General features: G+C 68.7%; 102 protein-coding genes, 1 tRNA gene and 1 pseudogene (2 of these 104 running past the window's edge). 55 read left to right on the top strand and 49 right to left on the bottom strand.

The window, feature by feature from the left end; all coding sequences use genetic code 11:
- The 3 genes in view from M8R19_RS19985 to M8R19_RS19975 are tightly spaced (at most 2 nt apart) and all read right to left on the bottom strand, a layout consistent with a single transcriptional unit that may run on beyond the window.
- On the bottom strand, positions 1 to 584 hold the beginning of the coding sequence (locus M8R19_RS19985) for a c-type cytochrome (protein ID WP_249918699.1). The gene continues 652 nt to the left of window position 1, outside the view; the window shows 584 of its 1,236 coding nt (coding positions 1–584); its start codon is at positions 582 to 584; its stop codon lies beyond the left edge, outside the window.
- 2 nt (positions 585 to 586) lie between these two features.
- Positions 587 to 1,120, bottom strand: coding sequence for a (2Fe-2S)-binding protein (locus M8R19_RS19980; protein WP_064584484.1), 534 nt, complete (start codon positions 1,118 to 1,120; stop codon positions 587 to 589).
- Positions 1,113 to 3,944: a xanthine dehydrogenase family protein molybdopterin-binding subunit gene (locus tag M8R19_RS19975; RefSeq protein WP_249918698.1), complete on the bottom strand. Its 2,832-nt coding sequence runs from the start codon at positions 3,942 to 3,944 to the stop codon at positions 1,113 to 1,115. Before M8R19_RS19975 ends, M8R19_RS19980 begins: the two co-directional genes overlap by 8 nt.
- 300 nt (positions 3,945 to 4,244) lie before the next feature.
- Here M8R19_RS19975 and M8R19_RS19970 point away from each other — a divergent pair, with 300 nt between their 5' ends.
- Positions 4,245 to 5,456 carry an MFS transporter gene (locus M8R19_RS19970; RefSeq protein WP_116424339.1) on the top strand — a complete coding sequence of 404 codons (1,212 nt, stop codon included), beginning with the start codon at positions 4,245 to 4,247 and terminating at the stop codon, positions 5,454 to 5,456.
- A gap of 413 nt (positions 5,457 to 5,869) precedes the next feature.
- Here the strand turns inward: M8R19_RS19970 and M8R19_RS19965 are convergent, their stop codons facing one another.
- From M8R19_RS19965 to M8R19_RS19955, 3 genes are read right to left on the bottom strand one after another with little or no spacing between them, the layout of a single operon-like run.
- Entirely contained in the window at positions 5,870 to 6,016 is a 147-nt protein-coding gene (locus M8R19_RS19965) for a DUF2474 domain-containing protein (RefSeq protein ID WP_009613174.1), read from the bottom strand.
- Positions 6,017 to 6,026: 10 nt separating this feature from the next.
- Positions 6,027 to 7,034, bottom strand: a complete 1,008-nt coding sequence (cydB, locus tag M8R19_RS19960) for a cytochrome d ubiquinol oxidase subunit II (RefSeq protein ID WP_249918697.1) — start codon at positions 7,032 to 7,034, stop codon at positions 6,027 to 6,029.
- Positions 7,035 to 7,036: 2 nt separating this feature from the next.
- Complete coding sequence (locus M8R19_RS19955; RefSeq protein WP_249918696.1) at positions 7,037 to 8,473, bottom strand: cytochrome ubiquinol oxidase subunit I; 1,437 nt, start codon at positions 8,471 to 8,473, stop codon at positions 7,037 to 7,039.
- A 426-nt stretch (positions 8,474 to 8,899) separates the two neighbouring features.
- On the opposite strand from M8R19_RS19955, the gene M8R19_RS19950 reads away from it, so the two are divergent.
- The 10 genes from M8R19_RS19950 (at position 8,900) to M8R19_RS19905 (ending at position 19,801) form a co-directional block, all read left to right on the top strand.
- Positions 8,900 to 9,679 (top strand): MetQ/NlpA family ABC transporter substrate-binding protein, encoded by a 780-nt coding sequence (locus M8R19_RS19950; protein ID WP_074982906.1) that lies wholly within the window; start codon positions 8,900 to 8,902, stop codon positions 9,677 to 9,679.
- Positions 9,680 to 9,769: 90 nt separating this feature from the next.
- Positions 9,770 to 10,666 (top strand): sigma 54-interacting transcriptional regulator, encoded by an 897-nt coding sequence (locus tag M8R19_RS19945; protein WP_058488314.1) that lies wholly within the window; start codon positions 9,770 to 9,772, stop codon positions 10,664 to 10,666.
- 220 nt (positions 10,667 to 10,886) lie between these two features.
- A complete protein-coding gene (locus M8R19_RS19940) occupies positions 10,887 to 11,228 on the top strand; it encodes a hypothetical protein (RefSeq protein WP_135499954.1) in 342 nt (113 codons plus the stop codon).
- Between the two features lie 302 nt (positions 11,229 to 11,530).
- Positions 11,531 to 13,486 (top strand): choline BCCT transporter BetT, encoded by a 1,956-nt coding sequence (betT, locus tag M8R19_RS19935; RefSeq protein ID WP_058073012.1) that lies wholly within the window; start codon positions 11,531 to 11,533, stop codon positions 13,484 to 13,486.
- 273 nt (positions 13,487 to 13,759) lie between these two features.
- The gene (locus M8R19_RS19930) at positions 13,760 to 14,266 is read left to right on the top strand and encodes a sigma-70 family RNA polymerase sigma factor (protein WP_116424337.1); all 507 of its coding nucleotides are present in this window, start codon (positions 13,760 to 13,762) and stop codon (positions 14,264 to 14,266) included.
- Positions 14,263 to 15,231 carry a FecR domain-containing protein gene (locus M8R19_RS19925; RefSeq protein WP_249918695.1) on the top strand — a complete coding sequence of 323 codons (969 nt, stop codon included), beginning with the start codon at positions 14,263 to 14,265 and terminating at the stop codon, positions 15,229 to 15,231. Before M8R19_RS19930 ends, M8R19_RS19925 begins: the two co-directional genes overlap by 4 nt.
- Before the next feature lie 101 nt (positions 15,232 to 15,332).
- The gene (locus tag M8R19_RS19920; protein WP_074982899.1) at positions 15,333 to 17,744 is read left to right on the top strand and encodes a TonB-dependent receptor; all 2,412 of its coding nucleotides are present in this window, start codon (positions 15,333 to 15,335) and stop codon (positions 17,742 to 17,744) included.
- Between the two features lie 7 nt (positions 17,745 to 17,751).
- Positions 17,752 to 18,900 carry a PepSY-associated TM helix domain-containing protein gene (locus tag M8R19_RS19915; RefSeq protein WP_074982897.1) on the top strand — a complete coding sequence of 383 codons (1,149 nt, stop codon included), beginning with the start codon at positions 17,752 to 17,754 and terminating at the stop codon, positions 18,898 to 18,900.
- Entirely contained in the window at positions 18,897 to 19,079 is a 183-nt protein-coding gene (locus tag M8R19_RS19910) for a hypothetical protein (RefSeq protein WP_074982895.1), read from the top strand. Before M8R19_RS19915 ends, M8R19_RS19910 begins: the two co-directional genes overlap by 4 nt.
- Positions 19,076 to 19,801: a DUF6796 family protein gene (locus M8R19_RS19905; protein WP_074982893.1), complete on the top strand. Its 726-nt coding sequence runs from the start codon at positions 19,076 to 19,078 to the stop codon at positions 19,799 to 19,801. Before M8R19_RS19910 ends, M8R19_RS19905 begins: the two co-directional genes overlap by 4 nt.
- Here the strand turns inward: M8R19_RS19905 and M8R19_RS19900 are convergent.
- From M8R19_RS19900 to M8R19_RS19825, 16 genes are all read right to left on the bottom strand, one after another.
- On the bottom strand, positions 19,789 to 20,154 hold the full coding sequence (locus tag M8R19_RS19900) for a type II toxin-antitoxin system VapC family toxin (protein ID WP_058073004.1): 366 nt from the start codon (positions 20,152 to 20,154) through the stop codon (positions 19,789 to 19,791). The two genes, M8R19_RS19905 and M8R19_RS19900, sit on opposite strands and share 13 nt — an antisense overlap.
- Entirely contained in the window at positions 20,148 to 20,363 is a 216-nt protein-coding gene (locus tag M8R19_RS19895; protein WP_009613188.1) for a ribbon-helix-helix domain-containing protein, read from the bottom strand. Before M8R19_RS19895 ends, M8R19_RS19900 begins: the two co-directional genes overlap by 7 nt.
- A gap of 68 nt (positions 20,364 to 20,431) precedes the next feature.
- Positions 20,432 to 22,456 (bottom strand): OPT family oligopeptide transporter, encoded by a 2,025-nt coding sequence (locus M8R19_RS19890; RefSeq protein ID WP_116424331.1) that lies wholly within the window; start codon positions 22,454 to 22,456, stop codon positions 20,432 to 20,434.
- A gap of 278 nt (positions 22,457 to 22,734) precedes the next feature.
- A complete protein-coding gene (tauD, locus tag M8R19_RS19885; RefSeq protein ID WP_249918694.1) occupies positions 22,735 to 23,571 on the bottom strand; it encodes a taurine dioxygenase in 837 nt (278 codons plus the stop codon).
- Positions 23,572 to 23,766: 195 nt separating this feature from the next.
- Entirely contained in the window at positions 23,767 to 24,585 is an 819-nt protein-coding gene (locus M8R19_RS19880) for an ABC transporter permease subunit (RefSeq protein WP_249918693.1), read from the bottom strand.
- Positions 24,575 to 25,366, bottom strand: coding sequence for a taurine ABC transporter ATP-binding protein (locus tag M8R19_RS19875; protein ID WP_249918692.1), 792 nt, complete (start codon positions 25,364 to 25,366; stop codon positions 24,575 to 24,577). Before M8R19_RS19875 ends, M8R19_RS19880 begins: the two co-directional genes overlap by 11 nt.
- Before the next feature lie 322 nt (positions 25,367 to 25,688).
- Complete coding sequence (tauA, locus tag M8R19_RS19870) at positions 25,689 to 26,699, bottom strand: taurine ABC transporter substrate-binding protein (RefSeq protein ID WP_249918691.1); 1,011 nt, start codon at positions 26,697 to 26,699, stop codon at positions 25,689 to 25,691.
- A gap of 80 nt (positions 26,700 to 26,779) precedes the next feature.
- Positions 26,780 to 27,751, bottom strand: coding sequence for an aliphatic sulfonate ABC transporter substrate-binding protein (locus M8R19_RS19865; RefSeq protein WP_074982883.1), 972 nt, complete (start codon positions 27,749 to 27,751; stop codon positions 26,780 to 26,782).
- A gap of 176 nt (positions 27,752 to 27,927) precedes the next feature.
- Positions 27,928 to 28,830 carry an acyl-CoA dehydrogenase family protein gene (locus M8R19_RS19860; RefSeq protein WP_058488304.1) on the bottom strand — a complete coding sequence of 301 codons (903 nt, stop codon included), beginning with the start codon at positions 28,828 to 28,830 and terminating at the stop codon, positions 27,928 to 27,930.
- 177 nt (positions 28,831 to 29,007) lie between these two features.
- On the bottom strand, positions 29,008 to 29,970 hold the full coding sequence (locus M8R19_RS19855; RefSeq protein ID WP_249918690.1) for an ABC transporter substrate-binding protein: 963 nt from the start codon (positions 29,968 to 29,970) through the stop codon (positions 29,008 to 29,010).
- 11 nt (positions 29,971 to 29,981) lie between these two features.
- On the bottom strand, positions 29,982 to 30,968 hold the full coding sequence (locus tag M8R19_RS19850) for an aliphatic sulfonate ABC transporter substrate-binding protein (protein ID WP_058488302.1): 987 nt from the start codon (positions 30,966 to 30,968) through the stop codon (positions 29,982 to 29,984).
- A gap of 112 nt (positions 30,969 to 31,080) precedes the next feature.
- Complete coding sequence (locus M8R19_RS19845) at positions 31,081 to 32,232, bottom strand: acyl-CoA dehydrogenase family protein (RefSeq protein WP_249918689.1); 1,152 nt, start codon at positions 32,230 to 32,232, stop codon at positions 31,081 to 31,083.
- 4 nt (positions 32,233 to 32,236) lie between these two features.
- On the bottom strand, positions 32,237 to 33,319 hold the full coding sequence (locus tag M8R19_RS19840) for an LLM class flavin-dependent oxidoreductase (RefSeq protein ID WP_058488300.1): 1,083 nt from the start codon (positions 33,317 to 33,319) through the stop codon (positions 32,237 to 32,239).
- A 17-nt stretch (positions 33,320 to 33,336) separates the two neighbouring features.
- A complete protein-coding gene (locus M8R19_RS19835; RefSeq protein ID WP_249918688.1) occupies positions 33,337 to 34,281 on the bottom strand; it encodes an ABC transporter substrate-binding protein in 945 nt (314 codons plus the stop codon).
- A 12-nt stretch (positions 34,282 to 34,293) separates the two neighbouring features.
- Positions 34,294 to 35,382: an LLM class flavin-dependent oxidoreductase gene (locus tag M8R19_RS19830; RefSeq protein WP_502942920.1), complete on the bottom strand. Its 1,089-nt coding sequence runs from the start codon at positions 35,380 to 35,382 to the stop codon at positions 34,294 to 34,296.
- A 510-nt stretch (positions 35,383 to 35,892) separates the two neighbouring features.
- Positions 35,893 to 36,789, bottom strand: coding sequence for a LysR family transcriptional regulator (locus tag M8R19_RS19825; protein WP_043268809.1), 897 nt, complete (start codon positions 36,787 to 36,789; stop codon positions 35,893 to 35,895).
- A 113-nt stretch (positions 36,790 to 36,902) separates the two neighbouring features.
- On the opposite strand from M8R19_RS19825, the gene M8R19_RS19820 reads away from it, so the two are divergent.
- From M8R19_RS19820 to M8R19_RS19810, 3 genes are all read left to right on the top strand, one after another.
- Entirely contained in the window at positions 36,903 to 37,508 is a 606-nt protein-coding gene (locus M8R19_RS19820; protein WP_249918686.1) for a 3-mercaptopropionate dioxygenase, read from the top strand.
- Positions 37,505 to 39,088: a rhodanese homology domain-containing protein gene (locus tag M8R19_RS19815; protein WP_074982870.1), complete on the top strand. Its 1,584-nt coding sequence runs from the start codon at positions 37,505 to 37,507 to the stop codon at positions 39,086 to 39,088. Before M8R19_RS19820 ends, M8R19_RS19815 begins: the two co-directional genes overlap by 4 nt.
- 120 nt (positions 39,089 to 39,208) lie before the next feature.
- Positions 39,209 to 39,460, top strand: a complete 252-nt coding sequence (locus M8R19_RS19810; protein WP_074982868.1) for a hypothetical protein — start codon at positions 39,209 to 39,211, stop codon at positions 39,458 to 39,460.
- A gap of 6 nt (positions 39,461 to 39,466) precedes the next feature.
- Here M8R19_RS19810 and yedA read toward each other — a convergent pair whose 3' ends face one another.
- Positions 39,467 to 40,354 (bottom strand): drug/metabolite exporter YedA, encoded by an 888-nt coding sequence (gene yedA, locus M8R19_RS19805; protein WP_249920199.1) that lies wholly within the window; start codon positions 40,352 to 40,354, stop codon positions 39,467 to 39,469.
- Between the two features lie 167 nt (positions 40,355 to 40,521).
- Between yedA and M8R19_RS19800 the strand changes: the two genes are divergently transcribed.
- A complete protein-coding gene (locus M8R19_RS19800; protein WP_009613218.1) occupies positions 40,522 to 40,968 on the top strand; it encodes an Lrp/AsnC family transcriptional regulator in 447 nt (148 codons plus the stop codon).
- Between the two features lie 439 nt (positions 40,969 to 41,407).
- On the opposite strand, the gene M8R19_RS19795 is transcribed toward M8R19_RS19800, so the two are convergent.
- Complete coding sequence (locus M8R19_RS19795; RefSeq protein ID WP_249918685.1) at positions 41,408 to 42,688, bottom strand: acetyl-CoA C-acetyltransferase; 1,281 nt, start codon at positions 42,686 to 42,688, stop codon at positions 41,408 to 41,410.
- Positions 42,689 to 42,855: 167 nt separating this feature from the next.
- Between M8R19_RS19795 and M8R19_RS19790 the strand changes: the two genes are divergently transcribed.
- A complete protein-coding gene (locus M8R19_RS19790) occupies positions 42,856 to 44,211 on the top strand; it encodes a 3-oxoacyl-ACP reductase (protein ID WP_249918684.1) in 1,356 nt (451 codons plus the stop codon).
- Between the two features lie 442 nt (positions 44,212 to 44,653).
- Here the strand turns inward: M8R19_RS19790 and M8R19_RS19785 are convergent, their stop codons facing one another.
- Positions 44,654 to 45,646, bottom strand: coding sequence for an AraC family transcriptional regulator (locus tag M8R19_RS19785; protein WP_043268798.1), 993 nt, complete (start codon positions 45,644 to 45,646; stop codon positions 44,654 to 44,656).
- A 212-nt stretch (positions 45,647 to 45,858) separates the two neighbouring features.
- On the opposite strand from M8R19_RS19785, the gene M8R19_RS19780 reads away from it, so the two are divergent.
- From M8R19_RS19780 to M8R19_RS19740, 9 genes are all read left to right on the top strand, one after another.
- Positions 45,859 to 46,716, top strand: coding sequence for a MaoC family dehydratase (locus tag M8R19_RS19780; RefSeq protein WP_249918683.1), 858 nt, complete (start codon positions 45,859 to 45,861; stop codon positions 46,714 to 46,716).
- A gap of 48 nt (positions 46,717 to 46,764) precedes the next feature.
- Positions 46,765 to 47,073, top strand: a complete 309-nt coding sequence (locus M8R19_RS19775; protein WP_043318744.1) for a MazG-like family protein — start codon at positions 46,765 to 46,767, stop codon at positions 47,071 to 47,073.
- A complete protein-coding gene (locus M8R19_RS19770) occupies positions 47,066 to 47,818 on the top strand; it encodes a methyltransferase domain-containing protein (protein WP_249918682.1) in 753 nt (250 codons plus the stop codon). The genes M8R19_RS19775 and M8R19_RS19770 overlap by 8 nt, the downstream gene beginning before the upstream one ends.
- Positions 47,819 to 47,876: 58 nt before the next feature.
- Complete coding sequence (locus M8R19_RS19765) at positions 47,877 to 48,467, top strand: DUF4136 domain-containing protein (protein WP_249918681.1); 591 nt, start codon at positions 47,877 to 47,879, stop codon at positions 48,465 to 48,467.
- A gap of 120 nt (positions 48,468 to 48,587) precedes the next feature.
- On the top strand, positions 48,588 to 49,151 hold the full coding sequence (locus M8R19_RS19760) for a DUF4136 domain-containing protein (protein ID WP_249918680.1): 564 nt from the start codon (positions 48,588 to 48,590) through the stop codon (positions 49,149 to 49,151).
- Entirely contained in the window at positions 49,148 to 49,633 is a 486-nt protein-coding gene (locus tag M8R19_RS19755; protein ID WP_249918679.1) for a GNAT family N-acetyltransferase, read from the top strand. The genes M8R19_RS19760 and M8R19_RS19755 overlap by 4 nt, the downstream gene beginning before the upstream one ends.
- The gene (locus M8R19_RS19750; RefSeq protein WP_249918678.1) at positions 49,620 to 49,994 is read left to right on the top strand and encodes a DsrE family protein; all 375 of its coding nucleotides are present in this window, start codon (positions 49,620 to 49,622) and stop codon (positions 49,992 to 49,994) included. The genes M8R19_RS19755 and M8R19_RS19750 overlap by 14 nt, the downstream gene beginning before the upstream one ends.
- Positions 49,991 to 50,455, top strand: a complete 465-nt coding sequence (locus M8R19_RS19745; protein ID WP_074982852.1) for a glycine cleavage system protein H — start codon at positions 49,991 to 49,993, stop codon at positions 50,453 to 50,455. Before M8R19_RS19750 ends, M8R19_RS19745 begins: the two co-directional genes overlap by 4 nt.
- 72 nt (positions 50,456 to 50,527) lie before the next feature.
- Positions 50,528 to 50,734 (top strand): hypothetical protein, encoded by a 207-nt coding sequence (locus M8R19_RS19740; RefSeq protein ID WP_009613244.1) that lies wholly within the window; start codon positions 50,528 to 50,530, stop codon positions 50,732 to 50,734.
- 7 nt (positions 50,735 to 50,741) lie between these two features.
- On the opposite strand, the gene M8R19_RS19735 is transcribed toward M8R19_RS19740, so the two are convergent.
- Positions 50,742 to 52,367, bottom strand: coding sequence for a methyl-accepting chemotaxis protein (locus M8R19_RS19735; RefSeq protein ID WP_074982850.1), 1,626 nt, complete (start codon positions 52,365 to 52,367; stop codon positions 50,742 to 50,744).
- Between the two features lie 190 nt (positions 52,368 to 52,557).
- Here M8R19_RS19735 and M8R19_RS19730 point away from each other — a divergent pair, with 190 nt between their 5' ends.
- On the top strand, positions 52,558 to 53,232 hold the full coding sequence (locus tag M8R19_RS19730) for a M15 family metallopeptidase (RefSeq protein WP_083426807.1): 675 nt from the start codon (positions 52,558 to 52,560) through the stop codon (positions 53,230 to 53,232).
- Between the two features lie 544 nt (positions 53,233 to 53,776).
- On the opposite strand, the pseudogene M8R19_RS33305 reads toward M8R19_RS19730, so the two are convergent.
- The 3 genes and pseudogenes from M8R19_RS33305 to M8R19_RS19715 all read right to left on the bottom strand — a co-directional run.
- Positions 53,777 to 53,863: pseudogene (locus M8R19_RS33305) on the bottom strand (LysR family transcriptional regulator); the annotation flags it as partial.
- An 8-nt stretch (positions 53,864 to 53,871) separates the two neighbouring features.
- Positions 53,872 to 56,157, bottom strand: a complete 2,286-nt coding sequence (locus tag M8R19_RS19720; protein WP_249918677.1) for an ATP-binding cassette domain-containing protein — start codon at positions 56,155 to 56,157, stop codon at positions 53,872 to 53,874.
- Positions 56,154 to 56,618, bottom strand: a complete 465-nt coding sequence (locus M8R19_RS19715; protein WP_074982848.1) for a MarR family winged helix-turn-helix transcriptional regulator — start codon at positions 56,616 to 56,618, stop codon at positions 56,154 to 56,156. Before M8R19_RS19715 ends, M8R19_RS19720 begins: the two co-directional genes overlap by 4 nt.
- 473 nt (positions 56,619 to 57,091) lie before the next feature.
- Between M8R19_RS19715 and M8R19_RS19710 the strand changes: the two genes are divergently transcribed.
- Together M8R19_RS19710 and M8R19_RS19705 are read left to right on the top strand one after the other, a co-directional pair.
- Positions 57,092 to 57,688, top strand: coding sequence for a GrpB family protein (locus M8R19_RS19710; RefSeq protein ID WP_249918676.1), 597 nt, complete (start codon positions 57,092 to 57,094; stop codon positions 57,686 to 57,688).
- A 132-nt stretch (positions 57,689 to 57,820) separates the two neighbouring features.
- Complete coding sequence (locus M8R19_RS19705; RefSeq protein WP_249918675.1) at positions 57,821 to 58,150, top strand: excalibur calcium-binding domain-containing protein; 330 nt, start codon at positions 57,821 to 57,823, stop codon at positions 58,148 to 58,150.
- 125 nt (positions 58,151 to 58,275) lie between these two features.
- Here the strand turns inward: M8R19_RS19705 and M8R19_RS19700 are convergent, their stop codons facing one another.
- Entirely contained in the window at positions 58,276 to 58,572 is a 297-nt protein-coding gene (locus tag M8R19_RS19700; RefSeq protein ID WP_249918674.1) for an XRE family transcriptional regulator, read from the bottom strand.
- A gap of 180 nt (positions 58,573 to 58,752) precedes the next feature.
- Here M8R19_RS19700 and M8R19_RS19695 point away from each other — a divergent pair, with 180 nt between their 5' ends.
- On the top strand, positions 58,753 to 59,010 hold the full coding sequence (locus M8R19_RS19695; RefSeq protein WP_074982844.1) for a hypothetical protein: 258 nt from the start codon (positions 58,753 to 58,755) through the stop codon (positions 59,008 to 59,010).
- A gap of 37 nt (positions 59,011 to 59,047) precedes the next feature.
- Here M8R19_RS19695 and M8R19_RS19690 read toward each other — a convergent pair.
- The 8 genes from M8R19_RS19690 to M8R19_RS19655 all read right to left on the bottom strand — a co-directional run bounded on the left by M8R19_RS19690 (position 59,048) and on the right by M8R19_RS19655 (position 68,855).
- A tRNA-Sec gene (locus M8R19_RS19690) sits at positions 59,048 to 59,143 on the bottom strand.
- 82 nt (positions 59,144 to 59,225) lie between these two features.
- Positions 59,226 to 61,151 (bottom strand): selenocysteine-specific translation elongation factor, encoded by a 1,926-nt coding sequence (selB, locus tag M8R19_RS19685; RefSeq protein WP_249918673.1) that lies wholly within the window; start codon positions 61,149 to 61,151, stop codon positions 59,226 to 59,228.
- Positions 61,148 to 62,554, bottom strand: coding sequence for an L-seryl-tRNA(Sec) selenium transferase (gene selA / locus M8R19_RS19680; protein WP_249918672.1), 1,407 nt, complete (start codon positions 62,552 to 62,554; stop codon positions 61,148 to 61,150). Before selA ends, selB begins: the two co-directional genes overlap by 4 nt.
- A gap of 95 nt (positions 62,555 to 62,649) precedes the next feature.
- Positions 62,650 to 63,582, bottom strand: coding sequence for a formate dehydrogenase accessory protein FdhE (fdhE, locus tag M8R19_RS19675; RefSeq protein ID WP_249918671.1), 933 nt, complete (start codon positions 63,580 to 63,582; stop codon positions 62,650 to 62,652).
- Between the two features lie 176 nt (positions 63,583 to 63,758).
- Positions 63,759 to 64,385: a formate dehydrogenase subunit gamma gene (locus M8R19_RS19670; protein ID WP_249918670.1), complete on the bottom strand. Its 627-nt coding sequence runs from the start codon at positions 64,383 to 64,385 to the stop codon at positions 63,759 to 63,761.
- An 81-nt stretch (positions 64,386 to 64,466) separates the two neighbouring features.
- On the bottom strand, positions 64,467 to 65,399 hold the full coding sequence (gene fdxH / locus M8R19_RS19665; RefSeq protein WP_074982833.1) for a formate dehydrogenase subunit beta: 933 nt from the start codon (positions 65,397 to 65,399) through the stop codon (positions 64,467 to 64,469).
- Positions 65,396 to 68,491, bottom strand: a complete 3,096-nt coding sequence (gene fdnG, locus M8R19_RS19660) for a formate dehydrogenase-N subunit alpha (RefSeq protein ID WP_143096600.1) — start codon at positions 68,489 to 68,491, stop codon at positions 65,396 to 65,398. Before fdnG ends, fdxH begins: the two co-directional genes overlap by 4 nt.
- Before the next feature lie 169 nt (positions 68,492 to 68,660).
- Positions 68,661 to 68,855, bottom strand: coding sequence for a hypothetical protein (locus M8R19_RS19655; RefSeq protein ID WP_249918669.1), 195 nt, complete (start codon positions 68,853 to 68,855; stop codon positions 68,661 to 68,663).
- 197 nt (positions 68,856 to 69,052) lie between these two features.
- Between M8R19_RS19655 and M8R19_RS19650 the strand changes: the two genes are divergently transcribed.
- The 3 genes from M8R19_RS19650 to M8R19_RS19640 all read left to right on the top strand — a co-directional run bounded on the left by M8R19_RS19650 (position 69,053) and on the right by M8R19_RS19640 (position 71,995).
- Positions 69,053 to 71,080 carry an NADPH-dependent 2,4-dienoyl-CoA reductase gene (locus M8R19_RS19650; RefSeq protein ID WP_249918668.1) on the top strand — a complete coding sequence of 676 codons (2,028 nt, stop codon included), beginning with the start codon at positions 69,053 to 69,055 and terminating at the stop codon, positions 71,078 to 71,080.
- Between the two features lie 334 nt (positions 71,081 to 71,414).
- Positions 71,415 to 71,693: a type II toxin-antitoxin system RelE/ParE family toxin gene (locus M8R19_RS19645; protein WP_249918667.1), complete on the top strand. Its 279-nt coding sequence runs from the start codon at positions 71,415 to 71,417 to the stop codon at positions 71,691 to 71,693.
- A gap of 14 nt (positions 71,694 to 71,707) precedes the next feature.
- On the top strand, positions 71,708 to 71,995 hold the full coding sequence (locus tag M8R19_RS19640; protein ID WP_043318788.1) for a HigA family addiction module antitoxin: 288 nt from the start codon (positions 71,708 to 71,710) through the stop codon (positions 71,993 to 71,995).
- Positions 71,996 to 72,252: 257 nt separating this feature from the next.
- On the opposite strand, the gene M8R19_RS19635 is transcribed toward M8R19_RS19640, so the two are convergent.
- Complete coding sequence (locus M8R19_RS19635) at positions 72,253 to 72,687, bottom strand: SRPBCC family protein (RefSeq protein ID WP_249918666.1); 435 nt, start codon at positions 72,685 to 72,687, stop codon at positions 72,253 to 72,255.
- An 89-nt stretch (positions 72,688 to 72,776) separates the two neighbouring features.
- On the opposite strand from M8R19_RS19635, the gene M8R19_RS19630 reads away from it, so the two are divergent.
- The 5 genes from M8R19_RS19630 to M8R19_RS19610 all read left to right on the top strand — a co-directional run bounded on the left by M8R19_RS19630 (position 72,777) and on the right by M8R19_RS19610 (position 77,083).
- Positions 72,777 to 73,226 (top strand): DMT family transporter, encoded by a 450-nt coding sequence (locus M8R19_RS19630; RefSeq protein WP_009613271.1) that lies wholly within the window; start codon positions 72,777 to 72,779, stop codon positions 73,224 to 73,226.
- A 155-nt stretch (positions 73,227 to 73,381) separates the two neighbouring features.
- Positions 73,382 to 74,626 carry a DUF1835 domain-containing protein gene (locus M8R19_RS19625; RefSeq protein ID WP_249918665.1) on the top strand — a complete coding sequence of 415 codons (1,245 nt, stop codon included), beginning with the start codon at positions 73,382 to 73,384 and terminating at the stop codon, positions 74,624 to 74,626.
- Between the two features lie 46 nt (positions 74,627 to 74,672).
- A complete protein-coding gene (locus tag M8R19_RS19620; RefSeq protein ID WP_074982816.1) occupies positions 74,673 to 75,110 on the top strand; it encodes a YkgJ family cysteine cluster protein in 438 nt (145 codons plus the stop codon).
- Between the two features lie 52 nt (positions 75,111 to 75,162).
- Positions 75,163 to 76,512, top strand: coding sequence for an MATE family efflux transporter (locus tag M8R19_RS19615; RefSeq protein WP_249918664.1), 1,350 nt, complete (start codon positions 75,163 to 75,165; stop codon positions 76,510 to 76,512).
- A 112-nt stretch (positions 76,513 to 76,624) separates the two neighbouring features.
- Entirely contained in the window at positions 76,625 to 77,083 is a 459-nt protein-coding gene (locus M8R19_RS19610; protein ID WP_043268746.1) for a DUF2214 family protein, read from the top strand.
- Here M8R19_RS19610 and M8R19_RS19605 read toward each other — a convergent pair.
- Positions 77,080 to 77,913 carry an arylamine N-acetyltransferase family protein gene (locus tag M8R19_RS19605; RefSeq protein ID WP_249918663.1) on the bottom strand — a complete coding sequence of 278 codons (834 nt, stop codon included), beginning with the start codon at positions 77,911 to 77,913 and terminating at the stop codon, positions 77,080 to 77,082. The genes M8R19_RS19610 and M8R19_RS19605 overlap by 4 nt on opposite strands.
- Positions 77,910 to 78,107, bottom strand: coding sequence for a hypothetical protein (locus M8R19_RS19600; RefSeq protein WP_249918662.1), 198 nt, complete (start codon positions 78,105 to 78,107; stop codon positions 77,910 to 77,912). The genes M8R19_RS19605 and M8R19_RS19600 overlap by 4 nt, the downstream gene beginning before the upstream one ends.
- A gap of 186 nt (positions 78,108 to 78,293) precedes the next feature.
- Between M8R19_RS19600 and M8R19_RS19595 the strand changes: the two genes are divergently transcribed.
- The gene (locus M8R19_RS19595; protein WP_249918661.1) at positions 78,294 to 78,854 is read left to right on the top strand and encodes an NADPH-dependent FMN reductase; all 561 of its coding nucleotides are present in this window, start codon (positions 78,294 to 78,296) and stop codon (positions 78,852 to 78,854) included.
- Between the two features lie 562 nt (positions 78,855 to 79,416).
- Here the strand turns inward: M8R19_RS19595 and M8R19_RS19590 are convergent.
- Positions 79,417 to 79,719, bottom strand: a complete 303-nt coding sequence (locus M8R19_RS19590) for a chaperone modulator CbpM (protein ID WP_074982804.1) — start codon at positions 79,717 to 79,719, stop codon at positions 79,417 to 79,419.
- The gene (gene cbpA, locus M8R19_RS19585; RefSeq protein ID WP_249918660.1) at positions 79,716 to 80,666 is read right to left on the bottom strand and encodes a curved DNA-binding protein; all 951 of its coding nucleotides are present in this window, start codon (positions 80,664 to 80,666) and stop codon (positions 79,716 to 79,718) included. The genes M8R19_RS19590 and cbpA overlap by 4 nt, the downstream gene beginning before the upstream one ends.
- 125 nt (positions 80,667 to 80,791) lie before the next feature.
- On the opposite strand from cbpA, the gene pdxR reads away from it, so the two are divergent.
- Entirely contained in the window at positions 80,792 to 82,210 is a 1,419-nt protein-coding gene (pdxR, locus tag M8R19_RS19580) for a MocR-like pyridoxine biosynthesis transcription factor PdxR (protein ID WP_249918659.1), read from the top strand.
- Between the two features lie 285 nt (positions 82,211 to 82,495).
- Here the strand turns inward: pdxR and speA are convergent, their stop codons facing one another.
- The 4 genes from speA to M8R19_RS19560 all read right to left on the bottom strand — a co-directional run bounded on the left by speA (position 82,496) and on the right by M8R19_RS19560 (position 87,010).
- Complete coding sequence (speA, locus tag M8R19_RS19575) at positions 82,496 to 84,409, bottom strand: arginine decarboxylase (RefSeq protein ID WP_249918658.1); 1,914 nt, start codon at positions 84,407 to 84,409, stop codon at positions 82,496 to 82,498.
- A 232-nt stretch (positions 84,410 to 84,641) separates the two neighbouring features.
- Complete coding sequence (locus tag M8R19_RS19570; protein WP_116424293.1) at positions 84,642 to 85,013, bottom strand: translation initiation factor Sui1; 372 nt, start codon at positions 85,011 to 85,013, stop codon at positions 84,642 to 84,644.
- A 390-nt stretch (positions 85,014 to 85,403) separates the two neighbouring features.
- Entirely contained in the window at positions 85,404 to 85,943 is a 540-nt protein-coding gene (locus tag M8R19_RS19565; RefSeq protein WP_488453148.1) for an NUDIX hydrolase, read from the bottom strand.
- Positions 85,943 to 87,010, bottom strand: coding sequence for a DUF2333 family protein (locus M8R19_RS19560; RefSeq protein WP_074982793.1), 1,068 nt, complete (start codon positions 87,008 to 87,010; stop codon positions 85,943 to 85,945). The genes M8R19_RS19565 and M8R19_RS19560 overlap by 1 nt, the downstream gene beginning before the upstream one ends.
- A gap of 249 nt (positions 87,011 to 87,259) precedes the next feature.
- Between M8R19_RS19560 and M8R19_RS19555 the strand changes: the two genes are divergently transcribed.
- Entirely contained in the window at positions 87,260 to 88,873 is a 1,614-nt protein-coding gene (locus M8R19_RS19555) for a GGDEF domain-containing response regulator (protein WP_249918657.1), read from the top strand.
- A 349-nt stretch (positions 88,874 to 89,222) separates the two neighbouring features.
- On the opposite strand, the gene speB is transcribed toward M8R19_RS19555, so the two are convergent.
- Positions 89,223 to 90,185 (bottom strand): agmatinase, encoded by a 963-nt coding sequence (speB, locus tag M8R19_RS19550; protein WP_061562890.1) that lies wholly within the window; start codon positions 90,183 to 90,185, stop codon positions 89,223 to 89,225.
- A gap of 67 nt (positions 90,186 to 90,252) precedes the next feature.
- On the bottom strand, positions 90,253 to 91,350 hold the full coding sequence (locus tag M8R19_RS19545) for a polyamine ABC transporter substrate-binding protein (RefSeq protein ID WP_116424291.1): 1,098 nt from the start codon (positions 91,348 to 91,350) through the stop codon (positions 90,253 to 90,255).
- Between the two features lie 109 nt (positions 91,351 to 91,459).
- Here M8R19_RS19545 and M8R19_RS19540 point away from each other — a divergent pair, with 109 nt between their 5' ends.
- From M8R19_RS19540 to urtB, 15 genes are all read left to right on the top strand, one after another.
- Entirely contained in the window at positions 91,460 to 92,368 is a 909-nt protein-coding gene (locus M8R19_RS19540) for a LysR family transcriptional regulator (protein WP_249918656.1), read from the top strand.
- Positions 92,369 to 92,501: 133 nt separating this feature from the next.
- Complete coding sequence (dsbD, locus tag M8R19_RS19535) at positions 92,502 to 94,358, top strand: protein-disulfide reductase DsbD (protein WP_249918655.1); 1,857 nt, start codon at positions 92,502 to 92,504, stop codon at positions 94,356 to 94,358.
- 141 nt (positions 94,359 to 94,499) lie between these two features.
- A complete protein-coding gene (gene aroQ, locus M8R19_RS19530) occupies positions 94,500 to 94,943 on the top strand; it encodes a type II 3-dehydroquinate dehydratase (RefSeq protein ID WP_009613296.1) in 444 nt (147 codons plus the stop codon).
- A 25-nt stretch (positions 94,944 to 94,968) separates the two neighbouring features.
- Positions 94,969 to 95,436 carry an acetyl-CoA carboxylase biotin carboxyl carrier protein gene (accB, locus tag M8R19_RS19525; RefSeq protein WP_043268722.1) on the top strand — a complete coding sequence of 156 codons (468 nt, stop codon included), beginning with the start codon at positions 94,969 to 94,971 and terminating at the stop codon, positions 95,434 to 95,436.
- Positions 95,437 to 95,453: 17 nt separating this feature from the next.
- Complete coding sequence (gene accC / locus M8R19_RS19520) at positions 95,454 to 96,800, top strand: acetyl-CoA carboxylase biotin carboxylase subunit (RefSeq protein ID WP_116424289.1); 1,347 nt, start codon at positions 95,454 to 95,456, stop codon at positions 96,798 to 96,800.
- A 108-nt stretch (positions 96,801 to 96,908) separates the two neighbouring features.
- Entirely contained in the window at positions 96,909 to 97,787 is an 879-nt protein-coding gene (gene prmA / locus M8R19_RS19515) for a 50S ribosomal protein L11 methyltransferase (RefSeq protein WP_249918654.1), read from the top strand.
- A gap of 75 nt (positions 97,788 to 97,862) precedes the next feature.
- A complete protein-coding gene (locus M8R19_RS19510; RefSeq protein ID WP_249918653.1) occupies positions 97,863 to 99,386 on the top strand; it encodes a DUF3426 domain-containing protein in 1,524 nt (507 codons plus the stop codon).
- A 227-nt stretch (positions 99,387 to 99,613) separates the two neighbouring features.
- Positions 99,614 to 100,612, top strand: a complete 999-nt coding sequence (gene dusB, locus M8R19_RS19505) for a tRNA dihydrouridine synthase DusB (RefSeq protein WP_009613304.1) — start codon at positions 99,614 to 99,616, stop codon at positions 100,610 to 100,612.
- Positions 100,609 to 100,929 (top strand): DNA-binding transcriptional regulator Fis, encoded by a 321-nt coding sequence (fis, locus tag M8R19_RS19500; protein WP_009613305.1) that lies wholly within the window; start codon positions 100,609 to 100,611, stop codon positions 100,927 to 100,929. Before dusB ends, fis begins: the two co-directional genes overlap by 4 nt.
- A gap of 97 nt (positions 100,930 to 101,026) precedes the next feature.
- Positions 101,027 to 102,634 (top strand): bifunctional phosphoribosylaminoimidazolecarboxamide formyltransferase/IMP cyclohydrolase, encoded by a 1,608-nt coding sequence (purH, locus tag M8R19_RS19495; protein ID WP_249918652.1) that lies wholly within the window; start codon positions 101,027 to 101,029, stop codon positions 102,632 to 102,634.
- Between the two features lie 220 nt (positions 102,635 to 102,854).
- Positions 102,855 to 104,144 (top strand): phosphoribosylamine--glycine ligase, encoded by a 1,290-nt coding sequence (gene purD, locus M8R19_RS19490; RefSeq protein ID WP_249918651.1) that lies wholly within the window; start codon positions 102,855 to 102,857, stop codon positions 104,142 to 104,144.
- 137 nt (positions 104,145 to 104,281) lie between these two features.
- Entirely contained in the window at positions 104,282 to 107,086 is a 2,805-nt protein-coding gene (locus M8R19_RS19485) for a hybrid sensor histidine kinase/response regulator (protein ID WP_249918650.1), read from the top strand.
- Positions 107,087 to 107,600: 514 nt separating this feature from the next.
- A complete protein-coding gene (gene tspR / locus M8R19_RS19480) occupies positions 107,601 to 108,197 on the top strand; it encodes a type III secretion system genes modulator TspR (protein WP_074982771.1) in 597 nt (198 codons plus the stop codon).
- A 273-nt stretch (positions 108,198 to 108,470) separates the two neighbouring features.
- Positions 108,471 to 109,739, top strand: a complete 1,269-nt coding sequence (gene urtA, locus M8R19_RS19475; protein ID WP_249918649.1) for an urea ABC transporter substrate-binding protein — start codon at positions 108,471 to 108,473, stop codon at positions 109,737 to 109,739.
- 172 nt (positions 109,740 to 109,911) lie between these two features.
- Positions 109,912 to 110,915: the 5' portion of an urea ABC transporter permease subunit UrtB gene (urtB, locus tag M8R19_RS19470; RefSeq protein WP_249918648.1), read on the top strand. It continues 583 nt past the right edge of the window; 1,004 of the gene's 1,587 nt are visible here — the first part of the coding sequence; its start codon is at positions 109,912 to 109,914; the stop codon falls past the right edge of the window.

Here is a 110,915-nt window from a genome sequence, read left to right as displayed (position 1 = left end):
CCGATGGCGTTGCGCGGGGTGTGGCATTCGCCGCAGTGGCCGAGCACTTCCACCAGGTACTGGCCGCGCTGCCAGGGCTCGCTCCTGCCCTCGGCGCTCTGCAGCTGGACGCTCTTGCCGTACAGCAGGTTCCAGCCGGCCAATCCCGTGCGCACGTTGAACGGGAAGCTCAGCGCGGTCTCGGGCGCCGCGCGGTGCACCGGCTCGACGGTCATCAGGTAGGCGTGGATGGCGTCGGAATCCTCGCGCCTGATCAGGTGGTACGAGGTATAGGGCATCGCCGGGTAGAGGTTGGCGCCGTCCTTGCGCTTGCCCTCGGTGAGGGCGGCGAAGAAGTCGTCGGCGCTGTAGTTGCCGATGCCGTAGTCCTTGTCCGGGGTGATGTTGCTGCCGTAGATGGTGCCGAACGGCGAGGCGATCGGCAGGCCGCCGGCGAAGGGCGCGCCGCGCGCCGCGGTGTGGCAGGCCATGCAGTCGGCGGCGCGGGCCAGGTATTCGCCGCGCTTGACCAGGTCGGCGTCGGCGGCCTGGGCGCCGGCGACCAGGCCCGCGCTCAGCAGCAGGCCGGTTAGCAGTCGCGCCATGCTCAGCCCTCCTTGACCAGGCCGAGGTCGCTGAGGACCTCGGCGGTGGCGTTGTAGTAGCGCACGTAGCCGGTGCAGCGGCAGATGTGGTGGCCCAGGCTGGCCTCGATCACCGACTCCAGCTCGCTCTTCTTCAGCGGCTGGCGCTGGGCCTTTTCCACCAGCACGGTGGCGGCGTTGACGAAGCCCGGCGCGCAGTAGCTGCACTGGAAGGCGAAGCGCTCGACGAACTTCTGCTGGATCGGGTTCAGCTCGCTCACCTGGCCCTGCGCATCGCGCTTGGCGTGGCCTTCGATGGTGCGCACCTTCTTGCCGTCGAACCAGTTGGCGCCGGTGATGCAGGTGCGCACTTCCTCGCTGGTGCCGTCGGGGTTGTCGACGATCACCACGCAGGCGTGGCAGATGCCCTGGCCGCAGCCCAGGCGCGAGCCGGTGAGGTTCTGGTATTCGTGCAGGTAGTCGATCATCGGCAGGTCTTCGGGGACCTCGACCGGACCGACGCCTTGACCGTTGAGGGTCAGCTGGAGCTTAGCCATTGAGGGCCTCCTTGATGCGGGCGGGGGTGGCGGGCAGGTCGCGGACGCGCTTGCCGATGGCGTGGGCGATGGCGTTGCCCACGGCGCCGGCGATGGGGATCATCACCACTTCGGCGATGCCCTTGGACGGGTCGCTGGGCGACAGCGGCGGGAGGATCTCCGAGGTCTGCTGCCACACCGCCACGTCCTTGGCGCGCGGCAGGCGGTAGCGGTTGAAGTTCCAGTCGCCCTCGGCCGGGCCGCCCTCGTGCAGCGGCATCTCTTCCAGCAGCGCGTGGCCCAGGCCCATGGCGGTGCCGCCCTCGATCTGGCCCTTGACCAGCTCCGGCACCAGCACCCGGCCGCACTCCACCCAGGAGTGGTGGTTGAGCACCTGCACCTCGTGGCTGCCCTTGTTGACCTTCAGCTCCACCAGGGTGGCCACCGGGCTGTAGTAGGTGACCGCGGCGTTGTTCAGCTGCACCGGCGGGTAGTTCACGTTCCTGCGGTCCAGCAGGTGGAAGCCGGCGCTGGTCATCTGCGCCTTCTTCGCCTGCGGCGCGCCGTCGCCGTATTTCACCGCCAGGCCGTCCAGCGGCAGGCGTTCGGCGACGCCGTCGATGCTGAATTCGCACTCGGCCCAGCTCCAGCGGTTGAAGGCGTGCACCGTGGCGCCGGTGACCAGGCCGCGCTCGTGGGCGCGCCTGGCCAGCACGGCGAAGGGCAGCGGCTGCATGCCGTTGGCGGTGAGTTCGCCGTTCACCCAGTGGGCGTCCTCGCGGCGCACCACGTAGGGGTTGGCCTGGCCGCCGTAGGGGCCCTGGCGCCAGATTTCTAGGGCCGCCGGCCACAGCCCGTGGTTGAACAGCACGCGCGCCGCCTCGCGGGTGGCGTGGCTGAAGTAGTAGGCCGAGTTGGTGGCCGAGGACGCCGAGGCGTACTTGCCCACCCAGCGCGGGTTGCGCAGCTTCTCGTCCTGGGTGGCCTGGCTCATGGTGTAGGGGTCTTCGCCGCTGAGCAGCTGCAGCTCCGGCCACTGCGTCTCGGCGGTCTTCACCTCGTCCGCCGGGCGGCCGAGGAAGTCGGCGGCGACCAGGGCCTGGGAGGTGGACATGCCGGTGCCGATCTCGATGCCGATGTGGCGCAGGTGGATGCGCCCCTCGGCGTCGAACTCCAGGCTGGCCATGGGCGCCTCGGAGCCGGTGCCGAAGTCCTTCTGGCAGATGGCGAAGCCGACGCCGTACCAGTTGTCCGGGTCCTGCGCGTCGAACTGCTTCTTGCGCTCGGCACGGTTCTTCCACACCTCGTGGGCGGCGGCCTTGTCGAGGATCTCGTGCAGGCGCAGGGCGCCGGCGGGCACAGCGCCCTGAGTGTTCTTCATGCCCGAGACCAGCGCGTTGCGCCGGCGCAACTCGATGGGGTCGGCGCCCAGGCGCTCGGCGATCTCGTCCACCATCATCTCGGTGGAGGCCATGCTCTGCAGGGTGCCGTAGCCGCGCATGGAGCCGGCCTCGACGCCGCGCGAATGGTAGGCGGTGGCCTGCAGGTCGCTCTGCGGCATGTAGTAGATGGACTGCGCGGCGGTGGCGCCCACGGCGGCCACCGAGGCGCTGTAGTTGGCGCGGCCGCCGCCGTCCAGGCTCATCTCGGCGCGGAAGATGCGGAAGCCCAGGTCCTTCTTGTCCACCGCCAGCTGGTAGCGGATGTCGAAGGCGTGGCGCTTGATGCCGCTCTGGAACTGCTCGTAGCGGTCGTTCGCCAGGCGCACCGGCACGCCTTCGCCATACAGCGCCGCCAGGGCCGCGTAGAAGACGAAGATGTTGTGGTCCTTGGAGCCGTAGCCGACCGTGTAGCCGGGGTGGATGTTCAACGTGGCCAGGCCGAAGCGCGACGGCGCGATCATGTGCACCGTCTCGTAGGCGGCCTCGAACGGGCACTGGGTGGCGACCACGAAGTGCAGGGTCTTGCTGGCCGGGTCGTACCAGCCGTTGCCGTTGTCCGGCTCCAGCGCGGCGGGCTCGATGGACGGCGTCCTGTAGCGCTCGTCGAAGACCAGCCAGTCGGCCGGCGGGTTGTCCACCTGGTCCTTGATCTTCTGCGCGTAGAACAGGCCCTGCTCGGTGAGGTCGCCGTGCTGGCTGGGCTGCTGGTCCCACACCGGCTTGCGGTTGCGGATCATCGGGAACAGGATCGAGGCCTTGAGGCTGGAGAACTCGTCCTCGTCGGCCGAGGTCTTCCCGCCCACCCGCACGTAGCGGAAGCTGCCGTAGGGGTCGCCCTGGTACAGCGGCGCCTGGGCGCCGTAGCGGATGGCCTTGTCGTTGAACTTCAGCTTGAGCTTGGCCCGGCGGAAGCGCTCGAAGTCGTGCCAGATGAGGATGGCCACCGGGTGGCCGATGAACATCGGCACCTTGCCGGCGGGCAGCAGCGGGTCCGGGCCGTGGGCCTCGGGGAAGGCGATGCCGTCTTTGGCCAGATCGTCGGCGGTGACGATGCGGTCCGGCTGCAGATCATCGCCCAGCCAGGCGAGGTCGTAGCCTTCGTAGAGGCGGTCGGCCTTGAGCGTCTTCAGCAGCATGGCGTGGCCCTGCTGCTGTGGCCAGCCGGGCATGTCCTTGGCGCGGATGTCGCGGGCGAACACCTTGTTGCCGCAGACCTTGGAAATGGCGTCGTTGCGGAAGCGCACCTTGCCGTCGTGGCCGAGCCACTGCTCGGCCGGCACCGTCACGCTCTTCTCCATCAAGGCAGCGAAAGCCCGGCTGCCCAGCGGCGCCAGGGTGACGCTCACGCCGGCGATCAGACCGCCCTGGAGGAAAGCGCGCCGGGAGATATCACGGTTGGACATGGATCATCCTCTGGGCGGTGCACTACCCGCCCATGTCGTTATGGAGTTCTGGAACCGGCGGAACCGAGGCAAAGGACTGCGCGACGGCGGCATGCGAGCCGCGTCGTCCTACGGAAAATCCTGACCGATACGTCAACTTTACCCAAATCCTACGCCTCAGGCAAAAGTTAAGCAGGGCGGTCAGCGAACCGAATGCGCCGTGGCCGTCCACTCGTCTGAAGGAAAATGCCTACCGAATTTGTTACGGCGTGCTACGCTCACCGGCCTTTGCTTAGCTCCCTAACCAGTCGTCCGCGCACCATGTCCGCCGAAGCCACCTCGCTGCTCCGCCACCGTCCCTTCCTCGCCTTCTGGCTCGCCCGCGTGTGCACCGCCAGTGGCTTCCAGATGCTCACCGTGGCCATCGGCTGGCACATGTACGAGCTGACCCACAATGTGCTCGACCTCGGCCTGGTGGGCCTGGTGGAGTTCCTGCCGCGGGTGCTGTTCATGCTGCACACCGGGCACGTCGCCGACCGCTACGACCGGCGCAAGGTCGCCGCCCTGTGCCAGGTGGCCCAGGGCCTGGTGGCGCTGGCCCTGGTGCTGGGCGCCAGCACCGGCAACGTGACCCGCGAGATGATCTTCGTGCTGGCCTTCCTGCTCGGCAGCGCGCGTTCCTTCGAGATGCCGACCACCCAGGCGCTGCTGCCGAACATCGTGCCCAGCGCCCTCTTCCCCCGCGCGGTGGCCGCCTCGGCCTCGGCCATGCAGGCGGCGACCATCGCCGCGCCGGCCCTGGGCGGCCTGCTCTACGCCTTCGGCGCCTTCTGGGTGTACGCGCCGACCACGCTGCTCTATTTCATGGCCTGCGCGCTGTCGCTGAGCCTGCAGGCGCGCCGGCAGAACAGCATCCAGGGCAAGGCCAGCCTGCAGTCGCTGATGGCCGGCATCCATTTCATCCGCAGCCGCCCGGACATCTTCGGCGCCATCTCCCTGGACCTGTTCGCCGTGCTGCTGGGCGGCGCCACCGCGCTGCTGCCGGTGTTCGCCAAGGACATCCTGCTCACCGGCCCCTGGGGCCTGGGCCTGCTGCGCTCGGCGCCGGCGGTGGGCGCGCTGCTGATGTCGTTCTGGCTGGCGCGCTTCCCCATCGAGCGCAACGTCGGGCGCATCATGTTCCTGGCGGTGGGCATCTTCGGCGTGGCGACCATCGCCTTCGGCCTGTCCACGTCCTTCTGGCTGTCCCTGGGCGTGCTGGTGGTGCTGGGCGCGGCGGACATGATCAGCATGGTGATCCGCGGCGCCTTCGTGCAGCTGGAGACCCCGGACGAGATGCGCGGCCGCGTCAGCGCGGTGAACGGGCTGTTCATCGGCGCCAGCAACCAGCTCGGCGAGTTCGAGTCGGGGCTGACAGCGCACTGGTTCGGCACGGTGCCGGCGGTGGTCATCGGCGGCGTGGGCACGCTGATCGTTACCGGGGCGTGGATGAAGCTGTTTCCGACGTTGGCGCAGCGGGACAAGTTGCACTGAAGCGCTCTTCGCTCTTCGCTCTTCGTAGGAGCGAGCTTGCTCGCGAACAGAGCTTCCCGGCGACTTTGCGGTCTGGGTTGCAGAGCGCCCTCTCCCCAGCCCTCTCCCTTAAGGGAGAGGGGGCTAGTCCGTGCCGAGAACGATATGGTTTCCGCCGGAAACACCATGCCTGCCGGCTAACTCCAGAACGCCCGACTCTGCCCAACGGTCCCCTCTCCCTTCAGGGAGAGGGTTAGGGAGAGGGAGCGGAGTCAGCCCCAGCGCTGTAGCGACAGGGAGACGCCATTCGCGAGCAAGCTCGCTCCTACGAAAAGCCAAAAAGCCAAAAAGCCGAAAGCCCAAAAAGCCCCCGCATAAAAAAGCCCCCGCCAAAGCGGGGGCTACAGGCACCCGAAGGCGCCCAAGTGGGAGTCTCAGTGCGGCGTCCCCAACCCCGCCGCATTCATCAGCAGGCGCATCAGCCAAGCCGCCACACCCAGGGCGGCGACGCTACCCGCCCAGATCAGCACCAGCCAGCCCAGGCGCTTGTACAGTGGCGCTTTCACGGTTTGCGGTTTCATCGCCGAGCCCTCAGTGGTAGCCATCGCCGTGCTTCACCTTGCCGCGGAACACGTAGTAGCTCCAGGCGGTGTAGCCGAGGATGAAGGGGATGATGAACAGCGCGCCCACCAGCATGAAGCCCTGGCTCTGCGGCGGCGCCGAGGCGGCCTGGATGCTCACCCCCGGCGGGATGATGTTCGGCCACAGGCTGATGCCCAGGCCGCTGTAGCCGAGGAAGATCAGCACCAGGGTGAGCACGAAGGGCAGCGCGTTGTCGTTGCGCGCCACCGAGCGCAGCAGGGCGTAGAAGGTCAGCAGCACCAGCAGCGGCACCGGGGCGAACCAGAACAGGTTGGGCAGGCTGAACCAGCGCTGGGCTATGTCGGCGTGGGCCAGCGGCGTCCACAGGCTGACGATGCCGATCACCGCCAGCAGCACCAGCGCCAGCGGCCGCGCCAGGTCGTGCATGCGCTCCTGCAGCTTGCCTTCGGTCTTCATGATCAGCCAGGTGCAGCCCAGCAGGCTGTAGGCGACGATCAGGCCCAGGCCGCAGAACAGCGGGAAGGGCGCCAGCCAGTCCAGCGAGCCGCCGGCGTACTGCCCGTCGACCACCGGCAGGCCCTCGATGAAGGCGCCCAGGGCCACGCCCTGGAAGAAGGTCGCCGCCAGCGAGCCGCCGATGAAGGCCTTGTCCCAGATGTGCCGCTTGCGCGCCTTGGCCTTGAAGCGGAACTCGAAGGCCACGCCGCGGAAGATCAACCCCACCAGCATCAGCACCAGCGGCAGGTACAGCGCCGAGAGCACCACCGAGTAGGCCATCGGGAAGGCGCCGAACAGCCCCGCGCCGCCGAGCACCAGCCAGGTCTCGTTGCCGTCCCACACCGGCGCCACCGTGTTCATCATCACGTCGCGGTCGCGCTCGTCCTTGAAGAACGGGTAGAGCATGCCGATGCCGAGGTCGAAGCCGTCCATCACCACGTACATCATCACGCCGAAGATGATGATCACCGCCCAGATCAGCGGAAGGTCGATACCCATGCTCAGTTCCTCCCCGCCGGATGGTCGTCATCCTCGTCGAAGCCCTCGGCGGTGGCCGACAGCGGCCGCGCCGCGGTGCGCTGGCGACCGGCGCCGCCCTCGTTGTGCTCGCGGCCCTCGTCGGTGACCGGGCCCTTGCGCACCAGGCGCATCATGTAGCCGATGCCCACGCCGAACAGCGAGAAGTACACCAGAACGAACATCACCAGGGTCAGGCTCATCTGCAGGGTGCTGTGGTTGGACACGCCGTCGGCGGTGCGCATCAGCCCGTAGACCACCCAGGGCTGGCGGCCGACCTCGGTGGTGAACCAGCCGGCGAGCAGCGCCAGCAGCCCCGAGGGGCCCATCCACAGCACCAGGCGCAGGAAGGCGCGGTTGCGGTACAGCCCCTCGCGCCAGCGCAGCCACAGGCTCCAGACGCCAACCAGGATCATCAGCATGCCCAGGCCGGCCATGATGCGGAACGACCAGAAGACGATGGTGGAGTTGGGCCGGTCCTCGCGCGGGAAGTCCTTCAGCGCCGGGATCGGCTCGGTCAGGCTGTGGCGCAGGATCAGGCTGCCGAGCACCGGGATCTCGACCTTGAAGCGGGTTTCCTCGCGCTGCATGTCCGGCCAGCCGAACAGGATCAGCGGCGTCGGGCCGCCTTCGCTGTTGTCCCAGTGGCCCTCGATGGCGGCGATCTTCGCCGGCTGGTGCTCCAGGGTGTTCAGGCCGTGGGCGTCGCCGATCATGGCCTGGATGGGCGCGACCAGCAGCGCCATCCACATGGCCATGGAAAGCATCTTGCGGATCGCCGGGTTGTCGCGCCCGCGCAGCAGGTGCCAGGCCGCCGAGGCGCCGACGAAGAAGGCGGTGGAGAGGAAGGCGGCGATGGACATGTGCAGCAGGCGGTAGGGGAAGGACGGGTTGAAGATCACCGCGAACCAGTCCACCGGGATCACCCGCCCGTCGACGATCTCGAAGCCTTGCGGCGTCTGCATCCAGCTGTTGGAGGCGAGGATCCAGAAGGTCGACACCAGCGTGCCCAGGGCCACCATCACCGTGGCGAAGAAGTGCAGGCCCGGGCCGACGCGGTTCCAGCCGAACAGCATCACGCCGAGGAAGCCGGCCTCGAGGAAGAACGCAGTCAGCACCTCGTAGGTCAGCAAGGGCCCGGTGATGCTCCCGGCGTAGGCGGAGAAGTGGCTCCAGTTGGTGCCGAACTGGTAGGCCATCACCAGGCCGGAGACCACGCCCATGCCGAAGTTGACCGCGAATATCTTCGACCAGAAGTGATAGAGGTCGCGGTAGACCTCCTGGCCGCTCTTCAGCCACAACCCTTCGAGCACCGCCAGGTAACTGGCCAGGCCGATGGTGATGGCGGGGAAGATGATATGGAAGGAGACGGTAAAGGCGAACTGCATACGCGCCAGTTCCAACGCCTCAAGACCCAACATGACGTTTCCTCTTCAGGGTGACGCCCGTCGTCGCACGCAGCGGGCAACTCGCCGGCCCACGGGAGCCGACAGTTTCAGCGGTGATCCTGGAATCGGATTCTTGTTCGGGCCGGCGGACCTGTGGTCGCGGCGGTACGCCAAGCAAAGACTAGCAGGGCGTGCATTGATGCAGCTCAAGAAAGCCCGTCGATGGTACCCCCGGCCCCGGAAAATGCCGCCGTGGCGGGTTGCCGCGCGGCAGCTTGCCTCAGTCCGAATATGAATTTCAGTCATATAAAAATGAATAAATAATATTTTAATGGAATAAAAAATCCCGGTAGCTTTCGCTCCAACGGCGCCCGCAGAGGCGCCGGAGCCAACCCCCGCCGCCCGCGTCGCCGCCACGAGCGCGACCTGCCCGGCACGCTGCCCTACAAGGACACCGTCATGAAGAAACTGCTGCTCATCACTGCCCTCGCCGCCGCCTTCAGCGCCTCGGTCAACGCCAACGAGAAACTGGTGGTGGCCGCCACCCCGGTGCCCCACGCGGAAATCCTCGAGCTGATCAAGCCGACCCTGGCCAAGGAAGGGGTGGACCTGGAGATCAAGGTCTTCACCGACTACGTGCAGCCCAACGTGCAGGTGGCCGAGAAGCGCCTGGACGCCAACTACTTCCAGACCAAGCCGTACCTGGACAACTTCAACAAGGGCAAGGGCACCGACCTGGTCACCGTGACCGGCGTGCACGTCGAACCCTTCGGCGGCTACTCGAAGAAGTACAAGTCCCTGGCCGAGCTGCCCGACGGCGCCACCGTCGCCCTGCCCAACGAAGGCAGCAACAGCGGCCGCGCCCTGCTCCTGCTGCAGAAGGCCGGCGTCATCAAGCTGAAGGACCCGCACAACGCCCTGGCCACGCCGAAAGACATCGCCGAGAACCCCAAGCACCTGAAGTTCAAGGAGCTGGAATCGGCCCTGCTGCCGCGCGTGCTGGACCAGGTCGACCTGGACCTGATCAACACCAACTACGCCCTGGAAGCCAAGCTCAACCCGGTGAAGGACGCCCTGATCCTCGAAGACCGCAACTCGCCCTACGTGAACTACCTGGTGGCGCGCCCGGACAACAAGGACAGCGACGCGCTGAAGAAACTCTCCGCGGCCCTTACCAGCCCGGAAGTGAAGGCCTTCATCGAGAAGAAATACGACGGCGCGGTGATCCCCGCCTTCTGATCGATGCCCAGCCGGCGGCGCCGCGCAGCGCCGCCCATCCCCCACGCCGGTGAGCATCCGCACCGGCGTTTTCATTTCGAGATCGCGCAGATGAAAGTCCCCCAACCGCTGCTGACCTTCCCCGACGCCGACAAGAGCCCGCTGAGCATCCGCGCCAAGGCGCTGGTGTTCTTCGACCCGCGTTCGCACCAGGTGCGCGACGAGGTCGAGCGCCTGGCCCCGGGCCTGCAGCCGGTGCTGATCCGCGGCGAGACCGGCACCGGCAAGGAACTGCTGGCCCGGCACATCCACCGCGCCAGCGAGCGCCCCGGGCTGTTCGTCGCGGTGAGCTGCAGCGCGCTGAGCCGCAACTTCGCCGAGGCCGAGCTGTTCGGCTACGCCCCCGGCGCCCACAACGGCCCGGTGGGCAGCCGCGCCGGCTGGCTGGGCTCGGCCAACGGCGGCACCCTGTACCTGGACGAGATCGCCGACCTGCCGCTGGCCTTGCAGGAGAAACTCCTGCGCGTGCTGCAGGAACGCGAAGTGCTGCGCGTCGGCGCCCGCGAACCGATCCCGGTGGACGTGCGCCTGGTGGTGGCTACCAGCATCGACCTGGGCCAGGCGGTGGCGGCCGGCAAGTTCCTCGAACCGCTGCGGCAATACCTGGTGGACGGCGACCTGGAACTGCCGCCGCTGCGCCAGCGCATCGGCGACATCCTGCCATTGGCCGAATACTTCCTCGGCATCCACGCCCAGCGCCTGGACCTGCCGGTGCCGCACATCGGCGAAGCGACCCAGGCGGCGCTGGAGGCCTACCCCTGGCCGGGCAACATCCGCGAGCTGGAGAACGTCATCCACTTCGCCCTGCTGGTCAGCCCGGGAGCGGAAATCCAGCCGCAGCACCTGAACCTGCCCGACGCCGCGCCGGCGGAGCTGCGCCAGCTGCTGCGCCGGCCCGGCGTGCGCGAACAGTTGCGCGCGCTGCTGGAAGAGGACCCGCTCCCGTAGGTGCCGGCTACGCTGAGCTGCTCTTCTGCTCTTCGTAGGAGCGAGCTTGCTCGCGAACAGACTCCGCTGCGGGGCTCATTCGCGAGCAAGAACTAGGCGTCCCCCTCGCTCCTACGAGAAGCCGTGCTCGCCTGCAATGTAGGAGCAACTGTCTTGCAAGCCGCGCCGGGGCGCTTTTCGTAGGATGGGTTGAGCTTGCGAAACCCATGCGGTTGCGCTGATGGGTATCGCTTCGCTCAACACCATCCTACGAAAAGCCATGCGCGCTCCTGCAAGGATCTCGGCCCCCGCGAAAAAGCGTCTCCTAAGCCCTGAACGTCCGCGAAAAGCGACGAATGGTCGCAGTGAAACGATTCGCCTACCCCGCCGCCGGCAGCAGGGAATCCTGATGGAAAGGTCAAAAACAGGAATTTCTCTGACATTTACAGCAAAAAGCAGCCTCATCGACCACATCGATACCGATCATCAGGCGCATCAACTTCTTTTTGTCATGAAGATCAGGGAAAATGGCTGTCAGGCAGTCGGGACCCAATTTCCCCGGCGCCTTTGGAGACTATCGTGACCAGCTTTGCCGCTCTTGCCAGCTTTTTCGCCGCCACCGCTTTCCTCAACGTACCTCAGCAGGTCGATCCGGAACGCCGTGAAGTCCGCCGCGTGAAGCGCCGCCGCAAGTAAAGCAGTACCCGCTCCGCTCGGCCCCCGCACGGGGCCGGCGGCGGGACCATCGGTCCCGAGGATTGGCCCTGGCACGGCCTTTCGTGTTTATATTGATCGGTTGATCAATTAAAAACACGAGGAACCCCGCCCGTTTTGTCCGCCGTTCCCTCCCCCTCCGTCACCGCGTCCCCCACCCCCGCCATGCGCATGAACCCACCGGTCTTCTACGGTGCGGCAGCGCTGATCCTGCTGTTCGTCGCCCTGGTCATCGGCTTTCCCGCCGAGGCCGGCCAATGGCTGCTCGACGCCCAGGCCTGGGCCGCCGCCAACGTCGGCTGGTACTACCTGCTGGCGATGACGCTGTACCTGATCTTCGTGGTGGTCACCGCGCTTTCCGGCTACGGGAAGATCAAGCTCGGTGCCGACCACGACGAGCCGGAATTCAGCTACCTGTCCTGGGCCGGCATGCTGTTCGCCGCGGGCATCAGCATCACCCTGTTCTTCTTCTGCGTGTCCGAGCCGCTGACGCACTTCCTGCAGCCGCCCCAGGGCGCAGCCGGCGGCGCCGAGGCCGCGCGCCAGGCCATGCAGCTGCTGTTCCTGCACTGGGGCCTGCACGGCTGGGGCGTGTTCGCCCTGGTGGCCATGGCCCTGGCCTACTTCGCCTACCGCCACAACCTGCCGCTGGCGCTGCGCTCGGCGCTGTACCCGCTGATCGGCAAGCGCATCAACGGGCCCATCGGCTACACCGTGGACTGCTTCGGCATCGTCGCCACCGTGTTCGGCCTGGGCGCGGACATGGGCTTCGGCGTACTGCAGCTCAACGCCGGGCTCGACTACCTGTTCGGCGTGGCCCACAGCCACCCGGTGCAGATGACGCTGATCGCCCTGATGATGGGCGCGGCCATCGCCGTGGCGGTGTCCGGCGTGGACAAGGGCATCCGCCTGCTGTCCGACATCAACATGCTGCTGGCCTGCGGCCTGCTGCTGTTCGTGCTGTTCGCCGGGCCCACCCAGCACCTGCTCAACACCCTGGTGCAGAACATCGGCGACTACCTGGGCGCGCTGCCGACCAAGAGCTTCGACCTCTACGCCTATGGCGAGGGCGGCGACTGGCTGGGCGGCTGGACGGTGTTCTACTGGGCCTGGTGGATCGCCTGGGCGCCCTTCGTCGGCCTGTTCATCGCGCGCATCTCCCGCGGGCGGACCATCCGCGAATTCGTCTTCGGCGTGCTGTTCATCCCCCTGGGCTTCACCCTGGCGTGGATGTCGATCTTCGGCAACAGCGCCCTGGACCAGGTGCTCAACCACGGCGCCGTCGAACTCGGCCGGGTGGCCGTGGCGGAGCCGCAGATGGCGCTCTACCAACTGCTGCAGGACTACCCCGGCAGCCGCGCGCTGATCGCCGTGACCGTGCTGGTCAGCTTCGTATTCTTCGTCACCTCGGCCGACTCCGGCACCGTGGTGCTCTCCACCCTCTCCGCCCGTGGCGGCAGCGCCGACGACGACGGGCCGAAGTGGCTGCGGGTGTTCTGGGGCCTGGCCACCGCGCTGGTCACCGGCGGCCTGCTGTTCGCCGGCAGCATCGATGCGCTGAAGTCGGCGGTGGTGCTCACCTCGCTGCCCTTTTCGCTGATCCTGCTGCTGATGATGTGGGGCCTGCACAAGGCCTTCTACCTCGAATCCCAGCGCCAGCGCGCGCGCAGCCACTCCCTGGCGCCGCCGCTGGCGGCCAAGGCCGGTGGCTGGAAGCGGCGCATCTCCCAGGCGGTGCACTTCCCCACCCGCGACGAGGTGTACCGCTTCCTGGCGGACGTGGTCAGCCCGGCGATGGCCGAGGTGGCGGAGGTGTTCCGCGACAAGGGCCTGCAGGTGGACGCCGACCTCGACCCGGGCAACCTGGAACTGAGCCTGGAGATCGGCCACGGCGAGCAGCACCCGTTCTACTACCAGGTATCGATGCGCGGCTACTTCACGCCGTCCTTCGCCCGCGCCGGCATGGGCGGCCTGCACCTGAAGAACCGCCGCTACTTCCGCGCCGAGGTGCACCTGGCCGAGGGCAGCCAGGACTACGACCTGATGGGCTACGGCAAGGAGCAGATCATCAACGACATGCTCGACCAGTACGAGCGGCACCTGCAGTTCCTGCATCTGGTCCGCTGAGAACCTGCCTACGATCTGCTGCGCGTCGGCATAACTGCGTTGAAAACAGGCGAGGAATGCTCATTTAGCGGCCTAAACTCCGCTTCCTCGCCTGTCTGACTCGCTGCGCTCGCCCTTCGGGCCAGCCTTCGGCTGTTACTCCCGTTGGTCGTTGCGCCTTGTTCTGCTCTAGCTCGCGAGATCGTAGACAGATTCTGGGCACGACCAAGGGAGGCCTGGAAATAGGCAATTGATAGTGATTATCATTGGCCATTCTTTTTCCAGGCCATTCCCATGTCGGCTACCGTCCTCGACCCACAGCACGCCCTGCGCGACCTCTACAGCGAGCACCACGGCTGGCTGCACGGCTGGCTGCGGCGCCGCCTGGGCAATGCCTGCGATGCCGCCGACCTGGCCCAGGACACCTTCGTCCGCGTGCTGCGCGCGCGCAACGCCGGCGAAATCCGCGAGCCGCGCGACTACCTGGCCACCGTCGCCCGCGGCCTGATGGTCGACCACTTCCGCCGCCGCGCGCTGGAACAGGCCTACCTGGAAGCCCTGGCCAGCCTGCCGGAAGACGAGCAGCCCTCGCCGGAGACCCAGGCCCTGCTGTTCGAGGCGCTGATGGAGATCGACCGCCTGCTCGACGGCCTGGGCGCCAAGGTCAAGCGCAGCTTCCTGCTGGCCCAGGTGGAAGGCCTGACCTATGCCGAGATCGCCGAGCGCCAGGGCATTTCCCTGCGCACGGTGAACAACCACATGGCCAAGGCCATGGAACACTGCTGCCTGATGCTGCCATGAGCACCGCCACTCCCAGCGAGACCGAGCGCCAGGCCATCCGCGCCGCCGCCCAGTGGTACGCGCGCCTCTACTCCGGCCAGGCCAGCGATGCCGACCGCAACGCCTGGCAGCACTGGTACGCCGCCAGCGCCGAACACCAGCACGCCTGGGCCCGGGTGGAACAGGTGCGCCAGCAATTCGCCCGGGTGCCGGGGCAACTGGCCGGACCGACGCTGGGCGCCCGCGCGCTGTCGCGCCGGCAGATGCTCGGCGGCCTGGGCAGCCTCGCCCTGGGCCTGCCGCTGGCCTGGCTCGCCTGGCGCGACACGCCCTGGCAGGCCTGGCTGGCCGACTACCGCAGCGCGGTGGGCGAACGCCGCGAAGTCACCCTGGCCGACGGCTCCTCGCTGACGCTCAACACCGACAGCGCGGTGGACGTGCTCTTCGACCCCCGACAACGCCTGCTGCGCCTGTTGCGCGGGGAAATCTTCGTCAGCACCGCGCCGGACCCCAGCGGCAGCGCGCGGCCCTTCCGCGTGGAGACGCCCCAGGGGCGCATCCTCGCCCTGGGCACCCGCTTCAGCGTGCGCCTGCTCGACGGCCGCACCCGCGTCGCCGTGCTCGACAAGGCCGTGGAAGTCCGCCCCCAGGCCGCGCCGCAGCGCAGCCGCATCCTGCACGGCGGCGAGCAGCTCGACCTCGACGCGCTGGAACTCGGCCAACTGCGGCACAACGACGCCAACACCGCGGCCTGGCTGGCCGGCAGCCTGATCGCCGTGGACCGCCCGCTGGGCGAGCTGCTGGAGGAACTCTCGCGCTACCGCAGCGGCGTGCTGCACTGCGACCCGCGGGTGGCCGGCCTGAAGGTCTCCGGCAACTTCCCCATCGGCGACACCGACCTGGCCCTGGCCGCCCTGGAATCCGGCTTCGACCTGCGCATCGTGCGCCATACGCGCTTCTGGATCAGCGTGCAGCCACGCGCCTGAACGCCGGGGGCGAAAAAAATCCGCCCGCCCTTGCACTTTTTTCCGCCCTCGCCCGGCCCCCTCTTATTCCGGGCCATCTGGCCCAACTTGGGGGAGCTTGCATGAACCGCTACACCACCCCGGCGCCGACCACCGGCAGCCGCTCGTTGCACAAACCGCTGGCCCTGGCCATCGCCCTGGCCCTGGGCGCCGGCGCGCTCGCCGCCACCACGACCCAGGCCGCGGAAGCCGCGCGCTACGACATCGCCGCCGGCCCGCTGGCCGAGGTGCTCGGGCGCTTCGCCAGCGCCGCCGGGGTGGCCCTGTCGTTCGACGCCGCGCAACTGCGCGGCCGCCAGTCCAGCGGCCTGCACGGCAGCTACGACGTCACCGGCGGCTTCAGCGCGCTGCTCGCCGGCAGCGGCCTGGAAGCCGAGCCCCAGGCCAACGGCAGCTACGTGCTGCGGCCGCTGCCCACCGACGGCGCCGTGGCGCTGTCGGCCAGCACCATCACCGCCAGCCTCGGCGCCGAGACGCTGCCGCCCGCCTATGCCGGCGGCCAGGTGGCCAGCGGCGCGCGCCTGGGCATGCTGGGCAACGCCGACCTCATGGACACGCCCTTCAGCGTCACCAGCTACACCGCGCAGACCATCGAGGCGCAGCAGGCGCGCAGCGTCGCCGACCTGCTGGTGGCCAACGACCCGTCGGTGCGGGTGGTCGGCGGCCGCGGCGACCTGGTGGACACCTACGTCATCCGCGGCTTCAACGTGAACAACGCCGACGTCGCCCTCAACGGCCTGTACGGCGTGCTGCCCTACTGGCGGGTGCCGATCGAGTTCGCCGAGCGCGTCGAAGTGCTCAAGGGCCCCACCGCCCTGCTCGGCGGCATGTCCCCCGGCGGCAGCGTCGGCGGCACCATCAACCTGGTGCCCAAGCGCGCCGAGGACCAGCCGCTGACCCGCGTCAGCCTGGACTGGACCGACCGCTCGCAGGTCGGCACGCACCTGGACATCGGCCGCCGCTTCGGCGAGGGCAACGCCTTCGGCGTGCGCTTCAACGGCGTGTACCGCAACGGCGACACCGCCATCGACCACCAGAGCCGCGAGTTCCCGCTGATGTCCCTGGCCCTGGACTTCCGCGGCGAGCGCCTGCGCCTGTCCAGCGACCTGCTGTACCAGAAGGAAAGCCTGGAAGGCGTGGTGCGCCCGGTGATCACCGGCACCGCCACCAGCATCCCCCACGCGCCGGACTCCAAGACGCGCTTCGGCCTGCGCGATTCCTACCTGGACCAGGAGGACTACTCCATGGTCAACCGCGGCGAGTACGACCTCAGCGACCACCTCACCGCCTTCGCCAGCATCGGCGGACGGCAGAGCAACTACGAGACCATCGCCGCCAACAGCATCCTCAACGGCAACCAGGGCGACATCATCAACGGCCTGGCGCGCCAGCGCGCCGACCGCCGCACCTACTCCGGCGAGGCCGGCCTGCGCGGCGACTTCGACACCGGCCCGGTGCGCCACGACTGGACCTTCAGCGCCAACCGCCTGCACGAGCGCGTGGGCATGGTCTACGTGTTCACCGGCATGCAGCCGGGCAGCCTCTACGAGACCTCGCCGCACACGCCGATCCCGGACTTCTCCAGCCTCGACGGCGGCATCCCCAAGACCAACGAAACCGACCTTTCCGGCGTGGCCCTGGCCGACAAGCTGTCGATCCTCGACGAGCGCGTGCAGTTCACCGCCGGCGTGCGCCGGCAGACGGTGCAGTCCAAGGACTACGACCCGTCCAGCGGGGCGCGCACCAACAAGTACGACGAGCACGCCTGGACGCCGATGTTCAGCCTGCTGGTCAAGCCGCTGGACGAGCTGTCGCTGTACGCCAACTACATCCAGGGCCTGAGCCAGGGCGACACCCCGCCCTCCACCGCGGCCAACGCCGGCCAGGCGCTGGCGCCGTACAAGGCCGAGCAGTACGAGGTCGGCGCCAAGTACGAACTGGGCAGCTTCACCACCACCCTGGCGCTGTTCGAGATCAAGAAGCCCAACGCCTTCCTCGACGCCGACAACGTGTTCCGCGCCGACGGCGAGCAACGCAACCGCGGCATCGAGCTGAGCCTGTTCGGCGAACTGACCGACGACCTGCGCGTGCTGGCCGGCGCCACCTACATCAAGGCCGAGCAGAGCAAGACCGCCAACCCCGCCAGCGAAGGCCAGGACGCCCCCGGCGTGCCGCGGCGCCAGGCCAACCTGGGGCTGAGCTGGGACACCCCGTTCGTCCAGGGACTGACCCTCGACGGCCGCTGGATCTACACCGGCGCGGCCTACCTGGACACCACCAACGACCTCAAGGTCCCGCACTGGAACCGCGTCGACGTCGGCGCCAGCTATGCCTTCCAGGTCGCCGGCAAGCCGCTGGTGGCGCGGGCCAACCTTGAGAACCTGCTGGCCAAGGACTACTGGACCGCGTCCAACGGCTACATGACCGTCAGCTCGCCGCGCACCCTGTCGCTGTCGCTGACCGCGGACTTCTGAGGCGCCCATGACCGCGAAAGCCCTGCGCACCTGGTACCTGGTGCACAAGTGGACCAGCCTGGTGTCCACGCTGTTCCTCCTGCTGCTGTGCCTGACCGGCCTGCCGCTGATCTTCCACGAGGAGATCGAGCACTACCTGGAACCGCACCCGGAGCTCAAGCCGCTGACCGCCGAGTCGCCGCGCATCGACTACGACGACGTGGTGGCCCGCGCCCTGGCCGCGCGCCCGGGCGAGGTGGTGCGCTTCGTGGTGTTCGACCCCGACGAGCCGCTGGGCGCGGTGATCACCGCGCCCAGCCTGGTGCCGCCGCCGGAGATCGGCCACGTGCAGCCGTTCGACGCGCGCACCGGCGAGTTCTTCGACCCGGAGCCGCCGCCCGGCGGCTTCATGTACCTGATGCTCAAGCTGCACACCGACCTGTTCATGGGCCTGCCCGGCTACCTGTTCCTCGGCTTCATGGGGCTGCTGCTGGTGGCCTCGCTGGTATCCGGGGTGGTGGTCTACACGCCCTTCATGCGCAAGCTCGACTTCGCCGCGGTGCGCACCAGACGTAGCCGCCGGGTGAAGTGGCTGGACCTGCACAACATGCTGGGCATCGTCACCCTGGCCTGGGTGCTGGTGGTGGGCGCCACCGGGGTGATCAACACCCTGGCGCTGCCGATCCTCATGCTCTGGCGCAGCGACCAGCTGGCCGACATGACCGCGCCCTACCGCGACGCGCCGCCCATGGCCGACAACGGCTCGCTGCACAAGGCGCTGCAGACCGCCCAGGCGGCGGCGCCGGACATGACCATGAGCTTCATCGGCTTCCCCGGCACCCAGTTCAGCAGCCAGCACCACTACGCGGTGTTCATGCACGGCGCCACGCCGCTGACCAAGCGCCTGCTCAAGCCGGCCCTGGTGGACGCGCAGACCGGCGAGCTGACCGACATCCGCGAGATGCCGCTGTACGTGAAGACGCTGTTCCTCTCGCAGCCGCTGCACTTCGGCGACTACGGCGGGCTGCCGCTGAAGATCGTCTGGACGCTGCTCGACCTGGTGGCCATCGTCGTCCTCGGCAGCGGCCTGTACCTGTGGTTCGCGCGGCGCAAGACCATGGAGAAACGCCTGGCCGACCTGCAGGCCGGGCACCTGGCCGCGGAGGGCGAGGCATGAAGCGCAACCTGTGGATGGTGTTCCGCTGGCCCCTGGCGCTGGCCGTGCTCAGCCTGGTAGGGCTGATTTCCGCGCTGGTCGGCGACGGCCCCTGGGACGCGCTGTCCTGGTTCGCCCTGGGCGTTCCCCTGGTGGTGATCCTGGCGGCGCTGGCCCGCGCCCGCAGGCCGTCGCCATGAACCCGATCTACAGCGACCGCGCCCTGCGCCTGTGCGGCTACGCCGGGCTGCTGGCCGCGGTGTTCTGGATGATCGGCGACGCCGGCCTGCTCGGCGCCCGGGCCAACCTCGCCGACTACCCGCCGCTGCAGGACTACCTGGCGCGGATCAGCTTCGAAGGCCTGGACTACATGCTGCCCAACAGCGAGCCGCGCCTGGCCTTCGGCGCCCTGGTGGCAGTGCTGGCCATGCCGCTGTACCTGCTCGGCGCCTGGCACTGGTTCCTGGTCGCCCGCGGCCGGGGCTGGATGGCCTGGACGCTGTTCGCCCTGCTGGTCTGCGGCAACGCCTACTCGCCGCTGGGGCACGCCGCCTTCTACCACCTGGGGATGGTCTACAAGACCCTCCTGCTGGTGCCGGCGGACGCCCATCCGGCGCTGCTGGCGCTGGGCGAGCAGTTCCACCGCCTGCTGATGATCGCCTGGGTGGCGGCGGTGGGCGGCCTGGTGGCCGGGCTGGCCGTGCTCACCCTGGCCATCGCCTGCGGGCGCACGCGCCTGCCGCGCAGCAGCGCGCTGCTGCTCAACCCGCTGAGCCTGGGGGTGCTGGGCCACTTCGCCCCCGCCGTGCTGGCGGAGCCGCTGGGCACCTGGCTGCGCGGCGCCGGCATCAACATCGGCTGGTTCGTCGCCTACGCCTTCTCCAGCCTGTGGTTCGCCCGGCGCGGGGCTCAGAGCCGGTAGGGCAGGCGCACGCCGGCGTCGTCGACGGGGAAGTCCCTGGTGTTGCGGGTGACCAGCAGGCGCCCCTGCACCTCGGCGCTGGCCTTGATGATGGCGTCCGGCAGCTTCACCCGCAGCGCCTGGCGCACCGCCACGGCGCGCTCGGCGACGGACGCGTCGAGCGGCACCAGGGCGAAGCTGTCGAGGAAGGCGCGGGTGGCCGCGGCGGTGGCGGGCGTGGCGCCGATCATCACCTCCATCCAGGTGACGATGCTGATGGCGGGGTCATCGTAGCGGCGCAACTCGTCGCGGGCCTGTTCGTGGCCGTTTAGGTAGTCGATGAGGATGTTGGTGTCGAACAGCGCCTTCACCATTCCTCGCGCACCTTCTCCTGGTAGGCCAGGCCGTCGCCGGCGCTGCCGTTCCACAGGCCGAAGGCGGCCTCGGCATCCTGCCGGCGGTGCCGGACCAGGTACTCGGCGACCGCCTCGCGGATCAGCGCGGCGCGCGATTGCTGCTGTTGCTCGCCCAGGGCATTGAGCGCTTCGAGGTGTTCGGCAGGGATGTCGACCAGGGTACGCATGGCGTCCTCCATATGTGATATCGATAACATATATCACACATCCCTGATCGACCAAGCCTGCGTTTGTATCAGCGTTTGCCCAGCACCTGGCGGTGGAACAGCACGCAGACCACCACGAACACCAGCAACCCCAACCACTGCGCGGTGTCCTCGAAGCCGGCGCCGACCAGCGCCAGGGGCGCGTCCTTGCCGCTGGTGCCGATCAGCGCGGCGAGCAGGATGCCCATCAGGCTCTCGCCGACGATCAGCCCCGAAGCCAGCAGCACGCCGCGGCGGCGCGGCAGGTCGGCGTACTTGTCCTCGTTCACCCCGGCGGCCTGGGCGCGCTTCTTCAGCGTGCTTTCCAGCAGCCAGGCGAGCACCGCGCCCACCACCAGGGTCATGCCGATGGTCGGCGGCAGGTAGATGCCCAGGCCCACGGCCAGCACCGGCAGGCTGGCCTTGCCGGTGCGGCGCAGGAGCACGTCGACGAGGATCAGGGCGATGCCCAGGGCCACGCCGATGAGGATCATGTTCCAGTTCAGCGCGTTATGGAAAATCCCGCTGGCGATGGCGGTCATCAACGTCGCCTGGGGCGCGGCCAGGGCCGCGCCGGGGTCCATGCCCTCGCGCGGCAGGGCACCGGTGAAGCCATAGGCGTTGTACAGCAGCTCCAGCACCGGCGGGATCACCAGCGCGCCCACCAGGCAGCCGACGATCAGCGCCACCTGCTGGCGCCAGGGCGTGGCGCCGACCAGGTAGCCGGTCTTGAGGTCCTGCAGGTTGTCGTTGGAGATGGCGGCGATGGCCAGCACCACGGCGGTGGTGAACAGCGCCAGGGCGATCGCCAGCTTGCCGCCCTCGCGGGCCAGGAAGCCGGTCTCCAGCGAGCCGACGCCGAGGATCAGCAGCGACACCAGGATCACCGCGATGATGCCGATGCCGGAGATCGGGCTGCTGGAGGAACCCACCAGGCCGGCCATGTAGCCGCAGGCGGCGGCGATCAGGAAGCCGAAGAAGAAGGCGAACACCACGCAGGTGGCCACCAGGCCCCAGAAGGCGAAGCCGGCGAGGTCCGGCGCGGCCTGGCCGAGGAAGTAGGCGAAGACCACGAACAGCGCCACCAGCAGCACGGCGGCGATGGCCAGGATCCAGGCCGCCGGCATGTCGCGCTCGGTGCGCAGGTCGCTGGCCTCGGCGCGCCCGCTGATGGCGCTGAGCGAGGCCCAGACGCCCTGCACCATGGGCTTGAACAGGGTGGCCAGGGTCCAGAGCGCGGCCACGCCGATGGTGCCGGCGCCAAGGAAGCGTACCTGGCTGCTCCACAGCTTGCTGGCCAGCTCCGGCAGGCTCTGCCCGGCAGCCAGGGTGCTGTTCACGGTGAGCAGCGGCACCGCCACGCCCCAGGCGATCACCACGCCGATGAGGATGGCGATGCCGGCGGTGATGCCCATCAGGTAGCCGGCGCCGACCAGCGCCAGGGAGAAGCCGGTGGACAGGCGGAACGCCGCCTGGCCGGCGCTGATCCAGAAACTGAAGCCCTCGGCCAGCAGCTTGAAGCCGCTGCTGAACAGGCTGAACAGCGCCGCCACCAGGCCGCCGGCGAGGATGTCGCGCAGGCCCGGCTTGCTGCCGTCGCCGGCCTGCGGGTGTTCCTCGTCATGGCTGCCGACACGCAGGATTTCCGCCGCCGCCACGCCCTCGGGGTACGGCAGGCTGCTCTGCACCACCATCACCCGGCGCAGCGGGATGGTGTAGAGCACCCCGAGGATGCCGCCGATGGAGCAGATGGCCGCGGTCTGCCAGAACGGGAAGCCGGCCCAGTAGCCGATCATCAGCAGCCCCGGGAGGATGAAGATGATCGACGACAGGGTGCCGGCGGCCGAGGCCTGGGTCTGCACCATGTTGTTCTCCAGGATGTTCGAGCCGGAGAAGTAGCGCAGCACCGCCATGGAGATCACCGCGGCGGGGATCGAGGAGGCGAACGTCAGCCCCACCTTCAGGCCCAGGTAGACGTTGGAGGCGGTGAAGACGACGGTGATGAGGGCGCCGAGGATGAGCCCGCGCAGGGTCAGTTCGGCCAGGTTCGATTCGTCCGGAATCCGTTCGAGCATGGAAGGAAGTCTCTGAAAGGCAACCTGCCAAGCTTAGGCCAGAGCGGCGCACGCGCCCACGACGCCGAATGTCGCCCAGGCGACGACCCCCGCTTTTCGTAGGAGCGAGCTTGCTCGCGAACAGCTTCGGCACGAAGCGGTTCACACCCACCACGCCGAATGCCACCCACTCAACGCCCCCGCTTTTCGTAGGAGCGAGCTTGCTCGCGAACAGCTTCGGCACGAGGCGGTTCGCGAGCAAGCTCGCTCCTACAAGGGCAAGGGTTGGCGTGCGGGGATCAGAACGGTTTGTCGCCGAGGATGGTCGCGCGGTGCATCACCCGGCGCTGCGGGCGGTAGTCGTCCACCGCGTAGTGCTGGGTCACGCGGTTGTCCCAGAAGGCCACGTCGTTCTCGCGCCAGCGCCAGCGCACGGTGAACTCCGGGCGGGCGACGTGGGCGAACAGCAGGTCGAGGATGGCCCGGCTCTCGACCGCCGACAGCTCGTTGATGCGGGTGGTGAAGCCATCGCTGACGAACAGCGCCTTGCGCCCGGTGACCGGGTGGGTACGGATCACCGGGTGGGAGCGCGGCGGGTTCTTCTTGCGTGCCTCTTCCAGGCGCACCAGGTCGGCATCGGTGGCGCCGAAGCGTTCCTGGGGGAAGGACTTGCTGATGTCGTGGGTGGCGGTCAAGCCGTCGAGCAGGCGCTGCAAGGGTTTGGACAGCGCCTCGAAAGCGGCGATGCCGCTGGCCCAGAGGGTGTCGCCACCGTAGGGCGGCAACTGCTTGGCGGCCAGCACCGCGCCCAGGGCCGGGGTTTCCAGGAAGGTCACGTCGGTGTGCCAGATGGCATTGTCGCGCACGTCGGTGACGGCGGTGTCGAGCACGATCACCTCGCGCTGCTCGGGCACGCTGGGGTAGATCGGATGGATGTGCAGGTCGCCGAAGCGCGCGGCGAAAGCGGCCTGCTGCGAAGGAGTCAGCGGCTGGTCGCGGAAGAACAGCACCTGGTGGCTGAGCAGGGCCTGCTCGATGGCCTGGTGCTGGGCGTCGTCCAGCGGCTGGCGCAGGTCGATGCCGGAGACTACGGCGCCGAGGGCGGGGCTGAGGGGGGCCAGGGTCAGGGTGGTCATTTCTTTTCTCTCTCGTGTTCTGTGCGGGGAAGAGCACCCTCTCCCCAGCCCTCTCCCGCAAGCGGGAGAGGGAGCCGTTCGGTGTATCCGTCGAGCGCCGAGCTAGCCGGCGACTCCGATCAGTCCCCTCTCCCGCTTGCGGGAGAGGGTTAGGGAGAGGGGCTCTGGCTCTTGCTCTTACCCCAGCTCCAGGCCCTACTCCCAGGAAGCAAACCGCCCCTGCAACCAGCGCAAGCCCACCTCGAAGCTCAACGCGATCCCGGCGATCAGCAGAATCCCCAGCACCACCACATCGGTCGCCAGGAACTGCGCCGCCGACTGCACCATGAAGCCCAGCCCGCGGTTGGCGGCGATCAGCTCGGCGGCGACCAGGGTCGACCAGCCCACGCCCAGGGCTATGCGCAGGCCGGTAAGGACTTCCGGCAAGGCGCTGGGCAGCACCACATGGCGCACCACTTGCCAGCGGTTGGCGCCCAGGCAGCGCACCGCCTGGATGCGCGACTTGTCCACGCGGCGCACGCCGGCGGCGGTGGCGATCAGCAGCGGGGCGAACAGCGCCAGGTAGATCAGCAGCACCTTGGACAGCTCGCCGATGCCGAACCAGATGACGATCAGCGGCAGGTAGGCCAGCGGCGGGATCGGCCGGTAGAACTCCACCAGCGGGTCGAGCGCAGCGCCCACCAGCGGGTTGAGGCCCATGAGGATGCCCAGCGGAATCGCCGTGAGCACCGCCGCGCCCAGGGCAAGCAGCACGCGCAGCAGGCTGGTGCCGATGTGCTGCCACAGCGTGGCGTCGACGTAGCCTTCGGCGAGCACCCGCTGCAGGGCTTCGTAGAGCTGCTCGGGAGCCGGCAGGAACAGGGTGTCGACCCAGCCGAAATGGGTGGCGAACCACCAGAGCGCAGCGAGGGCGGCGATGCTCCCGGCAGCGGCCCAACGCCGCGCATCGCGTGGGCGGGCAGGCTTGGCGCGGCGGCCGGCGGGCAGCTTGGCGCTGAGGGTGTCAGTGGGCATGTTCGGCCTCCGGCTCTTCCAGGAACTCGTCCAGCAACGCTTGGCGCAGGCGGCCGAACTCGGGGTCAGCCTTGATCGAGCGCACCGGTTCGCCGGCCGCATAACGCTGCGCGAAGTCCGGGCGCAGGCGCTTGACGATGCGCGCCGGCGGGCCGTCCATGACCACCAGGTCGGTGGCCAGGAACAGCGCCTCGTCGACGCTGTGGGTGATCAGGAACAGACCCTTGCCGGTCTTGCGCCACAGGTCCAGGGTGAGCACCTGCATGCGCTCGCGGGTCAAGGCGTCGAGGGCGCCGAAGGGCTCGTCCAGCAGCAGGAAGTCCGGCTCCACCGCCAGCGCGCGGGCCAGGCCCAGGCGCTGGCGCTGGCCGCCGGAAAGCTGCGAGACGCGGTAATGCGCGTGCTCCTGCAGGCCCACCAGGGCCAGCACCTCGCGGGCGCGGACCTCGCGTTCGGCGCGGCCTAAGCCACGGATGCGCAAACCCAGGGCGACATTGTCGAGGGCGTCCAGCCAGGGCATCAGGGCGTCGTCCTGGAACACCACGCCACGCTCGCCGCCGGGGCCTTCGAGGGTCCGGCCGTCGATCTGCACGCGGCCGCGGTCGGGCTTCTGGAAACCGGCCAAAACGTTGAGCAGCGTGGACTTGCCGCAGCCCGAAGGGCCCAGCACCACCAGGGACTCGCCCTTGGCCACGTCCAGGGTCAGCTCATGCAGCACGCGCCGGGTCTGGCCATGCTGCTGGAAAGAAAGGCTCACGGCCTCGGCCGTCAGACGGCTCATGTTTCTGCCCTCCGTAGGGTAAGAAGGAATGCTGGGGCGCTTCGCACGTTGCGCTCTTCGCTCTCAGCTCTCTGCCCTTCGCTCTTCGCTCTTCGCTCTTCGCTCTTCGCTCTTCGCTCTTCGCTCTTCGTAGGAGCGAGCTTGCTCGCGAACCCGCCTCACACCACACCTTCCCCGTCATTCCCGCGAACGCGGGAACCCAGAGACTCTGGATCCCCGCGTTCGCGGGGATGACGAGGTGGAGAAAGGTGCCGGGCCGTTCGCGAGCAAGCTCGCTCCTACAGGGAGATCGAGTAGGAGATCGAGCGGGGAGATCGTGCGATCAGCGCTGCCCCACCTGCACGCTCTCCGCCTGGCGCACGTACTCCGCGCTGACGTAGGGCGAGTAATCCTTGAGCACCGACGGCACGCGCTTCTGCTCTTTCAGGAAGGCCGCAGTGCCGGCGATGTCCTTGGCGGTGCCGCCGCCCAACAGCGCGCTGGACAGTTGTTCCTTGGTCTCGGGGAAGGCGCTGCCGGCCAGCAGCTCCGGCACGTCCTCGGGCGAAGCGCCGGTCAGCCGGGCGATCTTCTTCGCCTGCTCGGAATCGGCGGTCCACTGGGCCTTGTGCGCGTTGTAGTCGGCGAAGGAATCGAGGGTCACGCGGGCGAACTTGGCCAATACCTCCGGGTGCTTCTCGGCGAAGTCCTTGCGCGCCACCCAGACCTCGAAGGTCGGCGCGCCCCATTTGCCCACTTCCGCGGCGTCGGTCAGCACCTTGCCGCTCTTCTTGATCTCGCCCAGGGCCGGGGCCCAGACGAAGGCGCCGTCGATGTCGCCACGGCGCCAGGCGGCGGCGATCTCGGTGGGGTTGAGGTTGACGATCTTCACTTTGGTCGGGTCGATCTTCCAGTGCTTGAGCGCGCCCAGCAGGCTGTAGTGCGAGGTGGAGACGAAGGGCGTGGCGATGGTCTTGCCGACCAGGTCCTCGGGCTTCTCGATCCTGCTGCCGTTGCGCACCACCAGGGCCTCGGCCGCGTTGATCTGCGCGGTGACGATGAAGGCCACGATCGGCAGGCCGCGCGAGGTGGCGGCGGCCAGCGGGCTGGAGCCGAGGTTGCCCAGTTGCACGTCGCCCGAGGCGATGGCGGCGACCACTTCCGGGCCGCTGTTGAAGCGGCGCCAGTCGAGCTTCTCGCCGATGGCTTTCTCGTAGGTGCCGTCGGCCTGCGGGACCTTGGTCGGGTCCACGCCAGTCTGGTAGCCGAGGGTGATGTCGGCCTGGGCGATGCCGGCGACGCCGGCCAGGGCGAGCGCGGCCAGCAGGCGGCGCGGGGCGAAAGTGCGTTTCATGGGGTGCTCCTGGAAATGCATTCGGGGCGGCCGGCCGGGCCGTGACGGGCCGCCCCTCGCGGAGCGGCGGAAAGTTCGCTTCAGTTGCGCGCCAGGTCCGGCTGCCAGACCTGCACGGCGCGGGCGTCCACCGGCTTGGGCAGCAGGCCCTCGGCGTAGAAGGCGTCGGCGATGCGCTGCTGCTCGTCGAGGCCGTCGGCGCGCACCGGCTGCACGTCATAACTGCGGCGGGCGTTGGCCTGCTCCACAGTGGCGGCGTCGAGGTTGCCCCATAGCGGGCCGAGCAGCTTGGCCGCGTCGGCCGGGTGTTGCTTCACCCAGCGCCCGGTCTTCTGCAGTTCGGCGAAGACCTGCCCGAGCACTTGCGGGTGGGCCTTGGCGTAGTCGCTGGAGGCGAGGTAGTAGCGCTGGTAGCTGGCCAGGCCCTGGCCGTCGGCGAGCACGCGGGCGTGCTGCTGGCGCTGGGCGCTGGCGACGTAGGGGTCCCAGGTCACCCAGGCGTCCACCTTGTGGTTCTCGAAGGCGGCGCGGCCGTCGGCGGGGGTCAGGTAGGCAGGCTGGATGTCGGAGAACTTCAGGCCGGCCTTGGCCAATGCGGCGATCAGCAGGTAGTGGCTGCCGGCGGCCTTGGTCACGGCCACGCGCTTGCCCTTGAGGTCGGCCAGGGATTTCAGCGGCGAATCCTCCGGCACCAGGATCGACTGCGCGGTGGGCGACGGGGTTTCGCGGGCGAAGTAGGTCAGCTGCGCACCGGCGGCCTGGGCGAACACCGGCACGGTGTCGGCGACGTCGGCGGACAGGTCGACGTTGCCGACGTTGAGCGATTCGAGCAGCGGCAGGCCGCTGGGAAACTCATGCCAGGACACCTTGATGCCCTGCTTGCCCAGCTCGCGCTCCAGGGTGCCCTGGGCCTTGACGATGGTCAGCAGGGTGGAGGACTTCTGGAAACCGATGCGCAGGGTGCCTTCGGCGTGCGCGCCCAGGGCGCCCAGCAGGGCGGCGGAGGCGGCGAGGCCGACGGCGAAACGGCGCAGGAACGGGCTGCGGGACATGGGTACGGCTCCTCGGGTACGGGGCGGCCGCCTGCAGAGCGAGGACGGACCACGGGACTGGTGTCAGGTGTTCTGGATGAGTCCGGTGGTCCGGTGAAGTGAAGATTACAGCTATAAAAAATCAGAAATAAATAATTTTTAGTTCTTAACTAATACCGCGCGGATTCATCCCGCCATCAGTGCGCAGCCCCCAGCAGCCGGGCCCTCACGCCCTCCGCGCGGAGGCTGGCCTGGGCCGCCTGGCGGGCCACCGCCAGGGCCTGGGCGGCGAGATTGGCGAAGTGGCTGGCGCGGCCGAAGGCCAGCGCCGCGCCCGCCTCGATGTCCTCGTCCAGCTGCCGGGCGGCCTGCTCGCTGAGCACCAGGCCCAGGCCGAGCAGGCGCGACAGCTCCGAGGCCTCGGGCAGATCCAGGCTGTCCGCGGCCTGCAACGCCAGGCCCAGGGCGACGTTGGCCTGCAGCAGCTGCGCCAGGCCGTCGCCGAGCACGCGCCGCGGCGTGGCCGCCAGGCCCGGCGGCAGCAGGATGTCCTCCGGGTGCAGGCGCAGGCCCTGGCAGTGGGCGCCGGCGCGCAGCGCAAGGCCGGCCCGCGCGCTGGGCAGCGCGGCCAGCAGGAAGTCGCCGCTGGGCGCGTGCCAGGCGCGCAGCAGCAGCCAGTCGGCCGCCTCGGCGGTGAAGGCATCCCATTGCGCGCCGTTGACGCGGAAGCCGCCGCGCAGGTGTTCCTCAGCCCGCAGCAGTTGGCCATCGTCCTCGCCCAGGGCGCCCCACAGCGGCTCGCGCAGCAGGCTCAGGTGCAACAGGCGCTGCAGCTGTTCGCGGCTGCCGAGCAGGCGCACGCGGGTCAATTGCAGGTGATGCACGGCGAACAGCCGGGCCAGGCCGCCGTCGCGCTCGCAGAGGTCGCGCAGAACCTGCAGGACCTCGCGCCAGGGGCTGCCGGCGCCACCCAACTGGGCCGGCAGCGACAGCCGCAGCAACCCGGATTCGCGCAGGGCGCGGGCCCAGGCGGCGGGGCCGGCGACGGCGGGCTGGGGGAACGGCTCGGCGGGAGCCAGCCGGGGCGGGGCGACGCTCATGGGCACCTCGGGACGACGGGATCAGTGCCTGGGCGAATGGCGCGCGGGAAGACTGAAGCGAAGGGGTTCGGCGGCGCCCCGTTGCGCCGCGCGCGAGGCGCGGCCGGGGCGGCACTTAGAACCATATCCAAGCAGTGCGGCAAGGTTAAATAACCTTTTTGCCTTAGCTGAGAACCGTCAGGGCTGCCGTTGGCCAACGGCCGGCCCCTGCTCCACCGCGAAGCCCGCGGCGAAGGTCGGCTGCACGTCCAGGCGCTGCGGGATCAGCCCATGGGCCTGGTAGAAGTCCGCGGTCTCCTGCTGCTGGGCGAGGGTCTGCGCGTCCAGCGCCTGCCAGCGCAGTTGCCGGCGCTCGAACTGCAGGCGCGCGGCATCCTCGGGGAAGCCGATGATCTTCGCCAGGCTGCGCGAGTAGTCGTCCAGGTGCGCGTAGGCCCAGCGCTGGGCGCCGGCCAGGCGTTGCAGGTAGTCCTGCAGGGCGGCGCGTTTCGCCGGGTCGGCCAGGGCGCTGTCGGTGGCGGCGAGGAAGCTGTTGCCAGACCACAGGCCACGGCCGTTGACCAGCACCCGCGCCTTGTCGGCGGTCTCCGAGAGCGCGGTGTAGGGCTCCCAGGTCGCCCAGGCGTCCACCGAGCCGTTGGCCAGGGCCATCTTCGCATCCACCGGGCCGAGGAAGCGCAGTTCCACGTCCTTCTCGCTCAGGCCTGCCGAAGCCAACGCCTTGAGCGCCACGAAGTGGCCGATGGAGCCGCGCCCGGTGGCGATGCGCTTGCCCTTGAGGTCCGCCGCCGAATGCAGCGGCGAGTCACCACGGACGATCACGGCGGTGCCATAGGGGTCGGACTTGTCCACCGCGATGGCCTTCACCTGGGCGCCGGCGGCCAGGGCGAAGAGCAGGGGCGCATCGCCGATGATGCCGGCATCCACCGCGCCGGCGTTGAGCGCCTCGGCCAGGGGCGCGGCGGCGGGGAATTCGAACCACTGGATGTCGTAGGTCAGGCCCTTGAGCGCACCGGCGGCGTCCAGCTGGGCACGCATGTTGCCCTTCTGGTCGGCCAGGCGCAGGGTAACGCGCTCGGCGGCGAGGGCCTGGCCGGCGGCCAGGCACAGCAGCAGGAACAGGCTGAGGATCTTGCGCATGGCGGGGCTCCTCAACGCTGGCCGACGGTGAGGTCGGCAGGCAGCTGGCGGGCCACCTCGGCGGCGCCGGCGGACAGGCTGAAGTCGAACGCCGGGGCGACGTCCAGCGCCTTGGGCAGCACGCCCTCGCCGTGGAAGAAGTCGGCGGCCTTCTGCAGCGTGGCGGCGATGTTCGCATCGAACACGATGGGGCTGATGCGCGCCTCGCCCACCCAGCGGCGCGTCACTTCCCGGGGCATGTTCAGGTCCTTGGCCAGCGCCGCGGCGAAGGCGTCCGGATGCTGCAGGGCCCAGACCTGGGCGCGCGCCAGGCGCGTCAACAGGTCGCTGATGGCGGCCTTCTTGCCGGCGATGGCGGCGTCGCTGGCCAGGGCGTAGGAGTAGCCGGTCATGATGCCGTCGCCGTTGTCGATCACCCGCGCCTGGTCGAGCAGCACGGCGCTGGAGGTGTAGGGCTCCCAGGGCACCCAGGCGTCCACCGAGCCGCGCACCAGGGCGGCGCGGCCGTCCACCGGGCCGAGGAAGGAGAAGGTCACGTCCTCGGGCTTGAGCCCGGCGCGGCGCAGCGCGCCCAGGGCCATGAAGTGGCCCCAGCCGCCGCGGTTGACGGCGATGCGCTTGCCCTTGAGCTCGGCCACCGAGTGGATCGGCGAATCCTTGCCCACCACCAGCGCCACGGTCGCCGGGTTGAAGTGCCAGGCGCCCACGGCCTTGAGCGGCGCGCCGGCGGCGTAGACGAAGAGGAACGGGATGTCGCCGGTGAAGCCGATGTCCAGGGCGCCGGCGTTCAGCGCTTCGAGCACCGGGGCGCCGGAGGGGAAGGCGGACATCTCCAGCTTGTACGGCAGGTTGTCCAGCTCGCCGGAGGCGCGCAGCGAGGCGTAGCGGTCGCCCTTCACGTCGCCCAGGCGCAGGGTGACGGGTTCGGCGGCGCTGGCGGCGCCGGCCAGCAAGGTCGCGGCCAGCAGGCCGGCGAAAACACGCAGGGTTCGTTTCATGGGGCAATCTCCAGGCGGCTTCGCACGGAAGCCAGGGGTTGTCTTGGGGCTATCCGTTCCGCCGGTGCGGTCGCCGATATTGCCGTCGTTGTTGTCGGGTGATCGCGCGGGCTCAGGGGCTCAGCGCCGCCCTCCCCGCCGCGATCCAGACGCTGTCCTTCTGCGGGGTGTGCACGCGCCCGCAGAGCACGTCGCGGTAGTGGCGCTGCAGCGGGTTGTACCGGCTCAGGCCGTGGTTGCCGCTCAGCTCCAGGGCCTTCTCGACCACCGTCACCGCGTTGTCGGTGACGGCGACCTTGATCAGCCCCGCCTCGCTGGCGCTCAGCCGCTCGCGGCAGGCGGCGTCGAGCAGCAGGCGGTTCTGCAGCAGCAGGCCGTCGATGGCGCCCACTGCTTCCTGCACCCGAGGCAGGCTGGCCAGGGGCGCACCGAGGCTGGCCGGCACGCGCTCGCGCAGCCAGCCCAGCAGCCAGTCGCGGGCGGCCCCGGCGATGCCGTCGTAGAGCGCGCCGAGCAGCGCCGCGCTGGCCTGGGCGAAGTCGCGCAGCACCGCTTCGTCCGGCGCCGGCGGCTGGTCGTGGGGGTAGAGGCCGACGGCGTGTTCCAGCGGCACCGGCACCTCTTCGAAGATCACCTCGTGGCTGCCGGTGGCGCGCATGCCCAGGTGGTCCCAGCTTTCCACGATGCGGATGCCGGGGCTGTCGCGGCGCACCAGCCAGGCGCCCACGCGCGGCGTCGGCTCGTCGCTGCGCGCCCACACCGCCAGCCAGGTCAGCCCGGGAATGCCGGTGGTATAGAGCTTGTGCCCGGACAGCCGCCAGCACTCGCCGTCACGCCGCGCCACGGTTTGCGGCAGGCCGCCGCGCGAGGGCGAGCCCAGCTCCGGCTCCACCCGCAGGCTGTTGATCAGCGCGCCCTGCTCCAGCGCCTCGCGGGCCACGCGGCGCTTGAGCGCTTCGGGCCAGCCGGGGTTGTCCGCCAGGCGCCGCAGGTGCAGGTACTGCATGCACAGCACCAGCGCGGTGGAGGGTTCGCCACGGGCCACGGCGCCGACCACCCGGCGCAGTTCGCCGAGGCCGGCGCCGGGGCCGCCGAGCGCCTGCGGCAGGGCCAGGCCGAGCAGGCCGAAGTGCTGCAACAGGGCGAGGTTGGCATGGGGGAAGTCGCCGCTGCGGTCGTAGGCCTCGGCGCTCTCGGCCAGTTGCCGGGTGAGCGCCGGCAGCAGGTCGTTGAGCGCCAGCGGCGGGGTCTGCAAATTGGTCATGGGTTCAGGCCGTGGCACGCCGGCGCTCGCGCTCGGCGACCTTGGCGCGGGTCAGCGGGATCAGCTCGCGGCCGTACTCCACGGCATCGTTGAGCGGGTCGAAGCCGCGGATGAGGATGCTGCGCACGCCCAGGTCGTAGTAGGCCAGCAGCGCATCGGCGACCTGCTCCGGGGTGCCGACCAGGGCGGTGGAGTTGTGCCCGCCGCCGACCAGTTTGGCAATGCCGGTCCACAGGCGTTCGTCGACGCGGTCGCCCTGTTCCACCGCCTTGAGCAGGCGCTGGGCGCCGACGCTCTGCGGCTTGCCCTTGGGGAAGCCGGCCTCGCCCAGGCGCTGGCTGGCGGTCGCGCGGATCGCCTCGGCCCTGGCCCAGGCCTCTTCCTCGGTGCGCCCGAGAATGGGCCGGAACGACAGGCTGAACTCCACTTCGCGGCCGTTCTGCCGGGCCTGCTCGCGCACCGCGGCGATGGTCTCGGCGGCCTGGGCCAAGGGCTCGCCCCAGAGCATGAACACATCGGCCTGCCTGCCGGCGACCTTCAGCGCCGCCTCCGAGGAGCCGCCGAAATACACCGGGATATGCGGCTTCTGCTGCGGGCGGATGGCCGAGAAGGCCTGCTCCACGCGGTAGTGCTCGCCGTGGAAGTCGAAGGGCTCGGCGCTGGTCCAGGTGCGTTTGAGCACCTCGATGAACTCGTCGCTGCGGGCGTAGCGCTGGTCGTGGTCGAGGTAGTCGCCGTCCTTGCGCTGGTCGGCGTCGCTGCCGCCGCTGATGATGTGCACCGCCAGGCGCCCGTCGAGCAGGTGCTCGAGGGTCGCCAGCTTGCGCGCGGCCAGGGTCGGGGCGACGAAGCCGGGGCGGTGCGCCAGCAGGAAGTTGATCCTGGAAGTGGCCAGGCCGGCGGTGGCGGCCACCAGGAAGCCGTCCGGCTGATCGGACCAGTAGCCGACCAGGATGCGGTCGAAGCCGGCCTCCTCGTGGGCGCGGGCGAAGGCGGCGATGTACTGCTTGTCGAGGATCGGGCCGGCCGGGGCGATGGTCTCGGAGGCCAGGCGGTGGCCGATCATGCCGAGGAACTGGATGCTCATGGGGTTGCGTCCTGTGTTCAGTGGAAGGCGTTGGCGAAGGAGGGGTCGATCACGCTGGCGATGTCGAAAGCCTTGGGCAGCGCGCCGGTCTGCAGCAGGAAATCGGCGGTGCCCTGGTAGTCGGCGGCGGCCTGGGCGTCCACCGGGCCGACGCTCATGCCGGCCTGGCCGATCCAGTGGCGCGACACGGCCGGGTCGAGGTTGGCCTTCTTCGCCCAGATGTCGGCGTACTGCTCCTTGTGCGCCTCGACCCAGGCCCGGGCCTTCTGCAGGCGGCCGAGGAAGTCGGCGATCTGCGCGCGCTTGGGTTCGATGGAAGCGGCGTTGGCGGCGATGCTCGACAGCCCCGGCATCAGGTCGCGGGCGGTGAGGATCGGGCGCGCGCCGGAGAACACGATCTGCTGCGAGATGTACGGTTCCCACACCGGGAAGGCGTCGATGCTGCCGCGCGGCAGGGCGGCGGCGGCGTCGATGGGCATGAGCTTGACGAAGTCGACGTAGTCGCTGGGCAGGCCGGCCTTCTCCAGCGCGCGCAGGGTCAGTTGCTGGCTCCAGGCGCCGGGCCAGTAGGCGACCTTCTTGCCCTTGAGGTCGGCGATGCTCTGCACCGGCGAGTCCTTGGGCACCAGCAGGGCGATGGTGTCGGGGTTCTGCCGCGACACGCCGATCAGCTTCACCGGCGCGCCCTTGGCGGCCAGGAAGATGAACCCGGAGTCGCCGAGGAAGCCCAGGTCCAGCGCCCCGGCCTGCAGCCCCTCGGCCACGGGCGCGGCGGACTGGAAGTGCTTCCAGTCGACCGTGTAGGGCGCACCTTCGAGCACCCCGGAGGCCTCCATGGAGGCGCGCACGTTGTAGTAGTTCTGGTCGCCCACGCGCAGCGTCGGCAGGTCGGCGGCCTGGGCCAGGGGCGCGCCCAGCAGCAGCGCGGCGAAGGTGGCGCGCAGGCGTCGTTTCAGGTTCATCGGTGGGGCTCCTCAGCCGGCGCGGCGCAGTTGCGGCAGGCGGGCGATGTGGTCGTGGATGGCGGGAATCAGGCCCTGGCCGTAGCGCACGGCGTCGCCGAGCGGGTCGAAGCCACGGATCAGGAAGGTGGAAACGCCCAGGCGGTAGTACTCGCCCAGGGCGGCGGCGACCTGCTCGGGGGTGCCGACCAGGGCGGTGGAGTTCCAGCGCGCGCCGGTCAGCCGGGCCACGCCGGTCCACAGTCGGGTGTCGAGCACCTCCCCCTGTTGCGCGGCGGCCAGCAGGCGCTGCGAGCCGACGTTCTGCGGCTGGTGGTCGTGCAGCGGCAAGCCCAGGCGCTCGCGGTTCTCGCGCACCTGTTCGAGCACCTCGGCGGCGCGTTTCCAGGCGGCTTCCTCGGTGTCGGCGACTATCGGCCGGAACGACACCGAGAAGCGTGGCTCACGGCCCTGGGCCCGGGCGGCGGCGCGCACCCGGCGGATGTGGTCGTCGACGGCGGCCAGCGGCTCGCCCCAGAGCATGTAGGTGTCGGCGTGCTTCGCGGCGACCTCGATGGCGGCGTCGGAGGAGCCGCTGAAGTAGATCGGGATATGCGGCTTCTGCCGCGGGCGCACGGCCGGCGAGGCGCCCTGGAAGCGGTAGAACTCGCCGGCGAAGTCCACCGGGGCCTCGGCGGTCCAGATGCGCCGCAGGGCGTCGAGGTATTCGTCGGTGCGGGCGTAGCGGCGGTCGTGGTCGAGGTAGTCGCCGTCGCGCGCCAGGTCTTCGTCGTTGCCGCCGCTGACCACGTTCAGGGCGAGGCGGCCGTCGCTGAACTGGTCGAGGGTGGCGAGCTGGCGCGCGGCCAGCGGCGGTGCGATCACCCCGGGCCGGTAGGCCAGCAGGATGCCCAGGCGCCGGGTGGCGGCGGCGACGAAGGAACTGACCACGGCGCCCTCGGCGGCATTGCTGAAGTAGCCCACCAGCACGCGGTCGAAGCCGGCGTCCTCATGGGCCTGGGCGAAGCGCCGGACGAAACCGGCGTCCACCGCCTCCCCCAGCGGCTGGTCCACCTCGGAACTCGGGGTGGCGGTGATCATGCCGAGAATTTCCACGCTCACTGTGTTGCCCTCGCCTGGGCCGCTGCATAAGGGCGGCGGCTTTCGTTATAAGAAAAACGTCTTGATGGACGTTGTTCTTAGAAGCTATAGGCAAGCACTTCATGATGGAAATTCATTTTTGGCATATTCTAATATGCTAATTACGCATATTCAGGGTTGGCCAAGTTGCGCGGGGGAGGTTTTTTGCTTTTGTAGGAGCGAGCTTGCTCGCGAACAGAGTTTCCCGGTCATGCCGGTATCAGGCATGAGAGCGCCCTCTCCCTAACCCTCTCCCTGAAGGGAGAGGGGACCGTTGGGCAGGGTTTGATGTTATGGCGTCAGCCGGCAACCCCCGCGGTTTCCGGCTGAAACCACTTCCTCTCTCGGCACGGACAAGCCCCCTCTCCCTTCAGGGCGGGGCGCGCAGCCGAGGGCTGGGGAGAGGGGACGGAGTCGACCTGAGACGACAGCGCTGCCGGGAGAGTCTGTTCGCGAGCAAGCTCGCTCCTACAGGGGGTGAATGAGTAAGACTCACCCCACCCGCATATCCAACCCTTCAGCCACCGCATCGCCGAACAACCGCGCCGGCGCCTCCAGGTTGCCCAGCAAGCGCGGACGCACCAGCCAGAGCTGGATCAGCGGCTGGAAATCCTCCAACTGCAGCACCCGCAACTGCTCCCGGTAACGGCTGCGCGCAAGAGCCGGCGCCGGCACCAACCCGAGGCCACGCCCCTCGGCAACCAGACCCAACTGCAGCTCGCTGCCAAAGGTCTCCAGGTTCAGCTGCAAGCCCAACCCCTGGTCGGCCAGGGCGCGCTGCAGGCCGGCGCGGAAGCCGCAGCCGTCGGGGTTGAGCACCCAGCCGTGCTGGTAGCAGTCGAGCAGGCGGCGGGCCTGCACGTCGCTGTCGCGGGCGGCCACCACGCACAGCTCCACGCGGCCCAGCGGCGTGGCGCCGAGGTCGTCGGGGAACACCTTGCTCGGCGGGAACAGCACCACCGCCGCGTCCAGCTCGGCGTTCTCCAGCCGCGCCAGCAGGTGGCTGCCCCAGCCGCTGCTGACCTGGGCGCGCAGCTCCGGGTACTCGCCGGCCAGGCGCCGCAGCGCTTCCAGCAGCACCACCTCGCCGATGCTCTGCGGCACGCCCAGGCGCAGCACGCCGCTGGGCGCGGTGTCGCTGGCCACCAGTTCGCGCAGCCCGTCCACCTCGCGCAGCACCCGGCGGCACTGCTCGTAGACGCGCAGGCCGGCGGCGGTGGGCTTGAGCGGCTTGGTGTTGCGGTCCAGCAGCTCCACGCCCAGGGCTTCCTCCAGGCTCTGCACCCGGCGGGTGATGGCCGACTGCGTCAGGCCCAGGCTCTCGGCGGCCTGGCTCAGGGAGGCGTTGCGGATCACCGCGACGAAGGCGTCGATGTCGTCGATCTTCATGGGGCTGGCACCAATTGCATTTCTCGCATATTAGCTTAGATTCAAAATGCATTTCAGGAATAAAAACGCGTTTGCTACCGTACAGCCAGAACCTTCCGGAGTGAATACGCCGCATGTCCGCCCCCCTGCGTTTCGACCGCCTGCGCCAGTTCATCGGCGACCTGGCCAGCCTGCTCGACGAACATCCCGACGAAGCCACCCTGCTCGCCCGCGCCCGCCCGCTGCTGGCCGAGCTGGTGCGCCATGACGACTGGCTGCCCGAGGCCTGCGCCCAGCCCGACGCGCAGCGCTACCAGCAGTACCTGCTGCACGCCGACTCGCAGCAGCGCTTCTCGGTGGTCAGCTTCGTCTGGGGTCCGGGCCAGCGCACGCCGGTGCACGACCACCGCGTCTGGGGCCTGATCGGCATGCTGCGCGGCGCCGAATACTCGCAGCCCTTCGCCTTCGCCGCCGACGGCAGCCTGCAGCCGGCCGGCGCGGCGCAGCGCCTGGAGCCGGGCGAGGTGGAGGCGGTGTCGCCGCGCATCGGCGACATCCACCAGGTCAGCAACGCCTTCGCCGACCGGCCGTCCATCAGCATCCACGTCTACGGCGCCAACATCGGCGCGGTGCGGCGTGCCGTCTATACCGCCGAGGGTGAAGAGAAGCCCTTCATCTCCGGCTATTCCAACAGCCAGTTGCCCAATATCTGGGACCTGTCGAAAGAGAACCCCGCATGAGCCAGATCGCCCGCCGTACCTTCCATGACCTCCGCGCCGCCCTCCTCGCCCGCCGCGAGCTGGCGCTGCTCGACGTGCGCGAGGAAGACCCCTTCGCCCAGGCGCACCCGCTGTTCGCCGCCAACCTGCCGCTGTCGAAGCTGGAGCTGGAGGTCTACGCCCGCGTGCCGCGCCGCGATACGCCGGTCACCGTCTACGACGACGGCGAAGGCCTGGCCGAAGTCGCCGCCCAGCGCCTGCTGGCGCTGGGCTACAGCGACGTGGCCGTGCTCGACGGCGGCCTGGCCGGCTGGCGCGCTGCCGGCGGCGAGCTGTTCAAGGACGTCAACGTGCCGAGCAAGGCCTTCGGCGAACTGGTGGAGGCCGAGCGCCACACCCCGTCGCTGGCCGCCGAACAAGTGCAGGCCCTGCTCGATGCCAAGGCCGACGTGGTGGTGCTGGACGCCCGCCGCTTCGACGAATACCAGACCATGAGCATCCCCGGCGGCATCAGCGTGCCCGGCGCCGAGCTGGTGCTGCGCGTCGCCGAGCTGGCGCCCAGCCCGGCCACCCGCGTCATCGTCAACTGCGCCGGGCGCACCCGCAGCATCATCGGCACCCAGTCGCTGGTGAACGCCGGCATCGCCAACCCGGTGTCGGCGCTGCGCAACGGCACCATCGGCTGGACCCTCGCCGGCCAGCAACTGGAACACGGCCAGGCGCGGCGCTTCGGCGAAGTCTCCGCCGCCACCCGCGCAGCCGCCGCCCAGCGCGCCCGCGCCGTGGCCGACCGCGCGCGGGTGGCGCGCATCGACCTGGCCGGCCTGCGCCAGTGGCAGGCCGAAGGCGCGCGCACCACCTACCTGTTCGACGTGCGCACCGCGGAGGAATACGAGGCCGGCCACCTGCCCGGCTCGCGCTCCACTCCCGGCGGCCAGCTGGTGCAGGAGACCGACCACGTCGCCAGCGTGCGCGGCGCGCGCCTGGTGCTGGTGGACGACGACGGCGCGCGCGCCAACATGAGCGCTTCCTGGCTGGCGCAGATGGGCTGGGAGGTGGCGGTGCTGGACGGCCTGTCCGCCGCCGACTTCAGCGAACGGGGCGCCTGGTCCGCACCGCTGCCGCAGCAACCGCAGGCCGAGACCATCGCCCCGCAGACCCTGGCCCAGTGGCTGCGCGAGCCGGGCACCCGGGTGCTCGACTTCACCGCCAGCGCCAACTACGTGAAACGCCACATTCCCGGCGCCGCCTGGGCACTGCGCAGCCAGTTGAAAGAAGCGCTGGCGCAGCTGGGCACGGCCGAGCGCTACGTGCTCACCTGCGGCAGCAGCCTGCTGGCGCGCTTCGCCGTGCCGGAAGTGCAGGCCCTGAGCGGCAAGCCGGTGTTCCTGCTCGAAGGCGGCACCGCCGCCTGGGTCGCCGCGGGGCTGCCCACCGAGGAAGGCGAGAGCCTGCTCGCCGCGCCGCGCATCGACCGCTACCGCCGTCCCTACGAGGGCACCGACAACCCGCGCGAGGCCATGCAGGGCTACCTGGACTGGGAATTCGGCCTGGTCGAGCAGCTCGGCCGTGATGGCACCCACGGCTTTTTCGTCATCTGAAAGCCCGCCATTTCGCGACGTCTGTCGGTGAGTGGCGAAAAAATGACCACCTGTCGGCTGTCCGGGAAAGTGATGGGAATTTTGACGTTCTGGGGTGTCTTAGCCTGCAGAGGTGCCACCATGAACGTCACCCACCGCTACGCCATCCACTACCGCCTGCGCGAACAGCCGCGCCGGCTGATCCACGAGTGGTCCGAGGAACCCAACGAATTCCTCGCCCTGCTCCAGGTGCTGCTGCACCTGGCGCAGGAGACCGGCGAAGACCCCACCGGGCTGACCGACGCCCCCCTGGACCCCAACCTGATCCCCAACCTGCGGCACAGCGCCGACCGCGTCGGCGTCAGCCGCGTGCGCATCGTCCCGATCAACTGAGCCGGCTCAGGCCGCCTCGCGCCGCCGCCACTGCGGCAGGCTGATCAACACCACCGCCCCGATGATCACCGCCATCGCCAGCGCCTCCGGCCAGCCGATGTGCTCGCCGGCGAACGCCACCCCGAGCAGCACGGCCACCGCCGGGTTGACGAAGGCATAGCTGGTGGCCGCCGCCGGACGCACGTTGGCCAGCAGGTAGACGTAGGCGCTGAAGGCGATGATCGAACCGAACACCACCAGGTAGCCCAGCGCCAGCCAGCCGCGCACATCCGGCATCTGCTGCAGGTGCTCGCCGGAAAGCTGGCTGCCCAGCAGCAGCGCGGCGCCGCCCACCAGCATCTCCAAGGCGCTGGCCATGGGCCCGGCCGGCAGGTCCAGGCGCCGGCTCCACACCGAGCCGAAGGCCCAGGCCGCGGCGGCGAAGAGAATCAGCGCGGCGCCCGCCGGGCTGCCCTGCAGGTTGGAGCCGAGGTTGAGCAGCACGATGCCGCACAGCCCAAGGCCGATGCCGCTCCACTCCAGCAGGCTGTTGCGCTGGCCGAACAGGCGCGCGAACACCAGGGTGAACAGCGGCACCGTAGCCACAGCCAGGGCGGCCACGCCCGAAGCCACGCCCCAGTGCTCGGCCACCGTCACCCCGCCGTTGCCGCAGCTGAGCAGGAGGATGCCGATGGCCCCGGCGTTCAGCCACTGCCGCCCGCTGGGCAGCGGCGCGCCGCGGTACAGCGCCCAGGCCAGCAGCAGCGTCCCGGCGATGACGAAGCGGCAGCCGGCCATGAGCATCGGCGGCCAGCTTTCCACGCCGATGCGGATCACCAGGTAGGTCGAGCCCCAGATGAAGTAGAGGGCGAAGAAGGCGGCAATCAGCGTCAGCGAAACGCGGGCTTTGGGCATGGGCATGACGGACATGGCAGAGGGCTCGACAAGTGGGTCGTAGCGCCTCATTTTATTAAGTGCTTTCAGGCCTTATAAGGCACAGAAAACGCATTATCTGGCGGAACACTTTTCTTTCGATGGATTTTCAAACGCAAAGCCATCGATTCGACAGACGAGAGAAACCGATGGACAAATACGACCGCGCACTGCTCGCCGCCCTGCTGGAAAACGGCCGCCTGTCCTTCGCCGAACTGGCCCGGCGCATCAACCTCTCGCCCCCGGCGGTGGCCGACCGCGTGGCGCGCCTGGAGGCCGACGGCGTGATCACCGGCTACCACGCCAGCGTAGACCTGACCAAGCTCGGCCGCCCGATCCAGTGCCTGATCGAACTGCGCCTGAACGACCACCGCGGTGCCCTGCAACTGCAACGCCTGACGGAAATCCCCCAGGTGCTCGACTGCTACCGGGTGACCGGCGAATCCTGCGTGATGCTGCGGGTGACGGTGACCAGCACCGCCGAGCTGGAAGAGCTGATCGACCAGTTGGCGCAGCATGGGGCGAGCAAGACTTCGCTGGTGCTATCCACGGCGCTGGATGGGCGGGTGCATCCGGCGATGTTGCAGGGGGGATGAAAGGCTGGAGGCTGGAGGCTTTTCGTATTTCGTAGGAGCGAGCTTGCTCGCGAACAGCCTCTCCCGGCAGCGCTGTCGCCTCAGGTCGACTCCGTCCCCTCTCCCCAGCCCTCTCCCTGAAGGGAGAGGGGGCTTGTCCGTGCCGAGAGAGGAAGTGGTTTCAGCCGGAAACCGCGGGGGTTGCCGGCTGACGCCATAACATCAAACCCTGCCCAACGGTCCCCTCTCCCTTCAGGGAGAGGGTTAGGGAGAGGGCGCTCTAAAGCCCACCTCCCAAGCCCGCCGGCAAGCACCATTCGCGAGCAAGCTCGCTCCTACGAAAAGCCAAAGCCCCCACCCTGCGCGCAAAAAAAGAGGCGGCACCGCTCGCACGGCACCGCCTTAAGTCACGGAGTTGCTGTTACATCGTGGGCCGGCCATAGCCGCCCGATGTATTGGATTACTTTTCCACGATCGCGGTCACACCTTGCCCGCCCGCCGCGCAAATCGAGATCAGCCCGCGCCCTTTCCCGGCCGTGTCCAGCAGCTTGGCCAGGTTGGCGACGATGCGCCCTCCGGTGGCGGCGAAGGGATGGCCGGCGGCCAGGGAGCTGCCCTTGACGTTGAGCTTGCTGCGGTCGATCGAACCCAGCGACGCGTCCAGGCCAAGGCGGGTCTTGCAGTATTCCGCGTCCTCCCAGGCCTTGAGGGTGCACAGCACCTGGGCGGCGAAGGCTTCGTGGATTTCGTAGTAGTCGAAGTCCTGCAGGCTCAGGCCGTTGCGCGCCAGCAGCCGCGGCACGGCGTACACCGGGGCCATCAGCAGGCCTTCTGCGCCTTCGCCGACGAAGTTCACCGCCGCCGCCTCGCCGTCGCGGAAATACGCCAGGATCGGCAGCCCGCGCGCCTTGGCCCAGTCCTCGCTGGCCAGCAGCACTACCGATGCACCGTCGGTCAGCGGGGTGGAGTTGGCTGCCGTGAGGGTGCCGCGGGGGCCCTTCTCGAACACCGGCTTGAGGGTGCCGAGCTTCTCCAGGTTGATGTCCGGGCGCAGGTTCTGGTCGCGGGTCAGGCCGCGGAACGGCGTCATCAGGTCGCTCTGCCAGCCCTCGGCGTAGGCCGCGGCCAGCTTGATGTGGCTTTCGTAGGCGAGCTTGTCCTGCTCGTCGCGGGGAATCTGCCAGGTCTGCGCCATCAGCTCGCAGTGCTCGCCCATGGACAGCCCGGTGCGCGGCTCGCCGTTCTTCGGGATGTGCGGCAGCAGGTGGCGCGGGCGGATCTTCAGCAGGCTCTTGAGCTTGTCGCCGTTGGACTTGCCGCGGTTGGCCTCCAGCAGGATGCGCCGCAGCCCCTCGTTGACGCCGATGGGCGCGTCCGAGGTGGTGTCCACGCCGCCGGCGATGCCGCAGTCGATCTGCCCCAGGGCGATCTTGTTGGCCACCAGGATCGCCGCCTCAAGGCCCGTGCCGCAGGCCTGCTGGACGTCGTAGGCCGGGGTCTGCGGGGCCAGGCGGGTGCCCAGCACGCATTCGCGGGTGAGGTTGAAGTCCCGCGAATGCTTGAGCACCGCGCCGGCCACTACCTCGCCCAGGCGCTCGCCGTGCAGGTTGTAGCGCTCGATCAGGCCGTCGAGGGCACAGGTCAGCATCTCCTGGTTGCTCGCCGTGGCGTAGACGGTGTTGGAGCGGGCGAAGGGAATACGGTTGCCGCCGACGATGGCGACCCGTCGGGTCTGGGTCATGCAAGGCTCCTTGCGGGCTGAGCGGGTTCTGGCGCACAGGCTAACCTTAGCCGGTCCCGTCGCATTGGCCGCCCCGCCATGGCGCAGGTCAGCGCGGTCAATTGCGCGGAACCGGTGCCTGCGTAGAGTGGTCGGCACTTCGAGTATCCGTGCAGGAGCCCCCGTCCATGACCGATCGCTACATCGCCTTCGCCAACTCCAACGTCGGCCGCCGCCTGGTCGGCGCCTTCGGCCTGCCTGCGCCGGTACGCCTGGAACGCTGGAGCGCCGGGCGCACCCGGCCGGTGGACGGCGCCCTGTTGCTGGGCGGGGCGGGCAGCCTGGGCGAGGCCGTGCTGGGCTTCAGCCAGCGCCTGACCGACGCCGTCTACGCCGCCGTGGAGGGCCAGTACGGCCTGCCGCGCTGGACCGCCGAGCACGGCCCGAAGCTCAAGGCCATGGTGTTCGACGCCAGCGGCCTGAGCGGCTTCGAGCAACTGATCGAACTGCGCAACTTCTTCCAGGCCGCCCTCAAGGGCCTGGACCTGTGCCCCCACGTGGTCATCCTCGGGCGCGCCCCGGAATCGCTGAAAGACCCCATCGCCGCCAGCGTGCAGCGCAGCCTGGAGGGCTTCAGCCGCTCCCTGGGCAAGGAGATCCACCGCGGCGGCAACGTGCAGCTGCTGTACGTCGGCAAGGGCGCGGAAGACCAGCTCGAAGGCGCCCTGCGCTTCTTCCTTTCGCCCAAGAGCGCCTACGTGTCCGGCCAGGTGATCCGCCTTTCCGCCTACGCCGGCCAGGTGCAGGACTGGAGCCGCCCGCTGGTGGGCAAGCGCGCCCTGGTCACCGGCGCGGCCCGCGGGATTGGCGCGGCCATCGCCGAAACCCTGGCCCGCGACGGCGCCGAGGTGGTGTTGCTGGATGTGCCGCCGGCCAAGGACGCCCTCGACGCCCTGGCCGCGCGCCTGGGCGGCAAAGGCGTGGCCCTGGACATCTGCGCGCCGGACGCCGGCGAGAAGCTGGTGGAAGCGCTGCCCGAAGGCGTGGACATCGTGGTGCACAACGCCGGCATCACCCGCGACAAGACCGTGGCGAAGATGAGCGAGGCGTTCTGGAACTCGGTGATCGACGTCAACCTCAAGGCCCCGCAGGTGCTCACCCAGGCCCTGCTCGACGCCGGCAAGCTGCGCGACGACGGCCGCGTGGTGCTGCTGGCCTCCATCAGCGGCATCGCCGGCAACCTCGGGCAGACCAACTACGCGGTGAGCAAGGCCGGCCTGATCGGCCTGGCCCAGGCCTGGGCCCCGGCCCTGGGCAAGAAGGGCATCAGCATCAACGCGGTGGCCCCGGGCTTCATCGAGACGCAGATGACCGCGGCCATCCCCCTGACCATCCGCGAGGCCGGCCGGCGCATGAACTCCATGGGCCAGGGCGGCCTGCCCCAGGACGTGGCCGAGGCCGTGGCCTGGTTCGCCCAGCCGGGCAGCGGGGCAGTGAGCGGGCAGGTGTTAAGGGTGTGTGGGCAGAGTTTGCTTGGGGCGTGAGGGTGGCGATGATGTGCCGGCTTTGCCGGGGGGGATCGCGGATGAATCCGCTCCTGCACCTCCAGGGAAGCACGGCTTTTCGTAGGATGGTGTTGAGCGAAGCGATACCCATCACCACGGCAGCATGGGTATCGCAAGCTCAACCCATCCTACGAAGAGCACCTCGGCGCAAGACAGTTGCCCCTACGATCGTGCTTCCACACGATGACGCCAAACCCACCTGTAGGAGCGCGCCCTGCGCGCGATTCGCGGGCAGGGCCCGCTCCTACAAGGTTAATGCCGAACCTTCGCCCCACGCCGGACAGGCCCGCGGGGCGCGCAGCCGAGGGCCGGGGAGAGGGCGCTCTTCAGGGCAAGCACCGCAGCCACCGACAGAACAGCGTTCGCGAGCAAGCTCGCTCCTACGAAAAGCCATGCCCTCCCGTCGCGAGGTTCGCCCCTCTCAAACCTTCCCGCGCTTGCGAAACTCCACCGGCGTCTCCCCTACCCAACGCTTGAAGGCGCGGTAGAAGGTACTCGGCTCTGAGAACCCGGTACGCTCGACGATCACCTCGATACGCTCGTCGGTCTTCAGCAACAGCTCCTTGGCCAGCCGGCAACGGTAGTCGGTAACCAGGTCGTTGAAGCGCACCCCAGCCATGGCCAGGCGCTCGCGCAGGCGCCGGGCCGGCATGTCCAGGCGTGCCGCCACCTGCTCCAGGGTGGCGCCGCCGTCCACCAGCAGCTCGCCGATCAGCTCGCGCACCTTGCGCACCAGGTCCAGGCGTTCCACCTCGGCCAGTTGCCGGCGCGCCAGCGACTCGTGCATGCGCAGCAGCTCCGGCGCGGCGTGGCGCGAGGGCTTGTCCAGCACCGCGGCGTCGAAGACCAGTGCATAGCGCTCGGCGCCCAGGCGCACCGGGCAGCCGTAGACCTGTCGATAACGTTCGGCGGGGGCGCCCTCGCCGTGCATCAGCTCCACCTCATGGGGCCGGAAGTCGCCCTCGGTGAGCGCGTGGAACAGGCGGATCACCGCGCCGGCGAGCATTTCCGGGAAGTGCCGGTTGGTCCCGGCGCTGTGGCCGAGCAGCAGCACGGCGCGCTCGCCCTCCACTTCCAGGCGGGCGTTGAGGGTGTCGGAGAGCAGGCGCACGTAGCGCAGGGCGTGGCGCAGGCCTTCGCCGAAGGTGGCGCTGGAGAGGAACAGGTATTCCAGCAGCAGGCCGTGGAAGGCCGGCAGGTGCCCGGCCAGGTACAGGCCGACGTGCTCCTCGCCGCATTCCTCGGCGGCGGCCTTCCAGAACAGGTTCTGCGCGCTATGCGGGAAGCGCCCGGCCGGCAGGGCGCCCGGCGGCAGGCCAACCCGGGCGAGCACACGGTCGGGATCGCTGCCGCTGGCGCGCAGCGCGTCGATCACCGGGCGCATCAGCGCCACATCGTCGGTCAGATCGTGCATGGTATTTATTCTGGTTATCCATGAAGCGGGCCCATCTTAGGCAGCTTTCCTACCGCCTCTCAAGTAACACGCCATGGCAGCGGTCGAATTATCCACAAGCCCCATGCCAGAGCCGCCAATTGACCGGCCTGCCGCCACGCCGCCCCGCCCCGGCCAATGCCCGGCCGGGCCCGGCGGCTAAGCTGAAGGCAATACCGCTCAGGAGATTCCGAATGCCCAAAGACTGGCTGGACCTGTCCGCCCCACCCGCCCTGCCCGGCCTGTTCCTGCGCGCCGCCGTGCGCCGCGGCCTGCGCGGCCGCAGCCTGCCCACCCGCGGCGTGCGCGCGCCGGTGATGGTCGACGCCCGGCACCTGGAGCGCTACCGCCAGGTGTGCGGCTTCAGGAACGACCACCTGCTGCCGCCGACCTACCCGCACATCCTCGCCTTCGGCCTGCAGATGGGCCTGCTCACCGACGCCCGCTTCCCCTTCCCGCTGCTGGGCCTGGTGCACCTGGAGAACCGCATCAGCGTGTTGCGCCCGCTCGGCGGCCTGGGCCCGTTCCAGGCCAGCGTGCGGGTGGCCGACCTGCAGCCCCACGACAAGGGCGTGACCTTCAGCCTGATCACCCAGTTGCACGACCAGCTCGGCCTGCTCTGGGAAGGCGACAGCCGCCTGCTGTTCCGCGGCATGCGCCTGGAAGGCACGCCGCCGGAACGCGAGGGACAGCCCGAGCTGCCGCTGGAACAGATCGACCACTGGCAATGCCCGGCGGACATCGGCCGGCGCTACGCCCGGGTGGCCGGCGACTACAACCCCATCCACCTGTCGGCGGCCAGCGCCAGGCTGTTCGGCTTCCCCCGCGCCATTGCCCATGGCCTGTGGAACAAGGCGCGCAGCCTGGCGGCCCTGGGCGAGCGCCTGCCGGCGGCCGGCTACCAGGTGGAAGTGCGCTTCCAGAAGCCGGTGCTGCTGCCCTCCAGCGTCACCCTGCTGGCCAGCGAGGTGGCCCCGGCCGGGCAGTTCGCCCTGCGCGGCGAGGACGGCCTGCCGCACATGGCCGGCGCCTGGAAACCGCTCGACGCTTGATGCGACGCCGCTGAAGCCGGAAGCTATGGGGCTCCCAAGGAGCCCCCGATGAACCTCGACGAACTCACCGCGCGCCTGCACGCGATCCGCGACCACAACGATTGGAAGCGCTTCCACAGCCCGAAGAACCTGGCCATGGCCGCCAGCGTGGAAATGGCCGAACTGGTGGAAATCTTCCAGTGGCTGAGCGAGGACGAGTCGCGCCAGTTGCCCGCCGACAAGCTCGCCCACGCAGGCCAGGAGGTCGGCGACATCGTCCTCTACCTGCTGCTGCTCTGCGCCGAACTGGGCCTGGACATGGACCAGGTGGTGCGCGCCAAGCTGGCCGACAGCGAAAGGCGCTTCGTGCATGGCTGACCGGCATTTCGACGAACTGGCCACGCGCTTCGCCGAGAAGATCTACGGCGGCGCCAAGGGCGCCATCCGCCTGGCCGTGCTGCAGGCCGACCTGGCCGAAGCGCTGCCCGAGCGCCCGCTGCGCGTGCTCGACATCGGCGCGGGCCTGGGCCACATGGCGCTGTGGCTGGCCGAGCGCGGCCACCAGGTGACCCTCGCCGAACCCGCCGCGCCCATGCTCGAAGGCGCCCGCCAGCGCTTCGCCGAGGCCGGCCGCGCGGCCACCTTCATCGAAGCGCCCTGGCAGGCGCTGCTCGGCCAGTTCGACGAGCCCTACGACCTGGTGCTGAGCCACGCCGTGCTGGAATGGCTGGCCGAGCCCCAGGCCATCCTCCCCGTGCTGCATCAGCTGACCGCCCGCGACGGCTGGCTGTCGCTAGCCTTCTACAACCGCGACGCGCTCATCTACCGCAACCTGCTCAAGGGCCACTTCCGCAAGCTGCGCAAGCAGCGCTTCGCCGGCGAAGGCCAGAGCCTGACGCCGCAGCAGCCGCTGGACCCGCGCGAGCTGGAAGTGGCCATGGCGGATGCCTGGAGCATCGAGGCACGCAGCGGCGTGCGGGTGTTCCACGACTACATGCCGCAGGAGTTCCAGCACAAGGCCGAGCCCCTGGACCTGGTGGAAATGGAACTGGCCTACCGCCGCCACCCGGCCTTCGCCGGCCTGGGCCGCTACCTGCACTGGCTGTGCCGCCCGCGCGAATAGGTGCACAATCGCCCCATCACCGTCGTCGCCCGCGCCCCGGCGCGGGCGGGAGCCCCGCATGTCGCCACGCCTGATCCTGCTGCCGCTGCTCGCCGCGCTGGCCGCCTGCCAGAGCCACAACCCCTACACCAGCCAGTCGCTGCCGCCGCCCCCGGTGCCGGCCCAGGCCAGCGCCCCGGGCTTCGACCCCGGCGCCTACCCGGCCGCGCCGCCGGACTACGGCCGCTACCGCTCGTGGAACTGGACCGGCGCGCCCAGCGGCGCCACCACCTACGGCAGCTCGCTGCAGGACGCGGTCAGCGAAGGCCTCGACCAGGTCGGCCTGCGCCCGGCGCGCCCCGGCGCCGCGCCGGACCTGCGCGTGAGCGCGCGGGTCAGCAGCGAGCAGCGCACCCGCCAGGTCACCGACTACTACGGTGGCGGCTACTACGGCGGCTGGAACGATCCCTGGTACGGCGCCTCCATCCCGGTGACGCGGACCTACATAGTGCAGGTCAACGTGGTGCGCATCGAACTGTTCGACGCCCGCGACAACCACGCCGTCTGGGTGGCCTCGGCCGAATACCAGCCCAGCGGCAACCAGAGCGAACAGGCCCGCGGGCTGCGCGAGGCCGTGCGCAAGGCGCTGTCGGGCTACCCGCCGCACTGAGGCGCTTGTCCGGCTTTCCTGCCAGAAAACTGCGGAATAGGGCCGTTTCGAGACATTTCGGCACTTGCCTTTGCGCACACTCTGAGCTTCGATGAAGACTCTGTCTGGAGTATGCCGATCATGATCCGCCGCCTGCTGTTGCTGGGCCTGATGCTGGGCCTCGCCGCCTGTGAGACCGTCAACCTCAACCGCGACTACGATTCCAGCCGCGACTTCGCCGCGTACCGCAGCTGGGCCTGGGCGCAACCGGCCTTCGAATACCGCCCGGACGACCCGCGCATCAAGAGCGACCTCACCGAGCAACGCATCCGCTCGGCGGTGGCCGACCAGCTCGACCAGCGCGGCCTGCGCCCGACCCAGGGCAGCGCGGCGCCCGACGTGACGGTGCGCGCCTACCTGATCGTCGACCAGCGCCAGGACCAGGTCACCACCTACACCGGCGGCTACTGGAACGGCTATTGGGGCGGCTACTGGGGCGGCCCGGCGATGGCCGAGTCGCGCACCGTGACCTACAAGGTCGCCACCATCCAGGTCGACCTGCTCGACGGCAAGGACGGCAAGCTGGTGTGGCGCGGCAGCGGCGAGCAGATCATGCGCAGCAGCCCGCCGACCCCGGCCGAGCGCGAAGCGGCGATCCGCGAGACCGTGCAGAAGGTCCTCGCCCAGTACCCGCCGCGCGGATGAGCCTGCAGCATCGCCCCGTGGAAGCCGGCGACCTCGCCGAGGTGGCCGGCTTCGTGCGTGACGCCGACGAGCTTTTCTACGCCTACCCCAAGGCCCGCTGGCCGTTCAGCGTCGAACAGCTGGCCGCCGCCGTGGCCGAGCGCCGCGCCAGCACCCTGGCCCTGCTCGACGGCCGCGCCGCCGGCTTCGCCAACTTCTACCAGAGCCTGCCCGGCGAGTACTGCGCGCTGGGCAACATGATGGTCGCGCCCTGGGCCCGCGGGCACGGCGTGGCGCGCTACCTGATCGGCGTCATGGAAGAGCTCGCCCGGCGTGACTACGCTGCACCGCTGATGAAAATCTCCTGCTTCAACGACAACGCCGGCGGCCTGCTGCTCTACGCCGGCCTGGGCTATCGCCCGGTGGGCATCGTCGAGCGCCAGGCGCCGGACGGCCGCCGCGTGGCCCTGGTGCAGATGGAGAAAGCCCTTGGACCAGCCTGACATCCAGCGCGTGCTGATCATCGTCAGCAGCGGCCCGAGCACCCCGGCGCGCTGCGCCGCGCCCTTCTACACCGCCACCCTGCTGGCCTGCATGGACGCCGAGGTGACGCTCTTCCTCAGCGGCGAGGGCGTGCAACTGGCGCGCCAGGACGTGGTGGACAACCTCTACGCCGCCCCTGGCGGCGAGCCGCTCAGCCACTTCATCCAGCAGGCCAAGGAAGCCGGCGCGCGCCTGCTGATGTGCCGCGCCCCCGGCGTGCCCATCGACGAAAGCGCGCTGATCGGCGAAATCGACGAAATCGCCAGCGGCGGCGAACTGGCGCGGATGATCCTCGAATACAACCGGGTGCTGACCCTGTGAAACTGCATGGCCTGGAATTCCCCGACGACCTGCTCTACGCCCCGGACTACAACCTGTGGCTGCGCGAAGAAGCCGACGGCGCCGTGACCCTCGGCCTGAGCGCCTATGGCTGCGCGCTCTACGGGCAGATCTTCGCCTTCACCCCCAAGCGCGACGGCTGGCACATCGAGCACGACCGCAGCTTCGGCGTGGTGGAGTTCGCCAAGGCCGCCTCTTCGGCCCGCTGCCCGCTGGCCGGCACCCTGCTGGTAAGCAACGAGGAAGTGCAGCGCCGCCCCGGGCTGATCAACCTCGACTGCTACGGCGAAGGCTGGATGGTGCGCCTGCGCCCGGACGACTGGGCCGCCGCCAAGGCCGGCTTCGTCAGCGGCCAGGCGGCGCTGGAGGCCTTCGCCGAACGCATGCGCCTGGATGCCTTCGACCCCGAGGGCAACGACGTCCAGGCCCTGCGCCGCGACTGAGCTTAAGCCAGCCATAAGCTTCGTCGGCCTAGGCTGTGCGATCCGCAAACTCCCCCACAGAAGGAGTCCACCATGCCCCGGCTTCCCGCGCTCGTCCTCGCTCTGCTCGCCCTCTCCGGCTGCGCCGGGCAGAGCAGCTACAACCTCGGCGCCATCGAGTCGCCGGTGAAGGAATCCTTCGGCCTCGACGACGTCGAACGGCAGCCCATGATGGGCGCGCAGTTCCAGCAACAGGGCGGCTTCTCGTCCCAGCAGCAGCGCCTGCTGATGGGCCAGTAAGGGCGCCCTAGTCCACCCGGAAGCCCGCCAACTGCTGCTGTTGCTCGACCGCCAGGCGCGCCAGCTCCAGGCTCGCCGCGGCGCTCTGCTCGGCGTTCTCCACCACGCTCTGGATGCTGTCGTTGAGCTGGGTGATGTTCTGGCTGATCTCATGGGCCACCGCCGTCTGCTCCTCGGTGGCGGTGGAAATCTGCGCGTTGCCGTCGGCGATGCGGTCGATGGCATTGGCGATGTGCCGCAGCGCCTCGCCGGACTCGCGCGAATGCCGCACGCTGTCCCCGGCCCGCTCGCGGGATTCCTGCATCACGCCCACCGCCTGGCGCGCGCCGCTCTGCAGCGAATCGATCATGCCGCGGATCGACTCGGTGGCCTTCTGCGTGTTGCTCGCCAGGCTGCGCACCTCGTCGGCCACCACGGCGAACCCGCGCCCGGCCTCGCCGGCCCGCGCCGCCTCGATGGCGGCGTTGAGCGCCAGCAGGTTGGTCTGCTCGGCGATGCTCTGGATCACCCCCAGCACGCTGCCGATCTCGTCGCTCTGGCTGTGCAGGCGGTCGATCACCTCGGCGCTCTCCTGCACCGCCTGCGACAGACGCTCGATGGCGCCCAGGTTGGCCTCCACCAGCTCGGTGCCCTGATGCGCCTCGCGGCGCACGTCCTCGGCCACCCGCGCCATGTCCAGGGCGTTCTCCGCCACCTGCTGCACCGCGGCGCTCATCTCGTGCACGGCGGTGGCGACCATGGCGGTCTGGTCGCCCTGGCCGTTGGCGGCATCGCTGACCTGGGCGCTGATGGCGCTCATCTCCTCCGACGCGCTGGCCAGCTGCACCGAGGCGCCGCCCAGGTGGCGGATCAGCCGCTGGAAGTGTTCGAGCATGGTGTTGAAGGCCTGGGCGGTCTGCGCCAGCTCGTCGCGGCCCACGGCCTCGGCGCGCAGGCTCAGGTCGGAATTGCGCTGCACCGTGGCGATGGTCCGGCCCAGTTGTTCCAGCGGGCGGTTGATCGAGCGGCTGACCAGCAGGCTGAACAGCAGCATGCCGACCAGCACCACCACGGCGATGGCCACGAAGCTGGCCTTCATCGCCTGGTAACGCGCGGTGGAGGCCTGGCTCAGCCTTTCGCCCTCGCGGACCTGCAGCTGGGCCAGCTCCTCCAGCGCATCCCCCAGCGGGTCGAAGGCCGCATACAGGCGCCGGATGAAGCCGGCGTCGCTCTCGCCGCGCAGGCTGCCGTCGGTCTGCGCCTGCAGCGCGTCCACCAGCTTGTCCACCGCGGCCATGCGCGCGCGGATGCCGGCCACCATCTGCTGCTCGGCATCGGTCATCTTGCTGTCCTGCACCAGGCGCCAGGAGTCCGCGATGGTCTTGCGCGCCCCGCCGATGGCGCCGCGCAAATCGTCCACGTCGATCACCCCGGAGCGGTACTTGTGCAGCGCATCCACCATGTTCACCGCATAGGCGTTGGAGATCAGGTTGAGCCGGTTCACCGGGCGCATGCGGTCGTTGAACAGCTCGTCGAAATCATCGTTGAGCCGGTCGGCGTTGTACGCCGCCAGCGCCATCACCCCGGCCAGCACCAGCAGGGGCAGGAACGCCAGCGACAGCAGGCGGGTACGTACGCGGATCTGGTTGAGCATCGCATCTCTCCTGGGCTGCTCGAACTCGTGCGCGGACCGCACAACCGCGATCCGCTCGTCTCGGCGAATGGATCGGCCCACCCGGGAGGAACTGGACCTGAGGATTGAGTAGGAAAAATCCCGCCATTTCGAGAGATGCGTCCCAGGAAAGGGCTGCTAGGGTGAAAGAAACCCCACGCCCGGAGGCCGGATGCTCCGCCACGCCCTCGCCCTGCTCCTGCTGCTGGCCAGCCTCGGCGCCAACGCCGACCAGCCGGCGCAACCCGGCTTCGTCTACCTCGACCAGGTGCTGCAGCACGCCCATTACGAAGCGCGCTACTACAGCGGCGACAACTTCGTCGGCAGCCGCATCGACGGCTACGAAAGCCCACGGGTGATCCTCACGAAGGAAGCGGCCACGGCCCTGGCCGAGGTGGAACGCGACGTCGCCCTGAGCGGCCTGCAACTGAAACTCTTCGACGGCTACCGCCCGCAACGCGCCGTGGCCCACTTCCAGCGCTGGGCCGCAGACCTGGCCGACACCCGCACCAAGGACCGCTACTACCCGCACCTGGACAAGGCGGCACTGTTCCGCGACGGCTACATCGCCAAGAAATCCGCCCACTGCCGCGGCAGCACGGTGGACCTCACACTGGTCGATGCCAGGACCGGCCAGGAACTGGACATGGGCAGCCACTTCGACTTCTTCGGCCCCATCTCCCACCACGGCACCAACCTGATCACCGTGCAACAGACGCGCAACCGCGAAACCCTGCGCAGCGCCATGCAACGCCACGGCTTCGAACCCTACGCCAACGAGTGGTGGCACTACACGTTGAAGCAAGAGCCCTACCCCAACACCGCCTTCGACTTCCCCGTGAAATAGCTAGCGCACGCTTTTCGTAGGAGCGAGGGGGACGCCTAGTTCTTGCTCACGAACCGCCCAAACTCCGCAATCACCGGATAACACGTTCGCGAGCAAGCTCGCTCCTACAGTCAACCCCTCAACCAGGACACCCCATGACCCAGCCCCCACCTTCGACGGCCAACGCTGGAGCAACGCCGAAGCCGACCGCCACCTGATCTTCCGCAACTGGCTGCGCAGCCATCCGCATACCAGCACCTCAAGGAACGGCTCGCCGAGCAGTTCGCTACCGACCGCAAGGCCTACAAGCAAGGCAAGGACGAGCTAGTGGCACGGATACTGGGCAAGGCCCTGCACCAACGACAGGCACAGGGCAGCGACTCAGGCGGGCGGGTACAGGGAGCCAGAACGTAGGATGGGTTGAGCGCAGCGATACCCATGCGGCCGACGTTCTTGTTGATGCCGCAGAGTTGCGCAGCCCTGCGTACCGCCAGACTCTGGACCAGAGTCTCGGGATAGGCTTGCCAGAGGTGAGGTTTTCGCAGTCGCGCCATCGGTGTGCCCGTCGCTCGATATGTAAACGCTCAGCAGCCCGTGAGAAGCGTAGTTCTTCGGCCGCGACCAGGAAGCAGCGCAAGTGCCGAAGCTCCATGTCTCACCTCACCGCGTCCCGGACAAATGGCGCCGAAGAAATGGCCCCGTCACGGATTCCGGATCGCTGATCATCGCTGCGGGCAAACCCTCGAAAATGATCCGCCCGCCTTGCTTGCCTGCTCCCGGCCCCATCTCGATCAACCAGTCGGCATGAGCCATGACATCCAGGTTGTGCTCAACCACGATGACGGTGGCGCCTCGCTGCGTGAGACCGTCGAGAATGGCAAGCAGCCGATCGACATCAGACATATGCAGACCGGATGTAGGCTCGTCGAAGACGTACAGGCTGCCTTCCTCCGCCAATCTGGACGCCAGTTTCAAACGCTGGCGTTCGCCGCCGGACAGGGTGCTCAAGCGCTGTCCCAGCGTCAGATAGCCCAGCCCCACTTTGGAGAGCCGCTGCAAGGGTTCGGAAATGTCCCGGCAGGACTGGAAATGCCGCAGCGCCTGCTCCACCGATAAGGCCAGAACCTGGGCGATATTGCAGCCCAGCCAGGTGATCGCGCGTGCCGCCTCGTTGAACCCCGTGGCGCCACAGGCATCGCACGGCGTTTCCACGCTGTCCATGAAAGCAAGGTCGGTCTGGACCAGCCCCAGGCCCTTGCAGGCCGGACAAGCGCCCTGGGCATTGCTGCTGAACAGGCTGGCGGGTTGGCCGCTGGGCTTCGCAAAGCCCGCGCGAATCTCGTCGAGCACGCAGACGTAGCTTGCCACCGACGAACGCCGCGTTCCTCCCAGGCCTTTCTGATCGATCAGGATGGCCTGCGGGCAATGGCGCGGCAGCAGGCGGTTGACGAGCGTGCTTTTACCGGAGCCGGCAACGCCCGTCACTACGCTCAGCACGCCCGTGGGTATGGATACGCTGACATCGCGCAGGTTGTGCAGCGAAAGGCCATGCAAGGCGATCTGCCCCGTCGGCGCGCGCGGCTCGCGTTTCAGGGGGGTGGCCCGTCGCAGGTAACGCCCCGTCAGGGTATCGGCCTGCCGCAGACCTGCGTAGTCGCCCTGGTACACCACCTGGCCGCCATCCTTCCCGGCGCCAGGCCCCATGTCCACCACATGGTCGGCAATGGCGATGACGTCCGGGTCGTGCTCCACCACCAGGACGGTGTTGCCCTTGTCGCGTAGTCCACGCAGCAAGGTGTTGAGTTGGTGGACATCGCGCGGATGCAACCCCACGCTGGGCTCGTCGAAGATGTAGGCGATGTCGGCCAGGCTGCTGCCCAGGTGGCGAACCATCTTCACGCGCTGGGATTCCCCACCCGACAAACTGGCGGTCTCCCGGCCCAGGCTGAGGTAGTCCAGGCCGATGGCGCGCATCTGTTCCAGTCTTTCGACGATGGCTGCCAGCACCGTCGCAACGGATTCGGCGCCGATCGTCCGGATGAAGGCCAACAGGTCGGCAATCTCCAGGCTGGCGCAGTCCGCGATGGACTTGCCGTTGATCTTGCAGGACAGGATGGCCGGATTGAGCCGCGCGCCCCCACAGTCCGGGCAGCGCTGGCGTGTGATGACGCGGGCAAGCCCCTCGCGCTCGGCGGGGGTCAGGCGGCTGGGCTCATGGTCCAGATAGGCGCGCCGAAAGCGCGGAACAACACCCTGAAACCGCGCCGATGACGGCCATCCGGGCAGCGGACTGCTCACGGCAAGATCGTCGGCATACAGCAGCGTCTGCCATTCGTCCGGGCTGTAGTCGGCCAGCGGCTTGTCACAATCGAACAGGCCGGAGCAGGCATAGCGTTTCCAGCGGAACGTGCCGCGGGCAAATGTGGGGAATCGGATCGCCCCCTGGTTCAGGGACTTGCTGCAGTCGAACAGAAGGTCAAGGCCCAGCTCGTCCACCCAGCCCAGCCCCTGGCAGGTCGGGCACATCCCCTGCGGGTGATTGAACGAGAACACATTCGAGTAGCCCACGAAAGGCTGGCCCAGGCGCGAGAACAGCAGCCGCAGCAACGGCTGTATGTCGGTGGCCGTCCCTACCGTCGAGCGCGCATTGCCGCCCAGCGGTTTCTGATCGACCACGATGGATGCTGGCAGATTGCGCAAGGCGTCGGCCTGCGGCTGGCCGTAGTGCGGCAGTCGGTGTCGCACGAAGGCGCTGTGGCTTTCGTTGAGCTGGCGCTGGGACTCGGCCGCGATCGTGTCGAACACCAGTGAGGACTTCCCCGAGCCGGATACGCCGGTGAACACCGTAAGGCAGTGCTTGGGAACCTTCAGGGTGACGCTGCACAGGTTATTGTTGCGCGCGCCGATGATCTCCATGTCGCGGTACGGGGTGTGTACGGGGCTCATGGGCGCGTTTCCTGTTCGGCGTCATGCGCGGTCAATGCCGCGCTGACCTTCTCGCAAAGCTCCGTAAACATGGCCTGCTCACCGGGCGTCAGCGCGGCCATGGCGCACTGTGCCGCGTCGCGCCTGCCTGTGGCGGCGCGCACGAGGAAGTCGCGCCCTCGCCGCGTCAACGCGGTGACCTGCTCGCGACGGTCCCCGTCGCCCTGCATTTGCTCCACCAACTTGAGGTCCTTGAGCACGCGCAGGGACTTGGAGATGCCGGTACGCGCCGCGCCCAGCTTGTCACCCAGCAGCGAGGGTGTCATGGGGCCTTGCAGGCGCAGCAGTTCCAGAATGTCGTACTGGGCCCAACTCACCGCCTCGGGCGTGTAGCGGGTGCGTCGCGCCACGAGGATGCACTGGAGGTGCGAGAGTGCATTCTCCAGAGCACCGGGTTCTTCGTCAGGCTGAACTGTGGTCATGGAAATACAACAAGTTGCTTTAATGCAACTTTACTCAAGTGGATTCAGGTATATTTTACACATATGATTTCTATATGGAAATCATATGTGTAATCTGTGCTGCCTCCCCAACTGCCAAGAAACCACGCCATCGCGCACTGGGGCGGCAGCTTGCCGCCCCGGTCGCTACTCGATCGCCGGCTTCCGCGGTGCCTTCCATAGCCCTTCGGCCACGCGCTCCACAGGGATCGAGCCTGGTGCGCTACAACACCGGTGTCATCGGTATCGTTCTGCTGAACAATTACTCTACTGCCGAAGATTGAGGAGACCTCATCGCTGTCGCCCGTCAGGTTGCGGAGAAGGCCGGCATCACCACTGCCGACTTCAGCACAAGCGCCACCGAATCAAGGAACAAAGGAAGAAGCCCTAACAACGACGATGAACCTGCGCACCGGCCCGAACGTCGAACGACAGCCCCTCAGCCAGGACACCCCATGACCCAGCCCCCCACCTTCGACGGCCAACGCTGGAGCAACGCCGAAGCCGACCGCATCGAACTGGCAGAAGCCAACCCGGACTGGCCCCGGCGCTTCGCCGAGGAAGCCGATGCCATCGCCACCGCCCTGTCCCTGCCCGGCCTGAAGATCGAACACTTCGGCAGCACGGCGGTGCCCGGCCTGAAGGCCAAGCCGATCATCGACATCCTCCTGCTCCCCCCGCCCGACGCCGACTGGCAAAGCCTGGTCGCCCCGCTGGAAGCCCTCGGCTACCAATACTGGCGCGACAACCCGGCGCCGCAGCGGATGTTCTTCGTCAAGGGCATGCCGCCCCAGGGCCAGGGCAGAACCCACCACGTCCACGTCATGAACCTGGCCGACGCCGACCGCCACCTGATCTTCCGCAACTGGCTGCGCAACCATCCGCAGGACGCGGCGGAATACCAACGCCTCAAGGAACAACTGGCAGAACGCTTCCCCACCGACCGCGAGGCCTACACGCAAGGCAAGGACGAGTTGGTGGCCCGGATACTGGGCAAGGCCCTGCAAGAGGGCCGCGACTCAGGTGGACCGGTACAGGGAGCCAGAACGTAGGATGGGTTGAGCGCAGCGATACCCATGCGGTCACGGTGATGGGTATCGCTACGCTCAACGCCATCCTACGCAGTGCAATGCCTGCGGGTTCGCCACTAGAATCCGCCCATCCCCCAGGACTCGGTGAACCTCATGAAGAAATGGATTCTGCTGATCGCCCTCGCCCTGCTCGCCTGGCAGTACATGGACAACCCGTCCTGGCAGAACCATTTCTCCCGCTCAAAGCCGGCCCCGATGAGCGTCGCGGATGATGCCGACGAACCGACCACCGACCTGATGCCGCCGGCGGCAAGCACCACACCCGCCAGCCCTGCTCTCAATGTCCGCTGCGATGGCCGCAAGTACTGCTCGCAAATGACCTCCTGCGCCGAGGCCAAGGCGTTTCTACGCAGTTGTCCGGGGATGAAGATGGATGGGGACGGGGATGGGATTCCCTGTGAGGAACAGTGGTGCAGGATGTAGCGTGATTGGGCCGGGCAACCAACGCCAGGCCGGGGCGTGAACCCATGCCGCCAATGATGGGTATCGCTGCGCTCAACGCCATCCTACGGGTGCGGCAGCCAAACGTTCGTTCCCAGCCGGCCTCCTTACGAGTCGGATGAGCCCGCGCACGCCCCAGGAGAGGAGCTTCGATCAGCCCTCTCCTCTTCATAGCCAGGGCTCGTCTGGCCAATCTCTGGCATTACCTCCCCCGTCAAAATCCACCAGCGAAACTGAGGAAATACCTTGGCGATGGCCAGGATTTCCTCTTCCTTGATCTCCCGGTTTTTCGAAGGGTTCTTCAGGTTGCTCCAGGTGTACCGGCTAATGCCTGTCATTTCCTCAAGCTTGGGGAGGCGTATGTCTGTCCACGAGAGAATGGTTATGACGCGCTCTTTGATCATAAGAAATTCATCTATATAAGCTATAGCCAAAATGACTCAAGCCAAATAAGATCAATTTCGACTAGAGCTAAATTGACTCGAGTTAAATCAAAACACCACCTCGCATAGTGCAGTAAAGGCTGAGCATGTGGAAGTACTCACAGCCTGGTCGCACTAGGCATCTCACGGATGAAATTCGCGATGATCAAATTCGACGCTTCTACTGCCATGGCTATGTTGGGCAAGACCATCGATGTGGACGTTCCCCTGCATGAGGCACCCTACCGGGAAAGCTACCGCGTGCGCATCGTAGGGGTAGCACTGACGCTGGAGGATGAACGCCCCTACTTCCTGGTCCGCGATCCAAAAGACCCACGACGTTTTCCGGAAGAATTGCTATGGAGCGATATCCACAGCCTGCAAGTAATCGACGACGAGACGCCAGCCAGCGAAACCTGAAAGTTATCGCAGCGAAGACAGAATAATCGGAGGGAAGTGGCGGAAGGCAGTGAGAGTCGAACTCACCCAGGAACGGCTGCCGTCCCCCACCGGGTTTGAAGCCCGGCCACGCCACCGGGCGTGATTGCCTTCCGTGTTGGCTTGCGCCTTTGCGCCAGAGAGTGGCGCTTGGATGTTGCCATCTTTGTGTCGACGCTGGCCACAGCCTGCGGTTGTCATACCTCCGAATTTTCCGTGGCCTGCAGCGCCAACGCCGAATCCTCCCGAACCCTCCGCTCATTGCCGAACCGCCGGGTAAAGCCGATGCGGTCGAAGTATTCCAGTAGCTGGATGCTGCGCTTGCGGCCTATGCCGATGCGGTCGCGGAAGGCGGCGGCACGGATCAGGCCTTGTTCGGCGTGGAGTTGCAGGGCTTGTCGGGCCAGTTGGCGGAGGGTTTCGTCGGGGTAGAACAGGTCTTTCACCACCTGGTGCAGTTGGCCGAGGCGGGCGAGTTTGCGCAGCAGCAGGCGCATGGCGGCTTCGTCGACCTGCAGTTCGCGGGCCAGGTCGCGGGTCCAGGGCGGGTCGTAGGCGCCGGCTTGCAGCAGGGGGCGGATGCGTTCGCGCAGGGCTTCGTCTTCGGCGCCCAGCTGTACGCGGTGGTTCGGCAGGTGCAGCCAGGGGCCGCTGCTTTCCACGGTTTTGCTGGCCAGGGCCTGTTCCAGCAGGGCGATGAAGATCGGGCGTTCCAGTTGCGCGAAGGCGTAGCGGCGCAGGCGGTCGCGGTCGGGGCCGAGTTCGTCGGGTTGTTCGGCGTGGAAGCGGGCCAGGGCTTGCAGCAGGTGTTCGCCCAGGGCTTGCCAGCGTTCGGCGGTGAACAGGCGCGGGCCGCCGCGGGTGGGGATTTCCACCAGTTCGGCGGGCAATTGCCAGCTTGCCCGGGGGCGGTTGAACTGGCGGGCCAGCAGTTTGGGGTCCAGGCCGTTGTCGGCGTGTTGCAGCAGCACCGGCAGGGCCTGTTCCAGGCCTTCGCCGCGCAGGGCCTGGAGTTGTGCCAGACGCTCCGGGCTGCGGCGGTTGCGGGCCGGGGCGAAGGGGTCGAGCACGCGGCCGCCGCCGAGGGTGCGTTGGGCGGATTGGTCGCGCAGCACCAGGCGGTCGCCGTGCACGGTTTGCACGGGAGCGTTCAGCACGAGCTGCGCGAAGGCTCTTTCGCCCGGCGCCAGGCGTTCGTCTTCCAGCAGGGCGACGCGGCCGGTCACGTCCTGGGCGCCCAGGTGCACGTGCAGCGGCGCCCAGTGGGCCAGGGCGCGGGGTTCGCCGGGGAGCAGTTGCAGGTTGATGTCGATGCGGGTGGTGGGCGCGTGCAGTTCCGGCGCCAGCAGCCAGTCGCCGCGCTTCACCTGGTCCGGGCCCAGGCGTTCGCCGGCGATGTTGACCGCCACCCGCTGGCCGGCGTGGGCCTGCTCGGCGGCACGGTTCTGGGCGTGCAGGCCGCGCACGCGCACCGGGCGGCCGGCGTTGCCTAGAAGGAGTTCGTCGCCCACCTTCACGCTGCCGGAGAAGGCCGTGCCGGTGACCACCAGGCCGGCGCCGCTGACGCTGAAGGCGCGGTCCACGGCCAGGCGGAAGCCTCCTTGGCTGGAGCGCTCATGGACCTCGCGGGCGGCCTTGGCCAGGACCTGGCGCAGGGCGTCCACGCCCTCCCCCGTGACGCTGGAAACCGGGTAGATCGGCGCGCCGGCCAGCGGCCCAACAGCCAGCAGGCTTTCCACTTCGGCGCGGGCCTCGGCCAGGCGCTGCGGGCTGACGCGGTCGGCCTTGCTCAGGGCCACCAGGGCGCGGGGGATGCCGAGCAGTTCGACGATGGCCAGGTGCTCGCGGGTCTGCGGCATCACGCCGTCGTCGGCGGCCACCACCAGCAGCACCAGGTCGATGCCGCTGGCGCCGGCCAGCATGTTGTGGACGAAGCGCTCGTGGCCGGGCACGTCGATGAAGCCGGTCAGCGCGCCGTCGCCGAGGTCGGCGTAGACGTAGCCCAGGTCGATGGTGATGCCGCGTTCGCGCTCGGCCGGGCGGCGGTCGCCTTCCACGCCGGTGAGCGCGCGCAGCAGGGCGGTCTTGCCGTGGTCGATGTGCCCGGCGGTGCCGACGATCAAGCCTCGCCCTCCGCCAGCAGCGGCAGTTGCGCGAGGAAGGCGGCCTCGTCGTCGAGCTGGCGCAGGTCGAGCCACAGGGTGTCGTCGTCGATGCGCCCGAGCACCGGGATCGGCAGGCCGCGCAGGCGTTCTTCCAGTTCGCGCAGGGCGCGGCCGCGCAGGCGTTTGTTGCTTTGCGGACGCAGCGCCAGGGCGGCGCTGGGCAGACGCGCCACCGGCTGGGCGCCGCTGCCGATCATGCCCAGGGCGGCTTCCGCGCTCACCGCCCAGTTGGCGCCCAGTTGTACGGCGAGCAGCGGTGCCAGGCGCGCGGCCTGGGCCTGGATGTCGGCTTGCGGGCGGCTGAGCAGGCGCAGGGTGGTGAGGCGTTCGGCCAGCCGGTCGGGGTCGCGGTACAGGCCGAGCACGGCTTCCAGCGCGGCGAGGGTCAGCTTGTCCACGCGCAGGGCGCGCTTGAGCGGGTTCTTCTTGATCCGCCCGATGAGTTCCCTGCTGCCGAGGATGAGCCCGGCCTGGGGGCCGCCGAGGAGTTTGTCGCCGCTGAAGGTGACGATGTCGGCGCCGTCCTTCAGGGCTTCCTGCACGGTCGGTTCCTTGGGCAGGCCCCAGCGCGTCAGGTCGACCAGGGTGCCGCTGCCCAGGTCTTCCAGCAGCGGCAGGCCGTGGGCGTGGGCGATGCCGGCGAGGTCGCGGGTGGCGACGCTGGCGGTAAAGCCCTGCACGCTGTAGTTGCTGGTGTGCACGCGCATGAGCAGGCCCGAGCGCGGGCCGATGGCGGCTTCGTAGTCCTTGGCGTGGGTGCGGTTGGTGGTGCCGACCTCGACCAGTTTCACCCCGGCGCGGGCCATGATGTCGGGGATGCGGAAGGCGCCGCCGATCTCGATCAGTTCGCCGCGGGAGATGATGCCTTCCTTGCGCGCGCCCAGGCTGTTGAGCGCCAGCAGCACGGCGGCGGCGTTGTTGTTGACCACGGTGACCGCCTCGGCGCCGGTCAGCTCGCGGATCAGCCCGGTGATGAGGTCGTCGCGGTCGCCGCGCCTGCCGCTGGCCAGGTCGAATTCCAGGTTGAGCGGGTAGCGCGCAGCCATTGTGATGGCTTCGATGGCTTCTTCCGGCAGCAGGGCGCGGCCGAGGTTGGTGTGCAGCACGGTGCCGGTGAGGTTGAACACCCGCCGCACACGGCTGGCGTGGTGCGCGGCCAGGCGTTCGCCGGCGCGGCCGGCGAGCACCGCTTCGCTCAGTTCCACGGCGGCGAGCTGGCCGTGGCGGGCCGGCTCGCGCAGTTCGTCGAGCAGGTCGCGCAGGGTGCCGAGCAGGGCTTCGCGGCCGTAGCGCTGTTGCAGGGGAGCGCAGGCCGGGCTGCGCAGCAGGCGGTCGATGGAGGGCAGGCGGGCGGAGGTCATGCGCGGTCCTGTCTGGTGCTTCGAGGGTTGGGGAGGCGATGGGTATCGTCGCGGGCTCCTCAACCCATCCTACGGGGGTCTGGATGCAGTCTAGGTCAGTCTGCGCCGCCGGGTGACAGCAGCAGGTTGGGCGCGCTGCGCAGGTAGCCTTCCTCGGCCAGGCGGATGTCCAGGGCCAGGCTGGCGAGGTCGTCGGCCTGGGGCTCGGCGGCTTCGTCGTGCTCCAGGTAGCACTGCTTGAGGTAGGCCTGGCAGTTGGGGCAGACCTCGGCGCGCAGCGGGGCATGGATGACCTCGCGGCTGTCGCTCTGCTCCGACAGGTAGAACAGGCCCTTGCTCTGTCGGCAGTGGCTGCACTTGATGCGCACGTAGTGCCACTGGCAGGAGCACAGCGAGCAGGCCAGGTAGCGCAGGCCGTTGTACTTGCCGCGATTGTGGATGACGCCGGCCACCGGCGGCGAGCCGCAGGCCGGGCAGAGGGTCTGTTCCTCGCGCTCGCTGAGCAGGCCTTCGGGCAGGCGCAGCAGCCAGTGGCTGAAGGCGACCTGCAGGGTGGCGCCGAGGAAGGGCACCAGGGCCGCCGGCAACAGGTCGAACTGACCGTTGAGCAGGGCCAGGGCCCAGGCCTTGCGCTGGCCGGCGTCGGCCTTGCGCAGTTGCTGCAGGGCATCGGCGATGGGGCTGGCCGGGCTGGTGGCGAAGGCCTGCAGCAGCGGGTCGAGCAGCGCCAGCCAGGCGCCTTCGCGCACCAGCACTTCGAAGCCCAGCGGCGGCATGCCGTGTTCGACGCTGCGGCGCAGGGCGGCTTCGTCGGGCATGGGCAGCGGCGGTGGGTTGTCGAGCAGGTGTTGCTGGATGTCGCACAACTCGGCCAGCAGGCTCAGGTAGTCGCCCAGGGGGTGGCCTTCGGCGAGCTGGCGCAGGCGCTGGCCACGCAGGGTGAAGAGCTGTGGCGCGGGCAGCTTGAGGAACGGGGGGATGTTGGCGGCGGCTTCGATCTGGCCGGGTTCGAGGATTTGGCCTGGCACGCAGGACTCCTTTGCGATGGGCTTTGGAGAGGGAGTGAAGGCCGAGCCCTGGGCCGGCGTGGGTTCCCTCTCCCTAACCCTCTCCCTGAAGGGAGAGGGGATTGTTCGGTGTATGGGTGGATGCCGTGCCCATGAGGGTTCGCGAGCAAGCTCGCTCCTGCAGGAGGGCAGATCGGTCAGTGGCCCTCGCCCTTGTCCACGCTTTTCAGCCAGGCGGCGTGGTGCTTGCGGGCCCAGGCGCGGCTGACCCAACCATAGAGCATCGCGCCCATGGAGCCCTTGACCCAGATGCCGGCATAGATGTGCACGATGATGCTGCTGATCAGCACGAAGGCGGCGAAGGCGTGCAGCAGCGCGGACAGGCGAATGACCTCGATGCCGAACCAGGCGCTGAAGTACTGGCGCCAGATCACCAGGCCGGTCACCAGCAGCGCCAGCATGCACAGCAGCAGGACCCAGAACAGCAGCTTCTGCCCGGCGTTGTAGCGGCCCACCGCGGGGAGGTTCTCCTCGTGGTTGCCGACCACGTCGCGCCACTGCTTCAGCCATTGCACGTCGCTGCGGTCGAGCAGGTTGTGGTGGGCGAAGCGCAGCACCAGGCCGAGGAAGAACACGAACATCGCCAGCCCCAGGAAGGGGTGCAGGATGCGCGTCCAGGGCCCGCCGCCGAACAGGCTGCTGAGCCAGAACAGCGCCGGGTGGAACAGCGCCAGCCCCGACAGGCCGGCGAGGATGAAGAAGATCGCCACCAGCCAGTGGTTGCTGCGCTCGTTGGCGGTATAGCGTTGGATGTCTTTTTTCATGCTGGGCTCCTCTGAGGGCCGACGAGCGCCCTCTCCCCAACCCTCTCCCCGACGGGAGAGGGGGCTGTTCGGTGCATGGGCTCAACGCGGGTCGCGCGGGTCATAGCGGTGCACCGAAGGGTCGACCTTGTGTACCGGCGCCTCCGGGTCCGGCCCCGGCTGCTCATCCTCTTCCGTGCGGTTGGGGCCGATGCGGGTGTAGTGGAAGAACCCGGCGAGCACCACCGCGCCCATGGCCAGCAGGCCCAGCGGCTTGGTGATGCCCTTCCACAGGCTGACCATCGGGCTGATGGCCGGCTTGTCGGGCAGGCCGGCGTACAGCGAGGGCTGGTCGTTGTGGTGCAGCACGTACATCACGTGGGTGCCGCCGACGCCTTCGGGGTCATACAGCCCGGCGTGCTCGAAGCCGCGCGACTTGAGGTCCTCGATGCGTTCGGCGGCGTGCTCCTTCATGGCGTCCTTGGTGCCGAAGACGATGGCGCCGGTGGGGCAGGTCTTCACGCAGGCCGGCTCCATGCCCACGCTCACGCGGTCGGAACACAGGGTGCACTTGTAGGCCTTGTGGTCCTTCTGCGAGATGCGCGGGATGTTGAACGGGCAGCCGGTGATGCAGTAGCCGCAGCCGATGCAGTGGTCCTGGTTGAAGTCGACGATGCCGTTGGCGTATTTCACGATCGCCCCTGGGCTCGGGCAGGCCTTCAGGCAGCCCGGCTCGGCGCAGTGCATGCAGCCGTCCTTGCGGATCAGCCATTCAAGGTTGCCGTTGGGGTTCTCGTGCTCGGTGAAGCGCATCACCGTCCAGGAGTCGGCCGTCAGGTCCAGCGGGTTGTCGTACACCCCGTGGTTGTGGCCCACCTCGTCGCGCAGCTCGTTCCATTCCGAGCAGGCCACCTGGCAGGCCTTGCAGCCGATGCACTTGGACACGTCGATGAGCTTGGCCACTTCCTGCTGGTTGCGCACCGAGGGCATCGGCGTGGTGGTGGCCGAACGGGCACTGATGTCTTGCGTGCTCATGCCTCACCTCCGCTGATTTTCTCGACGTTGACCAGGAACGACTTGAACTCCGGCGTCTGCGTGTTCCCGTCGCCGACGAAGGGCGTCAGGGTGTTGGTCAGGTAGCCGTTGCGCGCCACCCCGGCGAAGCCCCAGTGCAGCGGGATGCCGACGTGGTGCACGGTCTTGCCGTCGACCTGCAGCGGGCGGATGCGCTTGGTCACCACCGCCACGGCCTTGATGTAGCCGCGGTTGGAGGAGACCTTCACGCGGTCGCCGGCAGCAATCCCCAGTTCCTTGGCCAGTACCTCGCCGATTTCCACGAACTGCTCCGGCTGGGTGATAGCGTTCAGCCGGCAATGCTTGGTCCAGAAGTGGAAGTGCTCGGTGAGGCGGTAGGTGGTGGCCGCGTAGGGGAACTCGTCGGCCTTGCCGAAGACTTCCATATCGTTCTTGAACACCCGCGCGGCCGGGTTGCTGGTGGCCTTGGGGTTGTCCTTGTGCAGCGGGTTGATGCCGATGGGCGTCTCGAACGGCTCGTAGTGCTCGGGGAAGGGCCCCTCGGCCATCTTGTCCACGGCGAAGAAGCGCGCCACCCCCTCGGGGTTCATGATGAACGGGTTCATGCCCGCTTCCGGCGGCACGTCGGGCTTGTAGTCGGGCACGTCGGTGCCGCCCCAGGCCTTGCCGTTCCACCACACCAGGCGTTTCTTCTCGGGGTCCCACGGCTTGCCGGCAAGGTCGGCCGAGGCGCGGTTGTAGAGGATGCGCCGGTTGGCCGGCCAGGCCCAGGCCCAGCCGAGGGTCTGGCCCATGGCGTAGGGGTCGGCGTTGTCGCGGCGGGCCATCTGGTTGCCCTGCTGCGTCCAGGAACCGGCGAAGATCCAGCAGCCGCTGGTGGTGCTGCCGTCGTCGCGCAGCAACGCGAAGCCGGGCAACTGCTCGCCGGCCTTGGCCAGGACCATGCCGTTCTTCGGGTCAACCAGGTCGGCCAGGGCCTTGCCGTTGTACTCCTTGGCCAGCTCTTCGGGGCTCGGCTCGTCCGGGCGCAGGTAGGGCCAGTCGAGGCCGAGGATGGCGTCGGGGAACTTGCCGCCCTCCTTCGTGTACAGCTCGCGCAGGCGGTGGTACAGCCCGGCCATGATGGCGATGTCCGGGCGCGCCTGGCCCGGCGGCTCGCCGCCCTTCCAGTGCCACTGCAGCCAGCGCCCGGAGTTGACGATGGAGCCGTCCTCCTCGGCGAAGCAGGTGGTGGGCAGGCGGATCACCGTGGTCTGGATGGCCTGGGTGTCGACGTTGTTGAAATCGCCGGCGTTGCGCCAGAACTCCGAGGTCTCGGTGGCCAGCGGGTCCATGATCACCAGCCACTTGAGCTTGGCCAGCGCGGCGCCGACCTTGCCCTTGTTGGGGAACGAGGCGATGGGGTTGAAGCCCTGGCAGAAGTACCCGTTGACCTTGCCCTGGTACATCATGTCGAACACCCGCAGCACGTCGTAGCCGGCGCCGGGCATGTCGAGCTTGGGCAGCCAGTCGAAGCACCAGTTGTTCTCCGCCGTGGCGGCCTTGCCGAACCAGGACTTCATCAGGCTGACGTGGAACTTGCTGTAGTTCTGCCAGTAGGACAGTTGCCCCGGGCGCAGCGGCTTGGCGGTGCGCTTGGCGATGTAGGCGGCGTAGTCCTGCTCGGCGTCCATGGCCAGGGTCAGGTAGCCGGGCAACGAGTTGGACAGCAGCCCCAGGTCGGTCAGGCCCTGGATGTTGGAGTGCCCGCGCAGGGCGTTCATGCCGCCGCCGGGCATGCCGATGTTGCCCAGCAGCAGCTGCACCATGGCGCCGGTGCGGATCATCTGCGCACCCACCGAGTGCTGCGTCCAGCCCAGGGCGTACATGATGGTCATGGCCTTGCCGGGGGCCGAGGTCTCGGCGATCTCGGCCCAGACCTTGAGCATCATGTCCTTGGGCGTGCCGCAGATGTTGCTGACCACGTCCGGCGTGTAGCGGCTGTAGTGCTGGCGCAGCAGGTTGAACACGCAGCGCGGGTGCTGCAGCGTGGGGTCGACCTTGGCGAAGCCGTCCTCGCCGCGCTCGTAGTTCCACGCGGACTTGTCCGGGTAGCTGCGCTTCTCGGCGTCGTAGCCGTTGAACAGGCCGTCCTCGAAGCCGAAGCCTTCCTGCACGATGAAGGCGGCGTCGGTGTAGTGCTCGACGTATTCCTTCTGGTACTTGCCGTTCTCGATCAGGTAGCTGATCAGGCCGCCGAGGAAGGCGATGTCCGTCCCCGTGCGGATGGGCGCGTAGTAGTCGGCCACCGAGGCTGAGCGGGTGAAGCGCGGGTCCACCACCAGCAGGCGCGCCTTGTTGTGCGCCTTGGCTTCGGTCACCCATTTGAAGCCGCAGGGGTGCGCCTCGGCCGCGTTGCCGCCCATGATGAGGATCAGATCGGCATTCTTGATGTCGGTCCAGTGGTTGGTCATGGCTCCACGGCCAAACGTCGGGGCAAGACTTGCCACCGTCGGGCCGTGTCAGACACGCGCTTGGTTATCGAACCCCAGGATGCCGAGGGAACGCACCACCTTGTGGGTGATGTAGCCCGCTTCGTTGGAAGACGCCGAGGCGGCCAGGAAGCCGGTGGTCAGCCAGCGGTTCACCGTCTGGCCCTGGGCGTTCTTCTCGATGAAGTTGGCGTCGCGGTCGTCCTTCATCAGGCGGGCGATGCGGTCCAGCGCCTCGTCCCACTCGATGCGCTTCCACTCGCCGGAGCCGGGCTCGCGGATCTGCGGGTACTTCAGGCGGTTGGGGCTGTGGACGAAGTCCAGCAGGCCCGCGCCTTTCGGGCAGAGGGTGCCGCGGTTGACCGGGTGGTCGCCGTCGCCCTCGATGTGGATGATGTTCTGGGTGACGTTCTTGGCCGCGTCGCCCTGGCTGTACATGAGGATGCCGCAGCCTACCGAGCAATAGGTGCAGGTGTTGCGGGTCTCGGTGGTGCGTTCGAGCTTGAAGTGGCGGATCTGTTCGGCGAAGGCCTCCGGGGGCGCCATGCCGAGGGCCGCAAGGCTTGATCCTCCAAGGCCGACGGCGGCGACCTTGAAGAATTGCCGACGGTTCATATCCATCGTGCGTCTCCTGATCAGGCAAAGGGCGCCCAGTACCTGGCCAGGCGCCTCTGTTTAAAAGATAGCCAACCTGACGCATTGCGCCAGGCAGCGCCATCAGGCGCGGGCGATCACTCTGCCTGAAAAGACCGATTCGCTTCCCTGACCCGGGTCAGCGCGCGGGGGCGGATCAGCGGAAATAGAGCAGTACCTGCAGGTCGGCGCGCGAGGGATAGGAGCAGATCAACTGGCCGTCATCGCCCAGGCAGGAGGGCTGCAGGTCCTGGTTGACGCTCTCGTGCAGGCCCAGCAGGAGCAGGCCCAGCAGCGCGGCGAGCAGGTAGTGGCGGTAGTGCCGCAGGTGCTTTCTTCTTGTGCTGTTCATGACAACCTCCCGCGCAAGCCTGTCAGGGAACCGGGGGCGGCGAAAGCTGCCACCCCGCCGTTCCAGTGTGTGCCCGCTGCGCCAGCTGTCAAGCACGGCGGCTTGGCCCAAATGCCCGCGGCAGCCGTCAGCCGGGCCGTTCACCGGCGCCGCGCAACTTCCTATGGTGCGCTCATCGCCCTGCCGACGAAGCCAGCATGCACGCCACCGACGCCAGCCCCTACCCTCACCTGCTCGCCCCGTTGCGGATCGGCCCGCTGCAGCTGCGCAACCGCGTGGTCATGGGCTCCATGCACACCGGCCTGGAGGACCGCCTGTGGGACTTCGGCAAGCTCGCCGCCTACTACCGCGAGCGCGCCCGCGGCGGCGTGGGGCTGATCATCACCGGCGGCTTCGCGCCCAACCGCGAGGGCTGGCTGCTGCCGCTGGGCAGCGACCTGACCGGCAGCCTGCAGGTACCGGCGCATCGCCGCTTGACCCAGGCGGTACACGCCGAGGGCGGGCGCATCCTGCTGCAGATACTCCACGCCGGGCGCTACGGCTACCACCCGCTGGTGGTCTCGGCCTCACCGCTCAAGTCGCCGATCAGCTGGTTCGCCCCGCGCGAACTGTCCGAACGCGGCATCGCCCGCACCATCGCCGCCTTCGGCCGCTGCGCGCGCCTGGCCCGCGCCGCCGGCTACGACGGGGTGGAAATCATGGGCAGCGAGGGCTACCTGCTGAACCAGTTCCTCTGCCCGCGCGGCAACCGCCGCCAGGACCGCTGGGGCGGCAGCCTGGAGAACCGCATGCGCCTGGCGCTGGAGATCGTCCGGCGCATCCGCCGCGCGGCGGGCGAGCGCTTCGTCATCGGCTACCGCCTGTCGCTGCTCGACCTGGTGGAAGGCGGCAACACCTGGGACGAGGTGCGCCAGGTGGCGCTGGCGCTGCAGGAGGCCGGCGTCGATGTGCTCAACAGCGGCTTCGGCTGGCACGAGTCGCGGGTGCCGACCATCGTCACCTCGGTGCCGCGCGCGGCCTTCGCCGAGGTGACCGCGCGCCTGCGCCGCGAACTGCGCATCCCGCTCATCGCCAGCAACCGCATCAACACCCCGGAACTGGCCGAGGCGCTGCTCGCCAGCGGCCAGGCGGACCTGGTGTCCCTGGCCCGGCCGCTGCTGGCCGATCCGCAGTTCGTGCAGAAGGCCGCCGCCGGCCAGCCCGGGCGCATCAACACCTGCATCGCCTGCAACCAGGCCTGCCTCGACCACGCCTTCGCCAATCGCCGCGCCAGTTGCCTGGTCAACCCGCGCGCCGCCCACGAGACCGAGCTGCGCTACCGCAAGGCGCGCCAGCCCAAGCGCATCGCGGTGATCGGCGCCGGCCCCGCCGGGCTCTCGGCGGCCTGCGTGGCGGCCGAGCGCGGCCACCGCGTCAGCCTGTTCGAGGCCAGCGGCGCGATCGGCGGACAGTTCAACCTGGCCCGGCGCATCCCCGGCAAGGAAGAGTTCGGCGAAACCCTGCGCTACTTCGCCGTGCGCCTGGCCGAGCTGGGCGTGGACCTGCAGCTGAACCGGCATATCGCCCGCGGTGAGCTGCAAGGGCAGTTCGACGAGGTGATAGTCGCCACCGGCATCCGCCCGCGAGCGCTGAAGCTCCCGGGCATCGAGCATCCCAAAGTGCTCGGCTACCTCGACGTGCTGAACGGCGCGCCGGTGGGCCGGAAGGTGGCGCTGATCGGCGCCGGCGGCATCGGCTTCGACGTCGCCAGCTTCCTGCTCGCCGAACGCGAAGGCCCGCAGCCGCTGGGCCAGTGGCTGGGCGAATGGGGCATCGACCTGGACAACAGCACACCGGGCGGGCTGCGCAGGCCCACGCCGATCACGCCGAAACGCCAGCTTTGGCTGCTGCAGCGCAAACCGGGCACGCCCGGCGCCGGCCTGGGCAAGACCAGCGGCTGGGTCCACCGCGCTCACCTGAGGCACCACCAGGTGCGGATGCTGGGCGGCGTGGAATACCTGCGCATCGACGACGCCGGCCTGCACATCCGCATGGACGGCCGCGAACAGTGCCTGGCGGTGGACAACGTGGTGATCTGCGCCGGCCAGGAGCCGCTGCTGGAACTGCACCCCACCCAGGCCGCGGAGAACCTGCGCCACCACATCATCGGCGGCGCCCGCCTGGCGCGCGAGCTGGATGCCAAGCGGGCGATCAGGGAGGGGGCGGAGTTGGGGGCGCGGTTGTGAGGGGTGTTCTGTTGGGGGGTTTGGTGCGGTTCCGCAAAGCGCCCTCTCCCTAACCCTCTCCCTGAAGGGAGAGGGGACCGTTCGGCAGAAACGGGCACCAAGCAGTCAGCCGGAAACACCTCTATGTTTCCCGGCTAAAACCTTATTCCCAGCCGGCACGGACAAGCCCCCTCTCCCTTCAGGGAGAGGGCTGGGGAGAGGGAGCGGAGGTCGGCGTAATGCCAATGCATCCGGGAGACCCCATTCGCGAGCAAGCTCGCTCCTACGAGAAGCGGCGCCATCCTACAAGCATCTCGGCTCAGGAAGCTGTAATCTATTAGATTACAGTCCGCCGATGATCAGGAGCTTCCGCCACAAGGGCCTGCGTGCCCTTTACCTGCACGGGGATCATCGCGGCGTCAGGGCTGACCATGTGTCCAGGCTGCTGCGCATCCTTGCTGCCCTGGATGCCGCCAAGGACCCCAGGGAAATGGACCTGCCCGGTTATCGCCTGCATGGGCTGAAAGGCACGCTGCGGGGCTACTGGTCCGTCAGCGTCTCCGGCAACTGGCGGGTGATCTTCCGCTTCGAAGGCACCGACGCGGAACTGCTGGACTACCTCGACTACCACTGAGCGGAGGGCTCGCCATGGCCATGCACAACCCACCCCACCCGGGCGAAATCCTGCGCGAGGATGTTTTGCCGGCCCTGTGCCTGTCGGTCACCGCGCTGGCCGCGCACCTGGGTTTCAGCCGGCCGCACCTGTCCAAGGTGCTGCATGGCCGCGCGCCCATCAGCGCCGACCTGGCCTGGCGCCTGGAACAGGCCGGCCTGTCCAGCGCCCGGCACTGGCTGGCGATGCAGGCCGCCTACGACCTCTGGCAGGTCAGCCAGCAACCCCATCCACCGATCCCCCGGCTGCAGGCAGTGGCATAAAGCGGGAAATCCCGAGGCCCCTTCGTAGGAACAATTATCTGCCGGCTGCACCAGGTGCATTTCGTAGGATGGGTTGAGCCTGCGAAACCCATGCGGTCACGGTGATGGGTATCGCTTCGCTCAACCCATCCTACAGGCTACGAAAAGCAGCGGCGCCTACAAGTGGCGTAGGGCGTATAACCGTTCGCGGTTATACGCCGCCTGACCTTGGCCCCAAACACGCTCCGCGTTCAACCTCGAAGCGCCCGCCCCAAACTTCACGGCGAAAACCCCATCGTCCAAGGCAGCTCCTCCGACTCCAGCAATGCCTTGATCGCCCCCAGGTCCTTCGCCACCCACTGCGCATCGCGTTCGAAGGCGGCGTCGTCCATCGCCGGCTGGCGCAGCAGGGTCAGCTGCAGTTCGCAGCCGTCGCCGTTGGCGATCAGGCGCAGGGGGATGTGGATGGGCGGGGCGTCTTCGGGCAGCACGTCGTGGTCCAGCACGCCGAACGGGTTGCGCGGCGAGAAGCGCACCCGCAGCGGCCCCTGCGGCGTTTGCGCCAGCCAGTGGTCGGCGTCCAGCGGTTCGATGGCGCTGCACAGGCCCGAGGCCCAGCGCGGGAAATTGCGCGGCTCGGCGAGGAAGTCGTAGGCCACCTGCCAGGGGCGCTCGATGCGCGCGGCCAGGGTGCGGGAAGCGGAGGTGCCCATGGTTTCTCTCCTGGGAAGCGGGAGCGCTGCTCCGGTCTGGTGCATACTAGCCGGCTGTCCTTTTCGCTTCGACTGCCAAGGAGTACCCCATGCCCACGCCGCCCTGGTGGATGTTCGTCCTGCCGCTGATCGCCGGTACCTGCCTGCCGCTGCAGGCGGGCATCAACGGCCAGTTGGCCAAGCAGGTGTCCAGCGTGCTGGCCGCCGCGCTGATCTCCTTCTTCGTCGGCACCCTCGGCCTGCTGGTGCTGACCCTCGCCAACCGCGAGTTCCCCGGCGTGCCGGCACTGCGTTCGCTGCACTGGTGGCACTGGTGCGGCGGCTTCCTCGGCATGTTCTTCATCTTCATCGCCGCCTTCGCCGCGCCGCGGGTCGGCGCCCTGCTGTTCATGGTGCTGGTGCTGGCCGGCCAGCTGGGCATGGCCATGGCGCTCGATCACTTCGGCTGGGCCGGCTTCAGGGAGAACCCCATCAGCGCCCTGAAGCTCGCCGGCATCGCCGCCATCGGCGTAGGCATCTGGCTGATCCGCAAGGGCTGAGCGCCGGCATTGCCCGGCGCGGGCGCCGCCGCTATAGTCGGGCGGCGGCGTCCACCACGCCACCGGTCCGCGGAAAGGGTTCACCCAGGTGATGCATCCGCCGACTTTCCATACGACTCCGGCCCGACAGCGGACCCGGCCCGAAAGGAGCTCGTATGTCCCCGACTTCCGGCCACGACGGCCGCATCGATCTCGACCGCCAACGTCAGCACGCCAAGACCCTGCTGCGCGACCTGCGCGCCGGCCAGGCGCAAGCCCTGCAACGCCTCCACGCCCAGGCCCCGCACGGCCTTGGCCATCCGCCGCGGCTGGCCGACTGCCAATGGCTGCTGGCGCGGGAACTGGGCTTCGCCAGTTGGCCGAAGCTCAAGGCCCACGTCGAGGCCATCGCCTTCGCCGCGCGCCACCCGGACTTCGCCAGCGGCGACGAAGCCGCCTGCCTGCACCTGCGCTGCGGCAACGACATCGCCCACAGCCTGGAACTCGCCGGCTTCCGCGGCGAGTTCCGCATGTTCGCCGACCCGCTGAGCATGGGCCCCGTGCCGGCGCTGCCGGAAGAAAGCTTCCGCCAGCTGCGCGCGGCCTTCGTCAGCCAGGCCTTCGACATCCCCGCGGCCGACGCCCTGCGCCGCACCCAGGACGAATACGCCCTGCTCGACAGCCTACCCGAGCGCCAGCGGGTGGTGCTCTGGTGCGAGGCCGATGCCTACGACCAGCTGTTCCTGATCCGCGTGCTCGCCGGCCTGCCGCGCTTGCCCGAGCGCCTGGAGCTGATCGAGACCGACCGGGTGCCCGGCGTGCAGCGCTTCATCGGCATCGGCCAACTGGCCCCCGACCTGCTCGCCTGGCTCTGGCCGCAACGCCGGCCGCTGGGCGAAGAAGCCCTGCTGCTGGCCCGCGAAGCCTGGGACGCCTACCGCCAACCCTCGCCACAGGCCTGGGCCACGCTGGCCAGCAAACCGACACCGGCACTGCCGCTGCTGGGCAACGCCCTGCGCCGCCAGTTGCAGGAACTGCCCGGCGCGCGCGACGGCCTGTCGCTGACCGAGCGCCTGAGCCTGGGCGTAGTCGCCGAGCGCAGCGAGCTGCCCCTGGGCCGGGTGTTCGCCGAGCTGATGACGCACCGTGAACCCCTGCCCTACCTGGGCGACCTGATGTTCCACGTGCTGATGCGCCCGCTGATCGACAGCCCCACCCCGCTGCTGGTCGAAGCCGAGCCGCAGCTGGCCTGGGCGCAGCGCCCGGTGCGCCTCACCGCGCTGGGCCGCCAGGTGCTGGCCGGCGAGCGCCACGGCCTGGACCAGTTGGCCGCCGAACGCTGGGTCGGCGGCGTGCGCCTGCGCCCGGGGCAACCGCACTGGACGCTGGACGACGGCCTGCAACCACGTTGGCGCGGCTGAGCCGGCTTTTCGTCGAAAGGGCGCGCAATCCGCCAGCCAGGCCACTATGATTGCGCGCCCCGCAACGCACCGTGCCGCCGCCATGAGAAAACCCCCGCTGATCGCCAACGCCGAACTCGACCGCCTGGAAACCTGGGCCAAGTACAGCTCGGGCCTGTGCCGCGACTGCCACGCCACCTGCTGCACCATGCCGGTGGAAGTGCGCATCGGCGACCTCATCCGCCTGGGCGTGGTGGACGAGTTCGAACGCGAGGAGCCGGCGAAGAACATCGCCAAGCGCCTGAGCAAGGAAGGCCTGGTCGAGCGCTTCAACCAGAAGAGCGGCATCTTCACCCTCACCCGCAGCAGCAACGGCGACTGCCTGTACCTGGACCGCAAGACGCGCCTGTGCACGGTCTACGCCAAGCGCCCGGACACCTGCCGCAACCACCCGCAGGTGGGCCCGCGCCCGGGCTACTGCGCCTACCGCAAGAAGCAGGCATAAGGCCGCGGACGCTCCGGCCCCGCTATACTGCGGCGCTGCTGCGGAGCCTTGCATGAACCCACTGAGCGACGCCTGGCGCGATCGCCCGACCCACCGAAGGGTCTGGGCGCTGGCCGCGCCGATGATCCTGTCCAACGTATCCGTGCCGCTGGTGACCCTGGTCGACAGCGCGGTCATCGGCCACCTGCCCCACGCCCACCAGCTGGGCGCCGTGGCCGTGGGCGGCAGCCTGTACACCCTGCTGGTGGGCGTGCTCGGCTTCCTGCGCATGGGCACCACCGGCTTCGCCGCCCAGGCCGCCGGGCGCGGCGATGGCGGCGCGCTGCGGCGCATCCTCGGCCAGGGCCTGCTGCTGGCGATGGGCCTGGCCTTGCTGCTGGGCCTGCTGGCGCTGCCGCTGACGCCCGTGGCCATGGGCCTGATGAACGCCTCGCCGGAACTCGACGGCCTGGCCCGGCAGTTCTTCCACATCCGCCTGTTCGGCCTGCCCGCGGCCCTGGCCAGCTACGCGCTGATCGGCTGGCTGCTGGGCACGCAGAACGCCCGCGGGCCGCTGGCCATCCTGCTGACCACCAACCTGGTGAACATCGCCCTGGAGCTGCTCTTCGTGCTCGGCCTGGGCTGGGGCGTGGCCGGCGCCGCGCAGGCCTCGGTGATCGCCGAGTGGAGCGGCGCGGCCCTCGGCCTGTGGCTGGCCCGCGGCGCGCTGGGGCGCTTCCCCGGCGTGCCGGACTGGCGCCGCCTGCGCCGCTGGGTGAGCTGGGCGCCGCTGCTGATGGTCAACCGCGACATCTTCATCCGCAGCCTGGCGCTGCAGGGCGTGTTCTTCCTGGTGACCGTGCAGGGCGCGCGCCTGGGCGACGCCACGGTGGCGGCCAACGCCCTGCTGCTCAACGGCCTGATGATCACCTCCTACGCCCTCGACGGCCTGGCCCACGCGGTGGAGGCCCTGTGCGGCCACGCCATCGGCAGCGGCGACCGCCGCACGCTGCGCCGCTCGCTGCTGGTGGCCTGCGGCTGGTCGCTGCTGGCCAGCCTGGCCTTCGTGCTGTTCTTCGGCAGCGCCGGGCACCTGTTCATCGCCCTGCAGAGCGACATCCCCGAAGTGCGCGCGGTGGCCGACCAGTACCTGCCGTACCTCGCCGTGCTACCCCTGATCGGCATGTGGAGCTACCTGCTGGACGGGCTGTTCATCGGCGCCACCCGCGCCCGCGAGATGCGCAACGCCATGCTCCTGGCCTGCGCCGTGAGCCTGCCGCTGGGCTGGCTGCTGCAGCCGCTGGGCAACCATGGGCTGTGGCTGGCGTTCCTCAGCTTCATGCTGCTGCGCGGGCTGATCCTCGCCGCCTACGCCTGGCGCCTGACGCGCCGCGACGCCTGGCTCGGCGTACCCTCGGCCTGACTGGCAGGCGCCGCCGCCGCGCTCTAAAGTGCCAGGCGGCGCCCATGATCGCGCCGAGCACAACGAAGCCGTGGCGCAGACCACGGCCCACGCCTGACAAGGAACCGACGACATGGCTTCAGCCCTGGTTGCCTACCTGCACTTCATCTCCATCTTCGTGATGTTCGCCCTGCTGGTGCTGGAGCACCGCCTGTTCCAGCTGCCGCTGGACGCCAGGCGCGCCCGCAGCCTGGTGATCATCGACCTGGCCTACGGCGCCAGCGCCGGCGTCGTGCTGCTCAGCGGCATCGCCCGCACCCTGTGGTTCGCCAAGGGCCTGGACTACTACCTGCACAACGCCGCCTTCCACGCCCTGGTCGGCCTGTTCGTGCTGGTGGCGCTGCTGTCCATCTACCCGACGCTGACCTTCCTCAACTGGCGCAACGCGCTCAAGGCCGGCCAGGCCCCGCAGGTCGGCGAGGCCCAGGGCCGGCGGGTGACGCTGGTGATCCGCATCGAGCTGCTGGCGATGCTGATCCTGCCGCTGCTGGCCAGCCTGATGGCCCACGGCATCGGCATGACCGGCAGCTAGAGCAGCCGCGCCAGGGGCTCGCGCAGGGCCTCGGCGGTGGCCGGCGGCAGGCGCAGCTGGAAGCGCCCGCGCAGCACCTCGATCAGTTCGTCCACGTCGAGAATCCGCCGCTGCTCGGCGTTGCCCTTGGCATCGCGCCAGCCGAACTGGCCGTCGAGCAGGGTCAGGCGCCTGTCGCCCTCGCTGAGCGCCACCCGCAGGCCCTTGCGGAACACGCTGTCCGGGTGCGTCGAGGTGTACCAGTTGCGCTGCAGGTAATCGACCCAGTGCTGCGGTTGCAGGATGAAGCGGTACAGCGCCTGCCAGCCGCTGGCGGTGTGCAGCGCCAGTTCCAGTTCGTCGCCGTCGTGGGGCGCGATGCGCCAGCCGCCGGGCAGCTCCTCGCCGATCACCAGCGGCAGCGGCCGCGGCGGGTTGGCGCCGCCGAAGCCGACATCCGCCAGGTAGGGCCCCTCGTCCAGCTCGATGCGCAGCAGCAGGTGGCTCTGCTGGGTGCGCTCGACCTCCGCCGGCATGCCCCAGCGCACCCGCGCCACCAGCAGGCCGACGCGGTAGCCGAGGCTGGCCAGCAGGCGGGCGAACAGGCTGTTCAGCTCGAAGCAGTAGCCGCCGCGGCCACCCTCGACGACCTTGGCGAAGACCGCCTCCGGCTCGATGGCGACGGGCCGCGCCAGCAGCACGTCGAGGTTCTCGAAAGGCAGGTGGTGCAGCGCCGCGTCGACCAGGCGTTCGAGGCTCTGCAGGGTCGCGGCCGGCGGCTGCGGCGGCAGGCCGAGGCGCGCCAGGCAGGCCTGCAGTTGCTGCGGGGTGAAGGGGGTGAGTGGCGTCATGGGGTCTCTCCTCGGGCCAGACGGAAGCCCGGCTGCCAGCCAAGCCGGTGGCGCGCCAGCGCGGTGCTGACCTCGGTGTCCTGCTCCGCCAGGTTGTAGCACCCGGGCGCGCCCCACTCCAGCGCCAGCAATATGGGCAACAGGCGCTTGCCCACGGCGCCGGTGGCGCCGGCGAAGAAGATTCTCGTGCACATGTTCGACCTCGTCTGGAGAGTGGATGGGGCCACTCTAGGGGCGCCATGGCACAGTCGACAGAGCCAAGAATCGATTGAAAGACTGGGACATGGCCTCGCGACCGATCCGCGCAGCGCTCCCGCGAATGCCACATTTCTCGTCTATAACGAAGGTTCCCGACTCCCCTCGCCCACAAGGAAACGCCCATGAGCAAAGTCTTCGACGTCGCCGTGCTGGTCGGCAGCCTGCGCAAGGAATCCCTCAACCGCAAGGTGGCCCTGGCCCTGGCCGAGCGGGCCCCGGCGAACCTGAAGCTGGAGATCGTCGAGATCGGCCAGCTGCCGCTGTACAACGAGGACCTGGACGGCGACAACGCCCCGGCCGCCTACGCGCCCTTCCGCGAGCGCATCCGCCGCGCCGACGCGGTGCTGTTCGTCACCCCGGAATACAACCGCTCGGTGCCGGGGGCGCTGAAGAACGCCATCGACGTGGGCTCGCGCCCATACGGCAAGAGCGCCTGGGGCGGCAAGCCGGGCGGCGTGGTCAGCGTCTCGCCGGGGGCCATCGGCGGCTTCGGCGCCAACCATGCGCTGCGTCAGTCCCTGGTGTTCCTCGACGTGCCCTGCATGCAGCAGCCGGAAACCTACCTGGGCGGCGCCGGCAACTTCTTCGACGCCGCCGGCAAGGCCAACGACCAGGTCAGGCCCTTCCTGCAGACCATCATCGACAGCTACGCCCGCTGGGTGGAGAAGATCGCCGGGGCCTGAGGCCCGCGCCGCGCCGAACCGTTTTTGTAGGAGCGAGCTTGCTCGCGAACCACCTCCGCAGCGGGGATTGTTCGCGAGCAAGCTCGCTCCTACGAAGAGCATCATTCTCCTCGTAACGCGTCATCGTTCCAGGGCAACGGTGTGCCTTCCTGCCCACGAAATCGCGCGCAGGGCGCGCTCCTACATGGAATGGCGTGGGTGGGGCAGCGTAGGAGCGGATCTCATCCGCGATCCGCGCCGGGATATCCGGCTATCGCGGACAAGGTCCGCTCCTACGGGGAGAAACACCGTGCTTTCCGGCAACCTGTAGGAGCGGGCCCTGCCCGCGATTTCGCGCGCAGGGCGCGCTCCTACATTGGAATGGTGCGGGTGGGGCAGCGTAGGAGCGGATCTCACCCGCGATCCGCGCCGATACCTCCGGCTATCGCGGACAAGGTCCGCTCCTACGGGGAGGAATACCGCGCCTCCCGGCAACCTGTAGGAGCGGGCCCTGCCCGCGATTTCGCGCGCAGGGCGCGCTCCTACATGGGGAACGTGGGGCGGGGCGGACTCCCCCGCCCCTTCAATCTTCCTCGTAACGCGCCAGCCGCTGGCGCAGGCGGGCGTTCTCGGCGCGCAGCTGCTCCACCTCGTCGAGCAGACGCAGGGCCAGGGCGATGCCCGGCCAGTCCACCTCGAACTCGCGTTGCAGGCGCACCGCGCGGCGCACCAGGGTCAGCGACTCGACGCTGAACAGCCAGGTGTCGCCCCGCCGTTCCAGGGGCTCGACGATGCCGACCTCGACTATCTCCAGCAGCGTCTCGCGCGGCAGCCGCGCGCCCTCGCAGAGCTCTTCCAGCTCCAGGCTCAGCAGTATGTCGCTCATGGCCGTTTACCCCACTGGCTGCGTGGATCGAAGGCCGCGCGGGCGGCCAGTTCTTCCCAGTGCTTGCGCGTCTCGCCCTCGGGCGCGCCCTTGGGCATCACCACCTTGAGCACCGCGTAGAGGTCGCCGGCGGGGTCCTCGCCCTTGCCGGCCAGGCCCTTGCCGCGGATGCGCAGGCGCTGGCCGCTCTGGCTGCCCGGCGGCACGCTGAGGGCGATGCGGCCGTTCAGGGTGGGCACCTCGATCTTCGCCCCCAGCGCCGCTTCCCAGGGCGCCAGCGGCACGCTGAGGACGAGGTCGCGGCCGTCGACGTCGAACAGCGGGTGCGGCGCCAGGCGGATGATCAGGTAGAGGTCGCCGGCCGGCGCGCCGCCGATGCCGGGCGCGCCCTGGCCCTTCAGGCGGATGCGCTCGCCGTCCACCACGCCCGGGGGAATGCGCACCTTCAGCGTCTTCTCCACGTCGGGCCGGCGCCGGCCCTGCTCGTCGTAGCTGGGCAGGCCGAAGCGGATCGGCTGCGGCTCGCCGGACTGGCTTTCCTCCAGGAACAACGGCACTTCCAGCTCGATGTCGCGACCGCGAGCTTCCCGCCGACGATGCGCCTGCGGGCCGGCGTGGGCGCCGAAGATCGACTCGAAGAAGTCGGAGAAATCCTGCTCCTGGAAATGCTCGGCACCCTCGAAGCCGCCGGACGGCTGCCAGCCCGGCGGGGCCTCGAAGCGGCCGCTCTGCTGGTACTGGCGCAACTGGTCGTATTCGGCGCGCTTCTCGGGGCTCTTGAGCACCTCGTAGGCCTCGGAGACTTCCTTGAAGTGCGCTTCGGCGTCCGCCTCCTTGCTGACGTCGGGGTGGTATTTGCGCGCCAGTTTGCGGTAGGCGGTCTTGATCGCCTTTTCGTCGGCGTCCGGCGCCACGCCCAGCGCCGCGTAGTAATCCTTGAAGTCCATCGCCTTGCTGCTCCCGGGTCTGGAACTGCAAGCCTAGCCGCTGGCGCGGCACTCGTCCGCTCGCGACGGCTGATCCGCGTCATGGCATAGTCATTTTTTCCACAACCTCCGCAGCGAACCAGGCCATGACCGAGCCCCTCGCCCTGCGCCTGGACCCCGGCCTGGCGCAGCCGATCTACCGCCAGCTCTACGAGCGCATCCGCGAGGCCATCGCCCGCGGCACCCTGCGCCCGGGCGAGCGGGTGCCGCCGGTGCGCGGCCTGGCCAGCGAACTGGGCGTGGCCCGCGGCACCGTGGAGCTGGCCTACCAGTTGCTGACCAGCGAAGGCTATCTGCTGGCCCGTGGCCCGGCGGGCACCGTGGTTTCGCCGCAACTGGCGGGGCGCAACGCCGAGCGCCCGGCGCGCCTGGCGCCGCAACCGGAGCAGGTGCTGCCCGGGCTGATCGCCCACGGCCCGCAGGTGCTGCCGCTGCAACTCGGCCTGCCGGCGCTGGACGCCTTCCCCAAGGCGCTGTGGTCGCGCCTGGCCGCGCGCCGCCTGCGCAACACCGCCGACGTCGAGCTGGCCTACCCCGATCCCTGCGGCTACGCCCCGCTGCGCGAGGCGCTGGCCGGTTACCTCAACGTGTCCCGCGGGATCGCCTGCGAGCCGGCCCAGGTGCTGATCTGCGCCGGCTACCAGGGCGCGCTGGACCTGATCAGCCGCACCCTGCTGCAACCCGGCGATGCCTTCTGGCACGAGGACCCCGGCTACCCGCGCGGGCGCCAGTTGATGGCCGCAGCCGGCGCCCGGCCGGTCGCGGTGCCGGTGGACGGCGACGGCCTGTGCGTGGAGCAAGGCCTGCGCCACGCGCCCGACGCCCGCTTCGCCCTGGTCACGCCCTCGCAGCAGAGCCCCACCGGCGTGGCCCTGAGCCTGCCGCGGCGCCTGGCCCTGCTGGACTGGGCGGCCCAGGCCGGGGCCTGGATAGTCGAGGACGACTACGACAGCGAATACCGCTACGCCGGCTTCCCGCTGCCGGCGCTCAAGAGCCTGGACCGCCAGGGTCGCGTGCTCTACGCCGGGACCTTCAGCAAGGTGCTGTACCCGGCCCTGCGCCTGGGCTACCTGGTGGTGCCGCCGCCGTTGCTGGAGCGCTTCGTGCGCAGCCAGCAGACCTTCGCCAACGGCTGCGCCGAGCTGCAGCAGGCGACGCTGTGCGACTTCATCACGGAAGGCCACTTCGCCCGCCACCTCAAGCGCACCCGCACGCTCTACGCACAGCGCCGGCAACTGCTGCGCACGGCCCTGGAGCGGCGCCTGGGCGAGCGCATGAAATTCGCCGAGCTACCCGGCGGCCTGCACCTGATCGGCCGGATCGATGGCGACGACAAGGCCATCGCCGCCCGCGCAAGGGAAGCCGGCCTGGGCTTGCAGGCGCTGAATAATTGGTGTGTGGAAGCGCGCCAGGAACCGGCGCTGGTGATGAGCTTCACCAATGTAAAAGACGAGCGGCAGGCAACCGAACTGGCCAGGCGCGTGGCGGGGGTAATGGGAGCGTAGGGCGTATAACCGTTCGCGGTTATACGCCGCTACACCTCACTTATCCCACGCGCCAAGGCTGAACTGGACACCCCAGGCCAGATCGCAGGCACATCCGGGAGCGGTTCCGAGGTTGAATCCAGTGTGCGCCTATGGCCAAGGTCAATCGGCGTATAACCGCGAACGGTTATACGCCCTACGAATGGGTGATGCAGCCCTGTAGGAGCGAGCTTGCTCGCGAACAACCGCCGCAGCGGGGTCAGGTTCGCGAGCAAGCTCGCTCCTACGAAGAGCGGGTCGTGCCGGTCAGGACGACAGGTAGGCCGAGCGCGTCAGGCCCAGGCGCAGCGCGTCGAGGAACTGGGTGCGCTCGCGGGCGGTGAGCTTGGCGCCGGCCACCTTGTCGCGGTAGTGGGTCATCAGCTCCTCGGGCGACAGGTGCACGTAGCGCAGCATGTCCTCGATGGTGTCGTGGGTCTCGATGCCGGCGTGATGGAAGCTGCCGTCGGCGCTCTGGTAGACGTTCACCGAGTCGGTGTCGCCGAACAGGTTGTGCATGTCGCCGAGGATTTCCTGGTAGGCGCCGACCAGGAACACGCCGATCAGGTAGTCCTCGCCTTCCTTCACGTCATGCACCGGCAGGCTGGTCTCGATGCTCTGCTCGTCGACGTACTGGGTGATCTTGCCGTCGGAGTCGCAGGTCAGGTCCTGCAGCACCGCGCGGCGGTCCGGTTCCTCGCCCAGGCGGTGGATCGGCAGGATCGGCAGCACCTGGCCGATGGCCCAGGTGTCGGGCAGGCTCTGGAACACCGAGAAGTTGCAGATGTACTTGTCGGCGAGCTTGTCGTTGAGCTCGTCGAGCACCTGGCGGTGCGAGCGCTGGCGGGCCTTGAGCTGATTGTGCAGGCGCCGGCAGATGGCGAAGTAGCACTGCTCGGCCAGGGCCTTCTGGGCCAGGCTGATCTTGCCCTCGGCGTACTGGCTGGCGGCGTCGCTCATGTAGTGGGTGGCGCGCCAGTAGGTCTCGGTGACCATCTCGGCATCGGTCGGGCCGAGCAGGTCGGCCAGGTACTGGACGATCTCCGGCTGCTCGGCGAGGTCGGTGATCTTCGGCAGCTCGTCGTTGTGCCGCTCGACGTCGGTGACCTGGGTGATCAGCACCGCGTGGTGCGCAGTCAGCGCGCGGCCGCTCTCGGAGAAGATGTGCGGGTGCGGCAGGCCCTGGGCGTCGCAGAACTCCTTGAGCATGCCCACCACCACGCCGGCGTAGTCGTCGATGTCGTAGTTGATGGAACTGGCGTTGCGCGAGTGGGTGCCGTCGTAGTCCACGCCCAGGCCGCCGCCGACGTCGACGTGATCCACCGGCAAGCCGAGGGCGCGCAGTTCGCCGTAGTAGCGGATGGCTTCCTTGAAGCCGTGCTGGTAGTCGGCCAGGTTGGCGATCTGCGAGCCCATGTGGAAGTGCAGCAGGCGCACGCCCTGGTCCAGCCCGGCCTTGCGGAAGCGCTCGACCACCGACAGCAGCTGCGCGGCGGAAAGGCCGAACTTGGCCTTCTCGCCGCCGGTGTCGGCCCACTTCGAGGAGGCCAGCGAGGACAGCCGCACGCGCAGGCCGACCTGCGGCAGCACGCCGACGTGCTCGGCCTCCTCGATCACCAGCTGCACCTCGGACTCCTTCTCGATGACGATGAAGACGTTGTGCCCGAGCTTCTGCCCCATCAGCGCCAGCTTGATGAACTCGCGGTCCTTGTAGCCGTTGCAGACGATGGTCCCGCCCTTGGGCGCCAGCGCCAGCACCGCCATCAGCTCCGGCTTGGAGCCGGCTTCCAGGCCGATGGAGACGTTCTGGGTGGCGATGATGCTTTCCACCACCGCTTCCTGCTGGTTGACCTTGATCGGGTAGAGCGCGGTGTAGCGGCTGCCGTATTCCAGGCGCGCGATGTTGGCGTCGAAGGCGCCGGTCAGCTTGCGCACGCGGTCCTGCAGGATGTCCGGGAAGCGCACCAGCAGCGGCAGCGACAGGCCCGCCTCGCGCAACTGGCCGACCAGCGCATGCAGATCGATCGGCTGGGCGTCGGCGCCCTGCGGGCGCACCTCGACGTTGCCGGCGTCGTTGATCGCGAAATAGCCGGCGCCCCAATGGCGGATACCGTAGATGCTGCGGCTGTCCGCCACCGTCCAGTTGCTGCCGTCGTCTTTGCGGGTCCGTCTTGCGGCCATGCGCGGGTGTCTCCTGAAAAGAAAGTCGAGCGCCCGGCGCGGGTAGCGCGCGGACGCAACAAGCCTAAACGTCGGGTATGACGTTGCCGTGTTGACCGCCATCTCTGGCGGTAGTTTAGGAAAGCGTGGCGAACTCGCGAGCGCGGCGCATCTCCCATCTAGGGAACGGGCTGGCCGGCATGCCGGCGCCGTGCGCCGCTGCCTAACCCGTTCCCTGCAGGGGAGAGACGAATCAGCCGCCGGATTTCTTAGCCTTGAAGCCGCGCTTGACCAATTCTTCGAGGAGCAGCTCGACGTGGTCGCCCTGGATCTCGATGACGCCGTCCTTCAACGCGCCGCCGGTCCCGCAGCGCTTCTTCAACGCCGTGGCCAGCTCCTTGAGGGCGTCTTCGGCCAGGGGCACGCCGCTGACCGTGGTCACGGTCTTGCCGCCGCGGCCCTTGGTCTCGCGGCGCACACGGGCGATGCCGTCGCCGGCCGGGATCACGGACTGCTTGCAGATGCAGGCGCCAACGGGCTGGTTGCAGTCCGGGCAATGCCGGCCCGCATCGGTGGAGTAGACGAGCCCGCCAAGGGCGGACAGGGAGGATGCTTTCTTGACCACCGGGCGTTTTCCCCAGGATTGGCCTCTAGGGGCCAGGTCAACGAATGATCGGCTGGCGCCGACCGCGACGCCCCACTCAGGCAGGGGCTGCGCATTCCCGCCGGAGGACCCGAGCGGAAAGGTCGCGCAATTTACCAGCATTGGAGGCAAATGCTAAGGGTGGAAATGCGTCATTGATCGGCGGATTGGCGACATGCCGGTAGAGCACCCTCACCCCGGCCCTCTCCCGCAAGCGGGAGAGGGAGTCCGCGCCGGGAGCACCGAGCACTGCTGCTATTACGGAGTGGATGCATGGGCAGTGGCATGCAATAGGCACAAACAACGCGCCCACTGAGGACAGTCCCCTCTCCCGCTTGCGGGAGAGGGTTAGGGAGAGGGGCTCTTGCTCTTTTAAAGCTGCCCCAGGAACAACCGCAAAGCCTGCAACGAATCCGGACAGTACAAAGCCCCAGAGGTAGCCTCCTCCAACGCCACCACCGGCTCGACGAACCGCGCCTCCAGCACCTCCTCCGGCTGCAGCCTCAGCGGCCCATCCCAGGTCGCGGAAAACACCGCACACCACAGCCGATTACCCGGCTCGTCGAAAAAGAAGGTGCCGTGCTCGCGCAATTCCACGCCGGCCACGCCCAGCTCTTCTTCCAACTCCCGGCCGGCCGACAGCGCATAGCTCTCGCTGGCCTGCACCATCCCACCGGCGGCGGCGTCCCAGTAGCCCGGGTACACCGCCTTGCTCAGGCTGCGGCGGTGCACGCAGAGCTGCCCGGCGCCGTTGAACAGCAGGATGAAGGTGCCGCGGCCGATCAGCCCGCGCTCACGCAGCTGGGCGCGCGGCAGCTCGCCCAGCAACTGGTCACGCTCATCGACCCAGGCGATCAGTTCCCGGTCCGAGGCCAGCCGGTGGGCGGCCTCGGCGGCGCTGACGAGGTCCATCAGCCCTGCGCCAGCAGTTGCCGCAGATCGATGATCGCGGCGTTGGCCCGGGAAATGTAGTTGGCCATCACCAGCGAATGGTTGGCCAGCACGCCGAAGCCGCTGCCGTTGAGCACCATCGGGCTCCACAGCGGCTCCTGGGTGGCTTCCAGCTCACGGATGATCTGCCGCACGCTGACGGTGGCGTTCTTCTTCGCCAGCACGTCGGCGAAGTCGACCTCGATGGCGCGCAGGATGTGCGACAGCGCCCAGGCCTGGCCGCGGGCCTCGTAGAACACGTTGTCGATCTGCAGCCAGGGGGTTTCCTGCAGCTCTTCGTCGACCTGCGGCGCCTGCCCCGGCGCCAGCGCCGAGGCGGTCTTGATGTTGGTGTTCAGCTTGACCCGCCCGACACTGGCGGACAGGCGCTGGGACATCGAGCCCAGGCGGGTGGAAACGTCGCCCAGCCAGTTGTTCAGGCTGTCGGCGCGGGCATAGAACTGCGCGCTGGGCTGCTCGGCGGAAAGCCGCGCCAGGTAGCGGTCCAGGGACTTGATGCCCTCGGCGTACTCCGACTCGGAAGACGGCAGCGCCCAGCTCTTGTTGTCGAAGTTGAAGCGCGGCTCGGCGCGGGCCAGGTCGGCGTCCTCGGTGGACTGCGACTGCGAACGGGCGAAGTCCTTGCGCAGCGCGCGGGACAGGTCGCGGGTCTGCACCAGCACGCCGTATTCCCAGCTGGGCATGTTGTCCAGCCACAGGCCCGGCGGGAAGATGTCGTTGGACAGGTAGCCGCCCGGCTTGTTCAGCAGGGTGCCGACCACTTCCTTGAGGGTTTCCACGGTGGTGTAGCCCACCACCATCTGCCGCCCGGCGCGCTCGGCGGCCTGCTGCGCATGCTGCTGCACGGGGAACAGGTCCGGCTCGCGGCTCCAGTACCAGCCGACCAGGGCGGCGATCACCAGGTAGGCGCCCAGCAGGCCACCGACCACGCGCACCAGCCAGGGCCCGCCGAAGTAGGCGCGCACATCGTCAACCCTGTCGTCGACGCGCTCGCGCACCGAGCCGCCGCGATTCTTCCAGTTCCACATGGCAAAGTCCTTGGTTCGACCTAACGGAAAAAGGTTGGACCGCAGGCCCCGCCACAGGTGCCGGGCGATGCCGCGATCCAGGCGCACTAGCATGCCGCAGTCGGCGCCCGAAGGGCAGCCTACCCTCTGCATGGCACGCCTGGCGATCCTTGACCGACATCACTGGAATTGCCAGCGGCAAATGGTAGCATGATGCCATCACCGCTCTGGCGACCCCGCCACCGCGTCAGCCCTCACAAGAAGTGCGCCATGACCGAGCACGACGATCCCACCCGCGATCGCTTGAAACACCATTTTGCCCAGCGGGTGATCCACCAGGCCCGGCACGTGCTGGAGATCTGGCAGCAGCTCAGCCGCTCGGAATGGACCGCCAGCGGCATGGCCGACCTGCGCGAGGCCGTCCTGCGCCTGCAGCGCTACGCCGAACGCTTCGAACAGGCCGAGCACGCCCAGTTGGCCGCCGCCATTGGCGCTGGGCTGGACGCCGTGACGGGCAACCGCGGGCGCCTGTCCAGCGAGCTGATCAACGAGTTCGCCCAATTGATGCTGCGCCTGTCGCGCACCGGCCTGCGCCATGGCGACCAGCTCGAACACACCCAGCTGCCGCCGCTGCGCAAGCCGGTCTACCTGGCCCTGCAGGACGCCGAGCGCGCCGAGCGGCTGGCCCAGCAGCTGGAATTCTTCGGCGTCCACGCGCAACTGTGCGAGCACGCCGCGGCCTTCCGCGCGGCCATGGCCGAACGCCACCCGGCGGCGCTGCTGATGGACGTCGACTTCGCCGGCGCGGGCCTCGGCCTGGCCCTGGCCGAGGAAGTGCAGGCGGGCCTGGCGCACAAGCTGCCGGTGCTGTTCTTCAGCCACGAGGACACCGACACCCCCACCCGCCTGGCCGCGGCCCGCGCCGGCGGCCAGGAGTTCTTCAGCGGCACCCTGGACGCCTCCGGGGTGCTGGAAAAGATCGAGATGCTCACCCGCGTCGCCCACTACGACCCCTTCCGCGTGCTCATCGTCGACGACTCGCGGGCCCAGGCGGCGCACACCGAGATGGTCCTCAACGGCGCCGGCATCGTCACCCGCGCGCTCACCGCGCCGCTGTCGGTGATGGCCGAGCTGGCCGAGTTCCAGCCCGACCTGATCATCCTCGACATGTACATGCCCGAATGCCTGGGCACCGAATTGGCCAAGGTGATCCGCCAGCACGAGCGCCACGTCAGCGTGCCGATCATCTACCTGTCGGCCGAGGACGATCTGGACAAGCAGCTCGACGCCATGAGCGAGGGCGGCGACGACTTCCTCACCAAGCCGATCAAGCCGCGCCACCTGATCGCCACGGTGCGCAACCGCGCGGCGCGGGCGCGCAGCCTCAAGGCGCGCATGGTGCGCGACAGCCTCACCGGGCTGTACAACCACACCCACACCCTACAGCTACTGGAAGACGCCAGCTACCGCGCGCGCCGCGAAGGCCAGCCGCTGGCCTTCGCCATGCTCGACATCGACCACTTCAAGAAGGTCAACGACAGCTACGGCCATCCCATGGGCGACCGGGTGATCAAGAGCCTGGCGCTGTTCCTCAAGCAGCGCCTGCGCAAGACCGACCACATCGGCCGCTACGGCGGCGAGGAATTCGCCGTGGTGCTGCCGGACACCGACAGCGCGGCGGCGCACAAGGTGCTGGAGGAAATCCGCCAGCGCTTCGCCGAAATCCGTTACCCGGCCAAGCCCGCCGACCTGGCCTGCACCTTCAGCTGCGGCATCGCCCAGCTGGGCGCGGACGAAGACGCCACCGTCCTGGCCCGCCGCGCCGACGAAGCGCTATACCGCGCCAAGCACGGCGGGCGCAATCGGGTCGAGGTGTTCGCCTGATCCCGCGGATCGGCGGATAACGCCGTAGGCGTTATCCGCCCTACGTATCTGGGTTCCCGCGTTCGCGGGAATGACGGGGTGAGAGTCGTATTTTCCGGCGTCATTCCCGCGAACGCGGGACGCGGCTCCATCGCGAACAGCGCTTGCGCTGGCCCGAAGGGGAATAACCCAATAGACAACGGCTTTTCGTAGGAGCGAGCTTGCTCGCGAACCGCATTGCACCGCGTTTGTTCGCGAGCAAGCTCGCTCCTACGAAGAGCCTTTCGGCGCAGCCGGCAAGTCATTCGCGCGCCAGGTTCGACCATGAAGCCCCATAGGATGGGTTTCCCGCGCCCACAGGGTCATCCCATCAACGCTCGCCCAGCTTGTGCCGCGCCGCGTACAGGCAAACCATCTCCATCGCCAGGGTCGCGCCGGCCAGGGCGGTGATCTCGGCGCTGTCGTAGGGCGGCGCGACTTCCACCACGTCCATGCCCACCAGGTTGATGCCACGCAGCGCGCGGAGGATTTCCAGCGCCTGGTGCGAACTGAGCCCGCCGCAGACCGGCGTGCCGGTGCCCGGCGCGAAGGCCGGGTCGAGGCAGTCGATATCGAAGGTCAGGTACACCGGGTTGTCCCCCACCCGCGCGCGGATGCGTTCGGCGATGGCCTGCGGCGAGTGGCGGTGCACTTCGCGGGCGTCCAGCACCTGGAAGCCCATCACATCGTCGTTGGTAGTGCGCAGGCCGACCTGCACCGAGCGCGCCGGGTCCACCAGCCCCTCGCGGGCGGCATGGTAGAACATGGTGCCGTGGTCGATGCGCTGGCAGTCCTCGTCCGGCCAGGTGTCGCTGTGGGCGTCGAAGTGGATCAGCGACAGCGGGCCGTGCTGCTTCGCATGGGCCTTGAGCAGCGGGTAGCTGATGAAGTGGTCGCCGCCCAGGGTCAGCAGCGCGCAGCCGGCATCGAGGATGCGCGCGGCGTGGGCTTCGATGGCTGCCGGGGTTTCCTGCGGCACGCCGTGGTCGAAGGAACAGTCGCCGTAGTCGATCACCGCCAGGTGGTCGAAGGGGTCGAACTCCCAGGGGAAGTGCCGGGCCCAGGCCATCTGCACCGAGGCGGCGCGGATCGCCCGCGGCCCGAAGCGGCTGCCGGGGCGGTTGGTGGTGGCGGTGTCGAAGGGCACGCCGCTCACCACCAGGTCGACGCCGCGCAGGTCGCGGCTGTAGCGGCGGCGCATGAAGCTGGTGATGCCGGCGTAGGTGGATTCGGCGGCGGTGCCATACAGGCTGTCGCGGGTGATGGCCTGGTCGTTGTCGTGGGCTTGATCCATGGAGTCCTCATCATCGGTGTTTTTTGGGTGTGTCCTGATAGCTCGGTGCCTGCGGCTCCACCCTCGCTCAGGAGCGGGTGCGGAACGCCGACCACAGCCGCGTCCGCTCGCGCTGCTGCTTCAAGGTCAGCAACTGCTCGCCGAACAGCTTCTGGCGCATGGCCGGCGCCGGGTAGATGTCCGGGTCGCCGGCCACATCGGCATTGAGCAGCGGCGTGGCCTTGCGGTTGGCGTTGGCGAAGTACAGGGTGTTGGTCAGCTCGGCGATGGCGTCCGGGCGCAGCATGAAGTCGATGAAGGCGCGCGCTTCCTGCGGGTGCGGCGCGTCCACCGGGATGGCCATGGTGTCGAACCAGATCAGCGTGCCTTCCCTGGGAATCCGGTAGATCACCTCGAATGGCTTGTTCGCCTGCCTGGCCTGCGCGGCGCCCATCAGCGCGTCGCCGGTGTAGGTCAGCGCGAGGCACAGCGTGCCGTTGGCCAGGTCGTTGATGTGCTTGCCGCTGGCGATGTAGCGCACGTTGGGCTGCAGCTTCTCGAACAACTGGCGGACCTGGGCCAGGTCGGCCGCGTCGGTGCTGTAGGGCGACTTGCCCAGGTAGTTGAGCGCCACGCTGATCACTTCCTGGGGCGAGTCGATCAGCGAGATGCCGCAGTCGGCCAGGCGGCTGGCGTATTCGGGCTTGAACAGCAAGTCGAGGCTGTCCAGCGGCGCGTCGGGGATGCGCTTGAGCACTTCGTCCCTGTTGATCGCCAGGCCCACGGTGCCCCAGGTGTAGGGCACGCCGTAGCGGTTGCCCGGATCGATGGCGGCCAGCTTGGCCAGCAGTTCCGGGTCGAGGTTGGCGAAGTTCTTCAGCTGCGCATCGTCCACCGGCTGCACGGCCTTGGCCTGGATGGCGCGGGCCAGCCCGCTGCTGGCGGGGAAGACCACGTCATAGCCGCTGCGGCCGGTCATCAGCTTGCTGTCGAGCACCTCGGCGCTGTCGAAGGTGTCGTATTTGACGCGGATGCCGGTTTCCTGCTGGAAGCGCTGCAAGGCTTCGGCGCCGATGTAATCCGCCCAGTTGTACAGGTTGAGCACCCGCTCCTGCGCCTGCAGGGGCATGGCCAGGGCCGCGAGCAGGGCCGCAAGGGAAGCCCAGGGAAACATACGCATGATCATCGCCTCGGGGTCGTTGTGGTTATGGGGCGAGCATGGGGCGGGCTTTACTTTGTAAAAATACAAAGTTAATTACTTTGGCATTCCACCAGAGCAATGTTTGGAGACAGCCATGCTCAGCCAGTTGCGCGACCTCGACCTGCAGTTGCTGCGCCTGTTCGTCACCGTGGTGGAGTGCGGCGGCTTCAGCGCGGCGCAGGGCGAGTTGGGCCTGAGCCAGCCGAGCATCAGCATCCAGATGGCCAAGCTGGAAACGCGCCTGGGCTACCGCCTGTGCGAGCGCGGCAAGGGCGGCTTCCGCCTGACGCCCAAGGGCGAGCACCTGCTGCAATCGACGCGGCGGCTGTTCGTCGCCATCGAGGGCTTCCGCGACGAGGCGCGCGGCGTGGCCGACAAGCTGCTGGGCGAGGTGCGCATCGGCCTTTCGGAAAGTCTCGAAGAAAGCGTCGTCGCGCGACTGTCCGAGGCGATCCGCCGCTTCCGCCAGCGCAACGAGGCGGTCAGCCTGGAGCTGCTCACCGCCACCCCCGCCGAACTGGAGCGCCTGTTATTGCAGGACCGGCTGCACCTGGCGGTCGGCTACTTCGCCGGCACCCAAGCGGCGCTGGAGCATCACCCCCTGTTCATCGAATCCCAGGGCCTGTATTGCGGCGCGGGCCACCCGGCCTTCGAGCACAGCAAGCCGACCCGCGACTCCCTGGCCGACGCCGATCAGGTGCTGCATCCCTACCGCTTCATCGCCGCCGACGAACCGCTGCAGACCAGCCGCAGCAGTGCGCGCTGCGAACAGGTGGACGGCAGCCTGGCGTTCATCCTCTCCGGCGCGCACATCGGCTACCTGCCCCGGCATGTCGCGCAACCCTGGATCGAGCGCGGCCAGTTGCGCGAGCTGCTGCCGGGTGAACTGGGCTTCGAGGTGGCCTTCAGCCTGACCCGCCACCGTGGCCGCCACCCCGGCGACGCCGAACAGGCCTTCGTCAGCGACCTGCTGGGGGCGTTCGGCCAGCGCGCGGCCGATTGACGCGGCAGCGACGCGGGAACCAGGACTCGCAGGCGCAGTCCCACAGCCTCGATCACTTCTTGTGACAGCTCCTCGGGCCGCATCGGAAGCTTTCCGCTATCATGCCGCCACCCAGAAAGTCCGCGAGAGTTCCATGCGCCGTCTGCTGACCCTGCTCCTGTTCCTGGTCGCCCTGCCCGCCACGGCCGGCCTGTTCGACAAGCCGGCCCCCGCCGCCCCCGGTTTCAGTACCGCGGCGCCGGCCGACGGCAAGTTCCTCCCGGTGGCCGAGGCCTTCCGCCTGAGCGTCGAGGACAGCGACAGCCAGCAGGTGCTGCTGCGCTTCGTCAACGCCGAGGGCTACTACCTCTACCGGCACCGCATGAAGTTCCAGGTCGAGCCGGCCGAGGTCAGCCTCGGCGACGTGCAGCTGCCGCCGGGCAAGGCGCACCACGACGACTACTTCGGCGACTCCCAGGTCTACTACGCCATCACCGACGTCAAGGTGCCGCTGAACAACCCGCAGAAGCTGCCCTACCGCCTCACCGTCACCTACCAGGGCTGCGCCGACAAGGGCCTGTGCTACGCCCCGGAAACCGTCCAGGTGCAGGTTTCCGCCGCGGGCGTCGCCAGCCTCGGCGCCAAGCCCGCCGCCGCCGGCAAGGCGGCCGTGGCCTCCGGCGAGCCGGCGGTGGTCGACGACCTGCTGGCGCTGCTCAAGGGCGAAGGCAGCGGCAAGATCAAGAAGCTCGACCGCGGCCTGCTGATCGCCTTCCTCGCCGGCCTGACGCTGACCTTCACCCCCTGCGTGCTGCCGATGCTGCCGATCCTCTCCGGCGTGGTGCTGCGCGGGCGCCCGGGCGGCATGCGCGGTTTCACCCTGTCGCTGGCCTACGTGCTGCCGATGGCGGTGTGCTACGCCGTGCTCGGCGCGCTCATGGGCCTGTTCGGCGCCAAGCTCAACCTGCAGGCGATGCTGCAGTCGCCCTGGGTGCTGGTGCCCTTCGCGGCCTTCTTCGTGGCCTTCGCCATCGCCATGTTCGGCATCTTCGAGCTGCGCCTGCCGGGCTTTTTGCGCGAGCGCCTGGACCGCATGGCAGCCGACACCCGCGGCGGCTCCATCGCCGGCGCGGCCACCCTGGGCGTGCTTTCCAGCCTGCTGGTCTCGCCCTGCGTCTCGGCGCCCCTGGCCGGCCTGCTGCTGTACATCGGCAGCACCGGCGACGCCCTCGGCGGCGGCCTGTTGCTGTTCGCCCTGGGCCTGGGCATGGGCACCCCGCTGGTGATCTTCGGCGCCGGCGGCGGCGCCGTGCTGCCGAAATCCGGGGCCTGGATGACCGGCGTGCGCAACTTCTTCGGCGTGCTGCTGCTGGCGGTGGCCATCTGGCTGCTGGAGCGGGTGCTCTCCGGCCCGGTGAGCCTGGCCCTGTGGGGCGCCCTGGCCGGCGGCGTGGCCATCGCCCTGGGCACCCTGGAACTGGTGAACAAGACGCCGCTGCAACGCGGCGCCCAGTTGCTCGGCCTGATGTTCCTGGTCTACGCCCTGGCGGCCTGGGCCGGCGCCCTGCGCGGCGAGTCCGACCCGCTGCACCCGCTGGGCCGCTCCGAGCCCTCCAGCCATGCCGGCCCGCCCAGCTCGACGCCCGGCCAGTGGCAGAACCTGACCACCCCGGCGCAGCTCGACGCCGCCCTGGCCCAGGCCAGCGCCGCCGGCCGGCCGGTGTTGCTGGACTGGTACGCCGACTGGTGCATCAGCTGCAAGATCATCGAACGCCAGGTGCTGCCGGACGCGGCAGTGCAAGCGCAACTGGCCGGCTACCAGTTGCTGCGCTTCGACATGACCGACAGCACCGCCGAGCAGCGCGCCCTGCTCGACCGCTACAACCTCTTCGGCCCGCCGGCGCTGCTGCTGTTCGCCGCCAGCGGCCAGGAACACAGCGACCTGCGCATCGTCGGCGAGACCAATGCGGCCACCCTGGCCGCGCATCTGCAACAGGCAGGCGCGCGCTAGAGCGCGCCTCATATTTCTGCAGCAATCATCAGGCAACATGCCGACATCTACCGCAAAACCGGCATGACTGGACAGTCACGACCGGTTTCCGGCATAGTCCCGGCCAATTTCCAATCCGCGCGACGAGAGAACAACAAGCCGATGGCCACCCTACTGGTCCTGCACGGGCCCAACCTGAACCTGCTCGGCACCCGCGAACCCGGCGTCTACGGCTCGGTCACCCTCGAGCAGATCAACCAGGACCTGGAGCGCCGCGCCCGCGAGGCCGGCCATCACCTGATGTACCTGCAGAGCAACGCCGAGTACGAACTGATCGAGCGCATCCACGCCGCGCGCGGCGAAGGCGTGGACTTCATCCTCATCAATCCGGCGGCTTTCACGCATACGAGTGTCGCGCTACGTGACGCGTTGCTCGCGGTGAGCATCCCATTCATCGAAGTGCACCTGTCCAACGTGCACAAACGTGAACCTTTCCGGCATCACTCCTACTTCTCCGACGTGGCGGTAGGGGTGATCTGCGGCCTGGGCGCCACAGGCTACCGCCTGGCCCTGGAGTCCGCCCTCGAACAACTTGAACGCCCGTGACCATCACCTGGGAGTGCGAACGCCAATGGACATCCGTAAAGTCAAGAAACTGATCGAACTGCTCGAAGAATCCGGCATCGACGAGCTGGAAATCCGCGAAGGCGAAGAATCGGTACGCATCAGCCGCCACAGCAAGACCGCCGCCCAGCCGATCTACGCTGCCGCCCCGGCCTACGCGCCCGCCCCCGCTGCCGCGCCGGCCCCGGCCGCTGCCGCCGCACCGGCCGCAGAAGCTGCGCCGGCTGCCGCCAAGCTCAACGGCAACGTGGTCCGCTCGCCGATGGTCGGTACCTTCTACCGCTCGCCGTCGCCGACCGCCGCGCCCTTCGTCGAAGTCGGCCAGAGCGTGAAGAAAGGCGACATCCTGTGCATCGTCGAAGCCATGAAGATGATGAACCACATCGAGGCTGAAACCAGCGGCGTCATCGAGCAGGTCCTGGTCGAAAGCGGCCAGCCGGTCGAGTACGACCAGCCGCTGTTCACCATCGTCTAAGCCGCGGGGAACCTGCGATGTTGGATAAAGTACTGATCGCCAACCGCGGCGAGATCGCCCTGCGCATCCTGCGCGCCTGCAAGGAGCTGGGCATCAAGACGGTCGCGGTGCACTCCACCGCCGACCGCGAGCTGATGCACCTGTCGCTGGCCGACGAGGCCGTGTGCATCGGCCCGGCCCCGGCCGGCCAGTCCTACCTGCACATCCCGGCGATCATCGCCGCCGCCGAAGTCACCGGCGCCAACGGCATCCACCCGGGCTACGGCTTCCTCGCCGAGAACGCCGACTTCGCCGAGCAGGTGGAGCGCTCCGGCTTCACCTTCATCGGCCCGAGCGCCGACGTGATCCGCCTGATGGGCGACAAGGTCTCGGCCAAGGACGCCATGAAGAAAGCCGGCGTGCCCACCGTACCGGGCTCCGACGGCCCGCTGCCGGAAGACGAGGAAACCGCCCTGGCCATCGCCCGCGAAGTGGGCTACCCGGTGATCATCAAGGCCGCCGGCGGCGGCGGTGGCCGCGGCATGCGCGTGGTGCACAGCGAGGAAGACCTGATCAAGTCGGCCAAGCTGACCCGCACCGAGGCCGGCGCCGCCTTCGGCAACTCCATGGTCTACCTGGAGAAGTTCCTGACCAACCCGCGCCACGTGGAAGTCCAGGTGCTCTCCGACGGCCAGGGCAACGCCATCCACCTGGGCGACCGCGACTGCTCGCTGCAGCGCCGCCACCAGAAGGTGCTGGAAGAAGCCCCTGCGCCGGGCATCGACGAGAAGGCCCGCGCGGAAGTCCTCGAACGCTGCGTTCGCGCCTGCGTCGAGATCGGCTACCGCGGCGCCGGCACCTTCGAGTTCCTCTACGAGAACGGCCGCTTCTACTTCATCGAGATGAACACCCGCGTGCAGGTGGAGCATCCGGTGTCGGAGATGGTCACCGGCATCGACATCGTCAAGGAGATGCTGCGCATCGCCTCCGGCCAGAAGCTGTCGGTCCGCCAGGAAGACGTGGTGATCCGCGGCCATGCCCTGGAATGCCGGATCAACGCCGAGGACCCGCGCACCTTCATGCCCAGCCCGGGCAAGGTGAAGCACTTCCACGCCCCCGGCGGCAACGGCGTGCGCGTCGACTCGCACCTGTACAGCGGCTACACCGTACCGCCGAACTACGATTCGCTGGTCGGCAAGCTGATCACCTACGGCAAGGACCGAGACGAGGCCCTGGCGCGCATGCGCAATGCCCTGGACGAGCTGATCGTCGACGGCATCAAGACCAACATCGACCTGCACAAGGACCTGGTCCGCGACAAGGAATTCTGCAAGGGCGGTGTGAATATCCATTATCTGGAAAAGAAACTCGGCATGGGTCACTGACCTCAAGCCGATAAAAGCGCTGGAGGCTGGAAGGCTGGACGAAAAAGCGGATAATCCCGCCCTTCGTCCGGCCTTCCAGCCTTCAGCCGTTTTCTCACGAGGTTTTTTATGCCCTGGGTTCAAGTCCGCCTCGCCATCAGCCCGGAACAGGCGCCCACCTACGAAGACGCCCTGCTGGAAGTCGGCGCCGTCTCGGTGACCTTCATGGATGCCGAGGACCAGCCGATCTTCGAGCCGGACCTGGGCACCACCCCGCTGTGGACCCACACCCACCTGCTGGCCCTGTTCGAGGACGGCACCGACGAAGCCGCGCTGCTGGCGCACCTGCAGCTGCTGACCGGCGGCGAACTGCCCCAGCACCAGGTCGAAGTGGTCGAGGACCAGGACTGGGAACGCAGCTGGATGGACAACTTCAAGCCGATGCGCTTCGGCCGCCGCCTGTGGATCGTCCCCAGCTGGCACGAGGCGCCGGAGCCGGAGGCGGTGAACCTGCTGCTCGACCCGGGCCTGGCCTTCGGCACCGGTACCCACCCGACCACCGCGCTGTGCCTGGAATGGCTCGATGGCCAGGAACTGGCCGGCGACACCGTGCTGGACTTCGGCTGTGGCTCCGGCATCCTCGCCATCGCCGCGCTGCTGCTGGGCGCGAAGCGGGCGCTGGGCACCGACATCGACCCGCAGGCCCTGGAGGCCTCGCGCGACAACGCCACGCGCAACGGCATCGACCCGGCGCTGTTCCCGGTCTACCTGCCCGCCGATCTGCCCGCCGGGCAGGCCGACGTGGTGGTGGCGAACATTCTCGCCGGTCCCCTGGTCTCACTGGCAGGCCAGCTGACTTCCCTGGTCAAGCCCGGCGGCCGCCTGGCCCTGTCGGGCATCCTCGCCGAGCAGGCCGAGGAAGTGCGCGCCGCCTACGCCGACGCCTTCGAGCTGGAGCCGACCGCCGAGCGCGAAGGCTGGGTACGCATCAGCGGCCGCCGCCGCTGAACCCTGGTGGCGGCCAACTGCCCGCACGCCGAGGCTTGAGTTAGACTAAGCGACCGTTTATCGCCGGACCGCCGCATGAGCGCCAGTTTCATCACACAGTGCCCGCATTGCCTCACCAGTTTCCGCGTCAACCAGGCGCAGCTGGGTGCGGCCAATGGCGCTGTGCGCTGCGGCGCCTGCCTCAAGGTATTCAACGCCCCGCAACATATGCTGGGCGGCACCGCTCGCTCCGGCGGCGAGCCCATCCAGCCGCCGGCAGCGGCCCCGAAACCCGCAGCGCCCGCCGCGCCGAGCGAGCCCCCGCGCACCGTCCCGGCGCCCGGCGTCGCCACCCTCGGCTGGCCGCTGGCGCCGCACAGCGCGCGGCCGTCCGCCGACAGCACGGTAGCCCCGGCCATCACGCCCGCGCCGGCCCCCATTCCGGCACCGGCGCCCGCCCTGGCAGCGCCCCCACCGGCGGAAGAAGCCCCCGCCGCGGCCAAGCCCGCCGACGATACCCTGTGGATCCACGACGATCTGGACCTGGACAGCCTCAACCTCGACGAAGAGCTGGCCAAGCTCGACGAATTCGAGCTGTCCCAGGAATTCCGCGAACTGCAGTCCGCGCCCAAGCCGGCCGAAGCCCTGCTGGGTAACCGCCCGGTGGTGCGCGACCCGCATGACGAGCGCTGGGCCGAGGCCCTGCTGCGCGACGAGGAACGCCAGGCGAGCGAAGGCGGCCGCCAGGAACCGAGCCTGGGCCGGATAGACGAAGAACCCGAGCAACCGCCCGTCGCGCCGCCGCAGCCGGCACCGGTGCCGGCACCGGCCGAAGAACCGGCCGTGGCCGCCGCGGCCGAAGAAGAAGACGACGACCTGCCGAGCTTCAGCGCCCGCCGCGACGACGAGCCGCTGGAAGCACTGGAGGCGGCGGAAGCCGCCGAGCAGGACGCGGAACCCGACGTCGAGCCCCCGCTGATGCCGCGCGAAACGCCCCGCCTGGGCACGCCGCTGGACGACAAGGACGAAGAAGTAGACGACAAGGCCCCGCGCCGCGCCGACCCGGGCCTGGGCGAAACCGCCCTGCACGACCTCAGCGACGAACCCCTGCAGCTGGACTGGCAGAAGCCCAAGAGCCGCTGGGGCCGCCGCCTGCTCTGGCTGCTGCTGATCCTCCTGGCCCTGGCCGGCCTGGGCGGCCAGTACGTGGCCTACCACTTCGACGAGCTGGCCCGCGAGGACGCCTACCGCCCCTGGTTCGCCGAACTCTGCCCGCAACTGGGCTGCAGCCTGCCGTCCAAGGTCGACGTCGAGCAGATCCGCAGCAGCAACCTGGTGGTGCGCAGCCACCCGGACTTCAGCGGCGCCCTGGTGGTGGACGCGATCATCTACAACCGCGCCAGCTTCTCCCAGCCCTTCCCGCTGCTGGAGCTGCGCTTCGCCGACCTCAACGGCCAGCTGATCGCCAGCCGCAGCTTCAAGCCCAGCGAATACCTGGGCGGCGAACTGGCCGGGCGCAGCGAGATGCCGCCGCAGACGCCGATCCACGTGTCGCTGGACATCCTCGACCCGGGCCCCAAGGCGGTCAATTACAGCCTCAGCTTCCATTCGCCGGAGTGACCGGCGCGTAGCGCAGAACCCCGCGCAGCGCCAGTTCCGCTCGTCTTCCAACCCCAGGCAATAAGCCGGCGGCTGTTCAGAATTTATCCAAAATCGCCTTTATCCGGTCATCGAGAGCGGGTATCATGCCCTCCCTTTTTTGCAAGCACCGGTGGCCTCTCGCCGACCCTCCCCGAGTCCTCGACCCGCGGGAGCGTACAGCGATTACGCCCCATAACAGGGAAGCGATGTCGGTGGTTCGCATCGGCTCTTACACACTGCCCAACAGACTGATCCTGGCTCCCATGGCCGGCGTCACCGATCGCCCGTTCCGCCAGCTGTGCCGCCGCCTCGGCGCCGGCATGGTGGTCTCGGAGATGGTCACCAGCGACGTGCGCCTGTGGAACAGCCGCAAGTCGCGCCTGCGCCTGGTGCATGACGGCGAGGACCAGCCGCGTTCGGTGCAGATAGCCGGCGGCGACCCGCAGATGCTCGCCGAGGCCGCCCGCGCCAACGTCGAGCTGGGCGCGCAGATCATCGACATCAACATGGGCTGCCCGGCCAAGAAGGTCTGCAACAAGGCCGCCGGCTCCGCGCTGCTGCGCGACGAGAAGCTGGTGGCCGAGATCCTCGAGGCCGTGGTGGCCGCCGTCGAAGTGCCCGTGACGCTGAAAATCCGCACCGGCTGGGACCGCGACAACCGCAACGGCGTGAACGTCGCGCGCATCGCCGAGCAGTCGGGCATCCAGGCCCTGGCCGTGCACGGCCGCACCCGCGCCGACCTGTACACCGGCGACGCCGAATACGAAACCATCGCCGCGATCAAGCAGGCGGTGTCCATCCCGGTGTTCGCCAATGGCGACATCACCTCGCCGCAGAAGGCCCGCCAGGTGCTCCAGCACACCGGCGCCGACGCCTTGCTGATCGGCCGCGCCGCCCAGGGCCGGCCGTGGATATTCCGTGAGATCGAGCACTACCTGAGCACCGGCGAGACCTTGCCGGCGCCGTCCCTGGCCGAGGTGGAAAGCATTTTGCTGGAGCACCTGGCCGCCTTGCATGCCTTCTATGGGGAAGAGCTGGGTGTCCGCATCGCCCGCAAGCACGTGGGCTGGTACCTGGCGACGTTACCGGGGGCGGCGGAGTTCCGCGCCCAGTTCAATCGTTTGCAGAACACGGATGCACAGAGCGCCAGCGTCAGGCAGTTCTTCGCCGAGCGCCACGACAACGGAAAAGGGGTGGCCGCATGACAACGATGACCGAGACTTTAGTGAGTGGAATGACACCCGTGAGCGACAACGCGAACCTCAAACAGCACCTGAACACGCCGACGCAGGAAGGCCATACCCTGCGCGACAGCGTCGAGAAGGCACTGCGCAACTACTTCGCCCACCTCGATGGGCAGCCGGTCACGGACGTGTACAACATGGTGCTCTGCGAAGTGGAGGCACCGCTGCTGGAAACCGTGATGGACCACGTCAAGGGTAACCAGACCAAGGCGTCGGAGCTGCTCGGACTGAACCGCGGCACCCTGCGCAAGAAACTCAAGCAGTACGACCTCCTCTAAAAGCCGCTGGAGGCTAAAGGCTGAAGGCCGGACGAAAAAGCGCCCCTCGTCCAGCCTCCAGCCTCCAGCGCTCTTATCCTCATCAGATGGAACCGTTATGACCGACCACTCCCTCCGCCAGCCCATCCGCCGCGCGCTGATCAGCGTCTCCGACAAGACCGGCGTCGTCGACTTCGCCCGCGAGCTGGTCGCCCTCGGCGTGGAGATCCTCTCCACCGGCGGCACCTACAAGCTGCTCAAGGACAACGCCATCGCCGCCGTGGAAGTGGCCGACTACACCGGCTTCCCGGAAATGATGGACGGCCGCGTCAAGACCCTGCACCCGAAGGTGCACGGCGGCATCCTCGGCCGTCGCGACATCGACGGCGCGGTGATGGCCGAGCACGGCATCAAGCCGATCGACCTGGTGGCGGTCAACCTGTACCCCTTCGAGGCCACCGTGGCCAAGGCCGACTGCGACCTGCCGACCGCCATCGAGAACATCGACATCGGCGGCCCGACCATGGTCCGCAGCGCGGCGAAGAACCACAAGGACGTCGCCATCGTGGTCAACGCCGGTGACTACGCCGGCGTGGTCGCGGCCCTGAAGGCCGGCGGCCTGACCTATGCCCAGCGCTTCGACCTGGCCCTGAAGGCCTTCGAGCACACCGCCGCCTACGACGGCATGATCGCCAACTACCTGGGCACCATCGACCAGGCGCGCGACACCCTCTCCACCGAAGGCCGCGGCGCCTTCCCGCGCACCTTCAACAGCCAGTTCATCAAGGCCCAGGAAATGCGCTACGGCGAGAACCCGCACCAGAGCGCGGCCTTCTACGTCGAGGCGAAGAAGGGCGAGGCCAGCGTCTCCACCGCCGTGCAGCTGCAGGGCAAGGAACTGTCGTTCAACAACGTGGCCGACACCGACGCCGCGCTGGAATGCGTGAAGAGCTTCGTCAAGCCGGCCTGCGTCATCGTCAAGCACGCCAACCCGTGCGGCGTGGCCGTGGTCCCGGAGAACGAGGGCGGCATCCGCAAGGCCTACGACCTGGCCTACGCCACCGACACCGAGTCGGCCTTCGGCGGCATCATCGCCTTCAACCGCGAGCTGGACGGCGACACCGCCCAGGCCATCGTCGAGCGCCAGTTCGTCGAAGTCATCATCGCCCCGAAAGTCTCCGCCGCCGCCCGCGCCGTGGTCGCCGCCAAGGCCAACGTGCGCCTGCTGGAGTGCGGCGAGTGGCCGGCCGAGCGCGCCCCGGGCTGGGACTTCAAGCGTGTCAACGGCGGCCTGCTGGTACAGAGCCGCGACATCGGCATGATCACCGAGGCGGACCTGAAGATCGTCACCCAGCGCGCGCCCAGCGAGCAGGAAATCCACGACCTGATCTTCGCCTGGAAAGTGGCCAAGTTCGTCAAATCCAACGCCATCGTCTACGCCAGGCACCGCCAGACCGTCGGTGTCGGCGCCGGCCAGATGAGCCGCGTGAACTCCGCGCGCATCGCCGCCATCAAGGCCGAACACGCCGGCCTGGAAGTGAAAGGCGCGGTCATGGCCTCGGACGCCTTCTTCCCGTTCCGCGACGGCATCGACAACGCGGCCAAGGCCGGCATCACCGCGGTGATCCAGCCGGGCGGCTCGATGCGTGACAACGAAGTCATCGCGGCGGCCGACGAAGCCGGCATCGCGATGGTCTTCACCGGCATGCGCCACTTCAGGCACTGATCGTAAAAAGCCGCTGGAGGCTGGAGGCTGGACGGAAAAGCGCCAGCCTTCAGCCCAGGACGGGGCTATTGATGATTGGCAATGGTCTTCGCCGGCATGTGTCATTTTCGATCACTGATCGTAAAAGCCGCTGGAGGCTGAAGGCTGGAGCTGGACGAAAAAGCGGCACCCTCGTCCAGCCTCCAGCCTTCAGCCTCCAGCCCAACACAGGGTTATAGCAATGAACGTATTAGTGATTGGCAGCGGCGGCCGTGAACACGCCCTGGCCTGGAAGGTCGCCCAGGACCCGCGCGTGGCGAAGGTCTTCGTCGCCCCGGGCAACGCCGGCACCGCCACCGAGCCCAAGTGCGAGAACGTCGCCATCGACGTGCTGGCCCTGGAGCAGCTGGCCGACTTCGCCGCGAAGAACGTGCAACTGACCATCGTCGGCCCCGAGGCGCCGCTGGTCGCCGGCGTGGTCGACCTGTTCCGTTCGCGCGGCCTGGACATCTTCGGCCCGACCAAGGGCGCGGCCCAGTTGGAAGGCTCCAAGGCCTTCACCAAGGACTTCCTGGCCCGCCACAAGATCCCCACCGCCGACTACCAGAACTTCACCGAAGTCGAGCCGGCCCTGGCCTACCTGAAGGAGAAAGGCGCGCCCATCGTGATCAAGGCCGACGGTCTGGCCGCGGGCAAGGGCGTGATCGTCGCCATGACCCTGGAAGAAGCCGAGGAAGCCGTGCGCGACATGCTCGCCGGCAACGCCTTCGGCGACGCCGGTTCGCGCGTGGTGATCGAGGAGTTCCTCGACGGCGAGGAAGCCAGCTTCATCGTCATGGTCGACGGCCAGAACGTGCTGCCCATGGCCACCAGCCAGGACCACAAGCGCGTCGGCGACGCCGACACTGGCCCCAACACCGGCGGCATGGGCGCCTACTCGCCGGCCCCGGTGGTCACCCCCGAGGTGCACCAGCGGGTGATGGACGAAGTCATCTACCCGACCGTGCGCGGCATGGCCGAGGAAGGCAACGTCTACACCGGCTTCCTCTACGCCGGCCTGATGATCGACAAGAGCGGCGCGCCCAAGGTCATCGAGTTCAACTGCCGCTTCGGCGACCCGGAAACCCAGCCGATCATGGTCCGCCTGGAGTCCTCCCTGGTCCTGCTGGTCGAGGCCGCCCTGGCCAAGGCGCTGGACAAGGTCGAGGCCACCTGGGACCCGCGCCCGACAGTGGGCGTGGTGCTGGCCGCCGGCGGCTACCCGGGCGACTACGCCAAGGGCGACGTCATCGAAGGCCTGGCCGAAGCCGCCAAGCTCGACGGCAAGGTGTTCCATGCCGGCACCGCGCTGAAGGACGGCCAGGTCGTCACCTCCGGCGGCCGCGTGCTCTGCGCCACCGCCATCGGCCCGAGCGTGTCCTCGGCGCAGCAGCAGGCCTACCGCCTGGCGGAGCAGATCCGCTGGAACGGCTGCTTCTACCGCAAGGACATCGGCTACCGTGCCATCGCCCGCGAACGCGGCGAAGGCTGAAAGGCCGGCGGGCGCTGCCTTTGCGCCCGCTTTTTCCGACCTGCGGTCGGCAGGCGGCCATGTGCGGGCCCGGGTGGATTTCGGGCCCGTCGGCACTTGGCTATAATCCGGCCACTCTCCACCGAAGGGAATTCGCCGTGCGCCGGCTCTGGAACGCCACAGGACTCCTGGTCTGCCTGCTGCTGACCGCCCTGCTCGCCGGCCCGGGCCTCGCCCAGGCGCAGGATGCCGGCGGTTGGTCGCAGTTGCACGACGGCGAAGGCCGCCTGCAGTTGCAGGACGTCCTCTCCGCACGCCTGCGCCCGCTGTTCAGCCCCCTCGACATCGAAGACCTGCACGCCCCCGCCGGCCCCGGCGCCATCTGGCTGCACTACCGCCTGCCCGCCAGCGACGCGCCGCGCCAGCTGCGCCTGTTCTCGCCGAGCCTGGACAGCCTGCAGCTCTACCTGCTGCACGGCTCGCAGCTGCTGGAAGAACGCCAGGCCGGCAACCTCTACCCCGGCCAGCGCCCGCTGCTCAACAGCGACATCCTGCTGCCGCTGCGCAGCAGCCCCGAAGTCCTCGACCTCTACCTGCGCCTGAGCTCCAGCCAGAGCCTGCGCCCCACCATCAGCCTGGAAAGCACCGAATACCCCGCCGGCCAGCAGCGCCCGCTGCAGTTCGGCATCCTCCTCGGCTGCCTGGGCATGCTGCTGCTCTACAACCTGGTGCGCTTCGCCTACAACCGCGTGCTCAGCGGCCTGTGGCTGGCCGGGGTGCACGCCGGGCTGCTGCTGGCCTGCCTGACGCTGTTCGGCCTGCTCAGCCCCTGGTACGGCACGCACCAGACCTGGCAGCCGCTGACCGCCCAGCTGGCCCTGCTGCTGGTGCTGTTCTGCGCCCTGGGCTACACCGCCAGCTTCTTCCACGGCCAGTCGCCGCGCCGCCCCCTGGGCCGCCTGCTGGCCCTGGGCAGCCTCGGCCTGCTCGGCCTCGGCGCGCTGCTGTACCTGGCCCTGGACATCCCCACCGGCGAGCTGCTCTACGGCCTGGTGGCGATCACCAGCCTGGGCATGTTCCTCATCGCCGCCTACTACATGCGCCACGGCTACCGCCCGGCGCGCCTGTTCGTCGTCGCCACCGGCCTGTTCGTCAGCGCCTGGCTGCTGTCCCTGCCGGCCCTGCTCGGCTACGTGCCCACGCGCAGCGACTGGCTCGGCAGTGCGCTGCTGGGGCTGACCGCGGCGGCCGGCTTCCTGCTCAGCCTGGCCCTGGCCGAGCGCCAGCGCCAACTGCAGCAGGAGAGCTTCGACGCCAGCCGCAAGCGCGCCGCCAGCAGCGCCGAGCTCAAGGCCAAGGGCGAGTTCCTGGCGAAGATCAGCCACGAAATCCGCACCCCCATGAACGGCGTGCTGGGCATGACCGAGCTGCTGCTCGGCACGCCGCTGTCGGCCAAGCAGCGCGACTACGTGCAGACCATCCACAGCGCCGGCAACGAGCTGCTGGCGCTGATCAACGAAATCCTCGACATCTCCAAGCTGGAGTCCGGGCAGATCGAGCTGGACGAGGTGCAGTTCGACCTGGGCGCGCTGATCGAGGACTGCCTGGCGATCTTCCGGGTGCGCGCCGAGCAGCAGAAGATCGAGCTGATCAGCTTCACCCAGCCGCAGGTGCCACGGGTGATCAGCGGCGACCCGACGCGCCTGCGCCAGGTGCTGCTGAGCCTGCTGGACAATGCCTTCAAGCAGACCGAGGAAGGCGAGATCCTCTTGGTGGTGGCCCTCGACGGCCCGCCGGGCAAGACGCGCCTGCGCATCGCCGTGCAGGACAGCGGCCGCCCGCTGGACCCCAACGACCGCCAGGCCCTGCTCACCGCCGAGCTGCACAGCCGCGACTTCCTCTCCGCCACCCGCCTGAGCAGCCGCCTGGGCCTGGTGATCGCGCGCCAGCTGATCCAGCTGATGTCCGGCCAATTGGGCATCGAAAGTGGCCTGGACAGCGGCGGCGACAGCGGCAACACCCTGTGGCTGAGCCTGCCGCTGGACCAGGACATGCTCGAACACCCCACCGCCGACCTTGACAGCCCGCTGCAGGGCGCGCGCCTGCTGGTGGTGGACGACAACCAGACCTGCCGCAAGGTGGTGGTGCAGCAGTGCAGCGTTTGGGGCATGAACGTCAGCGCCGTGGCTTCCGGCAAGGAGGCCCTGGCCCTGCTGCGCACCAAGGCGCACCTGCGCGAATACTTCGACGTGGTCCTGCTCGACCAGGACATGCCCGGCATGACCGGCATGCAGCTGGCGACCAAGATCCAGGAAGACCCCAACCTCAACCACGACATCCTGCTGATCATGCTCACCGGCATCAGCAACGCGCCGAGCAAGATCATCGCCCGCAACGCCGGGATCAAGCGCATCCTGGCCAAGCCGGTGGCCGGCTACACGCTCAAGGCCACCCTCGCCGACGAACTGGCCCAGCGCGGCCCCAGCGGCGTGACCAACTACCTGCCGGCGGCCGCCGAACCCGCGCCGCTGAGCCCGCCCAGCGACTTCCGCGTGCTGGTGGCCGAGGACAACAGCATCTCCACCAAGGTCATCCGCGGCATGCTCGGCAAGCTCGACCTGCAGCCGGACACCGCCAGCAACGGCGAGGAAGCTCTGGCCGCGATGAAGGCCACCCAGTACGACCTGGTGCTGATGGATTGCGAGATGCCGGTGCTCGACGGCTTCTCCGCCACCGAGCGCCTGCGCGCCTGGGAAGCCAGCGAACACCGCCCGCACACCCCGGTGGTGGCGCTCACCGCGCACATCCTCAGCGAACACAAGGAACGCGCCCGCCTGGTCGGCATGGACGGGCACATGGCCAAGCCGGTGGAACTGTCGCAACTGCGCGAACTGGTGGCCTACTGGGTAGCCGAACGCGAACGCCGCCTGCGCCAGCAGAGCGACGCGGCGTTGCCGTCCTGACGTCCATCACTGCCCCGAGGTGCTTTTCGTAGGATGGGTTGAGCTTGCGAAACCCATGCGGTTGCGGTGATGGGTATCGCTTCGCTCAACCGCATCCTACGGGCGTTGTGTCTGCCGGAGGGTGTAGGAGCGAGCTTGCTCGCGAACGGCGTTTCCCGGTGGCTACGGTGTTTCGGGTTGACCTCGCCCCTCTCCCTAACCCTCTCCCTGAAGGGAGAGGGGACTGTCCGTGCCATCGGACATATCGGCGCTCACCGGCAACAGCGGAGTAGCAGTGAGCGACGTGATCACACTTCACTCCGTACGGCCCCCTCTCCCTTCAGGGAGAGGGCTGGGGAGAGGGAAAGGAGGCGGGCCAATACACCGACGTCACCGGTGAACATCCTTCGCGAGCAAGCTCGCTCCTACAAATAACAACCCCCACCGAAACCCGCCCCCAGGCAATGACCACCCCCCACCCCGCCCGCTATGCTTCTGCCCCAGCAGAGCCATCTCACCCGGACGAGATCCCCCCATGCATGTGCTGTTCAGCGTGTACCTGAAGATGCTGGTGCTCTACAGCCCCTTCTTCGTGCTTTCCTGCTTCATCAGCCTCAGCCGCGGCTTCGCCCCGCGCGATCGCAAGCACATGGCCTGGCGCGTGGCCCTGGCGGCGCTGGTCGCCAGCGTGCTGCTGTACCTGTTCGGGCGCTACATCTTCACCCTCTTCGGCATCACCGCCGACGCCTTCCGCATCGGCGCCGGCAGCGTGCTGTTCATCTCCGCCCTGGGCATGGCCCAGGGGCGCTCGGCGGTGCAGAGCGACAACGTGCAGCAGGACGTCACCATCGTCCCGCTGACCATCCCCATCACCGTCGGCCCCGGCACCATAGGCGCGCTGCTGGTGATGGGCGTCGGCCAGCACTGGGAGGACAAGCTGCTGGCGCTGCTGGCGATCTTCCTCGCCTGCCTCACCCTCGGCGTCACCCTCTACCTGTCCGACCGCATCGAGCGGATGCTCGGCGAGCAGGGCCTGCAGATCGTCAGCCGGCTGATGGGCCTGTTCGTCTGCGCGCTGGCCGCGCAGATCATCATGACCGGCGTGCGCGGCTACTTCCTGCCCGCGCCCTGAGCGCGGCGTCACGCGACGGCGCGCCCCAATTGGGGGCGAATCGTCCGCGCACCACGCCGACGCACCAGAATGGCGCCCCGAAAACCCTGACCGAAACGGCAGAAAGTCCCGCGCAGGCCTTCTGGCACAGGGCTTTGCGCTGCTTGGCACGGATGCTGCGATAGACCTCCCGACCCGCAGGGGTCCCCTACCCATTTCGGGAGGCTGCACAGGCGACGGCCCAGAATCCGCCCGGCACCCTCCCAGGTACTGGAAGCCAAGGAGGCTGCCGCGATGAAACGTCGTCCCCTGTTGAAAAGCACCCTGGCGGTGAGCGCGCTGCTGCTCACCGGCCTGTTCCCCTTCAGCTCCCAGGCCGCCGAGACCATCAAGGTCGGCATCCTGCATTCGCTGTCCGGCACCATGGCCATCTCCGAGACCTCGCTCAAGGACATGGCGCTGATGACCATCGACGAAATCAACGCCAAGGGCGGGGTGAACGGCAAGAAGCTGGAGCCGGTGGTGGTCGACCCGGCGTCGAACTGGCCGCTGTTCGCCGAGAAGGCCCGCCAGTTGCTGACCCAGGACAAGGTCGCGGTGGTCTTCGGCTGCTGGACCAGCGTCTCGCGCAAATCCGTGCTGCCGGTGTTCGAGGAACTCAACGGCCTGCTGTTCTACCCGGTACAGTACGAGGGCGAGGAAATGTCGCCCAACGTCTTCTACACCGGCGCCGCGCCGAACCAGCAGGCCATCCCCGCGGTGGAATACCTGATGAGCGAGGACGGCGGCGCCGCCAAGCGCTTCTTCCTGCTCGGCACCGACTACGTCTACCCGCGCACCACCAACAAGATCCTGCGCGCCTTCCTGCACAGCAAGGGCGTGGCCGACAAGGACATCCTGGAGGTCTACACGCCGTTCGGCCACAGCGACTACCAGACCATCGTCGCCGACATCAAGAAGTTCTCCGCCGGCGGCAAGACCGCGGTGATCTCCACCGTCAACGGCGATTCCAACGTGCCCTTCTACAAGGAACTGGCCAACCAGGGCCTGGAAGCCACCGAAGTGCCGGTGGTGGCCTTCTCGGTGGGCGAGGAAGAACTGCGCGGCATCGACACCAAGCCGCTGGTGGGCAACCTGGCGGCGTGGAACTACTTCGAGTCGGTGAAGAACCCGCAGAACGAGAAGTTCGTCGCCGACTGGAAGGCCTATGCCAAGGCGAAGAACCTGCCGAACTATTCCACCGCCGTGACCAACGACCCGATGGAAGCCACCTACGTCGGCATCCACATGTGGGCCCAGGCCGTGGAGAAGGCCGGCAGCACCGACGTCGACAAGGTCCGCGAAGCCATGGGCGGGCAGACCTTCAAGGCGCCCTCGGGCTTCACCCTGACCATGGACAAGACCAACCACCACCTGCACAAGCCGGTGATGATCGGCGAAATCCAGGACGACGGGCAGTTCAACGTGGTCTGGAAAACCCCCGAGCCGATCCGCGCCCAGCCCTGGAGCCCGTTCATCCCGGGCAACGACAAGAAGCCGGACTACGCGGTGAAGAGCAACTGAGCCGGCGCTCGCCAGAGCCCCTCTCCCCAGGAGAGGGGACGCCACGCCAACCTCACGCGCGACAGTGAGCGCCATGCTCCCGGTCGCGTGCCGTACGGCCCCCTCTCCCTTCAGGGAGAGGGCTGGGGAGAGGGTGCTCTAGCCCAAGCGCCAGCCTCTCAGGAACCACACCATGCCCACTGCCCTCTACCGCCTGCTGCAAACCTGCGCCCTCGCGCTGGCCACCTTCCTCGCCCTGCCCGCGCAAGCCGGCCCGGCGCAGGACTTCGCCGCCGCCGACAACGCCGGCCGCGCCACGCTGCTCGAACACTGGGCCGCCGCCCCCGAGGCCGAGCGCCTGCCGCTGCTCGAAGCCATCCAGGCCGGCCGCTTCGCCGTCGACAGCCAGAACCACGCCTTCCTCCTCGGCGACGACAAGCAGTACCGCCCCGCCGAAGGCGACGCCCCGCCCGCCGGCGAACCCGACAAGCTGCGCCTGAACAACCGCCTGCGCGGCCTGCTCAACACCGCCCTGGCCAGCCACCAGCTGGTGGCGCAGGACCCGACGCTGCGCCTGGAAGCCGCGCGCCAGCTGCAGAAGACCGCCAAGCCCGCGCAGCGCGAACTGCTCGCCCTGCGCACCGGCGCGGAAACCGACGACAAGGTGAAAGCCGTCCTGCAACTGGCCCTGGCCAACCTGCAACTGGCCGACGCCGACCCACAGGTACGCCTGGCTGCCGTGCGCCTGCTCGGCGACTCCGGCGACCCACTGGCCCTCACCCGCCTGCAGAACCTGCTCGACCCGGCCGTGGAGGCCGACGAACAGGTGCGCACCGCCGCCGCCACCAGCCTGGCCCAGGTCAAGCGCCGGCTGATGGTCGGCGACCTGCTCGGCCAGGCCTTCAGCGGCCTGTCGCTGGGCTCCATCCTGCTGCTGGCGGCCCTGGGCCTGGCCATCACCTATGGCCTGCTCGGCGTCATCAACATGGCCCACGGCGAGATGCTGATGCTCGGCGCCTACTCCACCTACGTGGTGCAGTCGCTGCTGCAACGCTTCGCCCCCGGCCTGCTGGAGTACTACCCGCTGCTGGCCCTGCCGGTGGCCTTCGGCGTCACCGCGGCCATCGGCATGGCCCTGGAACGCACGGTGATCCGCCACCTCTACGGCCGCCCACTGGAAACCCTGCTGGCCACCTG

The organism is Pseudomonas sp. R3.Fl (assembly GCF_023516765.1).
In the GTDB taxonomy this organism is placed as follows: Bacteria; Pseudomonadota; Gammaproteobacteria; order Pseudomonadales; family Pseudomonadaceae; genus Pseudomonas; species Pseudomonas citronellolis.
Note: the sequence above shows the minus strand (reverse complement) of the source record. Positions and strands in the feature narration are given on the sequence as shown.

Excerpts from the sequence above, each read along its gene's own strand:
- M8R19_RS19980 (WP_064584484.1), bottom strand. The coding sequence starts at position 1,120 with ATGGCTAAGCTCCAGCTGACCCTCAACGGTCAAGGCGTCGGTCCGGTC.
- M8R19_RS19975 (WP_249918698.1), bottom strand. The coding sequence starts at position 3,944 with ATGTCCAACCGTGATATCTCCCGGCGCGCTTTCCTCCAGGGCGGTCTG.
- M8R19_RS19970 (WP_116424339.1), top strand. The coding sequence starts at position 4,245 with ATGTCCGCCGAAGCCACCTCGCTGCTCCGCCACCGTCCCTTCCTCGCC.
- M8R19_RS19965 (WP_009613174.1), bottom strand. The coding sequence starts at position 6,016 with ATGAAACCGCAAACCGTGAAAGCGCCACTGTACAAGCGCCTGGGCTGG.
- cydB (WP_249918697.1), bottom strand. The coding sequence starts at position 7,034 with ATGGGTATCGACCTTCCGCTGATCTGGGCGGTGATCATCATCTTCGGC.
- M8R19_RS19955 (WP_249918696.1), bottom strand. The coding sequence starts at position 8,473 with ATGTTGGGTCTTGAGGCGTTGGAACTGGCGCGTATGCAGTTCGCCTTT.
- M8R19_RS19950 (WP_074982906.1), top strand. The coding sequence starts at position 8,900 with ATGAAGAAACTGCTGCTCATCACTGCCCTCGCCGCCGCCTTCAGCGCC.
- M8R19_RS19945 (WP_058488314.1), top strand. The coding sequence starts at position 9,770 with ATGAAAGTCCCCCAACCGCTGCTGACCTTCCCCGACGCCGACAAGAGC.
- M8R19_RS19940 (WP_135499954.1), top strand. The coding sequence starts at position 10,887 with ATGGGTATCGCTTCGCTCAACACCATCCTACGAAAAGCCATGCGCGCT.
- betT (WP_058073012.1), top strand. The coding sequence starts at position 11,531 with ATGAACCCACCGGTCTTCTACGGTGCGGCAGCGCTGATCCTGCTGTTC.
- M8R19_RS19930 (WP_116424337.1), top strand. The coding sequence starts at position 13,760 with ATGTCGGCTACCGTCCTCGACCCACAGCACGCCCTGCGCGACCTCTAC.
- M8R19_RS19925 (WP_249918695.1), top strand. The coding sequence starts at position 14,263 with ATGAGCACCGCCACTCCCAGCGAGACCGAGCGCCAGGCCATCCGCGCC.
- M8R19_RS19920 (WP_074982899.1), top strand. The coding sequence starts at position 15,333 with ATGAACCGCTACACCACCCCGGCGCCGACCACCGGCAGCCGCTCGTTG.
- M8R19_RS19915 (WP_074982897.1), top strand. The coding sequence starts at position 17,752 with ATGACCGCGAAAGCCCTGCGCACCTGGTACCTGGTGCACAAGTGGACC.
- M8R19_RS19910 (WP_074982895.1), top strand. The coding sequence starts at position 18,897 with ATGAAGCGCAACCTGTGGATGGTGTTCCGCTGGCCCCTGGCGCTGGCC.
- M8R19_RS19905 (WP_074982893.1), top strand. The coding sequence starts at position 19,076 with ATGAACCCGATCTACAGCGACCGCGCCCTGCGCCTGTGCGGCTACGCC.
- M8R19_RS19900 (WP_058073004.1), bottom strand. The coding sequence starts at position 20,154 with ATGGTGAAGGCGCTGTTCGACACCAACATCCTCATCGACTACCTAAAC.
- M8R19_RS19895 (WP_009613188.1), bottom strand. The coding sequence starts at position 20,363 with ATGCGTACCCTGGTCGACATCCCTGCCGAACACCTCGAAGCGCTCAAT.
- M8R19_RS19890 (WP_116424331.1), bottom strand. The coding sequence starts at position 22,456 with ATGCTCGAACGGATTCCGGACGAATCGAACCTGGCCGAACTGACCCTG.
- tauD (WP_249918694.1), bottom strand. The coding sequence starts at position 23,571 with ATGACCACCCTGACCCTGGCCCCCCTCAGCCCCGCCCTCGGCGCCGTA.
- M8R19_RS19880 (WP_249918693.1), bottom strand. The coding sequence starts at position 24,585 with ATGCCCACTGACACCCTCAGCGCCAAGCTGCCCGCCGGCCGCCGCGCC.
- M8R19_RS19875 (WP_249918692.1), bottom strand. The coding sequence starts at position 25,366 with ATGAGCCGTCTGACGGCCGAGGCCGTGAGCCTTTCTTTCCAGCAGCAT.
- tauA (WP_249918691.1), bottom strand. The coding sequence starts at position 26,699 with ATGAAACGCACTTTCGCCCCGCGCCGCCTGCTGGCCGCGCTCGCCCTG.
- M8R19_RS19865 (WP_074982883.1), bottom strand. The coding sequence starts at position 27,751 with ATGTCCCGCAGCCCGTTCCTGCGCCGTTTCGCCGTCGGCCTCGCCGCC.
- M8R19_RS19860 (WP_058488304.1), bottom strand. The coding sequence starts at position 28,830 with ATGAGCGTCGCCCCGCCCCGGCTGGCTCCCGCCGAGCCGTTCCCCCAG.
- M8R19_RS19855 (WP_249918690.1), bottom strand. The coding sequence starts at position 29,970 with ATGCGCAAGATCCTCAGCCTGTTCCTGCTGCTGTGCCTGGCCGCCGGC.
- M8R19_RS19850 (WP_058488302.1), bottom strand. The coding sequence starts at position 30,968 with ATGAAACGAACCCTGCGTGTTTTCGCCGGCCTGCTGGCCGCGACCTTG.
- M8R19_RS19845 (WP_249918689.1), bottom strand. The coding sequence starts at position 32,232 with ATGACCAATTTGCAGACCCCGCCGCTGGCGCTCAACGACCTGCTGCCG.
- M8R19_RS19840 (WP_058488300.1), bottom strand. The coding sequence starts at position 33,319 with ATGAGCATCCAGTTCCTCGGCATGATCGGCCACCGCCTGGCCTCCGAG.
- M8R19_RS19835 (WP_249918688.1), bottom strand. The coding sequence starts at position 34,281 with ATGAACCTGAAACGACGCCTGCGCGCCACCTTCGCCGCGCTGCTGCTG.
- M8R19_RS19825 (WP_043268809.1), bottom strand. The coding sequence starts at position 36,789 with ATGAAGATCGACGACATCGACGCCTTCGTCGCGGTGATCCGCAACGCC.
- M8R19_RS19820 (WP_249918686.1), top strand. The coding sequence starts at position 36,903 with ATGTCCGCCCCCCTGCGTTTCGACCGCCTGCGCCAGTTCATCGGCGAC.
- M8R19_RS19815 (WP_074982870.1), top strand. The coding sequence starts at position 37,505 with ATGAGCCAGATCGCCCGCCGTACCTTCCATGACCTCCGCGCCGCCCTC.
- M8R19_RS19810 (WP_074982868.1), top strand. The coding sequence starts at position 39,209 with ATGAACGTCACCCACCGCTACGCCATCCACTACCGCCTGCGCGAACAG.
- yedA (WP_249920199.1), bottom strand. The coding sequence starts at position 40,354 with ATGCCCAAAGCCCGCGTTTCGCTGACGCTGATTGCCGCCTTCTTCGCC.
- M8R19_RS19800 (WP_009613218.1), top strand. The coding sequence starts at position 40,522 with ATGGACAAATACGACCGCGCACTGCTCGCCGCCCTGCTGGAAAACGGC.
- M8R19_RS19795 (WP_249918685.1), bottom strand. The coding sequence starts at position 42,688 with ATGACCCAGACCCGACGGGTCGCCATCGTCGGCGGCAACCGTATTCCC.
- M8R19_RS19790 (WP_249918684.1), top strand. The coding sequence starts at position 42,856 with ATGACCGATCGCTACATCGCCTTCGCCAACTCCAACGTCGGCCGCCGC.
- M8R19_RS19785 (WP_043268798.1), bottom strand. The coding sequence starts at position 45,646 with ATGCACGATCTGACCGACGATGTGGCGCTGATGCGCCCGGTGATCGAC.
- M8R19_RS19780 (WP_249918683.1), top strand. The coding sequence starts at position 45,859 with ATGCCCAAAGACTGGCTGGACCTGTCCGCCCCACCCGCCCTGCCCGGC.
- M8R19_RS19775 (WP_043318744.1), top strand. The coding sequence starts at position 46,765 with ATGAACCTCGACGAACTCACCGCGCGCCTGCACGCGATCCGCGACCAC.
- M8R19_RS19770 (WP_249918682.1), top strand. The coding sequence starts at position 47,066 with ATGGCTGACCGGCATTTCGACGAACTGGCCACGCGCTTCGCCGAGAAG.
- M8R19_RS19765 (WP_249918681.1), top strand. The coding sequence starts at position 47,877 with ATGTCGCCACGCCTGATCCTGCTGCCGCTGCTCGCCGCGCTGGCCGCC.
- M8R19_RS19760 (WP_249918680.1), top strand. The coding sequence starts at position 48,588 with ATGATCCGCCGCCTGCTGTTGCTGGGCCTGATGCTGGGCCTCGCCGCC.
- M8R19_RS19755 (WP_249918679.1), top strand. The coding sequence starts at position 49,148 with ATGAGCCTGCAGCATCGCCCCGTGGAAGCCGGCGACCTCGCCGAGGTG.
- M8R19_RS19740 (WP_009613244.1), top strand. The coding sequence starts at position 50,528 with ATGCCCCGGCTTCCCGCGCTCGTCCTCGCTCTGCTCGCCCTCTCCGGC.
- M8R19_RS19735 (WP_074982850.1), bottom strand. The coding sequence starts at position 52,367 with ATGCTCAACCAGATCCGCGTACGTACCCGCCTGCTGTCGCTGGCGTTC.
- M8R19_RS19730 (WP_083426807.1), top strand. The coding sequence starts at position 52,558 with ATGCTCCGCCACGCCCTCGCCCTGCTCCTGCTGCTGGCCAGCCTCGGC.
- M8R19_RS19720 (WP_249918677.1), bottom strand. The coding sequence starts at position 56,157 with ATGAGCCCCGTACACACCCCGTACCGCGACATGGAGATCATCGGCGCG.
- M8R19_RS19715 (WP_074982848.1), bottom strand. The coding sequence starts at position 56,618 with ATGACCACAGTTCAGCCTGACGAAGAACCCGGTGCTCTGGAGAATGCA.
- M8R19_RS19710 (WP_249918676.1), top strand. The coding sequence starts at position 57,092 with ATGACCCAGCCCCCCACCTTCGACGGCCAACGCTGGAGCAACGCCGAA.
- M8R19_RS19705 (WP_249918675.1), top strand. The coding sequence starts at position 57,821 with ATGAAGAAATGGATTCTGCTGATCGCCCTCGCCCTGCTCGCCTGGCAG.
- M8R19_RS19700 (WP_249918674.1), bottom strand. The coding sequence starts at position 58,572 with ATGATCAAAGAGCGCGTCATAACCATTCTCTCGTGGACAGACATACGC.
- M8R19_RS19695 (WP_074982844.1), top strand. The coding sequence starts at position 58,753 with ATGATCAAATTCGACGCTTCTACTGCCATGGCTATGTTGGGCAAGACC.
- selA (WP_249918672.1), bottom strand. The coding sequence starts at position 62,554 with ATGACCTCCGCCCGCCTGCCCTCCATCGACCGCCTGCTGCGCAGCCCG.
- M8R19_RS19670 (WP_249918670.1), bottom strand. The coding sequence starts at position 64,385 with ATGAAAAAAGACATCCAACGCTATACCGCCAACGAGCGCAGCAACCAC.
- fdxH (WP_074982833.1), bottom strand. The coding sequence starts at position 65,399 with ATGAGCACGCAAGACATCAGTGCCCGTTCGGCCACCACCACGCCGATG.
- M8R19_RS19655 (WP_249918669.1), bottom strand. The coding sequence starts at position 68,855 with ATGAACAGCACAAGAAGAAAGCACCTGCGGCACTACCGCCACTACCTG.
- M8R19_RS19650 (WP_249918668.1), top strand. The coding sequence starts at position 69,053 with ATGCACGCCACCGACGCCAGCCCCTACCCTCACCTGCTCGCCCCGTTG.
- M8R19_RS19645 (WP_249918667.1), top strand. The coding sequence starts at position 71,415 with ATGATCAGGAGCTTCCGCCACAAGGGCCTGCGTGCCCTTTACCTGCAC.
- M8R19_RS19640 (WP_043318788.1), top strand. The coding sequence starts at position 71,708 with ATGGCCATGCACAACCCACCCCACCCGGGCGAAATCCTGCGCGAGGAT.
- M8R19_RS19635 (WP_249918666.1), bottom strand. The coding sequence starts at position 72,687 with ATGGGCACCTCCGCTTCCCGCACCCTGGCCGCGCGCATCGAGCGCCCC.
- M8R19_RS19630 (WP_009613271.1), top strand. The coding sequence starts at position 72,777 with ATGCCCACGCCGCCCTGGTGGATGTTCGTCCTGCCGCTGATCGCCGGT.
- M8R19_RS19625 (WP_249918665.1), top strand. The coding sequence starts at position 73,382 with ATGTCCCCGACTTCCGGCCACGACGGCCGCATCGATCTCGACCGCCAA.
- M8R19_RS19620 (WP_074982816.1), top strand. The coding sequence starts at position 74,673 with ATGATTGCGCGCCCCGCAACGCACCGTGCCGCCGCCATGAGAAAACCC.
- M8R19_RS19615 (WP_249918664.1), top strand. The coding sequence starts at position 75,163 with ATGAACCCACTGAGCGACGCCTGGCGCGATCGCCCGACCCACCGAAGG.
- M8R19_RS19610 (WP_043268746.1), top strand. The coding sequence starts at position 76,625 with ATGGCTTCAGCCCTGGTTGCCTACCTGCACTTCATCTCCATCTTCGTG.
- M8R19_RS19605 (WP_249918663.1), bottom strand. The coding sequence starts at position 77,913 with ATGACGCCACTCACCCCCTTCACCCCGCAGCAACTGCAGGCCTGCCTG.
- M8R19_RS19600 (WP_249918662.1), bottom strand. The coding sequence starts at position 78,107 with ATGTGCACGAGAATCTTCTTCGCCGGCGCCACCGGCGCCGTGGGCAAG.
- M8R19_RS19595 (WP_249918661.1), top strand. The coding sequence starts at position 78,294 with ATGAGCAAAGTCTTCGACGTCGCCGTGCTGGTCGGCAGCCTGCGCAAG.
- M8R19_RS19590 (WP_074982804.1), bottom strand. The coding sequence starts at position 79,719 with ATGAGCGACATACTGCTGAGCCTGGAGCTGGAAGAGCTCTGCGAGGGC.
- cbpA (WP_249918660.1), bottom strand. The coding sequence starts at position 80,666 with ATGGACTTCAAGGATTACTACGCGGCGCTGGGCGTGGCGCCGGACGCC.
- pdxR (WP_249918659.1), top strand. The coding sequence starts at position 80,792 with ATGACCGAGCCCCTCGCCCTGCGCCTGGACCCCGGCCTGGCGCAGCCG.
- speA (WP_249918658.1), bottom strand. The coding sequence starts at position 84,409 with ATGGCCGCAAGACGGACCCGCAAAGACGACGGCAGCAACTGGACGGTG.
- M8R19_RS19565 (WP_488453148.1), bottom strand. The coding sequence starts at position 85,943 with ATGGACCTCGTCAGCGCCGCCGAGGCCGCCCACCGGCTGGCCTCGGAC.
- M8R19_RS19560 (WP_074982793.1), bottom strand. The coding sequence starts at position 87,010 with ATGTGGAACTGGAAGAATCGCGGCGGCTCGGTGCGCGAGCGCGTCGAC.
- M8R19_RS19555 (WP_249918657.1), top strand. The coding sequence starts at position 87,260 with ATGACCGAGCACGACGATCCCACCCGCGATCGCTTGAAACACCATTTT.
- speB (WP_061562890.1), bottom strand. The coding sequence starts at position 90,185 with ATGGATCAAGCCCACGACAACGACCAGGCCATCACCCGCGACAGCCTG.
- M8R19_RS19545 (WP_116424291.1), bottom strand. The coding sequence starts at position 91,350 with ATGATCATGCGTATGTTTCCCTGGGCTTCCCTTGCGGCCCTGCTCGCG.
- M8R19_RS19540 (WP_249918656.1), top strand. The coding sequence starts at position 91,460 with ATGCTCAGCCAGTTGCGCGACCTCGACCTGCAGTTGCTGCGCCTGTTC.
- dsbD (WP_249918655.1), top strand. The coding sequence starts at position 92,502 with ATGCGCCGTCTGCTGACCCTGCTCCTGTTCCTGGTCGCCCTGCCCGCC.
- aroQ (WP_009613296.1), top strand. The coding sequence starts at position 94,500 with ATGGCCACCCTACTGGTCCTGCACGGGCCCAACCTGAACCTGCTCGGC.
- accB (WP_043268722.1), top strand. The coding sequence starts at position 94,969 with ATGGACATCCGTAAAGTCAAGAAACTGATCGAACTGCTCGAAGAATCC.
- accC (WP_116424289.1), top strand. The coding sequence starts at position 95,454 with ATGTTGGATAAAGTACTGATCGCCAACCGCGGCGAGATCGCCCTGCGC.
- prmA (WP_249918654.1), top strand. The coding sequence starts at position 96,909 with ATGCCCTGGGTTCAAGTCCGCCTCGCCATCAGCCCGGAACAGGCGCCC.
- M8R19_RS19510 (WP_249918653.1), top strand. The coding sequence starts at position 97,863 with ATGAGCGCCAGTTTCATCACACAGTGCCCGCATTGCCTCACCAGTTTC.
- dusB (WP_009613304.1), top strand. The coding sequence starts at position 99,614 with ATGTCGGTGGTTCGCATCGGCTCTTACACACTGCCCAACAGACTGATC.
- fis (WP_009613305.1), top strand. The coding sequence starts at position 100,609 with ATGACAACGATGACCGAGACTTTAGTGAGTGGAATGACACCCGTGAGC.
- purH (WP_249918652.1), top strand. The coding sequence starts at position 101,027 with ATGACCGACCACTCCCTCCGCCAGCCCATCCGCCGCGCGCTGATCAGC.
- purD (WP_249918651.1), top strand. The coding sequence starts at position 102,855 with ATGAACGTATTAGTGATTGGCAGCGGCGGCCGTGAACACGCCCTGGCC.
- tspR (WP_074982771.1), top strand. The coding sequence starts at position 107,601 with ATGCATGTGCTGTTCAGCGTGTACCTGAAGATGCTGGTGCTCTACAGC.
- urtA (WP_249918649.1), top strand. The coding sequence starts at position 108,471 with ATGAAACGTCGTCCCCTGTTGAAAAGCACCCTGGCGGTGAGCGCGCTG.